107 protein-coding genes and 2 pseudogenes (1 of these 109 running past the window's edge) are annotated in these 113673 nt (G+C 68.0%); 44 read left to right on the top strand and 65 right to left on the bottom strand.

Features of this window, described 5'->3' with window-relative positions:
- A pseudogene (locus QFZ29_RS03140) lies at positions 1 to 161 on the bottom strand (LLM class flavin-dependent oxidoreductase) (its annotated part extends 247 nt beyond the left edge of the window); the annotation flags it as partial.
- A gap of 65 nt (positions 162 to 226) precedes the next feature.
- Between QFZ29_RS03140 and QFZ29_RS03135 the strand changes: the two are divergent.
- Positions 227 to 589 (top strand): winged helix-turn-helix transcriptional regulator, encoded by a 363-nt coding sequence (locus QFZ29_RS03135; RefSeq protein WP_306892796.1) that lies wholly within the window; start codon positions 227 to 229, stop codon positions 587 to 589.
- A 4-nt stretch (positions 590 to 593) separates the two neighbouring features.
- Here the strand turns inward: QFZ29_RS03135 and QFZ29_RS03130 are convergent, their stop codons facing one another.
- Positions 594 to 1208 carry a histidine phosphatase family protein gene (locus QFZ29_RS03130; protein WP_306892795.1) on the bottom strand — a complete coding sequence of 205 codons (615 nt, stop codon included), beginning with the start codon at positions 1206 to 1208 and terminating at the stop codon, positions 594 to 596.
- A gap of 146 nt (positions 1209 to 1354) precedes the next feature.
- On the opposite strand from QFZ29_RS03130, the gene QFZ29_RS03125 reads away from it, so the two are divergent.
- Complete coding sequence (locus tag QFZ29_RS03125; RefSeq protein WP_306892794.1) at positions 1355 to 2608, top strand: endonuclease/exonuclease/phosphatase family protein; 1254 nt, start codon at positions 1355 to 1357, stop codon at positions 2606 to 2608.
- A gap of 17 nt (positions 2609 to 2625) precedes the next feature.
- On the opposite strand, the gene QFZ29_RS03120 is transcribed toward QFZ29_RS03125, so the two are convergent.
- A complete protein-coding gene (locus QFZ29_RS03120; RefSeq protein ID WP_306892793.1) occupies positions 2626 to 3162 on the bottom strand; it encodes a hypothetical protein in 537 nt (178 codons plus the stop codon).
- Between the two features lie 103 nt (positions 3163 to 3265).
- Positions 3266 to 4252 carry an NAD(P)-dependent alcohol dehydrogenase gene (locus QFZ29_RS03115; RefSeq protein WP_306892792.1) on the bottom strand — a complete coding sequence of 329 codons (987 nt, stop codon included), beginning with the start codon at positions 4250 to 4252 and terminating at the stop codon, positions 3266 to 3268.
- Positions 4253 to 4381: 129 nt separating this feature from the next.
- Between QFZ29_RS03115 and QFZ29_RS03110 the strand changes: the two genes are divergently transcribed.
- From QFZ29_RS03110 to QFZ29_RS03095, 4 genes are all read left to right on the top strand, one after another.
- A complete protein-coding gene (locus tag QFZ29_RS03110) occupies positions 4382 to 5077 on the top strand; it encodes a TetR/AcrR family transcriptional regulator (protein WP_306892791.1) in 696 nt (231 codons plus the stop codon).
- A 169-nt stretch (positions 5078 to 5246) separates the two neighbouring features.
- On the top strand, positions 5247 to 5996 hold the full coding sequence (locus QFZ29_RS03105; RefSeq protein ID WP_306892790.1) for a DUF2306 domain-containing protein: 750 nt from the start codon (positions 5247 to 5249) through the stop codon (positions 5994 to 5996).
- 5 nt (positions 5997 to 6001) lie between these two features.
- On the top strand, positions 6002 to 7132 hold the full coding sequence (locus QFZ29_RS03100; RefSeq protein ID WP_306892789.1) for a sensor histidine kinase: 1131 nt from the start codon (positions 6002 to 6004) through the stop codon (positions 7130 to 7132).
- The gene (locus tag QFZ29_RS03095; RefSeq protein ID WP_306892788.1) at positions 7129 to 7782 is read left to right on the top strand and encodes a response regulator; all 654 of its coding nucleotides are present in this window, start codon (positions 7129 to 7131) and stop codon (positions 7780 to 7782) included. Before QFZ29_RS03100 ends, QFZ29_RS03095 begins: the two co-directional genes overlap by 4 nt.
- 74 nt (positions 7783 to 7856) lie before the next feature.
- On the opposite strand, the gene QFZ29_RS03090 is transcribed toward QFZ29_RS03095, so the two are convergent.
- Positions 7857 to 8792 (bottom strand): aldo/keto reductase, encoded by a 936-nt coding sequence (locus QFZ29_RS03090; protein ID WP_306896579.1) that lies wholly within the window; start codon positions 8790 to 8792, stop codon positions 7857 to 7859.
- A gap of 50 nt (positions 8793 to 8842) precedes the next feature.
- The gene (locus QFZ29_RS03085) at positions 8843 to 9715 is read right to left on the bottom strand and encodes an aldo/keto reductase (protein ID WP_306892787.1); all 873 of its coding nucleotides are present in this window, start codon (positions 9713 to 9715) and stop codon (positions 8843 to 8845) included.
- Between the two features lie 102 nt (positions 9716 to 9817).
- Between QFZ29_RS03085 and QFZ29_RS03080 the strand changes: the two genes are divergently transcribed.
- A complete protein-coding gene (locus tag QFZ29_RS03080) occupies positions 9818 to 10741 on the top strand; it encodes a LysR family transcriptional regulator (protein WP_306892786.1) in 924 nt (307 codons plus the stop codon).
- An 85-nt stretch (positions 10742 to 10826) separates the two neighbouring features.
- Here the strand turns inward: QFZ29_RS03080 and QFZ29_RS03075 are convergent, their stop codons facing one another.
- The gene (locus QFZ29_RS03075) at positions 10827 to 11738 is read right to left on the bottom strand and encodes a phosphotransferase family protein (RefSeq protein ID WP_306892785.1); all 912 of its coding nucleotides are present in this window, start codon (positions 11736 to 11738) and stop codon (positions 10827 to 10829) included.
- Here QFZ29_RS03075 and QFZ29_RS03070 point away from each other — a divergent pair.
- The 7 genes from QFZ29_RS03070 (at position 11684) to QFZ29_RS03040 (ending at position 20169) form a co-directional block, all read left to right on the top strand.
- Positions 11684 to 13375, top strand: a complete 1692-nt coding sequence (locus QFZ29_RS03070) for an alpha-N-arabinofuranosidase (protein ID WP_373426176.1) — start codon at positions 11684 to 11686, stop codon at positions 13373 to 13375. The two genes, QFZ29_RS03075 and QFZ29_RS03070, sit on opposite strands and share 55 nt — an antisense overlap.
- Positions 13376 to 13395: 20 nt before the next feature.
- Positions 13396 to 14397, top strand: coding sequence for a LacI family DNA-binding transcriptional regulator (locus QFZ29_RS03065; protein ID WP_306892783.1), 1002 nt, complete (start codon positions 13396 to 13398; stop codon positions 14395 to 14397).
- Positions 14398 to 14494: 97 nt separating this feature from the next.
- Positions 14495 to 15478 carry a carbohydrate ABC transporter permease gene (locus QFZ29_RS03060; RefSeq protein ID WP_306892782.1) on the top strand — a complete coding sequence of 328 codons (984 nt, stop codon included), beginning with the start codon at positions 14495 to 14497 and terminating at the stop codon, positions 15476 to 15478.
- Complete coding sequence (locus QFZ29_RS03055; RefSeq protein ID WP_129519205.1) at positions 15475 to 16302, top strand: carbohydrate ABC transporter permease; 828 nt, start codon at positions 15475 to 15477, stop codon at positions 16300 to 16302. The genes QFZ29_RS03060 and QFZ29_RS03055 overlap by 4 nt, the downstream gene beginning before the upstream one ends.
- Before the next feature lie 94 nt (positions 16303 to 16396).
- Positions 16397 to 17596: an ABC transporter substrate-binding protein gene (locus QFZ29_RS03050; RefSeq protein ID WP_306892781.1), complete on the top strand. Its 1200-nt coding sequence runs from the start codon at positions 16397 to 16399 to the stop codon at positions 17594 to 17596.
- 176 nt (positions 17597 to 17772) lie between these two features.
- The gene (locus QFZ29_RS03045) at positions 17773 to 19257 is read left to right on the top strand and encodes a glycosyltransferase family 39 protein (RefSeq protein ID WP_306892780.1); all 1485 of its coding nucleotides are present in this window, start codon (positions 17773 to 17775) and stop codon (positions 19255 to 19257) included.
- Between the two features lie 9 nt (positions 19258 to 19266).
- Positions 19267 to 20169 (top strand): NAD(P)H-binding protein, encoded by a 903-nt coding sequence (locus QFZ29_RS03040; RefSeq protein WP_306892779.1) that lies wholly within the window; start codon positions 19267 to 19269, stop codon positions 20167 to 20169.
- A gap of 41 nt (positions 20170 to 20210) precedes the next feature.
- Here the strand turns inward: QFZ29_RS03040 and QFZ29_RS03035 are convergent, their stop codons facing one another.
- Positions 20211 to 20897: a GNAT family N-acetyltransferase gene (locus tag QFZ29_RS03035; protein ID WP_306892778.1), complete on the bottom strand. Its 687-nt coding sequence runs from the start codon at positions 20895 to 20897 to the stop codon at positions 20211 to 20213.
- Between the two features lie 163 nt (positions 20898 to 21060).
- Between QFZ29_RS03035 and QFZ29_RS03030 the strand changes: the two genes are divergently transcribed.
- Complete coding sequence (locus QFZ29_RS03030) at positions 21061 to 21783, top strand: response regulator transcription factor (protein WP_306892777.1); 723 nt, start codon at positions 21061 to 21063, stop codon at positions 21781 to 21783.
- Positions 21784 to 21794: 11 nt separating this feature from the next.
- Positions 21795 to 23363 (top strand): sensor histidine kinase, encoded by a 1569-nt coding sequence (locus QFZ29_RS03025; RefSeq protein WP_306892776.1) that lies wholly within the window; start codon positions 21795 to 21797, stop codon positions 23361 to 23363.
- A 10-nt stretch (positions 23364 to 23373) separates the two neighbouring features.
- On the opposite strand, the gene QFZ29_RS03020 is transcribed toward QFZ29_RS03025, so the two are convergent.
- The 7 genes from QFZ29_RS03020 to QFZ29_RS02990 form a co-directional block, all read right to left on the bottom strand.
- A complete protein-coding gene (locus QFZ29_RS03020; protein WP_306892775.1) occupies positions 23374 to 24327 on the bottom strand; it encodes a sugar phosphate isomerase/epimerase family protein in 954 nt (317 codons plus the stop codon).
- Between the two features lie 35 nt (positions 24328 to 24362).
- Complete coding sequence (locus QFZ29_RS03015; protein ID WP_306892774.1) at positions 24363 to 25193, bottom strand: carbohydrate ABC transporter permease; 831 nt, start codon at positions 25191 to 25193, stop codon at positions 24363 to 24365.
- Positions 25190 to 26134: a carbohydrate ABC transporter permease gene (locus tag QFZ29_RS03010; RefSeq protein ID WP_306892773.1), complete on the bottom strand. Its 945-nt coding sequence runs from the start codon at positions 26132 to 26134 to the stop codon at positions 25190 to 25192. The genes QFZ29_RS03015 and QFZ29_RS03010 overlap by 4 nt, the downstream gene beginning before the upstream one ends.
- 3 nt (positions 26135 to 26137) lie before the next feature.
- Positions 26138 to 27442 (bottom strand): extracellular solute-binding protein, encoded by a 1305-nt coding sequence (locus tag QFZ29_RS03005; protein ID WP_306892772.1) that lies wholly within the window; start codon positions 27440 to 27442, stop codon positions 26138 to 26140.
- Between the two features lie 229 nt (positions 27443 to 27671).
- A complete protein-coding gene (locus QFZ29_RS03000; protein ID WP_306892771.1) occupies positions 27672 to 29231 on the bottom strand; it encodes a GMC oxidoreductase in 1560 nt (519 codons plus the stop codon).
- Between the two features lie 197 nt (positions 29232 to 29428).
- The gene (locus QFZ29_RS02995; RefSeq protein ID WP_306892770.1) at positions 29429 to 30553 is read right to left on the bottom strand and encodes an ROK family protein; all 1125 of its coding nucleotides are present in this window, start codon (positions 30551 to 30553) and stop codon (positions 29429 to 29431) included.
- A 34-nt stretch (positions 30554 to 30587) separates the two neighbouring features.
- A complete protein-coding gene (locus tag QFZ29_RS02990; RefSeq protein WP_306892769.1) occupies positions 30588 to 31199 on the bottom strand; it encodes a helix-turn-helix domain-containing protein in 612 nt (203 codons plus the stop codon).
- A gap of 108 nt (positions 31200 to 31307) precedes the next feature.
- On the opposite strand from QFZ29_RS02990, the gene QFZ29_RS02985 reads away from it, so the two are divergent.
- Positions 31308 to 32360, top strand: a complete 1053-nt coding sequence (locus QFZ29_RS02985) for an isopenicillin N synthase family dioxygenase (RefSeq protein WP_306892768.1) — start codon at positions 31308 to 31310, stop codon at positions 32358 to 32360.
- 95 nt (positions 32361 to 32455) lie between these two features.
- Here the strand turns inward: QFZ29_RS02985 and QFZ29_RS02980 are convergent, their stop codons facing one another.
- The 7 genes from QFZ29_RS02980 to QFZ29_RS02950 form a co-directional block, all read right to left on the bottom strand.
- Positions 32456 to 36109 carry an RICIN domain-containing protein gene (locus QFZ29_RS02980; RefSeq protein ID WP_306892767.1) on the bottom strand — a complete coding sequence of 1218 codons (3654 nt, stop codon included), beginning with the start codon at positions 36107 to 36109 and terminating at the stop codon, positions 32456 to 32458.
- A gap of 262 nt (positions 36110 to 36371) precedes the next feature.
- The gene (locus tag QFZ29_RS02975; RefSeq protein ID WP_306892766.1) at positions 36372 to 40604 is read right to left on the bottom strand and encodes a LamG-like jellyroll fold domain-containing protein; all 4233 of its coding nucleotides are present in this window, start codon (positions 40602 to 40604) and stop codon (positions 36372 to 36374) included.
- A gap of 203 nt (positions 40605 to 40807) precedes the next feature.
- Positions 40808 to 42580 carry an amylo-alpha-1,6-glucosidase gene (locus tag QFZ29_RS02970; RefSeq protein ID WP_306892765.1) on the bottom strand — a complete coding sequence of 591 codons (1773 nt, stop codon included), beginning with the start codon at positions 42578 to 42580 and terminating at the stop codon, positions 40808 to 40810.
- Positions 42580 to 43398, bottom strand: coding sequence for a carbohydrate ABC transporter permease (locus QFZ29_RS02965; protein ID WP_306892764.1), 819 nt, complete (start codon positions 43396 to 43398; stop codon positions 42580 to 42582). The genes QFZ29_RS02970 and QFZ29_RS02965 overlap by 1 nt, the downstream gene beginning before the upstream one ends.
- Complete coding sequence (locus tag QFZ29_RS02960) at positions 43395 to 44399, bottom strand: carbohydrate ABC transporter permease (protein WP_306892763.1); 1005 nt, start codon at positions 44397 to 44399, stop codon at positions 43395 to 43397. The genes QFZ29_RS02965 and QFZ29_RS02960 overlap by 4 nt, the downstream gene beginning before the upstream one ends.
- A gap of 50 nt (positions 44400 to 44449) precedes the next feature.
- Complete coding sequence (locus tag QFZ29_RS02955; protein ID WP_306892762.1) at positions 44450 to 45679, bottom strand: sugar ABC transporter substrate-binding protein; 1230 nt, start codon at positions 45677 to 45679, stop codon at positions 44450 to 44452.
- 108 nt (positions 45680 to 45787) lie between these two features.
- Positions 45788 to 46792, bottom strand: coding sequence for a LacI family DNA-binding transcriptional regulator (locus QFZ29_RS02950; protein ID WP_306892761.1), 1005 nt, complete (start codon positions 46790 to 46792; stop codon positions 45788 to 45790).
- 200 nt (positions 46793 to 46992) lie between these two features.
- Here QFZ29_RS02950 and QFZ29_RS02945 point away from each other — a divergent pair, with 200 nt between their 5' ends.
- From QFZ29_RS02945 to QFZ29_RS02935, 3 genes are all read left to right on the top strand, one after another.
- Complete coding sequence (locus QFZ29_RS02945) at positions 46993 to 48936, top strand: glycoside hydrolase family 127 protein (RefSeq protein ID WP_306892760.1); 1944 nt, start codon at positions 46993 to 46995, stop codon at positions 48934 to 48936.
- A gap of 174 nt (positions 48937 to 49110) precedes the next feature.
- Positions 49111 to 51864: a hypothetical protein gene (locus QFZ29_RS02940; RefSeq protein ID WP_306892759.1), complete on the top strand. Its 2754-nt coding sequence runs from the start codon at positions 49111 to 49113 to the stop codon at positions 51862 to 51864.
- Between the two features lie 69 nt (positions 51865 to 51933).
- Entirely contained in the window at positions 51934 to 52362 is a 429-nt protein-coding gene (locus QFZ29_RS02935; RefSeq protein ID WP_306892758.1) for a cupin domain-containing protein, read from the top strand.
- On the opposite strand, the gene QFZ29_RS02930 is transcribed toward QFZ29_RS02935, so the two are convergent.
- On the bottom strand, positions 52351 to 52938 hold the full coding sequence (locus QFZ29_RS02930) for a VanZ family protein (protein WP_306892757.1): 588 nt from the start codon (positions 52936 to 52938) through the stop codon (positions 52351 to 52353). The genes QFZ29_RS02935 and QFZ29_RS02930 overlap by 12 nt on opposite strands.
- 76 nt (positions 52939 to 53014) lie before the next feature.
- Positions 53015 to 54622: a carboxylesterase/lipase family protein gene (locus tag QFZ29_RS02925; RefSeq protein WP_306892756.1), complete on the bottom strand. Its 1608-nt coding sequence runs from the start codon at positions 54620 to 54622 to the stop codon at positions 53015 to 53017.
- A gap of 120 nt (positions 54623 to 54742) precedes the next feature.
- On the opposite strand from QFZ29_RS02925, the gene QFZ29_RS02920 reads away from it, so the two are divergent.
- The 3 genes from QFZ29_RS02920 (at position 54743) to QFZ29_RS02910 (ending at position 56875) form a co-directional block, all read left to right on the top strand.
- On the top strand, positions 54743 to 55357 hold the full coding sequence (locus QFZ29_RS02920; protein WP_306892755.1) for a dihydrofolate reductase family protein: 615 nt from the start codon (positions 54743 to 54745) through the stop codon (positions 55355 to 55357).
- 155 nt (positions 55358 to 55512) lie between these two features.
- On the top strand, positions 55513 to 55833 hold the full coding sequence (locus tag QFZ29_RS02915; protein ID WP_306892754.1) for a hypothetical protein: 321 nt from the start codon (positions 55513 to 55515) through the stop codon (positions 55831 to 55833).
- A gap of 19 nt (positions 55834 to 55852) precedes the next feature.
- Positions 55853 to 56875 carry a 1-aminocyclopropane-1-carboxylate deaminase gene (locus tag QFZ29_RS02910; RefSeq protein WP_306892753.1) on the top strand — a complete coding sequence of 341 codons (1023 nt, stop codon included), beginning with the start codon at positions 55853 to 55855 and terminating at the stop codon, positions 56873 to 56875.
- A gap of 27 nt (positions 56876 to 56902) precedes the next feature.
- Here the strand turns inward: QFZ29_RS02910 and QFZ29_RS02905 are convergent, their stop codons facing one another.
- From QFZ29_RS02905 to QFZ29_RS02870, 8 genes are all read right to left on the bottom strand, one after another.
- Positions 56903 to 58426, bottom strand: a complete 1524-nt coding sequence (locus tag QFZ29_RS02905) for an ATP-dependent DNA ligase (protein ID WP_306892752.1) — start codon at positions 58424 to 58426, stop codon at positions 56903 to 56905.
- A gap of 164 nt (positions 58427 to 58590) precedes the next feature.
- Positions 58591 to 59211 carry an alpha/beta fold hydrolase gene (locus tag QFZ29_RS02900; protein ID WP_306892751.1) on the bottom strand — a complete coding sequence of 207 codons (621 nt, stop codon included), beginning with the start codon at positions 59209 to 59211 and terminating at the stop codon, positions 58591 to 58593.
- On the bottom strand, positions 59212 to 59409 hold the full coding sequence (locus QFZ29_RS02895) for an esterase/lipase family protein (RefSeq protein ID WP_306892750.1): 198 nt from the start codon (positions 59407 to 59409) through the stop codon (positions 59212 to 59214). It abuts the gene before it with no gap.
- A 321-nt stretch (positions 59410 to 59730) separates the two neighbouring features.
- Positions 59731 to 60420 carry a cellulose binding domain-containing protein gene (locus tag QFZ29_RS02890; RefSeq protein ID WP_306892749.1) on the bottom strand — a complete coding sequence of 230 codons (690 nt, stop codon included), beginning with the start codon at positions 60418 to 60420 and terminating at the stop codon, positions 59731 to 59733.
- Between the two features lie 3 nt (positions 60421 to 60423).
- Entirely contained in the window at positions 60424 to 64488 is a 4065-nt protein-coding gene (locus QFZ29_RS02885; protein ID WP_306892748.1) for an alpha-L-arabinofuranosidase C-terminal domain-containing protein, read from the bottom strand.
- The gene (locus QFZ29_RS02880) at positions 64461 to 65147 is read right to left on the bottom strand and encodes an immunoglobulin-like domain-containing protein (protein WP_306892747.1); all 687 of its coding nucleotides are present in this window, start codon (positions 65145 to 65147) and stop codon (positions 64461 to 64463) included. The genes QFZ29_RS02885 and QFZ29_RS02880 overlap by 28 nt, the downstream gene beginning before the upstream one ends.
- Positions 65148 to 65394: 247 nt before the next feature.
- Positions 65395 to 65583 carry a hypothetical protein gene (locus QFZ29_RS02875; protein ID WP_306892746.1) on the bottom strand — a complete coding sequence of 63 codons (189 nt, stop codon included), beginning with the start codon at positions 65581 to 65583 and terminating at the stop codon, positions 65395 to 65397.
- On the bottom strand, positions 65570 to 66571 hold the full coding sequence (locus QFZ29_RS02870; RefSeq protein WP_306892745.1) for a LacI family DNA-binding transcriptional regulator: 1002 nt from the start codon (positions 66569 to 66571) through the stop codon (positions 65570 to 65572). The genes QFZ29_RS02875 and QFZ29_RS02870 overlap by 14 nt, the downstream gene beginning before the upstream one ends.
- 274 nt (positions 66572 to 66845) lie before the next feature.
- Here QFZ29_RS02870 and QFZ29_RS02865 point away from each other — a divergent pair, with 274 nt between their 5' ends.
- From QFZ29_RS02865 to QFZ29_RS02845, 5 genes are all read left to right on the top strand, one after another.
- Positions 66846 to 67673: a carbohydrate ABC transporter permease gene (locus QFZ29_RS02865; protein WP_306892744.1), complete on the top strand. Its 828-nt coding sequence runs from the start codon at positions 66846 to 66848 to the stop codon at positions 67671 to 67673.
- A complete protein-coding gene (locus tag QFZ29_RS02860; RefSeq protein ID WP_306892743.1) occupies positions 67670 to 68473 on the top strand; it encodes a carbohydrate ABC transporter permease in 804 nt (267 codons plus the stop codon). Before QFZ29_RS02865 ends, QFZ29_RS02860 begins: the two co-directional genes overlap by 4 nt.
- 7 nt (positions 68474 to 68480) lie before the next feature.
- Complete coding sequence (locus tag QFZ29_RS02855) at positions 68481 to 70499, top strand: glycoside hydrolase family 43 protein (protein WP_306892742.1); 2019 nt, start codon at positions 68481 to 68483, stop codon at positions 70497 to 70499.
- A gap of 2 nt (positions 70500 to 70501) precedes the next feature.
- On the top strand, positions 70502 to 71803 hold the full coding sequence (locus QFZ29_RS02850) for an ABC transporter substrate-binding protein (protein WP_306892741.1): 1302 nt from the start codon (positions 70502 to 70504) through the stop codon (positions 71801 to 71803).
- 125 nt (positions 71804 to 71928) lie between these two features.
- The gene (locus tag QFZ29_RS02845) at positions 71929 to 72216 is read left to right on the top strand and encodes a DUF1905 domain-containing protein (protein ID WP_306892740.1); all 288 of its coding nucleotides are present in this window, start codon (positions 71929 to 71931) and stop codon (positions 72214 to 72216) included.
- Positions 72217 to 72231: 15 nt separating this feature from the next.
- Here the strand turns inward: QFZ29_RS02845 and QFZ29_RS02840 are convergent, their stop codons facing one another.
- From QFZ29_RS02840 to QFZ29_RS02820, 5 genes are all read right to left on the bottom strand, one after another.
- A complete protein-coding gene (locus QFZ29_RS02840) occupies positions 72232 to 72600 on the bottom strand; it encodes a PLD nuclease N-terminal domain-containing protein (RefSeq protein WP_306892739.1) in 369 nt (122 codons plus the stop codon).
- Between the two features lie 62 nt (positions 72601 to 72662).
- A complete protein-coding gene (locus QFZ29_RS02835) occupies positions 72663 to 73400 on the bottom strand; it encodes an SDR family NAD(P)-dependent oxidoreductase (RefSeq protein ID WP_306892738.1) in 738 nt (245 codons plus the stop codon).
- Between the two features lie 14 nt (positions 73401 to 73414).
- Positions 73415 to 74299, bottom strand: coding sequence for an LLM class flavin-dependent oxidoreductase (locus QFZ29_RS02830; RefSeq protein ID WP_306892737.1), 885 nt, complete (start codon positions 74297 to 74299; stop codon positions 73415 to 73417).
- Positions 74300 to 74368: 69 nt separating this feature from the next.
- Complete coding sequence (locus tag QFZ29_RS02825; RefSeq protein WP_306892736.1) at positions 74369 to 74851, bottom strand: hypothetical protein; 483 nt, start codon at positions 74849 to 74851, stop codon at positions 74369 to 74371.
- 63 nt (positions 74852 to 74914) lie between these two features.
- The gene (locus QFZ29_RS02820) at positions 74915 to 75688 is read right to left on the bottom strand and encodes an alpha/beta fold hydrolase (RefSeq protein WP_306892735.1); all 774 of its coding nucleotides are present in this window, start codon (positions 75686 to 75688) and stop codon (positions 74915 to 74917) included.
- Positions 75689 to 75790: 102 nt separating this feature from the next.
- On the opposite strand from QFZ29_RS02820, the gene QFZ29_RS02815 reads away from it, so the two are divergent.
- Positions 75791 to 76237, top strand: coding sequence for a hypothetical protein (locus QFZ29_RS02815; RefSeq protein ID WP_306892734.1), 447 nt, complete (start codon positions 75791 to 75793; stop codon positions 76235 to 76237).
- A 96-nt stretch (positions 76238 to 76333) separates the two neighbouring features.
- Here the strand turns inward: QFZ29_RS02815 and aztD are convergent, their stop codons facing one another.
- Genes aztD through aztB form a run of 4 tightly spaced genes read right to left on the bottom strand, consistent with a single transcriptional unit; the run spans position 76334 to position 80657 of the window.
- Positions 76334 to 77572 carry a zinc metallochaperone AztD gene (aztD, locus tag QFZ29_RS02810; RefSeq protein WP_306892733.1) on the bottom strand — a complete coding sequence of 413 codons (1239 nt, stop codon included), beginning with the start codon at positions 77570 to 77572 and terminating at the stop codon, positions 76334 to 76336.
- A 26-nt stretch (positions 77573 to 77598) separates the two neighbouring features.
- Positions 77599 to 78525 carry a zinc ABC transporter substrate-binding protein AztC gene (aztC, locus tag QFZ29_RS02805; RefSeq protein WP_306892732.1) on the bottom strand — a complete coding sequence of 309 codons (927 nt, stop codon included), beginning with the start codon at positions 78523 to 78525 and terminating at the stop codon, positions 77599 to 77601.
- The gene (locus QFZ29_RS02800) at positions 78522 to 79763 is read right to left on the bottom strand and encodes an ABC transporter (protein ID WP_306892731.1); all 1242 of its coding nucleotides are present in this window, start codon (positions 79761 to 79763) and stop codon (positions 78522 to 78524) included. Before QFZ29_RS02800 ends, aztC begins: the two co-directional genes overlap by 4 nt.
- A 27-nt stretch (positions 79764 to 79790) precedes the next feature.
- The gene (aztB, locus tag QFZ29_RS02795) at positions 79791 to 80657 is read right to left on the bottom strand and encodes a zinc ABC transporter permease AztB (RefSeq protein WP_306892730.1); all 867 of its coding nucleotides are present in this window, start codon (positions 80655 to 80657) and stop codon (positions 79791 to 79793) included.
- Positions 80658 to 80712: 55 nt separating this feature from the next.
- Between aztB and aztA the strand changes: the two genes are divergently transcribed.
- Entirely contained in the window at positions 80713 to 81399 is a 687-nt protein-coding gene (gene aztA, locus QFZ29_RS02790; protein WP_306892729.1) for a zinc ABC transporter ATP-binding protein AztA, read from the top strand.
- A gap of 1 nt (position 81400) precedes the next feature.
- Here aztA and QFZ29_RS02785 read toward each other — a convergent pair whose 3' ends face one another.
- Together QFZ29_RS02785 and QFZ29_RS02780 are read right to left on the bottom strand one after the other, a co-directional pair.
- Positions 81401 to 82075: a GyrI-like domain-containing protein gene (locus QFZ29_RS02785; RefSeq protein ID WP_306892728.1), complete on the bottom strand. Its 675-nt coding sequence runs from the start codon at positions 82073 to 82075 to the stop codon at positions 81401 to 81403.
- A gap of 63 nt (positions 82076 to 82138) precedes the next feature.
- Entirely contained in the window at positions 82139 to 83038 is a 900-nt protein-coding gene (locus QFZ29_RS02780) for a hypothetical protein (protein WP_306892727.1), read from the bottom strand.
- Positions 83039 to 83197: 159 nt separating this feature from the next.
- Between QFZ29_RS02780 and QFZ29_RS02775 the strand changes: the two genes are divergently transcribed.
- A complete protein-coding gene (locus tag QFZ29_RS02775; protein WP_306892726.1) occupies positions 83198 to 84133 on the top strand; it encodes an NAD(P)/FAD-dependent oxidoreductase in 936 nt (311 codons plus the stop codon).
- 50 nt (positions 84134 to 84183) lie between these two features.
- Here QFZ29_RS02775 and QFZ29_RS02770 read toward each other — a convergent pair whose 3' ends face one another.
- The 3 genes from QFZ29_RS02770 to QFZ29_RS02760 form a co-directional block, all read right to left on the bottom strand.
- Entirely contained in the window at positions 84184 to 84870 is a 687-nt protein-coding gene (locus QFZ29_RS02770) for an NUDIX hydrolase (protein WP_306892725.1), read from the bottom strand.
- Between the two features lie 45 nt (positions 84871 to 84915).
- The gene (locus QFZ29_RS02765) at positions 84916 to 85389 is read right to left on the bottom strand and encodes a GNAT family N-acetyltransferase (protein WP_306892724.1); all 474 of its coding nucleotides are present in this window, start codon (positions 85387 to 85389) and stop codon (positions 84916 to 84918) included.
- A gap of 74 nt (positions 85390 to 85463) precedes the next feature.
- Complete coding sequence (locus tag QFZ29_RS02760) at positions 85464 to 86090, bottom strand: glyoxalase (RefSeq protein ID WP_306892723.1); 627 nt, start codon at positions 86088 to 86090, stop codon at positions 85464 to 85466.
- Between the two features lie 105 nt (positions 86091 to 86195).
- On the opposite strand from QFZ29_RS02760, the gene QFZ29_RS02755 reads away from it, so the two are divergent.
- Positions 86196 to 86411 (top strand): hypothetical protein, encoded by a 216-nt coding sequence (locus tag QFZ29_RS02755; RefSeq protein WP_306892722.1) that lies wholly within the window; start codon positions 86196 to 86198, stop codon positions 86409 to 86411.
- 9 nt (positions 86412 to 86420) lie between these two features.
- Here the strand turns inward: QFZ29_RS02755 and QFZ29_RS02750 are convergent, their stop codons facing one another.
- From QFZ29_RS02750 to vapB, 6 genes and pseudogenes are all read right to left on the bottom strand, one after another.
- Positions 86421 to 87023 (bottom strand): glyoxalase, encoded by a 603-nt coding sequence (locus QFZ29_RS02750; protein ID WP_306892721.1) that lies wholly within the window; start codon positions 87021 to 87023, stop codon positions 86421 to 86423.
- A 32-nt stretch (positions 87024 to 87055) separates the two neighbouring features.
- Entirely contained in the window at positions 87056 to 87934 is an 879-nt protein-coding gene (locus QFZ29_RS02745; RefSeq protein ID WP_306892720.1) for a DNA-formamidopyrimidine glycosylase family protein, read from the bottom strand.
- 55 nt (positions 87935 to 87989) lie between these two features.
- A complete protein-coding gene (locus tag QFZ29_RS02740) occupies positions 87990 to 88289 on the bottom strand; it encodes an alpha/beta fold hydrolase (RefSeq protein WP_306892719.1) in 300 nt (99 codons plus the stop codon).
- A gap of 46 nt (positions 88290 to 88335) precedes the next feature.
- Positions 88336 to 88845, bottom strand: a pseudogene (locus QFZ29_RS20360) (alpha/beta fold hydrolase); the annotation flags it as partial.
- 100 nt (positions 88846 to 88945) lie between these two features.
- Positions 88946 to 89362, bottom strand: a complete 417-nt coding sequence (vapC, locus tag QFZ29_RS02735; RefSeq protein ID WP_306892718.1) for a type II toxin-antitoxin system tRNA(fMet)-specific endonuclease VapC — start codon at positions 89360 to 89362, stop codon at positions 88946 to 88948.
- Positions 89359 to 89589, bottom strand: a complete 231-nt coding sequence (gene vapB, locus QFZ29_RS02730) for a type II toxin-antitoxin system VapB family antitoxin (protein WP_306892717.1) — start codon at positions 89587 to 89589, stop codon at positions 89359 to 89361. The genes vapC and vapB overlap by 4 nt, the downstream gene beginning before the upstream one ends.
- A gap of 161 nt (positions 89590 to 89750) precedes the next feature.
- Between vapB and QFZ29_RS02725 the strand changes: the two genes are divergently transcribed.
- Positions 89751 to 90404 carry a class I SAM-dependent methyltransferase gene (locus tag QFZ29_RS02725; RefSeq protein ID WP_306892716.1) on the top strand — a complete coding sequence of 218 codons (654 nt, stop codon included), beginning with the start codon at positions 89751 to 89753 and terminating at the stop codon, positions 90402 to 90404.
- A gap of 12 nt (positions 90405 to 90416) precedes the next feature.
- Here QFZ29_RS02725 and fosX read toward each other — a convergent pair whose 3' ends face one another.
- Positions 90417 to 90860 (bottom strand): FosX/FosE/FosI family fosfomycin resistance hydrolase, encoded by a 444-nt coding sequence (gene fosX, locus QFZ29_RS02720; protein ID WP_306892715.1) that lies wholly within the window; start codon positions 90858 to 90860, stop codon positions 90417 to 90419.
- Positions 90861 to 90949: 89 nt separating this feature from the next.
- On the opposite strand from fosX, the gene QFZ29_RS02715 reads away from it, so the two are divergent.
- Positions 90950 to 91789, top strand: coding sequence for a hypothetical protein (locus QFZ29_RS02715; protein ID WP_306892714.1), 840 nt, complete (start codon positions 90950 to 90952; stop codon positions 91787 to 91789).
- 30 nt (positions 91790 to 91819) lie between these two features.
- Here QFZ29_RS02715 and QFZ29_RS02710 read toward each other — a convergent pair whose 3' ends face one another.
- The 4 genes from QFZ29_RS02710 to QFZ29_RS02695 all read right to left on the bottom strand — a co-directional run bounded on the left by QFZ29_RS02710 (position 91820) and on the right by QFZ29_RS02695 (position 94067).
- Entirely contained in the window at positions 91820 to 92674 is an 855-nt protein-coding gene (locus QFZ29_RS02710) for an alpha/beta fold hydrolase (RefSeq protein ID WP_306892713.1), read from the bottom strand.
- A gap of 122 nt (positions 92675 to 92796) precedes the next feature.
- Entirely contained in the window at positions 92797 to 93201 is a 405-nt protein-coding gene (locus QFZ29_RS02705; protein ID WP_306892712.1) for a carboxymuconolactone decarboxylase family protein, read from the bottom strand.
- On the bottom strand, positions 93194 to 93619 hold the full coding sequence (locus QFZ29_RS02700) for a MerR family transcriptional regulator (protein WP_306892711.1): 426 nt from the start codon (positions 93617 to 93619) through the stop codon (positions 93194 to 93196). The genes QFZ29_RS02705 and QFZ29_RS02700 overlap by 8 nt, the downstream gene beginning before the upstream one ends.
- A 73-nt stretch (positions 93620 to 93692) precedes the next feature.
- Positions 93693 to 94067, bottom strand: a complete 375-nt coding sequence (locus QFZ29_RS02695) for a winged helix-turn-helix transcriptional regulator (RefSeq protein WP_306892710.1) — start codon at positions 94065 to 94067, stop codon at positions 93693 to 93695.
- Positions 94068 to 94150: 83 nt separating this feature from the next.
- On the opposite strand from QFZ29_RS02695, the gene QFZ29_RS02690 reads away from it, so the two are divergent.
- Positions 94151 to 94561: a RidA family protein gene (locus tag QFZ29_RS02690; RefSeq protein WP_306892709.1), complete on the top strand. Its 411-nt coding sequence runs from the start codon at positions 94151 to 94153 to the stop codon at positions 94559 to 94561.
- A 76-nt stretch (positions 94562 to 94637) separates the two neighbouring features.
- Here QFZ29_RS02690 and QFZ29_RS02685 read toward each other — a convergent pair whose 3' ends face one another.
- Complete coding sequence (locus QFZ29_RS02685; RefSeq protein WP_306892708.1) at positions 94638 to 95561, bottom strand: SDR family NAD(P)-dependent oxidoreductase; 924 nt, start codon at positions 95559 to 95561, stop codon at positions 94638 to 94640.
- A 43-nt stretch (positions 95562 to 95604) separates the two neighbouring features.
- Between QFZ29_RS02685 and QFZ29_RS02680 the strand changes: the two genes are divergently transcribed.
- From QFZ29_RS02680 to QFZ29_RS02670, 3 genes are all read left to right on the top strand, one after another.
- Entirely contained in the window at positions 95605 to 96210 is a 606-nt protein-coding gene (locus QFZ29_RS02680; protein ID WP_306892707.1) for an acyl-CoA-like ligand-binding transcription factor, read from the top strand.
- A gap of 100 nt (positions 96211 to 96310) precedes the next feature.
- Entirely contained in the window at positions 96311 to 96712 is a 402-nt protein-coding gene (locus QFZ29_RS02675) for a nuclear transport factor 2 family protein (protein WP_306892706.1), read from the top strand.
- Positions 96713 to 96780: 68 nt separating this feature from the next.
- Entirely contained in the window at positions 96781 to 97620 is an 840-nt protein-coding gene (locus QFZ29_RS02670) for an alpha/beta fold hydrolase (RefSeq protein ID WP_306892705.1), read from the top strand.
- 35 nt (positions 97621 to 97655) lie between these two features.
- Here the strand turns inward: QFZ29_RS02670 and QFZ29_RS02665 are convergent, their stop codons facing one another.
- Positions 97656 to 99095 (bottom strand): MFS transporter, encoded by a 1440-nt coding sequence (locus QFZ29_RS02665; protein ID WP_306892704.1) that lies wholly within the window; start codon positions 99093 to 99095, stop codon positions 97656 to 97658.
- A gap of 17 nt (positions 99096 to 99112) precedes the next feature.
- Positions 99113 to 99403 (bottom strand): putative quinol monooxygenase, encoded by a 291-nt coding sequence (locus QFZ29_RS02660; protein WP_306892703.1) that lies wholly within the window; start codon positions 99401 to 99403, stop codon positions 99113 to 99115.
- Between the two features lie 67 nt (positions 99404 to 99470).
- On the opposite strand from QFZ29_RS02660, the gene QFZ29_RS02655 reads away from it, so the two are divergent.
- On the top strand, positions 99471 to 100106 hold the full coding sequence (locus tag QFZ29_RS02655) for a TetR family transcriptional regulator (protein ID WP_306892702.1): 636 nt from the start codon (positions 99471 to 99473) through the stop codon (positions 100104 to 100106).
- Positions 100107 to 100165: 59 nt separating this feature from the next.
- Here QFZ29_RS02655 and QFZ29_RS02650 read toward each other — a convergent pair whose 3' ends face one another.
- Positions 100166 to 102787 (bottom strand): ATP-dependent Clp protease ATP-binding subunit, encoded by a 2622-nt coding sequence (locus QFZ29_RS02650; protein ID WP_306892701.1) that lies wholly within the window; start codon positions 102785 to 102787, stop codon positions 100166 to 100168.
- A 318-nt stretch (positions 102788 to 103105) separates the two neighbouring features.
- On the opposite strand from QFZ29_RS02650, the gene QFZ29_RS02645 reads away from it, so the two are divergent.
- Positions 103106 to 103855 carry a hypothetical protein gene (locus QFZ29_RS02645; RefSeq protein WP_306892700.1) on the top strand — a complete coding sequence of 250 codons (750 nt, stop codon included), beginning with the start codon at positions 103106 to 103108 and terminating at the stop codon, positions 103853 to 103855.
- A 124-nt stretch (positions 103856 to 103979) separates the two neighbouring features.
- Here the strand turns inward: QFZ29_RS02645 and QFZ29_RS02640 are convergent, their stop codons facing one another.
- Positions 103980 to 106166: a hypothetical protein gene (locus tag QFZ29_RS02640; protein WP_306892699.1), complete on the bottom strand. Its 2187-nt coding sequence runs from the start codon at positions 106164 to 106166 to the stop codon at positions 103980 to 103982.
- 457 nt (positions 106167 to 106623) lie between these two features.
- Here QFZ29_RS02640 and QFZ29_RS02635 point away from each other — a divergent pair, with 457 nt between their 5' ends.
- Positions 106624 to 107967: a hypothetical protein gene (locus QFZ29_RS02635; protein WP_306892698.1), complete on the top strand. Its 1344-nt coding sequence runs from the start codon at positions 106624 to 106626 to the stop codon at positions 107965 to 107967.
- A 419-nt stretch (positions 107968 to 108386) separates the two neighbouring features.
- On the opposite strand, the gene QFZ29_RS02630 is transcribed toward QFZ29_RS02635, so the two are convergent.
- The 3 genes from QFZ29_RS02630 to QFZ29_RS02625 form a co-directional block, all read right to left on the bottom strand.
- Positions 108387 to 108803, bottom strand: coding sequence for a DUF6941 family protein (locus QFZ29_RS02630; protein WP_306892697.1), 417 nt, complete (start codon positions 108801 to 108803; stop codon positions 108387 to 108389).
- Positions 108800 to 109174, bottom strand: coding sequence for a helix-turn-helix domain-containing protein (locus QFZ29_RS20355; protein ID WP_373426175.1), 375 nt, complete (start codon positions 109172 to 109174; stop codon positions 108800 to 108802). The genes QFZ29_RS02630 and QFZ29_RS20355 overlap by 4 nt, the downstream gene beginning before the upstream one ends.
- Positions 109175 to 109268: 94 nt before the next feature.
- Positions 109269 to 109604: a hypothetical protein gene (locus QFZ29_RS02625; RefSeq protein WP_306892696.1), complete on the bottom strand. Its 336-nt coding sequence runs from the start codon at positions 109602 to 109604 to the stop codon at positions 109269 to 109271.
- A gap of 553 nt (positions 109605 to 110157) precedes the next feature.
- Here QFZ29_RS02625 and QFZ29_RS02620 point away from each other — a divergent pair.
- The 3 genes from QFZ29_RS02620 to QFZ29_RS02610 all read left to right on the top strand — a co-directional run bounded on the left by QFZ29_RS02620 (position 110158) and on the right by QFZ29_RS02610 (position 113510).
- Positions 110158 to 110634 (top strand): hypothetical protein, encoded by a 477-nt coding sequence (locus QFZ29_RS02620; protein ID WP_306892695.1) that lies wholly within the window; start codon positions 110158 to 110160, stop codon positions 110632 to 110634.
- Positions 110635 to 111162: 528 nt separating this feature from the next.
- Entirely contained in the window at positions 111163 to 111732 is a 570-nt protein-coding gene (locus QFZ29_RS02615) for a PadR family transcriptional regulator (RefSeq protein WP_306892694.1), read from the top strand.
- Between the two features lie 5 nt (positions 111733 to 111737).
- A complete protein-coding gene (locus tag QFZ29_RS02610; RefSeq protein ID WP_306892693.1) occupies positions 111738 to 113510 on the top strand; it encodes an ABC1 kinase family protein in 1773 nt (590 codons plus the stop codon).
- Positions 113511 to 113673 lie beyond the last annotated feature (163 nt).

Here is a 113673-nt window from a genome sequence, read left to right as displayed (position 1 = left end):
CAGGTGTCGAGGAACCCAGGCTGGTACGGGTGATCCTGGAACGTCACGAGGTCGTAGCCGAGCTGTTCGCTCAGCACCCCGAGTTGCACGGGAGTCTGCGGCGACTGGTTGGTCGGCGTGATGAAGGTTCCGAATTGCAGGGAATGGCCGTAGTCAGGCATGGTTCGATCCTCGATCGACGCATGCGGCTGGCGCAAAGGCGCAGTAACCGAGTTACCATTGGTAAGTGGTTGGGACATGGGAACACATCGACGACGCGGCCTGCCGCCGCTTCCAGGGCTCGCTCGAGCTCGTCGGCCAGCGATGGAGCTCGGGAATCCTGCTCGCGCTCGCGCGCGGCGCGACGCGCTTCTCAGAGGTGCTCGAGCTGGTTCCGGGCCTCTCAGGCCGCTTGCTCACGGCGCGGTTGAAGCAATTGACGGATGCCGACCTCATCACGAGGTCGGTCATCCCCACGACGCCCGTGCAGGTGCGCTACGAGCTCACCGAGCGTGGCCGCGAGCTCATGGAGGCGCTGCAGGCGCTCGTCTCGTGGGGCGCTCGCTGGGAGTCGGAGCGGGCCTCGGCTACGGCGCTCTCGGGGTCGTAGCGGGTCAGCTCGCGAGCCGAAGCTCCGTTGCGCGCTCCTCGATGCCGCGGAGCACGTCGGCGAAGTCCACGCCGGCGATCGAGCGCACGTTCCATCCCACGTCACCGCGTTCGACGAGCGACGATGAGGCATTCTCGAGCTTCGGGTAGTGCCGCGGCTCGTGGCCGGTGATCGTGGCGAGCGTGTGCCTGATGAGCGTGCCATGGGCGACGATGAGCACGTTCCCGCCGTCGTGGTCGAGCACGATCCGCTCGAGGCCGCGGATGCCGCGAGGCCCGACCTCCTCGTCGAGCTCCATGCCCTCGAAGTCGCGGTTCGGCCAGCGCGCGTCGAGCTCGGACACGAGCGTGCCCTCGGCGACGCCGAAGTCCTGCTCGGTGAGCTCGTCGTAGGTCTCGCCGAACGGCACGCCCAGGTGTTGGCCGATGATCTGCGCGGTCTCGCGAGCGCGCCCGAGCGGCGAGCTCACGACAGCGGCCCACTCGTGGTCGCCGAGCAGCGCTGCAGCGGCCCGCGCCTGCTCCCGACCGGTGGCGTTGAGCGGGATGTCGGTGCGACCCTGCATGCGACCCGCGAGGTTCCAGTCGGTCTGTCCGTGGCGGATGAGAGAAAGCACCATGCGCTCCAGCCTAGAGCGCCTGAGCTGGACGGATCATCCGCGGCATCCGGCAACCGGCATCCGGTCACCTGCAGTTCTTCCCAACGTCACCCGGCACCCCTAACTTGGACACGTCGGTCGTTCGAGCCGCCAACGAAGGAGAGCGCATGTCCAGGAGACGCCCCGCCACCGCCGTGATCGCCGTCGTCGTCGGCGCCCTCGCGACCGCGACCTTCGGCACCACCGCCGCCGCTGCCACCGCCGCCAGGAGCGCGGACGAGCGCGGCACGACCGACCTGCGCGTCGCGACGTACAACCTCTCGCTCAATCGCAACGCCCCGGGCCAGCTCATCGCCGACCTCAGCACGGGCACCGACGCGCAGGCGAAGACGGTCGCCGAGATCATCCAGCGCGCGAACCCCGACATCGTGCTGCTCAATGAGTTCGACTACGTGCCCGACGGGCTCGCGGCCGACCTGTTCCGCGACAACTACCTCGAGGTGTCGCAAGGCGGCGCCGACCCGGTCGAGTACCCCTACGCCTACGTGGCGCCGTCGAACACGGGCATTCCGAGCAGCTTCGACCTCAACAACAACGGCGTGATCGGCGGGGGCGACGACGCCTTCGGCTTCGGCGTGTTCGAGGGCCAGTACGGCATGGCGGTGCTCTCGAAGCACCCGATCGAGACCTCCGAGGTGCGCACGTTCCAGAGCTTCCTCTGGAAGGACATGCCCGGCGCGCTCCTGCCCGACGACCCGGCGACGCCGGCGCCTGCCGACTGGTACTCCGCCGAGGAGCTCGAGGTGATGCGCCTCTCGAGCAAGTCGCACTGGGACGTGCCCATCGAGGTGGGCGGCAGCACGGTGCACGTGCTCGCCTCGCACCCGACCCCGCCCACCTTCGACGGCGCCGAAGACCGCAACGGTCTGCGCAACCACGACGAGATCCGCTTCTGGGCCGACTACGTCACGCCCGGCGAGACCTCCCGGTACATCACGGATGACGCGGGCGGCAGCGGTGGGCTGAAGCCGGGTGAGTCGTTCGTGATCCTCGGCGACCAGAACGCCGACCCGCTCGATGGCGACTCGGTGGATGCCGCGATCGACCAGCTGCTGGGGCATCCGCGCATCACCGACCCGCTGCCGACGTCGGATGGCGCCGTCGAAACGGCACTGCTGCAGGGCGGCGCGAACCCCGCGCACGAGGGCGACCCGCGCTACGACACCGCCGACTTCAACGACAACCCGGCACCGGGCAACCTGCGCGCCGACTACGTGCTGCCCTCACGCGACCTGCGCGTCGTCGACGCCGGCGTGTTCTGGCCGGTGCAGGCCGACCCGCTCTCAGCGCTCACGGGCAACTTCCCGTTCCCGAGCAGCGACCATCGGCTCGTATGGGTCGACGTGCGCGTGCGCGGCTGAACGCCGCGGCGGGAGTCTTACCGCGACCCGTGCAGGCCGATCCGGTCGGGCACGCTGCCGGCGACGCCGGGCAGCCAGGACTCGACCTCGGGCCACGGGCGCCCCGTGGGCAGGTGGCGCAGGAGGCTCGCGAGTGAGTCGTCGGCGTCGGGCCACGGGATGACGCGGGTCGGCGACGCATCGGCGAGCACGCCGAGCCACCAGTGCATCCACGTCGTGGGCAGCGACTCGGGGTGCAGCACCACGTAGTAGTCGGGCACGCTGATCATGTGCCGTTCGGCGGCCTCGACGGCCCGCTCGATCTCGAGCTCGAGCACACCGTAGGTCGACTGGTCGTCGTAGAATTCGACCCAGGCCGCGGCGACGTGGCCGAGCGGGTCATGATCGTGCACCACGTAGGGGGCGCTCGTGGAGATGGACCAGCGCGCCACCTCGGCATCGGACTCGCCGGCGAACGAGGCGGCCTGCACGTTGGCGAACCGCTCGAGCGAACGGATCGCGCTCGTCGTCTCTTCACCCACCATGACCAGGGTGGTGCTGCCCGGTGGCTCCATTTTCAGATTTTACTGCTGTACAGCACGGAACAGGGGCGACAAGCCGAGGTCGCAGCCGCACTGTTACCAAGCGGACATCCCGCGGATATCCGCCCGACCCCGTCTACGCGATGCGGAGCACGACATTGCCCTTCTTGCGGCCCGTGTCGACATAGCGGTGGGCCTCGACGATCTCGTCGAGGTCGAACACCCGATCGGTGACCGCGCGGTACTCCCCCGTCTCGGCGAGGTGCACGATCGAGGCGAGATCCTCGCCTGAAACGGGGGCGCCGGCCACCGTCACGAGCTTTCCGCTGCGCTTGCTGTTCCTCGATGCCGACAGCAATCCCGCGAGGTCGGTGACCACCATGAGGAGGGCGCCGCCCGGCTTGATCGAGTGCTCTACCCGGTCGAACGCCGCGTTGCCGACGCACTCCACGATCGCATCGTAGGTCTTGCCGTTCGACGCGAAGTCCTCGACCCGGTAGTCGATCACGTGGTCGGCCCCGAGCGACCTGACGAGGTCGGCGTTGGCGGCGCTGCACACGGCAGTGACCGTGGCGCCTCGCAGCTTCGCGAGTTGCACGGCGGCGCTGCCGACGGCTCCGGATGCCCCGTTCACGAGCACCTCGTCGCCGGGCCCGACTCCGGCACGGTTCAGGAACGCGAGCGCCGTGTGTCCGCCGAAGACGAGCGTCACGGCCTCCTCCATGGTCATGTTCGCGGGCTTGCGCGTCACGGCCTCGGTCTCGGCGATGCACGCGTACTCGGCATGTCCACCGAACTTCGCGCCGAGCATCGCGATGACCTCGTCGCCGGGCGCGAACCTCGTGACCTCGTCGCCGACCGCTTCCACGATGCCCGCCGCATCCATGCCGAGGATCGGCCGACGAAGGCGGAAGACCCCGAGCGCGATCGGGCCGTAGAACCCGAGTCCCTTTGGCAGGTCGCGACTGCGGCTGCGGTGGTCGGCGATGCTCACGGTGCTCGCGTGCACCCTGATGAGCACCTCGTCGCGCTTCGGCGTGGGCTTGAGCGCCTGCACGACGTGCACGACCTCGGGCCCGCCGAAACGCCGAGCGACGGCCGCTCGCATTCGGGTGTCTTCCATGTTGAGTCTCCTACCTTACGTTGTACGACTTACAACGTAAGGTACCGTAGAATCGAACTCCTGTCCAGAGCGGTCGGCATCGGATGTCCCGCGCGCTTGTAGCGTGGAGCAGGAGGGGAGGGCGACCAGATGTCATCGACCACAGAACCGAAGGCCGAGCGCCGCGCGCCGCTGACCCGCGACCGGGTGCTGCGAACCGCGGTCGAGCTCGCCGACGACGCCGGCATCGATGCCCTCACGATCCGCCGCCTCGCCGAGCAGCTCGGTGTCGAGCCGATGTCGATCTACTACCACGTACCGAACAAGGAGGCGATCCTCGACGGCATCGTCGACCTCGTCTTCCAGGAGATCGAGGAAGCGGTCGGCGGTTTCACGGTGCCCGAGACGGATGCCGCGTGGAGGGCGACGTTGCGCACGCAGATCCTCTCCGCCCGCGAGGTGATGCTGCGGCATCCGTGGGTCCCCGGGGTAATGGACACGCGGGCGGAACTCGGGCTGAACACCGCGCGATACGTGGACTCCGTGGTCGGCACGCTCCGGTCGGGCGGGCTGTCGTACGACCTCATCCACCATGCGATGCACGCCCTCGGAAGCCGAGCCTACGGGTTCTCACAAGAGCTCGGCGAGGGCAAGGACGACGACTCCGGCGACTCGGCCGCGATGGAGCAGATGGCGGTGCACGTGCCCCACCTCGCCGAGATGCTCTCGGTCGTGCGGCATGATGACCCCGACTCCACACTCGGCTGGTGCGACGACCAATTCGAGTTCGAGTTCGGGCTCGACATCATCCTCGACGGGCTCGAGCGGCACCACACCCGGGGCTGACGCCGGACTGCGAGAACTCGGGTGGCCGAGATACGGGCGCTCGCTCGAGTCGCGGAGAGGGTGGGCTCTTCCACGACCGGTCGGATGAGCGCGGTCTGGCTGATCAGCCGAGTCGATTTCAAGCCGAACGGCCGATGCCGTGCACGCCGAGCGCAGCCAGCATCGAGGCATGACCGACGCATCCGACCTCCTTCCGGCGCCGCGCGCCGCTGTCAGCCCCGATGGCAGGCCCGCCGGCGCGCCCGCGCGAACGGGACGACGCGAGTTGCTCGCGCCCACCGGGCTCATCCTGCTCAGCCTCGTGCCGGTCGGGGCGGGGGCGTCACGCCTGACCCAGCTGGCGACGGGCGCCGTCAGCGCCGACAACACGCGGTTCTTCGACTCGCCCGTGCCGGTCGTGGTGCATATCGTCAGCGTCACCGTGTTCAGCCTGCTCGGTGCGGTCCAGTTCGCGCCGTCACTGCGCCGGCACCGTTGGCATCGCAGAGCCGGGCGCATCGTTGCGCCGGCCGGCCTACTGACCGCGCTCACGGGCATCTGGATGGCGCTCTTCTCCACCCTCCCCGCACACGACGGCCAGGCGCTGCTCGTGCTGCGGCTCGTGTTCGGCACCGCGATGGCCGCGAGCATCGTCGTCGCCTTCATCGCGATCCGCAAGGGCGACGTGCGCACGCACAGTGCGTGGATGACCCGCGCCTACGCGATCGGCATAGGCGCGGGGACCCAGGTGTTCACGCTGCTGCCGTGGGCGCTGATCGCCGGACCGCCCGACGTGAGCACCCACGCCGTGCTCATGGGTGCGGGCTGGGTCATCAACCTCGCCGTGGCCGAGCTCGTCATCCGCCGCCGCGCCGTCCGCTCCGGTCGCACATCCCGTACTTCCGGCCGATCCGCGGCGGCGAGCGCGCACCTATCATGAGGGGAATGACGAGCCCTGTCCGCGCGATGTGGGATGCTCCGGCGGCCACTCCCCCGCCACCGCGGCGCGTCTGGCGCGACTGGGCGCTCGTCGGCGTGATTCCCGTGATCGCGCTGATCGAGGTTGCGCTCCGGCCCGACGTGCCGTGGCGAGTGCTCTGGGTGGTCGTGCTCGTCGCGATCGTGCCGACGCTGCTCTGGCGGCGCACCCGCCCGGCGCTGATGCTCGCAATCGCGTTCGGTGCCACCGCAGTCGTCACGGTCGTGACCGGCAGCGACTCGCAGTTGGTCACGACCGCCTACCTGCTCATCCTCGTCTACGCGGCGGTGCGCTGGGGCACGGGCCGCGCCATGCTGCTCGGTGCGACGATCGTGCTGGCGAGTTTCCTCCTCTCACTCCTCCTCGGGCCGGTGCTGCCCAGCGACGTCATCGGCTCCGTGGCGGTGCTGGCCATGACGACCACCCTCGGCGTGGCCTTCCGCGGGCGCGCCGCCGCACGAGCCCGCGAGCTCGACCGCGTGAAACTTCAGGAACGCGAGCAGCTCGCGCGCGACCTCCACGACACCGTCGCGCACCACGTCTCGGCGATCGCGATCCAGGCGCAGGCCGGCACGGCGGTGGCAGCGGCGGATCCGGATGCCGCGGTCGAGGTGCTCCGGGTCATCGAGGGCGAGGCATCCCGCACCCTCGCGGAGATGCGCTCGATCGTCCGCGTGCTCCGGCGGGAGGAGGGGCACGAACTGGCGCCGAGCCCGGCCATTGCCGACCTCCGGCAGCTCGCCCGGCCGGAGTCCGGCGGTCCAGTCGTCGACCTGCAGCTCACCGGCGACATTGAGGCGGTTCCGCCGACGATCGCCGCCACGGTGTACCGCCTCGCACAGGAGGGGGTGACGAACGCCCGTCGGCACGCGCGGAACGCGACCCGCATCGACGTGCTCGTGCACGCCGACGACGCGGGGATCCGGCTCGACGTCCGTGACGACGGCGACCCAGCGGCATCCGCTGCGCCCGGCTACGGCATCACCGGCATGATCGAACGCGCGACCCTCCTCGGCGGCACCTGCCAAGCCGGCCCGGCGCCCGGCGGCGGATGGGTCGTCACCGCCGTGCTCCCGCGAAGCGGCTGGTCGACATGAGCGTTCGCGTGCTCATCGCCGACGACCAGGAGCTCGTGCGCATGGGGCTCCGGATGATCCTGAACGCCCAGCCCGACATCGAGGTGGTCGGCGAGGCCGCCGATGGCGCAGAGGCGGTGGCGCTTGCACGGAGCATCCGGCCCGACGTGTGCCTCTTCGACATCCGGATGCCGGTGACCGACGGCATCGAGGCGACGCGCGCCCTCGCGGGGCCAGGCGTCGCCGACCCGATCCCCGTCGTCGTGATCACGACCTTCGACCTCGACGAGTACGTCTACGCGGCACTCCGCGCAGGCGCTCGCGGCTTCCTACTGAAGGACGCCGGGCCGGCCCTGCTCACCGAGGCGGTGCACGCCGCCGCCCGCGGCGATGCCCTGATCGCCCCGAACGTCACGCTCCGGCTGCTGGAGGCGTTCGCCGGCACCGCGCCGTCGGGGCCGCCGCCGCAGCCGATCGAACCGCTCACCGAGCGTGAGGAGCACGTGCTCGCGACGGTGGCACGCGGGCTCAGCAACACCGAGATCGCCCACGAGCTCCATATCTCGCTCAGCACCGTGAAAACCCACATCTCGAGCCTCATGACGAAGATCGGGGCCCGCAACCGAGTGGAGGTCGCGATCTGGGCGCACGAGAGCCGCCGCCGTTCCTAGAATGAGCGCGCGCCACGGCCGGCAACGGTCGGCGCGCTCTACGTCTGCTGCCGTCTCGTCAGCTCGTCAGCTCGTCAGGGAACGATGTGCCCCGCCGCGCGGAAGAGCTCGTACCACTCCGCCCGAGTGAGCGGGATGTCGGAGCCCTGCGCCGCGCCGGCCACGCGCTCGGGACTCGTCGTGCCGAGCACGACCTGCATGTTCGCCGGGTGGCGCGTGATCCACGCGGTCGCGATGGCGATCGGCGGCACGTCGTAGGCGGCGGCGAGCCGGTTGATCACGGCGTTCAGCTCGAGGTACTCGGGCGAGTCGAGGAAGACGCCCGTGAAGAAGCCCGCCTGGAACGGCGACCACGCCTGCACCGTGATGTCGTTGAGGCGGCAGTAGTCGACGATTCCGCCACCGTCGAGCGAGATCGACTGGCTCTCGGCGAGCATGTTCGCCGCGGCGCCCTGGGCGATGATCGGCGCGTGCGTGATCGACAGCTGCAGCTGGTTGGCCACGATGGGCTGGCGCACGTACTTCTTCAGCAGGTCGATCTGGCGCGGAGTGTGGTTCGACACCCCGAACGCGCGCACCTTGCCCGCGGCCTCGAGCTCATCGAATGCGCGAGCGACCTCCTCGGGTTCGACGAGCGCGTCGGGGCGATGCAGCAGCAGGATGTCGATGTAGTCGGTGTCGAGCGCGGCGAGCGAGCCCTCGACCGACTCGATGATGTGCTCGTACGAGAAGTCGAAGTATGGACCGTCTTTGACGATGCCCGCCTTCGTCTGGATCGTGAGCTCCGCCCGCTCCGACGACGTGAGCTTCATCGCCTCGGCGAAGCGGCGTTCGCAGCCGTGCGGGTCGTTGCCGTAGATGTCGGCGTGGTCGAGGAAGTCGATGCCGGCGTCGCGAGCAGTGCGCACGAGCTCGCGCACCTCGTCGTCGGTCTTGTCGGGGATGCGCATGAGGCCGAGCACGACGTTGGGGACGACGATCTCGGTGCCCGGCAGGGTGAAGGTCTTCATGGTGTTCTTCAAGGTCTTCATGATGCTCCTCAGCTATAGCTATGGCTTGGTCATGCCGCCCGCGAGAGCCGGGCGAGCTCGTCGAGCTCGTCGTCGGTCAGGCTGAGCTCTGCGGCGCGAACGGAGTCTTGAATGCTCTCGGGTCGTGACGAACCGGGAATCGGGATGACCACTGGTGCGAGTGCGAGCTCCCACGCGAGGGCCACCTGCTGCGGGCTGACGCCGTGCGCGTCCGCGACATCCTGGAACACCGAGTGGTTCTGGCCGACATCGGCGGCGCGACGGATGCCGCCGAGGGGCGACCACGGCAGGAACGCGATGCCCAGCGCGGCGCAGTGCTCCAGCTCGCCGAGGCTCGAGCCGAACGCGGGCGAGAACTGATTCTGCACCGAGACGAGGCGCCCGCCGAGGATCGCGTTCGCCTCGTCGATCTGGGCGACGTTCGCGTTGGAGATTCCGGCCATCTCGATGACACCTTCATCGAGCAGGTCGCGGATGGCGCCGATCGAGTCGGCATACGGCACCTTGGGGTCGGGCCGGTGGAACTGGTACAGCCCGATGGCGTCGGCGCCGAGGCGTCGTGCCGAGGCCTTCGCGGCGTCCTTCAGGTAGTCGGGGTGGCCGTTCTGCGTCCAGCTGCCATCGCCGGGGCGGAGGTGTCCGCCCTTCGTGGCGATGAGCACCGCCGAGGTGTCGCCGCCGTACGAGCGCACGGCGCGGGCGATGAGCTCCTCGTTGTGGCCGACGTCGTCGGCGTGCAGGTGATAGGCGTCGGCGGTGTCGATGAGCGTGACCCCTGCGTCGAGCGCGGCGTGGATGGTCGCGATCGACCTGGCCTCGTCAGGGCGTCCTTCGATCGACATGGGCATGCCGCCGAGTCCGATCGCACTGACCGAACGAGTTCCGATGGTTCGTTGCTGCACGGATGAGCCTTTCCTGTCGTGTGGGTTGCGTTTCACCCTAGGCAGCCCCAAGCTAGAAGTCCAACAACTGCCAGTGATGGTATTCAGAACCCGGAGTGATCAATGGATCTGCGCCAGATGGAGTACCTCGTCGCTCTCGCCGACGAGCAGCAGTTCACCCGGGCTGCAGCGGTGTGCAGCGTCTCGCAATCGGGACTCTCCGCCGCGATCCGCAGCCTCGAAGACGAACTCGGCACCACGCTGTTCGCGCGTACGACCCGACGAGTCGAGCCGACGGATGCCGGACTCGCGCTGCTCCCCTTCGCCCGCGCCATGCTCGCCCAGGCCACCGCCGGCCGCGATGCCGTCGTGCGCGCGACGAACGAGCTCTCGGGTGCACTGCGTGTGGGAGCCGAGCAGTGCCTCGGCATCGTCGATGTGCCGTCGCTGCTCGAGCGGTTCCGGCGCCGCTACCCGCTCGTCGACATCCACTTCACCCAGGCCGGCTCGCACGACCTCGTCGCACAGGTGCGCGACGGCGAGCTCGACGTCGCCTTCGTCGCCACCACCGATCACCTCACCCGTGTGTCGAGCACCGAGCTCGGCCGGTGGCCGGTCGTGCTGCTGTGCCCTCCGGAGCATCCGCTGGCCGCTTCGACGCGCGTCGACTGGACCGACCTGCGCGACCTCGACTTCATCGACTTCCAGGAGTCGTGGGCGGTGCGCTCGCTCAACGAGGCCTCGTGCGCCGCCCAGGGCGTGGGCCGGCGCGTGCGCTGCACGGTCAACGACGTGCACACGCTGCTCGACCTGATCCACCGCGGGCTCGGCGTCGCGCTCGTGCCGCAGCACGTCGCGGCCAAGCCGCAGGCGGCCGGGCTCGTATCGGTGCAGCTGCCGCAGAGTTCGACGCCGCAATGGGTCGTGTCGGCCATCACGGGCAGCCCGGTCGCGGCATCCGCTCCGCTCCTGCTCGAGATCCTCGACGCCGAGCTGCGCCGCACGGTGGTCGAGCCAGACCCCCGGCAGCTGCAGCCGTCGGCGTAGGTGCACTGCCCAGGGACGTTGCCCACACGGCCATCGGGAACCAGCCACCCATCAGCCGGTCAACCAACCTGCCTGGGCAGTACAGCTAGCTGTCGACGATCCGGGCCATGTCCCGGGCGATGCCGTCGAGGTGAGCGGTGGTGCCTCTCGAAGCGAACCAGTCCCAGAGTTCGAGCGTATGGTAGAGCCGGTAGAGCGTGGTCCGTTCCCGCCAGTCCGGCGGCAACTCGCCGTACCCGTCGAGCAGGCCGGCGAGCTTCTCCTCGTTCCCGCGGATGGAATAGGCCTGCGTCTTGGCGAGATCCATCAGCGGGTCGGCGGCGATCGCGTTCTCGACGTCGATGAACCCGGTGACGCGCCAGGTCGCCGGATCCACCAGCACGTTGCCCTCGTGAAAATCGTTGTGACACAGGGTCGGCGTCGTGTTGGACTCGAGGAGTTCGGCGTGTGTCTCGACGAACTGCTGGATGCCCTTGTGCAGTGCGGGATCGCCCTTCAGGCCCTCGAATTCCCTGAGTTTCTTGGCGAACTGGCGCCGCATGTACTGCGTGTTGTCCGGCAGCGGATCGTGGATCTCGTCGGTGAGATAGCCGTACGCCGGTTGCTCGATGCGATGGATCGCCTTGAGGAGTCGTCCGAGTTGCTCGTACGTCGCTCGCCAATCGGGCGGATCGGTCTCGGACAGCGGTACGCCGTCGAGCTTCGTGAGCGTGGTGAAGTTGTCGACAACCTCGACGACGCGCGGGACCGCATCGGCCAGCTGGGTGGCGAGGAGGTTGTACACGTAGACCTCCTTGGCCTGTTTCCCGGCCCATTCGGGTGCGTACACCTTGACGATCAGTGGATCGGCGGCCGTTCGTCGTACCTCGAAGACGTTGTGCAGCTCGCCGCCGCTGCGCGGGATGATCTCGCTGTCCGGAAACGCTCGCCTGATGGCGTCAGATGTTGGCGACACGCCTTCAGCATTCCAGCCAGATCCGCACGTCTGGGGAGACACGCCTTGGTCCTGCGACCGGCTCACTGCCCCTCGGCACCCAGTTCCGTTTCGCCGTATTTATCGATACAGTCAGGTGTTCAACAGAGCCTCAAAGGAGAGAACCCGCAGTGACCGACCCACTCACCGCTCGTGCCATCGTCGACCTCGACGTGCCAGGACCCCAGATCAGCCGCCATTTGTACGGGCACTTCGCGGAGCACCTCGGCCGCTGCATCTACGGCGGCTTCTACGTCGGCGAGGACTCGCCGATCCCGAACGAGGGCGGCATCCGTTCCGACGTCGTGGAGGCGCTGCGACGCATCGACATCCCGAACCTGCGGTGGCCGGGCGGATGCTTCGCCGACGAGTACCACTGGCGCGACGGCATCGGCCCGAAGGCCGACCGCCCCCGCATGGTGAACACGAACTGGGGCGACGTCGAGGAGAACAACCACTTCGGCACGCACGAGTTCATGGCGCTGTGCGAGCTGCTCGGGGCCGACGCCTACGTGAACGGCAACGTCGGCAGCGGCACCGTGCAGGAGATGAGCGAGTGGGTGGAGTACCTCACTCGCGCCGGCGACAGCCCCATGGCGCGGCTGCGGCGCGAGAACGGCCGGGACGAGCCGTGGAAGGTGCCGTTCTGGGGCATCGGCAATGAGGCGTGGGGCTGCGGCGGCAACATGACCGCCGAGCACTACGCCGCCGAGGCGCGCCGCTACGCGACCTTCTGCCGCGACCACGGAGGCAACACGCTGTACCGCATCGCCGCCGGGGCGTCCGACGACGACGTCAAGTGGACGAAGACGCTGATGGAGTCGCTGAACTGCCTCGGCTGCCAGCGGGAGCCCACGAACATCTTCCAGGCGATCTCGTTCCACTACTACACGGCCGGCGAGTGGGATAAGAAGGGCAGCGCGACGGCCTTCACGACCGAGCAGTACTACGCGACCATGAGCAAGGCGCAAGACGTCGAGCGAGTGCTCGCGGCGCATGCCACCGTCATGGACGCGTACGACCCCGGCAAGAAGGTCGGGCTCGTGCTCGACGAGTGGGGCACCTGGTGGGACGTCGAGCCGGGCACGAATCCCGGGTTCCTCCACCAGCAGAACACCATGCGCGACGCGCTGGTGGCATCCGTGCATTTCGACGTGTTCCACCGGCACGCCGACCGGCTCGTCATGGCGAACATCGCGCAGACCGTCAACGTGCTGCAGGCGATGCTGCTGACGGATGAGGCGACGGGCGCGCTCGTGCTGACCCCGACGTATCACGTCTTCGAGATGAACCGCGGGCACCACGACGCGACGTCGCTCGCGGTGCACGTCGTCGAACGGCCCGAGACCCGCACCGAGGCCGGGCGGCCGCTCGACGTGCTCTCGGCCTCGGCGAGCACGCGCGACGACACGGCGCTCATCTCGCTCAGCAACCTCGATGCGGAGCGGCCGCTCGAGGTCGTGCTCGACCTGCGGGGTCGCGGCGTCACGGCGCACACCGGGCGGGTGCTGACCGGGGCACAGCTCCAGGCGCACAACTCTGCGTCGAATCCCGACGCCGTCGCACCGACCGAGCTCACCGCGATCGAGACCGACGACCGCGGCCTGCGGGTCACGCTCCCACCGCACTCCTTCGCGACCGTCTCACTCACCCTCGGATGAGTCGGCGATAGAGTTCCGCCATGGTCACGATGCAGGATGTCGCGAAAGCCGCGGGCGTCTCGACGATGACCGTGTCGAACGTGCTGAACCACTATCCGCACGTGCGCGGCGAGACACGCGACCGTGTGCTCCGCGCGATCGACGACCTCGGGTACCGCGTGAACGTCGCGGCCCGCAACCTGCGAGCCGGGCGAACGAACACGATCGGGTTCGCGGTGCCCGAGGTCGACCGGCCGTACTTCGGCCAGCTCGCCTCCCGCATCATCGCGAGGGCTTCGGCGGCGGGATACCGCGTGGTCATCGAGCAGACGGGCGCCGATCGCGAGACCGAGCTCAGCGCGATCGTGTCGTCGCGCAACCGGATATACGACGCGCTCATCCTCTCGGCGGTCGGGCTCGGCACCGCCGACCGGGAACTGCTGCGTGTGGACTTCCCGATGGTGATCCTCGGAGAGACGGTGTTCGAGGGTCCGGTCGACCACATCGCCCTTCCGAATGTCGAGGGCACGTTCGCGGCGACGCGGCATCTCATCGCGAGGGGCAGCCGGCACATCGCCATTGTCGAGGGCGACGATCTGCTGCCCCTGAACGTGAGCAGCCTGCGCCACGGCGGCTACCTCCGCGCCCTCCGGGAGTCAGGGGTCGAGTTCGATCCGGCGCTCTCCATCGGGATCCCCGGGCTCACCATGTCCGGCGGCAGGAACGCGGCCGAGCGACTCGTCGATTCCGGCACCCCGTTCGACGGCGTCGTCTGCATCACCGACACGGTGGCGCTCGGCGTCATGCGCGGGCTCGCCGACCGCGGGGTGCGGGTGCCTGACGACGTGCGCGTGATCGGCTTCGACGCGATCGACGAGGGCGAGTACAGCATCCCCCGGCTCTCGACCGTCGATCCCGACCACGACGAGGTCGCCGCCCTCGCGGTCGACCTCGTGTTACGGCGCATCGCCGGCGACACCGAGTGGCAGCCGCGCGAGTTCGTGAGCTCATTCCGCGTCGTCGCGCGAGAATCCACGGCCTGAGCACGCCGGCTCCCCCATTCGTCACCCTCGCTCTTGTCGCTTCTATATCGATACAGGTAGAGTGCGGACCACGAATCCGCCGATCGAAGGAGATCACGTGACCCTCATCGACGAGCGTCCGACGACGGAGACCCGTGCCATCTCGACGCGCACCCGCGTCTCGAGGTGGTGGACGGCCCCGATGTCGACGAACGGCCCCACGTTCCAAGCGGATCGCCTCAAGATCGGCCTCTTCCTGGTGCCGATGCTCGTCGTCTTCGTCGTGCTGTTCCTGGTCCCCCTCGTGCAGTCGATCTGGTGGAGCTTCACGGACTTCAACGGCTACAGCACCGATGCGGCGTTCGTGGGACTGCGCAACTACGAGAACGTCTTCACCGACCCGTCGATGCTCGCGGGCCTCGGGTTCACGCTGTTCTTCACCCTGGCGACGACGGTGCTCATCACCACCCTCGCCATCCCGCTCGCGGTCACCCTCGACCGCGCGTTCATCGGGCGCAACTTCGTGCGCGCGATCTACTTCTTCCCCGCGATCCCGTCGGTCGCCATCCTGGGGCTCGTGTGGGGATTCATCCTCAACCCCCTGGGCTCCGGAGCGCTCAACTCGCTGCTCCAGTCGGTCGTCGGCATCGGGCCGGTGCCGTGGCTCTCGAACAGCACCCTGGCCCAGCTCAGCGTGATCGCCGTCGGTGTGTGGACGAGCACCGGATGGCACGCCATCCTCTACCTCGCCTATCTCCAGTCGATCCCCGACGACTACTACGAGGTCGCACGAATCGACGGGGCATCCGCGTTCCAGCGATTCCGCTACATCACCCTGCCGCTGCTGATGCCGGCGATGACCGTGAGCTGGCTGCTGCTCATGACGGGAGGCCTGAAGGTGTACGACCTGCCGATCACGCTGACCAGGGGCGGGCCGGGATTCTCGACCTTCACGATCACGCAGACGATCATCCAGAACGGCGTCTCCCAGGCGAAGTACGGCCAGGCCTCCGCCCTCGCCGTCATCTTCATGCTCGCGGTCGGCGCGATCGTCGCGACGCAGCTCATCGCCTCGCGCCGACTCGAAGGGCGGCTCTCATGAGTGCAGCACGAATCCTCACCCGGCCGGGCGCGATCGCGACGAGCCTCATCATGATCCCGCTCGCCGCGGTGGTCGGCCTCCCCTTCTACTACGTCGTGGTCAACACGTTCAAGACGCAAGCGGAGACCACGATGGCACCGCTGGCGCTGCCGACGACCCTGAACCTCGACAACTACCTGACGGTGTTCAGCGAGATCCCCGTGGTCCAGTCCTTCCTGAACACCGTGTACGTCACGGCGGCGGCGATCCTGCTCATGCTGCTCATCGGCTCGATGGCGGCGTTCTCCGTCATCCTGCGCGCATCGCGACTCGTGACGGTGCTGCTCGTGATCGCGTTCCTCGTTCCTGGCCAGGTGACGCTCATCCCGCTCTACCGCATGCTGAGCCAGGCGCAGCTCGTGGACACGCTCGAGGGCCTCATCATCCTCTACTCGGGTGGTTCGGTCTTCTGCTACTTCCTCATCGTCGGCTACATGCGCACGCTCCCCGGCGAGGTGATCGAGGCCGCGCGCATCGACGGGGCCGGGCCGTGGCAGATCTACTGGCGCATCGCGCTGCCGCTCATCCGCCCGATCCTCATCACCGTCGGCGTCTTCCAGACGATGTGGGTGTGGAACGACTTCCTGACCCCGGTCGTGTTCATCAGCTCGACCGAGAAGCAGACGCTCGTCTTGCAGACCTACAAGGCGGTCGGCGAGTTCACGACGGACTGGCCGATGTTCCTCACGCTCAGCGTCGTCGTGCTGATCCCCATGGTCGTCTTCTTCATCTTCATGCAGCGCTACATCGTGCGCGGCCTCGTGGCCGGCAGCGTGAAGGGGTAGCCACCATCACCACCAACAGGAAAGGCCAGCAATGAAGCATCCGTTCCCCACCCGGTCACGGGCGCTGCGAGCCCTCGCAGCGACCATCGCCGTCATGTCCGCAGCCACCTTCGCCGGATGCACGGCAGGCGAGGCCGACGACCGTACCGTGCTCACGTTCTTCTCGTGGTCGAACGAGGAGACGATGGAGCCGGTCATCGCCGCCTTCGAGAAGGAGAATCCCGACATCCGCATCGAGTTCTCGAACGCTCCCCCGGTGGCCGAGTACATCTCGACGCTGCAGAACCGCCTCGGTTCGAACACGGCGGCCGATGTCTTCGTCATCGCCGCCGAGAACAAGACGAACCTCATCGAGGGCGGCTTCGTCACCGACCTCACCGACGAGCCGTTCATGGAGGTCGCATCGGAGTTCAACACCGCCACCTACGCGGGTCCCGACGGTGCGGCGTACGGCCTCTCCCTCTCGTCGTGGGCGTCGGGCATCGTCTACAACGTCGACCTGCTCGCCGAGCACGGCATCACGGAGTTCCCCACGACGTGGGACGGATTCGTCGAGACCCTCACGACGCTGAAGGAGGCCGGTGTCGTTCCGTTCCTCGAGTCGTGGCAGGGCTTCCCGACGTCGCTCGGCTCGAGCGTCGGGCTCGCCAACTTCGAGGCAGGCGGCACGGTCGACGCCGAGATCTTCGCCGGCGAGTCGACGTTCGAAGAGCTCTGGACGGAGCCGCTCACACCGTGGCAGCAGCTCTTCGAAGACGGACTCATGTCGCCGGACGTCGTCGGGCTCAAGGGCGAGCAGGTGCGTGACGAGTTCGTCGCGGGCCGCGTCGCGATGATGACCGCCGGACCGTGGGACATCGGGCCGATCCGCGAGGCGAACCCTGATCTCAAATTCACCTTCGCGGGCGTGCCGCAGAAGGGGGGCGAGCCGTTCTTCACGGGTGCCGCCTCGCCCGGCTACGCGATCAACTCGAAGGCGAAGGAGCCCGAGGCGGCCAAGACGTTCCTCGAGTTCCTCGCGAGTGAGGACGGCGTGCGGATCTTCCAGGAGAAGACGAATGACATGACGACGACCTCGAATTACACCCCGGTGATCGACGAGTCGCTCGAAGTGCCGTTCCAGGCGCTGCTCGATGGCAAGTTCTACCTGCCGATGATCTCGTGGCCCAAGTATCAGGACGCCCTCTACACCGACCTCGTTGCGCAGATCCAGCTCATGGCGCAAGGCCAGGCGACGCCCACCGACGTCGGCGCCGCCCTCGATGCGCGGCTCGCCCAGGAGTCCGGCGAGTAAGTTCGCCGACCGAAGGCACCGAACGCCCGGCCCGTCAAGGGCCGGGCGTTCCTTCGTGTTTTGATGCCCGGTGGCGCAAGCTGGGCGTGATGCTTGTGACCGGCGGGGCCGGACGCACCGGCTCCAGAACAATCGAACCGTCGACCGCCCGTTGGAGCGACCGACGGGTCGCTGTCGTGATCGGCGCCGCATCCGCCCTCGTCGCCATCACGGGCACGTGGATCCCGTCATTCTGGGGCGACGAAACCGCGAGCATCATGTCGGCACGTCGGGACTGGACGTCGCTCTGGGCGCTGCTCGGCACGGTCGACGCCGTGCACGGGCTCTACTATGCAGCGCTGCACGTGTGGATCGACGTCGTCGGCACCTCGCCGTTGGCCGTGCGGCTGCTATCGGGCGTTGCCGTGGGAGCGGCATCCGCTGGGCTTTACCTGCTCGTGCGCAGGCGCGCGACACGCGAAACGGCGGTCATCGCCGCGATCGTCTTCGCCGTGCTGCCGCGGGTCACCTTCCTCGCGACCGAGGCCAGATCGCTGGCGCTCGCGACCGCCGCAGCCGTTTGGCTCACCCTCCTCATGCTGCGATTGCTCGATGCACGGATGCACCGGGGCTGGTGGTGGGTGTACGCGCTCGGGCTCGCGCTCGGCACCTACCTCTTCCTGTACCTCGCGTTGCTCATCCCGGTGCATGCCGTCGTCGTCGCCCTCGAGCAGAGTCGGGAGGGGCGACTGCGCGGCATCCGCCTTCGTCCCTTCCTGCTCGCCTGGGCGAGCGCCGCGCTCCTCGCGGCGCCGATCGCCGTCATCGCCGTGCTGCAGCGGGACCAGATCGCGTTCAGCAGGCCGTGGCGCGCCGTCACGGTGGAGGGGGTGCTCGTCGAGCAGTGGTTCATGCTCGAGATGGTCGCGTTCGTCGCCCTGGCGTTCATCGTCGTATCGGTCGTCGCCACCGTCACCGCCGGGCGTCGCGAGCCGGAATGGATCGCGAACCGTCAGCTGCTCCTCCTCGGCGCCGCGTGGATGGTCGTGCCGACGGCCGCACTGACCCTCGCTGCTGCAGTCGCCTCGCTCGGATACACCCCCCGGTACCTGGCGATCTGCGCGCCCGGCGCGGCGATCCTGATCGCGATCGCGGTCTCCGCGCTCCCGCGCCGATGGATGCAGGTCACGTCGGTCGCCGTCATCGCGGCCCTCGCGATCCCCGCCTATCTGGATCAGCGCAGCCCCTATTGGAAGAACGACGGTACCGACTGGCAGACGGTCGCCGAGGTCGTCAGCGAACTCGCCGAGCCGGGCGACGGGATCGTCTTCGACGAGAGCGTTCGCCCGTCGCGCCGGCCACGCCTCGCGATGCACGCCTACCCGAGTGGGTTCGAGGGTCTCGTCGACCTCGGTCTCGTGCGCCCCTACGACGAGACCGCCCAGCTGTGGGATGTCACGGCGCCCCTCGCCGAGGTCAGCGAGCGGCTCGACGGGGTCGATCGGGTCGTGGTCGTGTCGCGAAGCGCCAACGGCGTCGACGACGACACCGCGACGCTTCGGCGAGAGGGCTTTGAAGAGGTCGAGCGGCTGGAACTGGTGTCCGACGTGGTGACGGTGTACGAGCGCACGACGCAGCGGGTTGAGGCCGATCGCGCCATCTTCTTAGCGCGTCACCCGTAGGCTCGCCACATGCAGGCATCACGTGTCGCCATCACGGGCGGAACCGGCTTCGTCGGCCGCCACCTCGCCGAGCGGATGCCGCCGGGCAACGCCGTCGTCATCTCCCGCCGCACGGGTGTCGACGTCGAAGACGTCGAGGCGCTCACCGCCGCGTTCGCCGGTTGCGACGTCGTGGCGCACCTCGCCGGCATCAACCGGGAGATCGGCGACCAGACGTACGAGCGCGTGCACGTGCGCGGCACCGCAACCGTGGTCGAAGCGGCGAAGCGCGCGGGAGTGCGCAAGATCATCATGCTGAGCTTCCTGCGTGCCCGCCCATCATGCGGGTCGCCGTATCACGAGTCGAAATGGGCGGCCGAAGAGCTCATTCGCGCCTCTGGACTCGACTACACGATCCTCAAGGCCGGCATGATCTACGGTCGCGGTGACCACCTCGTCGACCATCTGAGCCGCACGGTGCAGACGATTCCGGTCTTCGCGACCGTCGGCTTCCGCGAGAAGCCGATCCGCCCGATCCCGATCGAAGACCTCGTCGACGTGCTCGAGGCTGCGGTGAACGGACGGATGCCGCGAGAGACCGTCGCCGTCGTCGGCGCCGAGCAGCTGCTGCTCAGCAAGGCAGTGCGCCGAGTCGCCGCCGTGCTCGGCCGTCGCGTCGTCGTCGTTCCGGCGCCCGTCTGGGCACTGTACGCGCTCGCGCAGCTCACCGAGTTGACGATGACCGTGCCGCTCGTCGCGAAAGCACAGGTGCGGATGCTCGCCGAGGGCGTCGTCGATGCGGCGCCGCCCGCGGCATCCGTTCCCGATGATCTGATGCCCCGCCGACGGTTCACCGCCGAGCGGATCCGCAGCGCCCTGCCCGAGCCGGGCGGATTCGGGCTTCGCGACCTGCGGCTGTTCGCCGACCGGTGAGGCCGGGTCGCTGGGAGACTCCGGCTGGGCTGTCGAACGCCTCAGACGGAGTCGCGTCGCTGTGAGCAGCGCCGGAACTGCTCGCGACTGAGCAGGAGCGTTCGCTCACCTCCGGCGTCGGCGATGTCGAGGAAGCCCAAGCGACGCGCGAGGACGTGCGAGCGCTCGTTGTCGGGATCCATCACCGCGGTCACGTACCGCGCCTCGAGCGTGTCGAACGCGAACTTGAGCATCGCGCGTGCGGCTTCCGTCGCGAACCCGCGGCCGGCCCATTCCGTGCCGATGAGCCAGCCGATCTCCGCACGACGGCCACGGGGATCCACCTCGCGCAGGTGCAGCGAGACGTCGCCGATGAGTCGGCCGTCGAGTTCCACGGCGAGCGCCAGGAAGTCACCTGCCTGCTCGAGCCGGATGTGGCGAGTGCGGTGGCGCAGATGGCGACGCGAGGCTCGGCGCGATCGGGGCGGCCACGGCAGGTACCGGAGCACGTTCGGGTCCGACTGGAGGACATACCAGGCGCTCGCGTCCGCCGAGCGATGGGGACGCAACTTGAGTCGCGGGGTCTCGATTCGCGGCGCCGTGACGACGCGCTCGAGGCGAGGGCCGCGCATCCAGCGGGGCCTTCGGAGGGGCAGGCGACGCAACAGGTCGAGGAGCTGCGACGAGGGCCGGCGCCAGACGAGAGGCTGCGCCGGCACCCGGTGGGTCGGGGCGAGAGCTCGTGTCATGAGACTCGACGTTAACCACTCGACAATTGACTGGGACATGCGATCATGTGAGGTCTCTATGAAAGACGCTCACTTTCCGGTCGCCCGCCTTCGCCGCACCGCATAATTGAGCGTGCACTCACCCGATCAGCTCCCGGTCGAGGGATCCCCGAGACGGCGAGCCATGCTCGCCCAACTCCCGAAGATGTTCCGGCCCGACGGAAGTCCGATCCGGATCCTGCTCGTCGACGACGAGCAGACGCTCGCTCGACTCGTGAGCCTCGCCCTGTCGTACGAAGGGTGGGTCGTCGATGTCGCCCACACCGGTCGTGAGGCGCTGCAGTCGTTCAAGACGTCGCGGCCCGATGCGGTCGTGCTCGACATCATGCTGCCCGACATCGACGGGCTGAGCGTGCTCCGGCAGATGCGGGAACTCGGATCCTCGGCACCCACCCTGTTCCTGACCGCACGCGACTCGGTCGACGACCGGATCATCGGGCTGACCGCCGGCGGCGACGACTACCTGACGAAGCCCTTCAGCCTCGAGGAGCTCGTCGCCCGGCTCCGCGGACTTCTCCGCCGCATCGTGCTCGCCCCCGATGACGGCACGCGCCTGCAGGTGGCCGACCTGGTGCTCGACGAACGCAGTTACGAGACGTTCCGCGCCGACGAGCCCCTGTCCTTGACGACGACCGAGTTCGAACTGCTCCGCTTCCTGCTCCGCAATCCGAATCGGGTGCTCAGCCGGGCGCAGATCCTCGAGAACGTCTGGCAGTACGATTTCGCCGGCAAGGCGAGCATCGTCGATCTCTACATCTCGTACCTGCGGAAGAAGGTCGACCGCGGCCGTTCTCCCCTGATCCACACCGTCCGCGGAGTCGGCTACATCCTCCGGGCCGCCTCGTGAGAGGGCTCCGGATGACTCGTCGCATCTCACTTCGGGAGCAGCTCGTCGTGGGCACCGCGACGTTGCTCGCCGGTGCGCTCCTCACGGTCACGCTCGTCAGCTCCCTGACCCTGCACGCGACCTCGTATTCGATGATCGACACGCAGCTCGCGGCATCCGTCGGCATGCTCGAGCAGACCGTCGAGAAGTACCGCGCGAAGCCGCAGTTCCAGAAGCCGTTCGTCGACTACGTCGGCTACGCGCCCGACACGATCATCGCGATGCTCGACGACGGCGAAGTCGTCGACGCCGCACGATTCACGGAGTCGGGCGGCTCCGAGCTCGATCGCGCCCAGCTCGACGCCGTCGAATCGACGGTCGCGAGCATGTCGGCCGGCGAACCGAGCGACCTTGCGCTCGCCGACTTCGGAAGCCTCCGCGGCACCATCGTCGACGACGCTGACGGCACGACGTACTTCGTCGCTGCCAGCACGGCGGCCGCGCAAGATGCGGCGCTCGCGAACACGGTGGCGAACGTGGCCATCACGATCCTCGCAATCGCCCTGGCGGTGTTGGGCGCGACCGTGTTCGTGCGGGCTGCGCTTCGCCCGTTGTCCCGAGTCGCGGATGCCGCGGCCGCCGTCACCGCCGTCTCGCTGCACTCGGGCGACGTCTCGGTGCCGCACGGCCTCGACGCCCGCGACATCACCGACCAGACCGAAGTCGGCCGGGTCGGCCACGCGCTCGACCTGTTGCTGCGTCACGTCGACGACGCGCTCAAGGTGCGTGCCGCCACCGACCGGCGCATGCGGCGGTTCATCACCGATGCGAGTCATGAACTGCGCACCCCGTTGGCGTCGATCCTGGGCTACGCCGAGCTCACGCGGCAGGACAGCGCCGAGCTGCCGGCGACGACCGAGTTCGCCCTCACGCGGATCGAAGCGGAGGCCGGCCGCATGAGTGCGCTCGTCGGTGAGCTGCTCCTCCTGGCGCGCCTCGACGAGGGGCAGGACATCCAGTCCGACGAGGTCGATCTCGCCGACGTCGTGACGGCGGCGGCGAGCGATGCCCAAGCCGCCTATCGTTCGCACGAGTGGGCGGTGGAGGTGCCGCACGAGGCGGTGCTCGTGCAGGGTGATGCCGAGCAGTTGCACCGCATGGTCGCAAACCTCCTCGCCAACGCCGGCACCCACACTCCCGCCGGCACCCACGTGACCGTCGGCGTGCACACGCGCGATGCAACGGCGTCGGATCGCCCGCGCGTGCAGCTCACCGTCTCCGACGACGGCGACGGCATCGCCGACGAGCTGGTGCCGGTGCTCTTCGAGCGATTCGTGCGTGGCGACCCGTCACGCACGAGGGCTCACGGCAGCACCGGACTCGGGCTTGCGATCGTGCGGTCGATCGTCGAGGCGCACGACGGGTCGGTCTCGGTGGTGACGAGTACCGCAGGCACGCGATTCATCGTCGAGCTCCCGCGCATGGGCTTCGGTGAGCACGAGGGCGGGATCGCCGGCGACGGGCTTGCCGCTGCCGAGCTCGCGGATGCCGGGCCGGCCGGCACCGAGCTGCCGGTCACGAGTACCGCCGTCACCACCTGAGACCGCCCGGTCAGGCCGGGAAGACCCGCTCGACCCAGCGGCGACTCACGTGCACGCTCTCGTCGGGATCCATCGAGGCCCGGTCGACCTCGATGATGACCCAGCCGCCGAAGCCGTCGGGCAGAGCGCCGAGGCATCCGTCGAGGTCGAGGTCGCCGAGGCCCGGCTCGAGGAAGAGCCCACGATCGACGGTCGAGCGATAGTCGGTCGGCTGCGCACGGCTCGCGGCGGCGACAGCGAGGTCGAGGTCTTTCACGTGCACGTCGACGAGGCGATCGCGGTGCTTGGCGAGCATCGTGACGGGGTCGACGCCCGCCCAGGCGAGATGGCCCACGTCGAACGACGCGCCGAGGAGAGCCTCGTCGATCTGGTCGAGCACGTAGTCGATCTCGTACTCGGTCTCGACCCACGTGCCGACGTGGTTGTGCAGTCCGGGCCGCACACCCTCGTCGGTGAGGATCCGGGCGGCTTCGGCGAGCACGTCGACCACCCGGTCGAGTCGGCCCTCGTCGAAGGCCGCGCCCACCGCCGAGCTCGTGACCGTGCGTGCGGCGCCATCCCACGACATCTCGGGCGCGAGGAAGACCGTCTCGAGTCCGAAGTAGTTCGACTCCTCGGCAGCGCGGCGGATCCCGTCGAACCAGCGCACCCACTCCGGGCTGCCCGGCGCGAACGCGTGGCCGTGATCCTCGGGCAGGCCGACGTGGCAGTAGCCGGGGGCCAGGCGCAGGCCCGCCTCGCGGATCATCCGCTCGTAGTTCTGCAGCGTCTGCGTGTCGAGCACCTGCATCATCACGCTGTCGAACCCGCCCGCCTTCACCTTGCCGAGCACGGCCGGGTAGTCGGCGCGGAACGCGGGGTCGGCGAAGAGCCAGAGATCGGCGCTCGACGGGTCGTCGGGGTTCTCCTTGATGTTGATCCACTGGATGGGGTTCAGCGCGAACTGCGCACGCGGGATCGTCAAGTGAGGTCCTCTCTCTGCGGCATCCGATGCCATGGTCATTTGAGTCCTGCCGTCGCGATGCCCTGGATGAAGTACCGCTGGAGGAACAGGAAGAGGATGAGCACCGGCAGCAGCACGACGATCGCACCGGCGAGGAGCAACCCGTAGACGGTGGTGTTCGCCTGCTGCGAGGCGATCGCGAGGGCGACGGGCAGCGTGAACACGTCTTCGGTCTGCGCCACCACGAGTGGCCAGAGGAAGAAGTTCCACGACGCGAGGAACGTGAAGATCGACACGGTGGCGATCGCTGGGCCGAGGAGCGGCAGGAAGATGCGGAAGAAGATCCCGAACTCCCCCGCGCCGTCGATGCGTGCCGCCTCGAGGAGCTCGTCGGGGATCGAGAGTGCGAACTGGCGCATGATGAACACGCCGAGCGGCATCACGAGCATCGGCGCGATGATGCCGGCGAGGGTGTTCACGAGCCCGAGCTGCACGATGATGAGGAACTGCGGCACGAACAGCGCGACGTACGGCACGGTCATCGCGACGAGCACGCACCCCATCAGGAGCGAACGGCCGCGGAACGGCAGCTTCGCGAGCGCATAGCCGGCCATCGAGCAGAACAGCACGTTGGCGAGCACGGTCACCGCCGAGACGATGATGCTGTTCACGAGGATTCCGCCGAATCCCTCCTCGGTGAAGAGCACGACGAAGTTCTGCAGGTTCGCAAAGCTCTCGGGAAGCCAGCCGCCCGGGTTCGCGGTGAACTCGCCCTGGGTCTTGAACGCGCCGAAGACCACCCAGGCGAACGGCAGCAGCATGAGGGCGCTGACGAGGCAGAGCACCAGGTAGAGCCCCGATGCCCGCACCACGTGGAGACGGTTCATTGCTTCGGCCTCAGCACTCGGAGTTGGACGACGCACACGATGAGCACCCCGAGGAGCAGCACGATCGAGCCGGTCATGGCGTTGGAGATGTTGCCGAACCCGAACTGCTCGTAGACCCATTGCGCGACCGACTTGGTCGAGCCCAGCGGCCCGCCCTCGGTCAGGAGGAACGGCTCGTCGAAGATGTTGAGGAACATCACGCTCATCAGCACGGTCACGAGGAGGGTCGTCGGGCGCAACAGCGGCAGGGTCATCTGGAAGACACGCCGCCAGTAGCCGGCGCCGTCGAGGGATGCCGCTTCGTGCACCTCCTCGGGCACCGCCTGCAGGCCCGCGAGGAAGAGCACCATGCACGTGCCGGTCGTTCTCCAGATGGTGAGCAGCAGCACGACGAACATGGCCGTGGTGGGCGTGCCGAGCCAGTTCGGGCCGGCGATCCCGAGATCGGCGAGGAAGCTGTTGATCGGTCCGTTGAGCGTGAAGGCGTATTGCCACACGATCGCGGCCGCGACGATGTTCGCGATCACTGGCAGGTAGATGACGGCCCTGAACACCGGGCGAGCCCGACGGATGCCGCTGTCGAGCGCGAGCGCGAGCAGGAAGCCGATCGCCATGGTGACCGGCACACCGATCCCCACGTAGATCACCGTGTTGAGCGCCGAGCGAAGGAACGCGGGGGCGGTAAGCACCGTCTGGAAGTTGTCGAGGAAGACGAAGTTCACGCCGAGCGGGTCGCGCAGGTCGGCCACGCCGATGTCGGTCATCGTGAGGGTGACGGCCATGACGGCCGGCACTGCTGTGAACACGGCGAAGATCACGAGGAACGGCGTCACGAACAGCCAGGCGACGCCCGTGGGCCCCGGCGACAATCGCCGGAGGACGCCCCAGCGGAGGGGGCGGCTCAGGGCCGCCACCCCCGCCGACGTGGTCTCGATGGCCATCGGCTACTCGACTCCCGTGCCGATCGCCTCGGCCTGCGCCTGCGCCTCGGCAAGCACGTCTTCAGCGGATGCCTCGCCGCGGGCGACCCGCTCCATCTGCTGTCCGATGATCGCGCCGACCTCACTCCAGGTGGGCACCGCGGGAACGGCGACGGCGTGCGGCAGCGCCTCTCGCACGGGGGCGAGCAGCGGGTCGTCGGCGATGACCGGCTCGTCCCATGCGGCTTCCGTCGTCGGGAGGTTGCCGAAGGTCTCGTACCAGGCGACCTGCACGTCGGGCTGGGCGAGGTAGCGGGCGAGCTTCCACGCGGCGTCGGGGTTCTCGGCATCCTTCAGCACGGCGAGGCTGCCGCCGCCGAAGTTCGCCGCGACCGTGCCGTCGGGGCCGGCGGGCGGCACGATCGCGCCGAGGTGCTCGGCAGACCATCCCTCGCCGTTGGCGCCGTCGAGGAACCCGGGGAACCATGGTCCGTTGCCCCCGGCGACGGTCTGGCCCGACGTGAACCACGGCACCGTGTCGAGGAAGAGCGGGCCGTCTGGGCTCGCGTCACCGTCGGCGAAGAGCGAGCCCCAGAACTCGAGCGCCTCGACGTTCTCGGGGTCATCGATCGTCCACGTGGTGAGGTCGTCGCTGATCAGGCTGCCGTCGTTCTGGTGCACGAGGGCATCGAGCGCCTGCGCGCTGTACGCGTCGTACCCGACGTCGAGTCCGAGGGGCATCGGATGACCCGCCGCCGTCAGCTGCTCTGCGAAGGCGCTCGTCTCCTCCCACGTTGTGGGCGGCGTGGCTCCGGCGGCCTCGACGACGTCTTTTCGGTAGTACCAGACGTTCGCGTAGGCGTACCAGGGCACCGCGTGCGAGACGCCGTCGACGAGCGTGCCCTCGTAGGCGGGCTCGAAGAACGCCTCGCTGTCCACGAGCCCGTCGGGCACCGGGGCGAAGCCCCCCGTTGCGAGCATCGTGCTCTGCGTCTGCGAGTAGAGCATCGTGAGGTCGGGCACCTCCCCGGAGGCGATCGCGGTGGTGAGCTTCGTGTCGAGCGAGTCGGATGGCACGTTCGTGAGCTCGAGCTCGACGTCGGGGTTCTCTGCCGCGAAGTCGTCGAGGAAGCCCTCTAGAGCATCGGCTTCGCCGGAGCCGATCCAGAGGCTGAGCGATCCGGTAGCGGGCGAGTCGTCGATCTCGATGTCGGCCGCGGCGTCGGCGGCGCCATCGCCGCGTCCGCAGCCGCTGAGGAGGAGCGCGGCGGCGAGTGCCGGCGCTGCGACGGCGAGTGCCCGGCGTCGCGCTCGTGAGGTGGTGAACATGGTGATTCCTTTCGGGGGCAAGGAAGAGCGGTGCGGTTCTGAAGTTGGAGCTATCCGGCGGTTCTGGGGGGATGTTTCGTTATCGCTAATCTTGATGGAAGCACTCGATGCTGTGATCGAGGATGCTGATTTGGCTGGCCTGTTCCCTGAGAGTAGAGGGATAGCCCGCCCGCAGTGGGTTCACGCGGGAGAGTTTACGGCTCGGTAACGTGCTTGTGCAGTTTTGTTACTACCTAGAAATATTCAGCGCCGCGGCGTGACCATCGACGCGGCCTCCGCTGAGCTGACCGACGACCGCACGGCCGGCCCGCACGGCGGTCACCATGCCGGTGAGCGTGGAGTTGCCGACAACGGCCGTCGGCACGGTGGCGCCGCCCGCGAGATAGAGATTCGAGAACCCCCACACGCGCCCTACGGAGTCGCAGACGGAGGTGCCGTCATCGGTCGCACCCGATCGCGCCGTGCCGGTGTAGTGCAGTGAGGAGCCCGGCGGAAGCAGGGCCGAGTCGCGCTCGGGGTCGAAGTCGCCGAGCGTCTCCCCGGCGGCCCGTTGCGACGCGCGCGCCTGTTCGATAAGGGCCAGGTCGGCCTCGGAGTGCGTGAACCGCACCGTGATTCGCGGCAGGCCCGCGACATCCGGTTTCGTGTCATCGAAGACCAGCCGGTTCTCAGGGTTGATCTCGGTCGGCACATAGAGCGCGAGGCCCACCGAGTACGCGAGCCGAGCGCCCGTCGCGTCGAAATAGAGCCGGTCCATGATCTGCCCATGGAAGGGTTGCGTGGGTCCGCTGTGCGGCAGCCAGTACGAGCCGGCGACCCACTCGTCGGGTCCGGGGTCGGGGATCTCGTCGAGCGCGACCTCGAGTCGCTCGAGGTCGGCGATCACCTGCCCCGTCAGGAAGGCGTGCTCGTTCAGGTGGCGGCCGAGGGCCTCGGGCCTGATGCCCGAGGCGAAGAGCAGTTGCGGCGTGCGGATGGGGTCGGCCGCGACGATCGTGACTCCCGCCTCGATCTCGTACTCGTCGCCGGTTGCGACCTCACGCACCCGGGCGCCGCGCACCGTTGCGCCATCGTGCACGAGCGCCACGGCGAGCGTGCCAGTGGAGAGCGTGAAGTCGTCACCGTTCGGCGCGGCCATGCGCGGAAGGATGCGGTTCGGCCCGGTGCGCGGCAGTCGGCCGTCCTCCTTCGGCGCCACCGCCATCGGCATCGTGCGCGGATGCCGGCCAGGCGCGCTCACCGCACCGAAGACCGAGTCGAGCACCTGGAGGATGCGGCCGCCGACGTTCGTGACGCCGAACGGAGCGTCGTGCACGCCGAGCAGCCGCTCGGCCTCGCCGAGGTCGCGCGCCCAGGCGTCGGGCCCGTCGTACGCGAACACCTCGTCGCCCCAAGGGCGCGGGGTCGCGGCCGTCCAGTGCACCCCCATGCCGCCCGCGTTCCACGCGAAGGCGCTCGCGGGCATCCCGGCCGCATTCTCATCGAACGACGAGAGGTGGTACATGCCGGGCGACACGCTGCGGAGCTCGGCGCTCACCGCCGGCGTGACGGCGGCGCCGAGGTAGAGGGACTGGATGCCGGGAGACGCCTGCTCGATGTAGGTGCCGCGCAACGCATCATCCCGCAGGTCGTGGAGATGCTGGCCCGGTGCGCTCCCGATCGGCGCGCCGCCGTCGACCATGTGGATGCGGGCACCCGGCGACCCCTCACGCACGATCCGCGCGACGGCGGCGCCCATGAGGCCGCTGCCCACGATGAGGACGTCGGCAGGGGGTGGAACGTGCGACATTCGGAACTCCCGAGACTCGGCGAAGTATTGCTACTTTGCAGCATAACTGCGGGATGTTTCACTCGGATGTCGCCGCTGGCACTTGCCGGATGCGAACTGCAGGGGATTCCGTGTCAAGCATCCGCATACGGCATACATGATCGCGAATCTCCTGCAGAAAGCGGGTGGAAGCGGCCCGGCAGCGCTCGACCGAGGGCTCAGGCGGAGCTGAAGAGCTCGTGCTCGACGCTCATGATCGCGACGCGCAGTGCGCCCTGCAGCATGGCCTCGCGCCCGAGCGCCGAACCGCGCAGTTCCATGGCGGGTGCACCGGCCGACTCGAGGGCGGCGCGCAGGCTCGGAATGAGCACGTCGGCGCCGGCCTCGAGACCGCCGCCGAGCACGATGAGCGGCGGGGCGATGGTCCACGCGAACACCGCGAGCAGCTGTGCGAACGGCGCGACGAAGGCGTCGAGCTCGGCGATCGCCTCGGCGTCTCCGCGACGCACGCCCTCGACGATGGCCTCGCCCGCCGCTCGTTCGGCCGGATCGGGCGAGGTGAGCAGGCCGAACGGATTGCGCTCCATCGCTCGCGTGCCCAAGAGGTTCGCCTCGACGATCTCGCCGGCCGCTCCCCGGAAGCCTCGATGGATGCGTCCGTCGATGATGATGCCGGAGCCTGCACGATTGCCCGCGATCAGCCACGTGAAGCTCGCGTGGTCGGTCGCCGCGCCGAGCGCACCCTCGGCGAGCGCCGCGAGGTTCGCGTCGTTGTCGATGGTGACGCGCACGCCGGCCGGAAGACTGAGCGCATCGGCGGCGCGCACGCCCGCCCACCGCGGGGCGTTGACGAGGGTCACGACCGTGCCGTCGTCGTCGACGGCCCCTCCCATCGCCACGCCGACTGCCCGGAAGTCCTCGAGTGACCTGCCGGACTCGTCGACCGCGGCGAGCAAGGCCGCCCTCGCCTCCGCGAGGGTGAGGTCGGGGTTCGTCGAGTTCGTGAGCTTGCGCCGGGAGCGACCGAGCACGGTGCCGCTGAGGTCGGCCACGAGCGCCTCGGTCGAGTGCGTGTCGAACTGCACCGCCCCGACGAGGGCGTGCTCGGGCCGGAAGGCGTAGAGACGCGGCGGGCGCCCGGCGCCTGTCGCCGGCCCGGGTTCGATCGGCTCGACCCAGCCCTCGGTGACGAGGTCGGTGAGGATGAGCTCGATCGTGCGACGCGACAGCCCGGTCGTGCGATTCAGCTCGGTCATCGTGACCGGGCCGCTCGCGAGGTAGAGCGACCGGAGGGTCAGCGAGGAGTTCGCCTCGCGCATCGCCGTGGGATCGAACGCTCGCACGCCGCTCCCCCTCTCCCGCATCGCGCGGTCCAGCCTACTGGCGCGCCGCGGCCGGGCGCGTGTGCGCGATCGAGAGCAGGATTCGAGCCTCCCTCTCGCCGACCGCAGCCCAGCGGTGGCGGATGTCGGCCGGATGGCTGATCGCCTCGCCGGCTCCGAGCCGCCAGGAGCCCTCGTTCTCGAGCGTCACCTCGATCTCGCCGTCGATGACGTAGACCGTCATCTCGCCGTCGGATTCGAACCAGCCGCCGAGGTCGGACCCCGGTGCGACGCGGTACTCGACCACTTCGAGCACGTGACCGGCGCCCGCGGAGAGGAGTCGTCCGCTCGCTGCTTCGGGCGCGTCGGAGACCGGGAGCTCGCGCCCCTCCCCCTGGCGCAGCACCGACACGCCGTGGGGTGCGCTCACGGGGGGCATGAGCTCGCTCGGCGGCAGTCCGAGCGCGTGGGCGAGCCGGTAGAGGCTCGAGAGCGAGGGGCTCGTCGCGCCCTTCTCGACCTGGCTGAGAAACGGCTGGCTCATCTCGCTCGAGCGCGCGAGGGCCCGCATCGAGAGCCCCGCCGCCTGACGGGCACGCCGGATGGCCCGCCCCACCGCGGCGCTGACGTCGGCTGCGGCATCCGGATCCTGTAACACGGTGTTCACCCGAGGAGCTCGATTCTCGTCCATATTGATAACCAATACCTATCACTCGGGTCCGGCAACGGGCGTGGGGAACAGGACGAAGATATCCGAACACCGAAGGAGACCGGCATGTCAGCTGCATTCCATGTTCCGGCGATCGACATCGCCCCCTACATCGCGGGCGGCACCGACGCCGAGCGGGCCCAGGTCGCCCGCCAGTTCGATGAGGCGGCCCGCACGGTCGGCTTCATGCAGATCCTCGGGCACGGGATCCCCCTCGAGGCCTGGGCGCGCCTCGGTCGAGCGAGCGACCGCTTCTTCGAGCTGCCCCTCGACGTGAAGAAGCAGTACCGGGCGCCCGCCGGCGTCAACCGCGGGTACAGCCCGCCGAAGTCGGAGCGGCTCAGCCTCAGCCTCGGCGTCGAGAAGGCTGAGCGGATGAACGACTTCTTCGAGGCCTTCAACCTCGGCGCGACCGCTGCCGACTACCCGCACGTCGAGGTCGATCCCGCGATGTACTCCGAGAACATCTGGCCTGCCGAGAGCGACACCTTCCAAGACGACGTCGAGCTCTGGATGTCGCACGCCACCTCCGTCGCGAAGGTCATGATGCAGGTCTTCGCCGACGCACTCGGCTTGCCCGCCGGGTACTTCGACTCGTACACCGACCACTCGCTCGACGTGCTGCGCATGAACAACTACGCATTGCCTGACGGTGAGCGGGTTGAGCTCGACGGCGACCTCATCGGCATGGGCGAGCACACCGACTTCGGGATCGTGACGCTGCTCTGGGCCGACGACGTGAAGGGGCTCCAGGTGCTCGACGCCGACGGCGGCTGGAACGACGTCTCGCCCTTGCCCGGCGCGCTGCTTGTGAACCTCGGCGACCTCACGGCCCGGTGGACCAACGAGCGCTGGAAGTCGACGCTGCATCGCGTGAAGCCGCCCGTGATCGACGGACGAATCAAGCGGCGCCGCTCCGCCGCGTTCTTCTTCGACGGCAACGTCGACGCGGTGATCACGACGCTCCCCGGGTGCGTCGCCGAGGGCGAGACGGAGCTCTACGGTCCGATCTCGATCGGCGAGCACATCGAGGCGAAGCTCCGGGGTTCCCGCGGGCTCGTGAACAACACGACTGACACGGAGCGTGAGGCGGAGCGCGTGCTCGCGAGCCGCTACTGACGTAGGTGGTTTCGATACGCGGCCGGCTCCGCCGGGCGCTACTCGACCACCGGAAGGCGTGAGCGCCCGGCCCACGAGGCCGGGCGCTCCCGCACTCAGGGCTGGCGCGAATGCAGCGAGACGACGCGCTGGCGCTCGGTCTCAGCAGACGCACCCTCGACGCCGTCGGCCGCGACCGTGACGCGCACGCTGAGCTCCTTGCCGGCGTCGTTCGTCTCGGGCGTGAAGCTCTGCCCGGTGGCGCCGTCGATCGGCTCGCCGTTCAGGAACCACTGCCAGGTGATCTCGCCGTCGCCCGGATCGATCGTCGCGGTGGCATGCGCGGGCGACGCGACGCGCGGCCGCTCGACGATCTGGAGGTCGGCGATCACGGCGTGGCGCCGGATCGTGACCGTGTACCGGCTCTCGGTCGAGCCATCCGCCGAGGTCACGACGATGGTGGCGACGCCGCCGTTCGCCGTGGTCGGCTGGGTGATCCGCACGCTCGCGGCCGAGTCCACGGCGATCGCGTCGACGAGCGGCAGGCGGCCGCCGTCGACATCGAGCTCGTACTCGGTCGTCGCCGCGTCGAAGCCGTCGATGAGCGCGCCGTCGAGCCGGAGCGCCGCCAGGTCGCTGACGGCCGCGGGCGACTCCGCCGACTCGAACACCTGCACCTCGGAGACGATGAGGTGCGTGTTCGCGTAGGCGTTCATCACCACTCGCACGCCCGTGGCGGTGATCGGCGGGAACTCCGCGACCACGACCGGGGCGCTGCCGTCGGCCGGCGACACGACCGGCTGCGCGGTCTCCCAGCCCGGGGCGGGAGCCCACACGCCGTTCGCACCGCGCACCTCGACCTTCATGGTCTGCGCCCAGCTCGTCGTGCCGTCGCGGTAGAAGTGCACCGCGACGCGCTCGACCTGGTGGGCGGCGGCGTACTGGTAGGTCAACGTGCTCTGGGTCGGCTTGTTGCTCGACACCCAGTTCGACCAGCCCTTGTCGCCGATGTCGCCGTTTCGCGTGCGGTCGACGGGGTAGCCCGACTCGGTCGAACTCGCCGAGGCTGTGGTGCCGGCATCGGGGTTGAAGTTGCGCAGCGTCCCCTCGGTCACGAGCACCGCGAGCTGCGCGGGCAGCTCTGCTCCGTCGGCGGTCGCGACGCCGGCGACGTGCACGACGCCGACCGACGCGAACTGATCGGCGGAAACCCCGGTCCAGTCCCACACCACGGGTACGTCGAAGGCGTTCTCCGATGCACCCACGCGAGCGGGCACGGTTGCCGGGGCTTCGGACTGCACGCCGCTGAGCGATGCACCCTCGGCCACGGTGATCGAGACGGGATCGGTGGCCGTGAGCCCGCCGACGTCGACGAGCGCGGTGACCTCGATGGCCTGCCCGAAGATGTCGGTCAAGGTGCCGGGCACCTCGACCCGACCGCTCTCGGCCCATGCCGCGTCGTCCGGCAGCTGCCACGTGACGGCGACCGGTGCCCCTGCGCCCCACGAGTAGCGCGGCACGATCGTCTCTGGCAGCACGGGTGGCACACCCACGAGCGTGCGTGCCGCGACCGTCTGGTCGGCGAGCGGCGCGAGATCGCGCGGCGCCCATGACTGGTTACTGCCGCCGTTCGAGCCGTAGACGCCGACTCCGGCGCCTTCGGCGGTGGACTGGCCGTTCACGTCGAGCGAGAGCGCGAGCTTCTCGTTCACGAGCGTGTAGCGGCGGCCGTCGGTCGTGCTCACGATCCAGCGAGTGGCTGGGTCGAGCGCCGCGGCATCCGGGGCCACCTGGCGGAGGTCGGTGCCCGCGCTCGTGGCGCCGAGCACACGGCCGTCGGATGCCTCGAGCACGACGCGTTTCGTCGCCTCGCGCTCTCCAGCAGCGACCTCGTGCACCGTCCAGACCTGCTTGGCGGCCTTCGCGGCATCCGTCGTGAGACCCGTGATCGACGTCGCCGTCGTGGATCCGCCGGCGGTGAACGCCTTGCCGCTCTGCGTGCCGACGAGCTGGTAGCGGTGCCCGTCGACGAGCGCCGGGGCATCCGCCGCGACGCCGGAGACGCCGTCGATCACGAACGTCGTGACCGACTTGGCCGGCACCGTCACGGTGGCGGTGCGCGCCGTGCGGTCGATCGCGACGGTAGCGCCCTCGACGAGTGCGTTGGAGGTCGGGGCATCCGCAGATTCGGCTTGCGTGGTGACGACCGGAGTGACCGTGGCGCCCTCGGCGATGTCACCGAAGCGGGAGAGGTCGATCGTGACCTGGCGCTCGGATGCCGAGGTGTTGCGGTGCACGATCGTGGCGCCCGTGCCGTCGGCCCGCACGGCCGCCGTGCTCGAGACGTCGTCGATCGCGATCAGGTGGTCGCCCTCTTGAATGAACTTCGTGAAGTTGCGGATCGTGTTGAACTTCGAGTTGATCTCGACGCCGCACGGTGCGACCGCGGCAGAGTTGCCGCCCGCGTCGGCGACGCGGCGAGCGGACTTCCAGACGGTGCCCTCGGCCTCTTCATACGGCTGGCAGTCGAGGTCGATGAAGATCGATCCCCAGTTCAGGTTCTCGCCCTGCGGCTCCATGTTGTAGAGATCTTCGACGGGCTGCCACAGCACCCAGGCCTTGGGCTCGAGCTCACGCAGGTCGTCCATGATGCGGCCGGCGATGCCGAGGCCGTTCTCGATGTTGACGGGGTTGTAACCGCTGACCCAGTTGCCCTCGATCTCGCTCATCCAGAGGTCGGTGTCGGCCTGCTTCGCGAGGTCGCGCACCGCGAGCCGGCCCGACGTGCCGTAGGTGTGCACGTTCATGCGGTCGACCTTGTCGCGCGTGGCGGCGGGGTAACCTGCCCAGTTCGTCGCGAAGATGCCCGGGTTCGTCTCGTCCATCGCCGAGAGCCCGGCCTCGGTCGTGGCTGCCGCGTCGTCGAGCGCGGCGCGCACGTCGTCGATGAGGGCGACCCGACGGGCCGGCCCCATGTGCATCCCCTCCTGGCGCCCGCCGACGGGCTTGCCGTTGCTCAGGGTCGTGCCCCAATAGCCGGTGTTCGGCTCGTTGAAGGGATCGAGGGTGTCGACCTCGATCCCGTATTCGTCTTCGATGTGCTCCGTGACGTTCACGAGGTACTTCGCGAACTGCGCCTCGGCGGCAGGCTTCAGCTGTTCGGCAGAGGAGTTGAAGCCGCCCGAGACGTAGCCGCTCTCGGTCATGAAGTACGGCGCCGAGTTGGCGAACGTCTCCCAATGCGTGATCTGGCCCTCGGCGGCGAGCCGCTCGACCCACCAGCGCTGCGTCTCGTCGGCCGACCAGTCGTAGGACGCGGGGTTGTCGGCATCCCATGCCGCGAGGAGTGCGTTGCGGTCGGCGTACTTCGTGGAGACACCGCCGTAGGTGCCGGAGTCGCCGTCGGCGTTGGGCGCCCACCAGCCCTCGACGGCGCCGCCCGGCCGCAAGTAGTCCTGCACGTCGGAGGCGTTGCCGCCGCCGATGTTGTAGCGCGCGATGTTGAGGTCGAGGCCGTCTTCACCGAAGACCGCCTGGTAGAGCTCCTCGCGCAGTTCCTCGGGGTAGTTGCCCGTGGCATTCGCGAACCAGACGAGGCTGGTGCCCCACCCCTCGAACGCCTCACCCTGATAGGCGGGGTTCGGGGTGATCGTGGTGCCGTCGACGGCGGCGGCCGGAGTCGCCGCGCCGATCGGGACCGCGAGCAATGCACTGGTGAGTGTTGCTCCTGTCAGGAGCGCGGTGAGTCGTGTACCACGAGACATCGTCATCGACGTCGACCTCTTTCGCCGTTGGAAGGTGGTGGGCGAGCGTGTTGACGTCAACACGCTCGGGGTCGACTGTACATGTTGACGTCAACATTCGGAAGGGCACGACACGACAGCGAGGCCCGTGGTCATCATGACCACGGGCCCCGCCGCTTTCCTGTCACCGGATTCGGGGATTTGCTCCGACACGCCGTGCGTCGGCGCTTGGTGCCGGAGTGTCGCGAGGATCCCCGAATCCGGTAACAGGGGCCACACGGCTCGCGCGTCAGTTCCCGGTCGACACCGTGACCTTCAGCGGCTTCGTCTCGGTCTGGCCCTTCGAGTTCACGAGGACGCCGACGTACTGGTACACGCCGCTCCGCAGGCCCGAGATGTCGACCGAAGCCGACTGCGGGTTCGGGCTCGACGGGGTCAACACCTTCGTCGACACGAGCACGCCGTTCTCATAGAGCTTGAACAGCGACCCGTTCTCGCCCTTCTTCAGCCTCATGTCGATCGTGAAGGTGCCGTCCTTCGGGCCGTTGCTCGCCGACAGCACCGCCTTGGCGGGCACCGTGACGGCGCCGTCGTCATCGGGGACCTCGGGCAGCGTCACCACCGCGGAGGTCTCGGAACGCGGGCCCTCGCCCACGGCGTTGACTGCCGCCACCTGGTATCCGTGGGTGCTCCCGAGCGCGAGTCCCTCGACGGTGCAGTCGGTCACGGTCGCCGCGACCTCGCACACCGGCGCGGCTCCGCCGATCTCGTACACGCGGTAGCCGGTGATTGCGCTTCCGCCGTCATCGCCCGGAGCCGCCCAGTGCACCGCGATCGACGTCGACGACGCCTTGGCGGCGGTCGGGGCATCCGGTGCCGCCGGAGCCGTCGCCGTGAACGGCGTCACGGAGATCCAGTCCAGGTTCGGCGCCAGCTGCGATCGGAGCAGCACATCGGGGAACGTCTCCGAGATGTACGTCTCGCCGTCGAAGTTCGGCAGCTCGCTCGACGAGATCACGATGGTGTTCGATCCCGCCGCGAGCTCGACCGGAACGCTGAGCTCCCAGAAGTTGTTCTTGTGGAACGAGTGCGGGAACCAGACCCGATGCGACTCCCCGTTGATCGTGACGTCGGCGTGACGTGCGAGCGGGTCGGGGTTGTAGTGCGACGCCGGCGACTGCTCCTCGTTGGAGTAGCCGAAGGTGAGCGCGTACGTCCCGTCCTTCGCGACCACGACGTCGTCGAACGTCAGGGTGTTGCCGTTGCCGGGATCACCGCCGACGCCCGTGACCGCCGAGCCACCGGACGCCAGTGAGAACGGGGTGACCTGCGCCGTGCCGGCGAGAACGCCGTCCTCCGCCTCGTAGCGCTGCGTGGCGAGCACGTCGTTCGACGAGCCGACACCGACGCGGTCGATGAGCGCGGATCCCTGAAGGCCCGTGAGCACGACCTTGTTGACGCCGCCCAACAGGAACACCGGCACCCGGCTCGACGCTGCGACATCCGTCACCCGCACGCCGTTGACCGCGAGCGACGCCGTGCCGCCGCCGAGGGTCTGCACGTCGAGCGTGGCCGGAGCGTCGTCGCGGGCGTAGACCCAGAAGGTCGCGGAGTCGCCCTCGTCGAGTGCGACTGCACCCGACCCGGATGCTCCGTCGTGGTCGTAGCTCGGCTGGGTGCCGTGCAGGTCGGCGTACTCGGCCTCGTAGATCGGAGCCGCGTCGGGGTTGGCGAGCGACACGTCGATCTTGTCGATGAGGACATCGCCCTTCGTCGCGCCGACCCCGTCGAGGCTCTGCGCGGCGAGGCTGATGGTGTGCGTGCCCGCGGTGAGGTCGACCGTCGTGTCGGTGTGATCCCAGACCACCCACTTGTACCCGAGGGTCAGGAACAGCTCCTGCTCGGCACCACCGTCGACCCTGAGGAAGACGTTCGTCGGCCCCTGCTCGGCGACGGATCCGAAGGTGTTGAGCGAACTCGCGAGCACCGAGAGGTCGTACGTGCCGTCCTGGGGAACCGTCACCTCGAAGTCGAGGACCGTGTCCGAACCGGTGCGGAGGCCGCCGACGTTGTACTGGCCCGATGTGTAGAACTTGCTCACGTCGGACGGCGTGCCCTCGGGGCCGTTCCTGAAGTACACCGAACCGGTGTGCGCCGCGTTCTCGGCCTCATAGCTGGCGGCCCAGAGCTTCGGCGCGACCGCCGGCGAGGTGGAGTGCCCGCCGGGCGTGAGGATGACCTCGTACGCCGAGCTCTCCTTCAGCTGCGGCAGCGCTCCGCCGAAGCCGAGGTCGACCGCGCCGCCCGCGACAGGCAGGTCGGCCTCGGCGATCACCTCGGGCTCCGCGGAGTCACCGAGCTGGCCCGTCCACGGGATCTCCCTGATGAGCGCGTGCACCGACGACCCGAAGACGCTCTCGGGCACGTTCGTCACGGCGAGGGACGCGTTGCCCGCAGCACCGCCGATGATCACCCGGCTCTGCCGCTTGTCCTCGTCGAGCGTGGCAACGCCCTGCAGGGTGTAGCTCGTGTTCGGCGACGGCGGGGTCACCGCCACGGTGTGACCCGACATCTGGGCGTAGGCGTTGAGCAGCCACCACTGGCCGTTGCCGCGGTTGGCCTCGACGGCGGAGTCACTCAGGTTGCCGTCGATGTTCCAGTAGGCGATGTCGGCGTCGACCTTCGATTCCTCGATCGCCGAGATCCACTGGATCATCTGACCCGGCACCGAGGTGTGGTAGTTGAACGCGTACTCGTTGATGTTGATCGGCAGCGACGTGCCCTCGAACGCGGTGCCGGCGAAGACCTCGGTCTCCCAGGCGCGGTACTTCGCAACGCTCGAGCGCACCTGTGCCGGATTGCTGAGCTCGTGCCAGGTGATCACCTCGGGCACGGTGTTCTCGGCGACGGTGTGCTGCATGAAGCCCTTCACCTGCGAGTAGAGCACGCTCGTGTTGGGGCCGGCGATGCGGGCCGTCGGCAGCTTGTCCTTGATGAGCCGGTACGAGCTGTCCCACGCGGCGAAGAAGTCCGTGGGGTTGTTCAGCCAGCTGACGCGGTTGTAACTCCACGTGCCGGTGCCGAACATATTGCCCTCGGGCTCGTTGAACGGCACGAAGACGATGTTGTCCTGGTACTCGGCCGGCAGCTCGAGCACCTGGTCGACCTGCTTCGCGAGCTTCTCGGAGTAGATCGACATCTTCTCGGCGGGCGTGGAGCCCTCCCACTCGTACGGGAATCCGCGATGGATGTCGGTCATGTAGATGTACACGTCGCCATCGGTCGCGTCGGCAAGCGGCTTCACCACTTCGAGCGCGTCGGCGCCCGGATGCTGCGGCCCGTCCTGCGCCTTCGTCGAGACGGTGCGCAGGTCGATGCCCTCGAGCAGGTTGTCGGAGGGGATGTCCTCTCCGTAGACGCCGTAGAGCGTGCCGGATGCGCCGCCGTGGAACGCCCCGGTGTCGCTCGCGAGGTCGACCGTGATCTCGTTCGGGACGAACACGGTGACCGTGGCGGTCACCGCCTGGCCGGCTGCGACGCCGTTCACCACGAAGGTTCCGCGCTGGGCGTAGGACGACGGGTCGACGGCGTCCCACACGACCGAGGCGGGACGATCGTAGCCGTCGCTGTAGTGGGCGAGCGTCGTCGCGGGCAGCGCAGGCGCCGTGCCGACGGCCGTGCGGGCCTCCAGGGTGTCGTCGGCGACTCCGGTGATGGTCGGCACCGATGCCACGAGGCCACCGACCTGCTCGGGCGTGAGCGCGATGTCGTACACCGCGAAGTCGTCGACCGCGCCGGCGAAATAGGGGTCGGGGTAGAAGGACTTGCCGATGTAGCCCGAACGGGTGGTCGTGGTCAAGAGACTCGAGGCCGTGATGGGAGTGGTCACCGAGCCGATCGCGACGCCGTCAAGGTAGCTCGTGAGGCGGTCGGCGGTGGTGTCGAGTGTGACGGTGAGGGTCTTCCACTCCCCGCTGGGAAGCACGGCCGATCCGGTCACGATGTTCTCGTTGGCGCCGCCGCCGTTCGTCGTGATCGCGGAGCGCAGCAGGCCGTCGCCGTTGCGCGGGGTGCTGAAGAGGTAGCGGGTCGAGTTGGTGCCGAGCGCGTACATCCACTGCCACGCGGCGTTCGACGACGTCCAGTTCACGCGGGTCGAGACCGTGAGGTCGGTGCGCCCCTGGAGGATCGAGGCCGGCAGGTCGACGTAGGCGACGGCTGCGTTCGATGCGCCGCCCGGGAGTCCGAGCGCCTTCGTGCCGTCGGTGCCGTCGACCGACGTCGCCGTGGCGGGGTTCACGAGCGTCGCGTTGCGGTTGTTGCCCGAGCTGTCGGCCACCACGCCGCTCCCGACGGCATCGTCGAAGGCGTAGTGCACCACCTGATGTCCGTCGGGAATGTCGGATGCCGCGGCCGCCGAGGCTGCGCCGAGCGCCAGGCCCGAGCCGATGAGCGCCACCGTCACCCCCATTCCCATGCCTGCGCGCCGCACGGCGCCGCTTCGTCGATCAGAAGGGTTCATGGTCTGCCTCCTCGCATCCCGTTGGGCCGGCCACGCCATAGCGTCGAACCGGTTCGATCGCTGAATCTAGCGCGACCCGCGCCCTGGGGTCAAGAGTGTTGCGCAGAGTTAAATGGCATCTGATCTGGGATTTATCGGCAACGATGCACGCCGGCGGCCGCGATCCCGGGTGAGATCGCGGCCGGCCATGTGCTCGTTCTCTGCTAGGTTCCTCCAGCCGACTCGCTCGCCATCTCGGCTAGCGCCATCTCCGCTGTCACCGCCTCCGCCATCACCATCGAGCGCTCGGATGCCTGGCCTGCGAGCAGCAGGTAGGCACTCGCCGTCCAGGTGTAGGCCCGGTCGCGCAGGCCCGCACCCGTGAGCGCGTCGAAGTTCTCCGCGAAGCCGCTGCGTTCGCAGAGGCGGCGGAAGCGCTCGCTGACGTCGTCCGCCAGGTCGTGGTGGCCCGCGGCGCGGAGGCCCGCCTCGACGATGATCGTCGACGGAGCCCAGATGGGCCCCCGCCAGTACCCGTCGGCGTCGTAGAGCGGGGAACTCGGCAGCTCGGTCGCCGGGCCGAACGCGGTGAGGTGCGCCGCGACCTTCTCGGCCAGGCGCTGCGACACGTCGCCGGGGAGCCGATGGCTCGCGATGAGGGGCAGCGCCGTGAGCAGGCTCGACGTGCTCGCGATGCGCCGACCGGCGACCGAGCGCGCAACGAATTGCTCCCCGTCCCACAGCTCGCTCATGAGGGCCCCGAGGAGCAGTTCCCCTTCCATGCGCCAGCCGCCAGCGGCATCCGGTGCCACTTCGTCGGCCAGCCGGGCGAGCTCGTCGAGCTGGAGCACGAGGAAGGCGGCGAGATCGGGAGACTCGACGACCCGGTCGAGGTCGAACACCGTCGAGTTGTCCCATCCGCTGTCGTTGCCGTGCTCGTAGAACGGCAGTGCCTCGCCGGGTCCGCGGCGATGATCGAGCCAGTAGCGGGTCCACGCGGCGAGCCGCCGGTAGACCTCGAGCAGCACGTCGGCCGGTACGGGGCTGGGGAGCCGGCGCCGCAGCTCCGACCACATCCACCCGTGGATCGGCGGCTTCACGAAGTTGTAGAGCACCTCGGAGTGGGTGATCGAGTCGGGCAGCGCGCCGGTCGCGACCTGATGGTCGAACACGACGAGGAACTGGTCGATGGCGAGCTCGGGATGCGACGACGCGAGCACCAGGGCGTTGAAGCAGTGATCCCAGCTCCACACCTTGTTCATCCAGTGCTTCGACATCAGCACGGCCTCGCGGGTGACGAATCCGAGTGGGCGCACGGTCGCCGACCAGAGCACGTATGCCGCGAGCGCGGCGCCCGGATGCTCCGCGCGCCAAGGCGCGATCCCGTCGGCGAACTCGGCGAACTCGGCCGCCCGGGCGGCCACGACGTCGTCGAAGGATCGTTTCGGCCGGAACGGGGCCGGCTCGGAGATCAGCTCCTCGATGGCGATCTCCCACTCGCCCCCGTCGGCGCCGATCTCGATCGCCCGCTCCCCCGCGCCCAGGCGCTCGGCGCCGATCACCGAGAACTCCCCGGCGAGCCGGGTGACGCGGTAGCGCCGACCGGTCTCGTACGAGGTCAGTACGGCGGCGCCGTCCTGCGGCGCGATGAAGAGGAACGTGCCCGTGAACGGCGTCAATCCGCCCGAGGCATCCGAAAGTCGCAATCCGAGCCCTGCGCCGCGAACCCGCACGGTGTCGACGTCGGCGAAGGCTGCGGTGAACTCGCCGGCGCCGCTCGCCCAGCGCAGCCGCTCGGGCGCGGCGAACTCGGTCGTCTCGACCGGCGTGCCGCCCGCGATGGGCTGGAACGAGAGCACGGGATGCATGCCGGTCTGGTGCGAGACGAGGTGGATGAGTTCGGCCGAGCGGTGCAGTCCGAGCACGCGCGATACCGACAGCCATGAGCCGCGCATGCTGAACGGCACCTCGGCGAGGGGGAATTCGAGGGTCGGCATCAGTCCTTGACCGCCCCTGCGGTGACGCCGGCCGCGACGTAGCGCTGTGCGACGACGAGCAGCACGGCCGCCGGAATCGAAGCGACGACGGCGGTGGCCATGATGGCGTTCCAGTCCTGCGTGTTGTTGCCGATGTACTTGTAGATGCCCATCGTGATCGGCTGGAACCCACCGCCGCGGTTGAGCGTCGAGGCGAAGATGAAGTCGGACCACGCCCACAGGAACGTGAACAGCGACACCGTGACGACGGAATTGCGACTGATGGGCATGACGATCGACCGGAAGGTGCGCCACGGGCCGGCGCCGTCGATCTTGGCCGCCGACATCAGCTCCTCGGGGATCCCCGCCATGAATGCCGTGAAGATGAGCACGCCGAAGGGCACGGCGAGCGTCGAGTCGGCGAGGATCAGGCCGGGAACCGTGTCGAGGATGCCCCAGCTGTGGAAGATGAGGTAGAAGCCCATCGCCATGATGATGCCGGGGATCATCTGGGCGATGAGCAGCACGAAGTTCAGCACCGTGCCGCCGCGGGGCCGGAGCTTCGCCAGCGCGAACGCGGCAGGCGCCGACAACAGGAGCGTCACGGCGACCGTGCCGAGCCCGATGACGAGGCTCGTGCCGAGGTAGGGCAACTGCTCGCTGAGCACCCGCGTATAGCCGTCGAAGGTGGGGTTCACTGGGAACAGGTTCGGCGGGTCCTTCCGCAGGTCCGTCGGCTGCGTCAGGGAGACGTTGATCATCCAGTAGAGCGGGAAGAGCATCAGCGCCGTGAAGATCACGCCGATCACGGTGTTCCCGATCCTTCTCGCCGAGGTCATGCGCGCTCCAATCGACGCTGCGTACGGATGTAGATGAGGCCGAACACGAACGCCAGCACGATGAGCAGGTTGCCCACCGCGGCGGCCGGACTCAGCTCGGGCGATCCGCCGCCGAAGCCGAGCCGGTACGACCAGATCGCGAACGTGGCCGACGCGTCGCCGGGCCCGCCGCGCGTCATGATCCAGATGATGTCGAAGACCTTCAGCGTGTACACGAGGCCGAGCAGGATCGTGATCGCCGACACCGGCCGGAGCAGGGGGAAGGTGATGCGCCAGAACGTCTGCCAGCCGTTGGCGCCGTCGAGCGACGCCGCCTCGTAGACCTCACCAGGGATGTTCTGCAGCCCGCTGTAGAGGATCACCAGGTTGAACGGGATGCCGATCCAGATGTTCGCGAGGAGCACGGACACCATCGCCCACTGCGGTGAGGTCAGCCAGTTCACCTGTGTGAGGCCGATGGCCTCGAGTCCCGCGTTGATGATGCCCGACTCGCTGTTGAGCATCCACGCCCAGACCGACGCGGACACGAGCAGCGGAAGCAGCCACGGCACCAGGAAGAGCGCGCGGAGGGTGGGCGCGAGAGGGAACCGCCTGAAGAAGAACACGGCGAGCGCGAGGCCGATGGCGAACTGGAACACGATCGACACGAGGGTGAACACCGCCGTGTTGAGGAGCGCCGGCGTGAACGTCGAGCTCTGGATGACCTCGACGTAGTTGTCGAACCACACGAATGGGGCCGTTCCGTCGATGAACGAACGGAGCGTGTAGTCGCGGAAGCTCAGGTCGAGGTTGCGGTAGAGCGGGTAGGCGTAGAACACGGCGAGGTAGATGACGACGGGCGCGATGAACGCCCAGGCCGTCAGGTGCCCCCGCAGGCGCTGCCTGCTGCGAAGCCGGCGATCGGGAAGCGGGCGAACCGGGGAGGTGGCGCGGGGGAACGACGCCACCTCCCCTGTTTCGCCGCGCACCGTCACCCTGGATGTGGTGTGTGTCGCGGTCATGTGACTTCTCCCATCGAGGGGCGGTGCGGGCGGTGCGGGTGTTCCGCCGACTACTTCTCGAGCTTCTCGGCTGCCGTCGCCTGCGCTTCGGCGAGCGCGTCCGCCGGAGAGGACGCACCGCTCAGCGCGTTCTGCACGGCGGTGTAGAGCTGTTCCGAGATCACGCCGTAAGAGATGCCGAGGTTGTCGGCGGTGCGCGGCTTCGCGTCGCCCACGGCGCTGGTCCAGAACTCGAGCGTCGGGTCGGCCGCAAGCTGGGCTGCCTGGCCGTCGGCCGTCGGCGCGACGTACCCGAGAGCGGTCGCACCGGTGTCGCCGCTGCTCAGGCATTCCACGATCTTCGCGGAGGTCTCGTAGCGGGCGGTGTCCTTCTGAACGGGGATCGTGATGAACTCGCCGCCGGTCGGAGCCGGGGCGACACCACCGTCGATGCCGGGGATCTGGATGGACTCGTAGCCCGCCTCATCGGCGGCGGACTTGAACCAGGAGCCGTTCTCGGCGAAGCCGTACTCGCCCGTGAGGAACTCGTCCCAGCTTGTGCCCTGGGTGTTGGAGATCACCGAGTTCGGGGCGAGGCCCGTGGTCACCCAGCCGGTCCACAGCTGCAGCGCGCTCTCGGCCTCACCGGAGTCGAGCGCCGTGAGGTCGGCGCCGGCTCCCCAGAACCACGGGAGGAACTGGAACGAGCCCTCCTCGGTGCCGACCGCGGAGAACGTGATGCCCTTGTTCCCCGACGCGACGATCTGCTGGAGCGCCGCGGTGAGCGACGCGTAGTCGGTCACCGACGCGATGTCGACGCCTGCAGCCTCGAGCACCGCGGGGTTGTAGTAGAGGCCGAGGGTGTTCGCGCCGACCGGCACGCCGTAGACCTTGCCGTCGATCTCGCCGGCGCTGAGGATGTTCTCCTCGATGCTCGAGACGTCGAAGCCGTTGTCCTCGGTCGTCGTGAGCAGGCCGGCGTCGGCGAGCGTGGCGACCTTGGGGTTGTCGACCATGGCGACGTCGGGCAGGTTGCCGGCCGCCGTGGTGAGGTCCTTCACGGTGTCGCCGGTGTTGCCGCTGTTGCGCTTGATCGTGATGTCGAGGTCGGCGGCGCAGGCGTCGATGGCCTTCGCCCACGTCGACTCGGCGTCACGGTCGGGGTACGGGTCCCAGAGCGTGTACTCGGTGGACGCCGCCGTGCTTTCGCCAGGGGTCGAGCATCCGGTCAGTGCTGCGGCTGCCACGCCGACGGTGATGATGGCGGCGCCGAACACGCGCGCCTTGTGCAGTGTTGCCACGGTATTCCTCCTTGAATGGTGCGTGTGGTGTTCAGTGATTCCTGGTGTTCTGTCGAACCGGTTCGACAGCCGAGCCGACGGATGCCCCGCCGACAGGTGAGCGACGGGTCAGCGGGTACTGCCTCGATCCGTCAGTTCGGGTGCGATGAATCGGACCACGGGCGCACTGGCGCTGTCGGGATCCTGCATTCGCTGCACGAGCGCCTGGACCGCCGCGCGGCCCAGCTTGTCGGGCGACGTCTCGATGGCCGTGTACGGCAATGAGAACAGTCGGCCGAAGTCTTCGGAGAAGATGCCGACGACCGAGAGGTCGTCGGGAACCCGCACCCCGCGGGCGTTGAGCACGGGCGGGAGCCCCGCGATCATGGCGTCGTTGTGCACGATCAGCGCTGTTGCGCTCGGGCGCTGGTCGAGGATGGAGTTGAGCGACTGGTTGATCGCCGGCTGCTGCGTCTCACCGGCGTACGGGTGGATCCGCAGCCCGTATCGCGCGGCGCGCTCGAGTGCGGCCTCTCGGAAGCGCCAGGCGTAGGCGCCGCCGCGCGTGATCACGTGCTCGTGCGGGGAGACCAGGATGATCTCGCGATGGCCCAGGTCGTGGAGGTGATCGACGAGCATGCGGGCGGCCTCACCGAAGTCGAGGTCGAAGACGTCGAGGCCCTCGGTGTCCTTCGGGAGACCCACGAGGGCGCCCGGCTGGCGCGCGGCGCGCAGCGGCGGGATCCGCTCATCCTCGTGGGCGACGTTGAGGAGCACGACGCCGTCGACCATGTCGGAGTCGGTGATGCGGCGCAGCGCTTTCGGGCCGTCGTCTTCCGTGACCATGAGGATGTCGTAGCCCGCTTCCCGTGCGGCATCCGAGATCGGGAGGACATACTGCAGCATGGCCGGCGAGAACTCGTCGCGGAAGAACTGCACGAAGAGGCCGAGGACCATGGTCTGCGAGGTCGCGAGCGCTCTCGCCCCCGCATTCGGGGTGAAGCCGAGCCGGCTGATCGCGGACTCGATGCGCTCACGCGTCTCAGCCGAGATGGTGCGCTTGCCCGACAGGGCGTACGAGACGGTGCTGCGGGAGACTCCCGCCGCCTTGGCTACGTCGCCGATCGTTGCCACTCTCGTCCCGTTCTTCTTCGAACCGATTCGATGATTCTCATCGGATTATGCCGGATTCCGAGCCATACCGTGTCGTCGAACGCGGGAATTCCCGCATCTGGCCGTCGAACGAACGTCTTGAATCCGTGTGGATGAGACGCTACGGTAATCGAACCGGTTCGACATTGCAAGTCTCCCGGAACACCTGATTCGCACGAACGATGAGGACGCACACCGCCGTGAACAGCACCGCCTCCCCACATCTCGCCTCCGTCTCGACCAGACGCGGTGGGCCGATCGCGCCGTCGCGCGGGGCGCTCCGCCCGCTCGGAGTCGGCGAAGTGAAGATCACGGGTGGCCTCTGGGCCCGGATGCAGGAGCTGAATGCGGGCGTCATCGTCGACCACTGCCTCGGCTGGATGGAGCGCATCGGCTGGATCGCGAACTTCGATCGCGTCGCCGGCATCGCTTCTGGCAGCCACGCGGGTATCGAGTTCGTCGATTCCGAGGTGTACAAGCTCCTCGAGGCGATGGCCTGGGAACTCGGGCGACGACCGGATGCCGTGCTCGACGAGCGCTACCGCGGGATCGTGTCGCGCGTCGCCGCAGCGCAGGACGACGACGGATACCTCCACACGAGCTTCGGGCACGCCGGACAGCGCGCCCGCTACAGCGACCTTGAATGGGGCCACGAGCTGTACTGCCACGGCCACCTCATCCAGGCCGCCGTCGCTCGGCTCCGCACGGGCCACGACGACGAATTGCCCGCGATCGCGCGCCGCCTTGCCGACCACCTCCATACCGAGTTCGGTCCGGGGGGCCGGCCGGCGGTGTGCGGGCATCCCGAGATCGAGGTCGCCCTCGCCGAGTTCGGCCGCGCGACCGGCGAACCCCGGTACCTGGAACTGGCCCGGCTGTTCGTCGAACGGCGCGGGCACGGCACGCTCGGCACGACGCTCTTCCAGGGGCATGAGTACTTCCAGGACGATGTGCCGGTGCGCGATGCCGAGGTGCTGCGCGGGCACGCGGTGCGAGCGCTCTACCTCTCCGCGGGCGCCGTGGACGTCGCCGTCGAGACGGGCGACGACGAATTGCTCGCCGCTGTCGAATCGCAGTACCTGCGCACGATCGCGCGCCGCAGCTACCTCACCGGCGGGGTCGGCGCGCACCACCAGAACGAGGAGTTCGGCGACGACTTCGAGCTGCCGTCCGACCGCGCCTACGCCGAGACCTGCGCCGCGATCGCGTCGGTCATGCTCAGCTGGCGGCTGCTCGTGCAGACGGGCGACGCCCGCTACGCCGACCAGATCGAGCGGACGCTGCTGAACGCCGTGCTCGTGTCGCCGCGAGCCGACGGGCGGGCGTTCTACTACGCGAACACGCTGCACCAGCGCGCTGCAGGGGCGGCGACCACCGACGACGAACTGAGCGAGCGGGCTGAGGCGAGCATGCGAGCGCCGTGGTTCGAAGTGTCGTGCTGCCCGACGAACGTCGCCCGCACCCTGGCATCTGCGGCCGGGTACTTCGCGACGACCGACGGCGCAGGAGTGCAGCTGCACCAGTACGGCTCGTACACCGTCGACACGACCCTCGATGACGGCGAGCGCATCGCGATCCGCATCGAGAGCGAGTACCCGCACGCGGTGCGTGTCGTCGTGGTGGATGCCCCTGAACGGCCCGTGCCCGTCTCGCTGCGGATCCCCGGGTGGGCCCTGGGTCGCGCCGAGGTCGCGATCGCCGGCGTCACGACCCTGGCGACCGATTCGGTCTTCACCGTCGAGCGCAGCCTCTCGGTGGGCGACGTGATCGAGCTCCGCCTCCCCATGGAGCCGCGTTTCAGCCGCGCCCATCCGCGCATCGACGCGGTGCGCGGCCAGTCCGCCGTGGAGCGCGGTCCGCTCGTGCTCGCGCTCGAGGATGTGGACCTGCCCCAGGGCATCGATGTCGAGCACGTGGAGCTCGACCCCGACTTCTCCCCCGTCGATGACTTCGACGGCGCGATCGTGCGCCTCCGCCGTCGCACGGCACCCGAAGACGACTGGCCGTATCAGGCCGCCGCTGCAGAACTCGGCGAGCCGTTCACCGCGAAGATGCGACCGTACAAGGACTGGGCGAATCGGGGCCCTTCGACGATGCGGGTGTGGATACCGGTCTCGGGCGGATGAGCCCGACGGCCTGAGCCGGCCGATGTTCGCTTGGGCTCGAGTGCGAACGAATGCGTTCCTTTCGTTGTGCGCCCTGTTCGCGGGTCGATACGTTCGCGTCGCGTAGGTCTGGATCGCCCAGGTCATTGCTGATCGAGGCATCCACGCTCCCTTCAACGTTGAAAGGAATCCCGCATGACTCAGAAATCCAGGTGGAGGCTCGCCGCCACCGCCGCCGCAGGGGCGCTGATCGCTGCGTCGCTCGCAGCGGCGCCGTCGGCGATCGCGCTCGACACGAGTGGCTCGGAGCCCCCGAAGCTCGAGTTCGGTGACGACTCCGTCGACTGGAAGGAGCTCATCGTCGACGGCGACGACGTCGAACGTGCGCCCGACGGGAGCGCGTTCAACGTGTTCGGCGGGTTCGGCTCGGTGTCGTGCAACAACACGTCGCGGCTGCTGCTCGACTATCGCGAGGAGAACCCCGAGGCGTACTGGCGGATTCTGAACATGCTGTTCAACACCGACACCGGCGCGGGATTGATGCACATCAAGGTCGAGCTCGGCGCCGACGTGAACACGTCGTCGGGCGCGGAGCCCGCGACCAAGCGCAGCGCCGACGAGCCGGCCAACGTGCTGCGCGGCGCCGGATTCCGGCTGATCGCCGACGCGAAGACGATCAACCGCGACCTCAAGGTCGAGGCGCTGCGGTGGGCCGAGCCGTCGTGGACGGGGAACCAGACCGATGCGCGGTATCAGTGGTACAAGGAGACCATCGACGCCGCATACGACACCTACGGCGTGAAGTTCGACTACATCAGCCCGTCGCAGAACGAGGTGAACGCCAAGTACATCGCGAGCGAGCTCGCGTGGACGATCGAGGTCGCCACGCGCCTCGAGGCCGACGCAGCGGCATCCGACGCCCGATACGACTACGGCGACATCGAGATCGTCGCGCTCGACTCCTACCGGAACGGCGAGGGCGTCGCGGGAGCGATCCTCGCGAGCCCCGAGGCTCTTGAGCAGGTCGATGCGATCGGCATCCACTACACGATCGGCGGCGGCCCCAACCTGACCCGGCTCAACAAAGAGTTCGGCAAGGAGGTCATCTACTCCGAGGGCGTGGCCCCGATGATCGACCCCGAGTACCGGCTCACCGCGCAGCCCGACATGGGCGGCATCGGCGGCACGGTCGGCGCGGTCGACATCGCCGACCGGTTCATCAACGCATACAAGTGGTCGGGGTCGGGCGCGAACCCCGCGCACATGACCTCGTTCCTCTTCCAGCCGGCGGTGAGCGCCCTGTACGAGGGCTCGTCGTACTCGCCGAAGCACCTGATCCGTGCCTCCGACCCATGGTCGGGCTACTACGAGGGCGGCGTCGGCATCGTCCTGGTGCGCCACTTCATGCAGTTCATCGACCAGGGCTGGGAATACATCGAGGGCGCGAGTGGCGGCGACGGCACGTTCGCCGACGGCGGCACCGCCGTCGGATCGAGCACCCGCACCGTGCTGACACTGCGCGAACCGCTCGACCCGGCCGCGGCCGACGCCCCGGGCCGCGGGGCGCACAAGCCCGACTTCACCCAGGTGCACGCGAACAACACCGCCAAGCCCCGCCACTTCGAGGTCAAGGTCGCCGATCTGGGGGTCACCAAGAACACGCCCCTGCACCTGTGGGAGACGACGGGCCCGGAGTCCGGCGAGGCCTACGATGCCGACTACTTCCAGAACATCGGCTACATCAAGCCGGTGCGCACCGAGGCCGGCGCCGACGGCACGAGCTACGTCGTCTACAGGGTCGAGGTCGCGCCGTACTCGATCCTCACGATCTCGTCGCTCGCCGACGGGCTCACCGACACGACGACGGAGTACGCGAGCGGCGAATACGCCTCGACCGCCGAGAACAGCCCGCTGGAATTGCCCTACACCGACGACTTCGAATACGCGGACTACCCCGCTGAAGACGTCGGCGGCGTGAGCATGTCGTACCTCGACCGTCGCGGCGGCACGCCCCGCTACACGGCCGACCAGAACGGCGCCTTCGAGGTGGTGAGCTCCGCCGAAGCCGGGCACGACAACGTGCTGCAGCAACGCATCACCGCCGACAACCGGCCCTACACCTGGAACGTCTGGGGCGACGGAAGCCAGAACAAGCTGTCGACCGACGCACCCGCGACGATCCTCGGCGACCACACGTGGGCGAACTACACCGCGGCCGTCGATGTGAAGTTCGACACCGAGGTGAAGGATGCCACGCTGGCGAACTTCGCCGGCCTCGGGGTGCGGCAGGTGGTGACGCAGGGTTCCGACCTCGCGGCCTATGCGGTGCGAGTCTCACCGGGCGGCGCGTGGGAGCTTCGCAAGCGCGACGCCGTCGTGGCATCCGGCACCATCGCCGACTTCGACGCCGGGGCGTGGCACCGGATCTCGCTCACGGCGGCGGAGAACGCCCTCACGCCGTCGGTCGACGGCACCGAGCTCACGACCTGGACAGACACCTCGGTGAGCCCGGTCATGACGGGCCGCGTCTCACTCGTCTCGGGATACTACGAGACGAACTGGGACGACCTCGCGATCACCCCGGTCGACGGGCTCGCGTGGCAGTCCGAGAAACTCGACGACACGGTGGCGTCGCTCGCGTACAGCGGGCCGGTCACGTTCCGCCAGGTCGGGTTCGCGCACTACAACCGCACGAACCACGAGCTCGCGGCCGGAGCATCCGTCTCCCTGCCCTTCAGCGGGAGCGGGATCAACCTCTTCGGCGCGACGGCTGCCGCGACGATCGACGTCTCCGTCGACGGCGCGCCGCCGACGCGAGTGACGGTGGGCGCGACCGGTGTGCGGCAGACGTCGCACTGGGTGCGCGGCCTCGGAAGCGGTGAGCATACGATCGCGGTCACCGTCGTGAGCGGCACCTTCACCCTCGACGGTGTGGACGTGTTGAAGTGAGGCCGAGCGGATGCCGCGGCGAGCGCCCGCGGCATCCGCTCTCCTTGCTCGGCCCGCTACAGTGACGTCGTGAGCGACTACGAGGTGTTGGAGATGGGCGGGCCCGACGAGTGGCGGGAGCACTACGGCGGCTTCCGCCCCGACACTTCGCGTGACGGTCGACGGGTCGTCGATCATGACCTGACGATGCAGTACATCGGCATGACTGCGAACGCGTATGAGCCGGGCGAGCAAGCAGGATACTGGCACACGCACGCTCGCATCGAGGAGCTCTACGTGTTCCTCGCCGGACGTGGGCAGATGGGTCTGGACGAGGATGTCGTCGACGTCGGTCCCGGCGCCGTCGTGCGAGTCGGTCAGGGCGTCTGGCGCACGTGGCGGTGCATCCCCGACAGTCCAGAGCAACTGCGGTGGCTGTGCATCCGCGCGGGCGGATCCGAGCTGCCGCACCTCCCCGACGACAGCCAGCGCGACAACGACCGCCCGTCACCCTGGTAGCGGGCTCGGGCTCGCAGCGCAGTCGGCGCGTGACCGCCACCATCGCATCGAAGCGAGGGCCGCGAGAACTGCCCCGACCGTGTTCAGCAGGAGGTCGTCGACTGATGACACCCGGCCGAGCTGCAGTGTGAACTGCAGCACCTCGACGAGCAGCGACGAGCTGGCGACCACGACCGCGACCACGCCCGGAACCCACCTGGCCTCCGCGAGGCGGAATCGGATCGGGAGAACGAATCCGAGCGCGGCGAAGGCCAGGAGGTTCCCGATCACCTGCACGACGCTGTCGTCCCCCGTGAGCACAGCCTGCAGATCATGCAGTGGGATGAGCTGAAGGCTGTGAGGGCCGGATGTCGGAGTCATGATCATCCACACCCAGGGCGCCGTGCCCACGACGAGGCAGACCTCGGCCACCGTCGCGCGCCAAGCCCACGCCGGCGACCAGCCACGTCTGATTCGACGCCGCACCAGCCAGAAGACCACGAGCGCACCGAGGGGCAGGCCGAGCAGGACGGTCGCCGAGATGACGACACCGTAGCGCTCCCACACCGACGACATATGAATCGCGGTCTCCCTCACCGTCCGCCGATCGGCGGCGGGACCGGTCCCGAGCGTACAGGTCGGACTCTCGCCGAGACGACGTCGGCTCGCAGCGTCAGCCCGCCAGTGACGGGATGAACCGGTTCCAGGCCCGCCGTCGTTCGCGCCGCGGGTCTGATTCGATGCGATCCTCGGCGTCGACGATGAGCGTGGACCTCGTACGTTCCTCGTAGCGCGGCCACGTCTCGGCCGGGATCCCGTCTTCGGCGAACTGCAGCCAGAGCGCGCGCATCCGCTCGCCGGCCGCCGCGTAGGCCTCCTGCCCGCCGAGCGACGTCATGATGCGGGCGAGCGGCTCCTCCGTGCTGTCGAACAGGGTGAACATCTCGATCCCGTGCGTTGCGTTGAGGCCGAGGATCTCGAGCAGGCGCGGCGCCATGTCGAAGCGGTACGACCAGACGGGCGCGTACCGCGAGTGGAAGTCCGCCACCCGGGTGCTCGGGTACCAGAAGCCGTAGTCACCGCCGAAGTCGGCGCCTGCTCGCAGCCCGGGCAGACCGGGATAGGCGTCGCGCATCGCCTGTTGCGAGCTGACGGGCGCGCGTTCGAATAACGCGTCGATCCGCTCGGGCGTGCGCGGCAGGATGTCGACGCGGCCGCGGAAGATCGAGCCCTCGCGATCGTTCGTCCCGATGATGAGCGGCACTCGATGAGCACGGCCGTCGCGGATCGCCCGAATCGGCAATTCCGGCAGGAACTCCCCGTCGACGACCGGCGCGAAGCAGAACGCGCCGGGGTAGGCATCCGGAATGCTCGCTTGCAGGGTGACGGATGCCGCGACCAGATCGTCGACCGGAGCCTCCGCCAGCAACTGCTGCGGCGAGAGCAGCGCGCGCCCATCGGCTTCCGCGTCGCCGTCGACTGTCTCACGCGCACCGACGACATCTCGCAGAATGTCGACGTACTCCTGCGCCCAGCGGGAGGTCACCGCCGGCCCGTAGACGGCGGTGGGCGGTGGGCTCTGCGCGATCGCGCGAGCGAACAGCCCCCGCGCAGAAGGCGTGGCCATAAGCGTGGTGACGGCATTGCCGCCCGCGGACTCGCCGAACACCGTCACGTTCTCGGGGTCTCCGCCGAAGCCGCTGATGTTGTCCTGCACCCAGTGCAGCAGCGCCACCTGGTCGCGCAGTCCGAGGTTGTTCGCGAACAGGCGTTCCGCGCTCGAGTAGGCGGTGAAGTCGAGGTAACCGAGCGCCCCGAGCCGATAGTTGAAGCTCACGAATACGATCCGCCTACTCTGCACGAATCCCTCGCCCTGTCCCGAGAAGTCGCGCGACGACCCTGCGCTGTAGCCGCCGCCGTGGATGAAGACCAGCACGGGCAACAGCATGGAAGCCGCGTCACGGATCGGCGCCCGCACGTTGACGGTGAGGCAGTCCTCGTCACTCGGGACCACGGCTGAAGGTGGACGGATGAGCCGATACGAGAACGGCTGCGGCGCGATCGGGCCGAACTCGGACCCGTCGAGGACGCCCTCCCAGGGCACGACCGGAGCCGGGGCCGCGAATCGCAACTCCCCCACGGGCGGCGCCGCATACGGGATGCCGCGCCAGGCGAGCAGGCCGTCTTCGAGTACGCCGCGAACCATTCCCCCAGTGACCTGAACGTCGAGCTTTTCGTCGAGCGAGCGGTTCGGTGCGATGACTTCCGCACCCTTGTCCACTCGCCCATTGCAGCACGGGTTGCCGGTTGCACGACAGGGCTTGAAAATTCAGGCAACTCGCGAAATATGTAAGGAGGCGGATGTCGATTCCGCCGTCTTGCGCATGCGAAGGAGCAGCTCATGGGAATCATCGCCGTCGACCTCTTCATCACCCTCGACGGGGTGTACCAGGCGCCGGGCGCCCCCGACGAGGATCGCGAAGGCGGCTTCGACTTCGGCGGATGGCAGGGCGCGTACTTCGACGACGAGTCGGGTGAGTCGATCGGCGCCGGCATCGATCGGCTCCAGGCGCTGCTGCTCGGCCGCAAGACCTACGACATCTTCTCCGCTTACTGGCCGAACGCCGGCGATGATCCCATCGCTGTCAAGTTCAACGCGGTGCCGAAGTTCGTGGCGTCGCGCACGCTGACCGACCCCAGCTGGGCTGGAACGACGGTGGTGACGGATGTCGCGACCGAGGTGGCTGCGATCCGCGACCGCTTCGACGAGGTCCACGTCTTCGGCAGCGGCGACCTCGTGAAGACCCTGCTCGCGGAGCACCTCGTCGACCGGCTGAACCTCTGGGTCTACCCGATCACCTTCGGCACCGGCAAGCGGCTCTGGACCGACGGCCTCGTGCCGTCGGCCTTCAGGCTCGTCGAGCCGCCCACGGTCTTCCCGAAGGGGGCGATCTCGCTCGTCTACGAGCCCGCGGGCGAGCCCATCACCGGAATCGACATCTCCAAGCTCGAGTAGAGGGCGTGCAGAATCAGGAACAAGCGACCCGCGACGCACGCTTCGGGCGCGAATCGCCGCACTGACCAAGCCCGACCCGAGCAGGCATCCTGAATTCTGAAGACAGCGGATGCCGCGTCTTGTCGTCGAGGCATCCGCGGCCGTAACGTCGACCCATGGACGATCGAGCGCGAGGACGCGAGGTACTCGATGAGATCGCGCCCGACATCCTGTCGAAGCCGGACACCGCGATGAGCAGGATGTTCAACTCGGAAGGTCTCTCGGTGCGTGGCAAGATCTTCGCCTTCGCCTCGAAGTCCGGCGACCTCGTCGTGAAGCTGCCCGCCGAGCGCATCGAAGCGCTCGGCCTAGACAACATGGTGATGGCGGGCAGCCCGAGGCGCGAGTGGGCCGTCGTGCCGCTCGCCGACGGCGTCGATCGGTGGCGCACGATCACCGACGAGGCATACGCCTTCGTCGACTCGATCACGCCGTAGCGATCCGAAGGAGACTCCCATGCCCCTCGCCGACTTCCCCCGTCACCAGCTGACGTTCGGCCCGAGCCCGGTGCATCCGGTCGACCGGCTGAGCGCTCACCTCGGCGGCGCCCGCGTCTGGATGAAGCGGGAGGATGTCTCGAGCGGCCTCGCCTTCGGCGGCAACAAGACCCGCAAGCTCGAATACCTCGTGCCCGATGCGCTTGCCAAGGGCGCCGACACGCTCGTGTCGATCGGCGGGGTGCAGTCCAACCACACCCGTCAGGTCGCGGCCGTCGCCGCGCACCTCGGCATGAAGGCCGTGCTCGTGCAGGAGCACTGGGTCGACTGGCCGGATGCCGTCAACGACCGCGTCGGCAACATCCTGCTGTCGCGGCTCATGGGCGCCGACGTGCGGCTCTCCCCCGCCGGGTTCGGCATCGGGTTCAAGGAGTCGTGGCGCCAGGCCATTTCGGATGTCGAGGAATCGGGCGGCACTCCGTACCCGATCCCCGCCGGCGCATCCGATCACCGGCTCGGCGGCCTCGGTTTCGCGAACTGGGCGCACGAGGTGGCCGCGCAGGAGGCCGAGCTCGGGGTGTTCTTCGACACGATCGTCGTGTGCTCGGTGACCGGCTCGACGCACGCCGGCATGATCGCCGGCTTCGCCGACCTCGAGCAGAACTTCGGCGGGCGGCCGCGGCGCGTGATCGGCATCGACGCGTCGGCGAAGATCGACGAGACCCGCGACCAAGTGACCCGCATCGCGCGCAACACCGCGAAGCTCATCGACGTCGGCCGCGACCTGCGCGACGACGAGATCACGGTGCTCGAGGGTTGGGCGGGCGACGAGTACGGCATCCCGGTCGAGTCGACCGACGCGGCGATGCGCCTCACCGGCCGGCTCGAGGGTGTCATCCTCGATCCCGTCTACGAGGGCAAGTCGATGGCGGGCCTCATCGACCTCGTCTCGAGCAGCGAGATCCCGAAGGACTCGAACGTGCTCTACGCCCACCTCGGTGGACAGCCCGCGATCAACGCGTACAGCGGGCGATACCACTGAGCGAGCGGATGCCGCGTGCCGGCCGACTCACGTGCGCAGCAGCCCGCGCAGCGTCTGGATCGTGTCGGCCTCCTCGGGCCGCTTGTCGTCGCGGTACCGCTTGACGCGCGCGAACCGCAGCGCGATGCCGCCCGGGTAGCGGCTCGATCCCTGCACGCCGTCGATCGCGATCTCGACGACGGTGGTGGGGTCGACCCACACGGTGTTCTCGGTGCGGCGCTTCTCGATCTGCGGGAAGTACTCGGTCTGCCACTTGAGCAATGCGTCGGTGAGGCCCTTGAACGTCTTGCCCACCATCACGTAGCCGCCGGGCTCGCCGAACTCGCCGGTCGGGTCGAGCGCGCCGAGGTGCAGGTTCGAGAGCCAGCCGGTGCGCCGCCCCGAGCCCCACTCGCACGCGAGCACGACGAGATCGTAGGTGTGCACGGGTTTCACCTTGATCCAGCTCGAACCGCGCCGGCCCGCGGCATATGTCGACCCGATCGCCTTGACGACGACGCCCTCCTGCCCCGCAGCGAGGGCCTCGCGCGAGACGCGCTCGGCGACCTCGGGGTCGGCGGTCACCTCGCCGGGGATGCGATAGGCGGCCGCGATGCGCTCGAGCTCGGCGAGGCGCGTCGCGAGCGGCTCGTCGAGCAGGTCGCGCCCGTCGACATGCAGCACGTCGAAGAACCACGGATGCAGCAGGGTCGCGCGCGCGGCATCCGCTCCGAACCGCGACATCGTCTCTTGGAACGGCCTGGGCACGCCGTCTTCGTCGAGCGAGAGGGTCTCGCCGTCGAGGATCACCTCGTGCACGGGCAGGCCACGCACCACCTCGACGACCTCGGGCAAGCGGTGGGTCACATCGGCGAGGTTGCGGGTGAAGACGCGCACATCGTCGCCCGCGCGATGCACCTGGATGCGCGCGCCGTCGAGCTTGTATTCGACGGATGCCTCGCCGGTGGTCTCGAGCGCCGCCGCCGCACTCGACGCGGTGGCCGCGAGCATCGGCAGCACGGGCCGGCCCACGACGAGCCCGACCGCCTCGAGCTCGGCCTCGGTGCCCGTGAGCGCGAGCCGGGCGGTCTCGCCGAGGTCGCCCGAGAGCATCGCCGCGCGCCGCACCACGCCGCCCGGTCGATCGGACGCGCGCGCGATCGCATCGGTGAGCACCCCCTCGAGGGCACCGGTTCGCATCTCGCCGAGGAGCACGCGAGCGATGAAGCCCTGCTCGCGCTCGGTGGCTCGCGCCGTGAGTTCGCGAAGCTCGCGGCTGCGGTCGCCCGATGACCCGGCACCGGATGTCGCGGCGAGCCGATCGAGCATCGCGTCGAGCTCGGCGACGGTGACGGTCGCTGCATCCGCTGGCTGTCCCATCGCGGCGCCGACCGATCGCCAGCCGACACCGACGCGCCCCTGTCGCGGCTTGCCCACGAGGAAGCCGACCGCGGGCGCGATCTCATCGGGCTCGAGTCGGCGCAGCAGCTCGGCCAACGCGTCGACCTTCGCGAGTCGCGACCGGGTCGACGCGACGGTGTCGGCAGTCACCACGAGTTCGTCGAGCAGCACGGGGCCAGTCTGCCACCGGCGGCCGACATGTGGGGATGTCGGGCCGCGGGCGTACGCAAGAGTACTTCGCCACGCGCACCTCCGGTACTGGCACATGATCGGCGGGCCCAGCGCCCAGTCGCGCGTCCGTCACAAGCTCGGCAGGATGGTCGCCGTCGATGCCCCTAACGGGACGTCGCGTGCTTCTGGGCCCAGTCGAGCGCGAAGTCTGCGAGGGCCTCCCACTCCGGGATCGCGGGCAAGAGATGCGGTCCGTCGAACTCCACGATCTCGGTCACCGTGTTCGACTCGTAGTGCTTGACGTTCGAATGGCCCACCTTGGGCGGGAAGAGGGGATCCTGTTTCCCAGAGATGAACAGCAGGGGCGGCCGAGCGTCGTTGTGGTAGTCGACGTAGGTGTCGTCCTTGCCGGGGTGGATATTGGCGAGCGCGCTGCCCCAGAAGATCCTGCCGGAGGCGGGGATGTGGTAACGCTCGTACAGGGCCAGCGACTCCTCCTCGCTGAACGTGTTCGCGAACACCTCGTACCATTGCTCCGGCGTCAAGCCGACCGCTCGATGCCGGTTCGTTGGGTTCTTCAGGATGGGGAACGAGGACTTGATCTGAGAGAGCGGGATCACCTTCACGCCCTCGGTCGGCGCCGAATTGATCACCACCCCTGCCGCGCCGAATCCATGGTCGAGCAAGATCTGGGTGAACGCCCCGCCAGCCGAATGGCCCATGATGATCGGCGGTCGGTCGAGTTCTCCGATCAACTTCTCGAGCATGTCGAGGATCTCAGACACCTAGAGTTGCTCGATCGGTGTCGGATCCGCGCGGAGCGCCTCGACCTCAACCTCGAAGCCCGGGTACGCGGGCGCCAGGACGGTGTAGCCCTTGGCCTCGAAATGCCGCTTCCAATGCTCCCAGCTGCGCGGCGTGACCCAAAAGCCGTGGATCAGCACGACCGTGTCGGGAGCAGTGCGGGATGGAGAAGTGTCCATGAGAGCCTTCCTTCGGTCCGCATTCATGAGCGTCATGTCACGCTTGGAGTATTTGTCGAGAAATGCTCGACAAAGCAATATCATCCTCCTTTGATGTGGCTTCCGGTAGGCCGGCGACAGACACCATCGTTTCTTGATCGTCGGCACCTCGCTCAACCGCAGCTCGCGTTCTGGCCTACATCGGCCCACTTGTCTAGCGGTCGGCTGGCCCTGTCGCAAACGACCGATTTTGACGCGCTGACCCGCCCATCCGGTCCTGCAACCGCAGCGTCGGCCCCGAGCGGAATTCCGCTCGGGGCCGACGCTGCTGGCTGATCGCTGCTACTTCACCGTGCAGGCGTCGCCGTTCACGCTGAACGCGGCCGGTTCGGTGTTCCCACCCCCGTTCACCCTCCCGTTGAACCCGAGCCCGACGGTCTCACCGGGCTGGATCGTGCCGTTCCACGGGAGGTTGTTCGCCGTGACCGCTGCGCCGTCCTGCTGCCACCACGCGTCGTGGCCGTTGCGCAGCGTTTGCTTCCCGGCGAACTCGAACCCGAGCTCCCACGCGGTGTACGGCGCGTCACCGGTATTCGTGATCGTGAGGTCGGCCGAGAAGGCCTTCTTCGAATCCCCTTCCACGGTGTAGCTCACCTCGCAGCTCGGATGCGGCTTCTCGCTGAGCGACAGGAACGTGATCGAGTACGCCGGGAAGTCGTAGCTGAACTCGTTCCCGCCTCCCGACCACTCGCGATCCACGGGAACGAGGTTCTCGGGATCGGCCTTCGTGTTCATGTCGCCGGGCGCCCCGACCATCTCGGTCACGGCCACCTCGTCGGCGATCTCCAGGCCGCCCGCGACCGACACCTGCGTGCGCGCCGTCGAACCGGTCGGGTTCACGACCTTGAGACGAAGCTCGCCGGTCTCGGCATCGCGAGTGACCACCTGGTAGAGGCCCTTCGCTGCGGGCTCGGTGTAGCTGAGCTGCAGCACCCCGTCGAGGTAGAGCTCGATCGTCGAGCCGTTCACCACGATCTACGCGTGGTAGTCACGCCCGGTCTCGACGCCCTTGCCCTCGAGTGCCGCGACCTCGCCGGCCGAACCGCCGGCGGCGTGCTGCAACACCGAGCGGGTGTTGTTCCAGCCGCCGAGGTTCCACCAGTAGAAGTCGTTCGGACCGCCGGCCGCGAAGCCGATGAGGAAGCCCTCTGCTCCCGACGTCTTGCGGGCGTCGAGCTCGAGCGTGTAGTTCGACCAGTCCCGCGCGTACGCGTCGGGGCTGAGCGAACGGGCATCCGTGGTCGTGGCCGACGACTGCACGTACTCGCCGCCCGTGACCGCCCACGATCCAGCGACCGGGGCCCACGGGTCATCCGTGCCGTCGAACGACTCGGCGTAGAGCTCGTCGCCCGTCGCGTTGTCGGTCACCCGCACGTCGTCGTAGGCCGCGCGCGTGTTCCACGTCGACAGGAAGACCCCGCCGTCGAGGTCGGATGCGGCATCCGCTTCGGTGTGGGTCGACGGAACCACCTCGTCGCCGACGTTCGTCATGAACATCTGCTGCGTGTAGTAATTCACCGAGCCCCACGACTCGTCGTTGTCGAACCACATCATGTCAGGCGCCCACTGCACGTGGTCCTCGTTCGCGAACATCGGCGCGTAGGAGGCGAGCTCCACGACGTCGGAGTTGCGCTCGAGACCCGTCATGTAGGCCGCCTCCGAGAGGGCGTTCGCGAAGGTGTTGCCGCGCGACGCGTACTCGCCGAGGAACACGTGCGGACCCTCGCGGTCGTACGAGTCGTACCGCTCGGAGTTCTGCAGGAACCATGTCGGGTCGTTGTAGTAGTGCTCATCGACCATGTCGACGCCCTGCTCGCGGTTGAACTGCCACAGCTCGTCGAAGCGAGCACCGGTGTCATCCGGTCCGGAGTTCGAGATGATCGTGACATCCGGCCACGCCGCCGCGACCGCGTCGCGGAAGTGCGGGAAGTTCGCCTGGAACGTGTCGGTGTTCTCCTCGTTGCCGAGGCCGATGTAGCGCAGGTCGAAGGGCTCGGGATGTCCCAGCTCGGCGCGCTTGGCACCCCACTCGGTCGTCACGTCGCCCTTCGCGAACTCGATGAGGTCGACCGTGTCCTGCACCCAGCGGTCGATGCGCGCCTGGTCGGTCATCTCGGGGATGGTGCTGCCGCAGCCGTTGGCGCCGACGGACACCACGGGCAGCGGCGTCGCGTCGAGGTCTTCAGCCCACTTCAGGTACTCGAGGTAGCCGAGGCCGTACGACTGGTTGTAGCCCCAGAAGTTCCAGTTGGTCGGGCGTTCCTCGACGGGGCCGATGGTCTCCTTCCACTGGTAGGTGCGACGGCGGTCCTGGCCGTCGGACTCGAGGTACGTGTTGAACGTGCCGACGTTCGTGACGCATCCGCCGGGGAAGCGCAGGAACGACGGGTCGAGTTCGGCGACCTTCTCGGCGAGGTCCTTGCGGAGCACGCTCGGTCCGTTCACCGGCCCGACCCAGGTGTCGACCGGGAAGAGCGAGACCATGTCGAGCTGCAGGGAACCCGCGGCGCCGCTGAGCAGCACGAGGCGCCCGGCATCCGTCGTCGCGTTCGCCGTGAGACGCACCTCGACCTTGCGCCAGGTGTCGTCGCCGGCCACCTCGACCGTGCCGAGCGCGAACTGCGTGGTGCCGGCCGTGTTCTCGACCGCGACCGTGAGCTGCTGCGCCGTCGCGGACCGGGCCCATACCGAGAAGTCGTAGCTCTCGCCCTCCTCGAGCGCGAAGCCCCGGTTGAACCCGATGTTCCGCACGCCGACGCCCGCACCGTTCGCCTGGATGGTGAGCGACGCACGGTTCGAGTCGTTCAGCCAGCGCGCACGGTCGGACCCGACCGCGATGGTTCCGGTGGCGCCTCGCTCGGCCTTCTCCCAGGCCGTGAGCCCGTTGAACGCCCGGTTGTCGGCGGTGTTGAACTCGAAGGAGCGGTTGCGTACGAGCTCGGCGTAGATCCCGCCGTCGGCCGCGTAGTTGATGTCCTCGTAGAAGATGCCGTAGAGGTCATCGCTCATCTCGGTGCGGGGTGCGTCGGTGTCGATCTCGATCGTGTGATCGGTGATCTCGACCGGCACGATCGTGAGCCGTGCGGCATCGGACTCGCCGCCGACGACGAGCGCGCCGTCGTCGCCGAGCACGATGAACCGGCCGTCGACCGTGTGCAGGGCGGCCTTGCTGCCACCGACATCCGTCAGCCGGAACGCGGTCGCCTCGGCGTCGCCAGCACCGAGCACGAGCCGGTCGCCGTCGACGATGAGCGGGCGATCGCTCGCCGAGTCGCGGATCACCACGGGACGAGCAGCGGATGCCTCGCCACCCGCGTCACCCTCGACCTCGGTCGCCGTCAGCGCGAGCTGCGCGAGCGGCCGCGTGCCGTCGAGGCGGAGCGCGCCGCCGTCACCGGCCGTGAGGTGGCGGGTGTCGCCGGATCCCTCGAACGTGAACATGCCCTCGGGCACGATGTCGGCACCCTCGGGCGCCACGAGCGCGAAGTAGTCGAACCTCACCTCGTGGCTCGGCGCGGAACCGGCGGCGAGCGCGTAGAGGCCGATGCGGGCGGCGTCGAATCCGACGGTCGCGCGCGCGGCTTCGGCCCACTCGTGGCCGGTCCAGTAGCTCGTCACGATCACGTCGCCGGTGCGCTGCACCCGCAAGTACTCGTGCGTCGATCCGGGTCGCGGTGTGAAGGTCGAGCCGTAGACCGCGCCCTGCTCGACGCCGTTCTCGATGATGGTGGGACCGCCCGGAGCGAAGCTCACGTTGGTGAGGCCCGCGCGCACGTAGTTGTCGAAGTCCTTCATGACGAGGAGCCCTGCGCCCTGGAAGTCGCGGCTGACCGCGCCGGTCACCGAGGTGAACGCGGTGAAGTCGCCCGCGGGCACGTCGACGAGGAACACGTTCTTGGCACTGTTGTCACCTTGGTAGGTGTCGCCGCTCTGCGAGTGCACCGTGAGCGCGCCGGGGTTCTCGGTGAGCGACCACGTGTCGGGCGCTTCGCCCTCGATGGCCCAGCGGCTGTCGAGCGTCTCGCCGTCGAACCCGTCGACCCATGCGTCGGCGGGAAGCTCAGGAGCCCCCGCCGTCTCGACCGTCACGGTCGCGGAACCCTCTGCGCCGCTCGCCGCGCGTGCGGTGATCGTCGCGTTGCCGTCGGCGATCGCGGTCACGACGCCCGCTGCGTCGACGGTGGCCACGGATTCATTGCTCGAGATCCAGGTGACGCTGCGGTCTTCCGCGGTCACTGGCGTGACGGATGCCTCGAAGGCGGCCGTCTCGCCCGGTGACAACGTGGCCGAATCCGGCGTCACGGTCACGCCGTCGACGAGCGCGTCGGGCTGGTAGGTCTCGAGGAGCAGCTGGTACTCGCTCGCCGTGACCGGAAGCACCGTGCCGTGGCGCGGGCTCTCTGGGAGCTCGGCGTCGGGCACCGCGGTCCACGCGCCGCTCGCGAGGTCGGAGCTCTCGAAGAGCATGTACCCCTCGCCGCCGTGGTACGACGGCTGATCCTGCAGCAGGTACCACGAGTCATCCGTGTTCGACTTGAAGACCGAAGGTCCCTCGCCGTTGGTGAAGGTGCCGCCCCAGGGGTTCGGCTGGCCGACCCCGATGTGCTCGGCGATGAGGCCCCAGCCGTCGCCGTCGACGACGCCTTGGGTGCGGCGCAGCTCGGTCGACTGCTCTTCGCGGACGGTGAAGTCCGACTCGTCCTTGGTGAAGCGGTAGTAGACGCCGTTCTCGAGGGCGACGGTCGAATCGATCATGCCGCGGCCTGCGCCCTGCGGTTCGTCGATCCAGACCTGCGGCTCCGAGAAGGTGACGAAGTCACGGGTCGTCGCGTACATCATCCGCTGGTAGCTCGTGCCGATGTCGCGCTGGTCGGCGGGAAGGTCTGCGGGGTAGAGCGCCGAGGCCCAGTACACGATGTACTCCTGGTTCGCCTCATCCCAGTACGCCTCAGGGGCCCACGTGTTGCCCGCGTTCTCGGGCGACACGACGATCTCGCGCTGCTCCGACCAGTTCACGAGGTCGTCGGACTCCCACACCATGATCGAGCGGCTGCCGGTCTCTGAGCGGTGCCGAAGTCGCCCCCGCCGTAGATCTTCAGGTCGGTTGCGAGGAGGAAGAAGCGGTCGCCCTCGGGTGAGCGGATGAGGAATGGGTCGCGCAGGCCCTGCTCGCCGAGGGTCGAGGCGAGCACGGACTCGCCGTCGTTGAGACTCATCCACTCCTCGGGGTCGTTGCCCTCGCTGGCAGCGAAGTAGATCTCCTCGCCGTCGGGGGTGGACTCTCCGACGAAGTGCGGGAAGAAGTAGGCGGCGAGCGGCTCGTCCACGGGCGCCGGGGTCACCGTCGCGACGTAGTCGTGCGTCGCGGTCGAGTCGCCGAAGGTCGCCGTCACCCGGAGCGTCACGGTGGCGGGGTCGGACCCGTGGGGCGGCCGCTCGACGAGCCCGTCGGCCGAGATGACCGCAGGGTCGCTCGAGATCCAGGCGAGCGAGGAGCCGCCGGATCCGTTCGCGGGGAGCGTGATGTCGCCACGCACGTCGTCGAGGTTGGGGATGTTCACGCCAGACGCGTCGCTCGCGGCGACGTCGGCCGGTGCGGTGACGGCGGTTGCGACGATCGGCATGGCGACGGCGGCGGCCGGCGCGAGGATGGCGAGCGTGAGCGCGGCGCACAGCGCGACGCCCGACTGCCTGCTCATCCTTCGTCGCCGGTCTGACTGTTCGGCCACCGGCGGTGAAGCAGTGGTGCTGGACCTGGTCATCTTCGACCTTTCTCTCGTCTTCGAGGAGGGCGCGCTCATGCGAACGTGGCGACGGCATCGCCTGCCGTCGCCACGCCACGTTCGCATTGTGAGCGCTAACATGTGAACGCTAACAGCGCGGCCGGTTTCGCGCTAGAGGGAAATTGCGAGAGCAGCGGGATGCGGTCCGAATCGCGTATGCCGCTCAGGACTCGGGGAGCGGGCGCGGCGCAGCAGAGCTCTCGCGGATGACGAGCTCGGGAAGCGCCGACGACGTGCGCCGCACCACCTCACCGCTCATCGCGCCGCGGAGCAGCTCGAACGCGCGGGCACCCAGGCCCCCGAAGTCCTGTCGCCGACCATCGTCTTGATCGTCGCGGTCAAGCGCTCTCACGTATCACGAGCTCGTGAGGGAGCACATGGCGGCCGATCGGTTGCTCCCCGAGGCGGGTGATGAGCTCGAAGACCCGGTCGGCGATGACTTCCGGGCCCGGTCCGACGGTCGTCAGTGTCGGGACGGTGTATCGGCCCTCATCGATGTCATCGAAACCGACCACGGCTACGTCGTCGGGCACCGTGATCCCATTCACGGCGAGGGCGTGAAGTGCCCCGAAGGCCAGGGAGTCGTTGAAACAGAACAGCGCGTCGACCTCGACCCGCTCCGCAAGCATCTCCTCCACAGATCGAGTGCCCTCGGCCCGGGAGAAGTGGCCGACCTCGCGCAGGAGCGCCGGATCGACGGCGATGCCGGCATGCACCAGCGCCTCGCGATAGCCGAGCACACGAAGTGTCGATGAAGCGTTGGCACCGGAACTCTGAATACCGATCGCCGCGACCCGGCGACGCCCCTGGGCGATGAGATGCTCCACCGCGGCCCGCGATGCGGTGACGTTGGGCATGCCGAGATGCACGATGCTCTCGTCGAGGAGCACGTCGGCCTGCTCGCCGAGCAGCACGAGCGGCGCTTTGCTCCGTCGTGCCCCGAGGTCCTCGTCCGTGAGGCCCAGTGGGCTCAACACGAGTGCGTCGATGGATGGGAGCCCCTCGCCCTCGATCAACCCACGCTCGACGTCGCGGTCGCCGCCGGTGTGGTTGATGAGCACCGTCCGACCGTGCTTCTGCGCGGTGCCGACGAAGGAGGCGGCGAGCTCCGCGAAGTACGGCTCGCGAAGGTCGGGCACGGCGAGCGCGAGAAGACCGGTACGCCCATGCCGGAGCTGCCGGGCTGCGAAATTGGGCCGGTAGCCGAGTTCGCGAATCGCCTCCTTGACGCGGGTGCGAACCTCATCGCTGACCCATCCCGTCTCGTTGACGACGTTCGAAACGGTCTTCGCACTCACGCCAACGGCCAGTGCCACGTCGCGCAGGGTCACGCCCGCCATTCGAGCTCCTCTTGTCGCCGAAAGTCCACATTCCGAGCAGAAGTCCGACCCGTGGGGCTTTCGCAGCATAGCGTTTCGAGGCATCTTGTTCAACGTTGAACTATGGGATAGCATCTTGCTCGATCATCCGTCATTCAACGTTGAACGATCCCCCTGCGGCTCCCTCCCGAGTCCGCCAGCGTTGACATCACCCTGGCGGGGCACTGGGAAGAGAGAGGCCGGGTTGAACTCGATATTGCGACGGGGTAGCCCGTATTTCTACATCCTCCCGATCGTGGTCCTGGCCGGCGCGCTCATCTACTACTGCATCGGTTTCTCTGCCTACGCGAGCCTGACCGATTGGAACGGCCTGACCCGGATGGACTTCGTCGGTGTCGCCAACTACGCCGCTCTCATCGAGGACCCGACCTTCTGGATCGCACTGCGCAACAACCTGGTGTTCATGGTCGCGACCATCGTCATCCAGGCCGTCCTCGGTCTGCTGATCGCCGTCATGGCGAAGGAACGTCTTCCCGGCAGCAATGTCTACAAGGCGATCTTCTTCCTACCCATCGCGATGGCGCCCGCAATCATCGCCACGGTGTTCAAGTACATGCTCGAGGCGAACTACGGAACGCTCAACGAATCGCTTCGCGCGCTGGGACTGATCGGCCCCGACACGGTGATCCAATGGCTCGGCAAGGACCTCGGCATCTGGTCGATCATCCTCATCAACGTCTTCCAGTGGATGGGGTTCTCGATGATGACCTATTACGCCGGCCTGATGTCCATTCCCGACGAGCTCTACGAGGCCGCGATGATCGACGGGGCGGGCTGGTGGCGCCGCCTCGTCAGCATCACGATCCCCTCGCTGCGAGGCACCACCAGCGTGCTGGTGATTCTCGGCATCGTCGGATCACTCAAGACGTTCGACATCGTCTGGCTCACCACCGGCGGCGGGCCCGGTGTCTCGACGCAGTTCCTGAACACCTTCCTCGTCCAGTCACGCGCCGACCGCGAGGCCGGCTATGCCTCCGCGATCGGCGTCGTGATCCTCGTGCTCGCGTTCGCCCTGGCGATGCTCCAGATCCGGGCATCGAACCGTGAACGGAGCATCCGATGAATGGGACGAAACGCGTGGGACCGCGCATTGCGATGTACACGACGCTGACCTGCCTTGCAGCGATCTGGCTGTATCCGATCGGCCTCGCGGTCTACAAGTCGGTGAGCGTCGGGGGCTGGGAGAACTACGCCGTGGTGCTCACCCATCCGACGTTCAGCTATTGGGGGGCGGTCGGCAACAGCTTCCTGATGGCGGGAGCATCTGCGATCGTGATCGTGCTCATCGCCTCGCTCGGCGGGTACGCGTTCTCGAAGCTGCAGTTCCCGGGCCGTACGGCGATCTACTACGTGCTGCTCGCGTGCCTCGCGGTACCGGTGGCGTCAGTCGTCACGCCTCTGTTCTTCACTGTCAACAACCTCGGACTGCGCGACAGCTACTCCGGGGTCATCGTCCCGCTCGTCGCGTTCAACGTGATGATCATGCTCATGATCATGAAGAACCACTTCGATTCGCTCCCCGACGAGTTGCTCGAAGCGGCCAAACTCGACGGGTCGAACTCGTTCGGGACCTTCTGGAGGATCCTGATGCCGCTCAGCGGCTCGAGCCTCGCGAACATCGGCGTGCTCTCGTTCGTCTATTCATGGAACGAGTACCTGCTTCCGACCCTGCTGCTCAGCAGCCCGGAGCGGTTCCCCGTCACCCAGGCGATCTCGCTGCTCGAATTCGACCGGATGAGCCAAGAGCAGATCTCCCAGCTCTACGCAGGCCTCATCCTCATGACCGTGCCGTCGATCCTCGTCTACCTGGCGAGCCAGCGGTTCCTGCAGGCCGGCGTCACCGCCGGCGCCGTCAAGAGTTGAGGCGACGATGACCCTTCCCATGCGCCAGTACGAGCTTCCCCGGCTCGACGCGCGCTCCTACCGGAACCCACTCAGCTACGCCGACGGCATCCGTCGTACCAATCCCGACCCATTCGGTTTCAAGCACCGCGGGCGCTACTACTGCTACTCCACGGACGAGCACGGTGTGAACGTGAGCCGCAGCGATGACCTCGTGACGTGGGAGCACCACGGCCACGCGCTCCAACTGCCGGGACGTCGCAACTTCTGGGCACCGTGCGTCTTCTACGACGACGGGACCTTCCATCTCTACGTCTCGAGCGTGCCAGAGGACTCGGAGGACCCGCACGACGAGCGGCTCATGGTCGCGGTCAGCGATGATCCGCTGGGCCCTTACCAGTACGTCGCGACGTTCTTCGACAAGTTCGCGATCGATCCCCAGGTGGTTCGCGACATCGACGGTCAGCTCCACATGTTCTACTCGACGAACGACGTCACGGGCCTCAATTCCGGCGATGCCGGGACGTCGATCCTCGTCGATCGGATGGTCGACGCGGTGACGCTCGCCGGAGAGCCGAGGCCGGTGATCCTGCCGACGCTGCCCGAGGAGGTGTATGCGGTAGACCGATTCGGTGACGGGCGGGACTGGCACACGGTTGAGGGCGCCACATACCTGCGCCACCGAGACCGCGCGTACCTCACGTACTCGGGCAACGCGTACGTGCGCGAGAACTACTTCGTCGGTTACGGACGTGCCACCGCGGATGCCTCGATTCACGATCTCGTGTGGTCGAAGTACCCGAGCGACCACGACTACCACGCTCTGATCCGGCGCAACGATCGCGTCGAGGGCACCGGACACAACTCGATCATCGTCGCTCCGAACCTGATCGACCCGTGGATCATGTACCACGGCCGGGAGGCCGACGAGGAGCTCATCCCTGGCGTGGAGCAGCGACTCCTGCGTATCGACCCGCTCTTCATCGACGGCGACACTCTCGACACCAACGCCCCCTCATCCGAACCTCAGGATGCGCCCGCCCTTCCCGATCTGCGCGACGCCTTCGACGACGCACGACTCGGCGATGACTGGGTCATGCTCGACGGCACGTGGGCGAGCGGCGATCGCGCCACGACCACCTCCGCCGATCAGCCACGTTCCCTCGCCGTGACCGCCTTGCGATTCGAGTCATACCGGGCGGAAGTGGACCTCGCGGCCGTTCTCGACCACGCCGGCGCACGCGTGGGCATCGTCCCCATCTACCTCGACCGGAACGAGTTCGTCGAAGTGCTCCTCGACGCCGGTCTGGCGAGCATCACCGCCAGGCACGTGCGCGGCAACGTCGGAGTGCCGCTTGCCAGTGCGTCGCTTCCCCGCTTCGACCTCACCAAGTTCCACCTGGTCGGCGTGCAGCGGCTCTTCGACCGCGTAACGGTGCAGCTCGACGGTATCGACGTGCTCACCTTCCGCGCACCCGAAGGCCCTGCCTCGTTCGGGCTCACCGCCCATCAGACGGCCGCGCGCTTCTCAGGTTTCAGCCTCACGCACCACCTCGAGCTGTGGGGCGAGAGCCTTGCGCTGCTGCCACGGATCTACGCCGCCAGCCGCCAGGTCGACGTGACGCTCGACGGTCTTCCCGCGCTCGGCGGAGAACTCGAACTCGTCGCCCTCGACGACCGTGCAGGTACGGTCACCACTCACGACTTCGAACTGATGAGCAGCGCTCGCGGCCGGATCCGGTTCAGCCCCGCATGGCTCGACGAGCGAAACCACCTGCTCGTCGAGGTGGATGCGTCAGGACTCCGCGTCATCCGTGTGCGCGATGGCGAGCCCGATCAGCTCATGCACGCGCCGCTCGCCGAGCGGCGCTTCAGCGTGCGTACGACGGTGATGGCCGACCAGGTCGCGGTGCACGCCGCGGGCCGGGGTCTGGTCGTACCGATGCGTACGACCAGATCCTCCCAGCGGATGACCCTCCTCGCCTCGCGCCTGCGAGCCTACGAGGCGACCTCATTCAACCCGACCCCCCAAAGAGAAGAAGGATGACTGTGTTCACGACAACAAAGCATGCAAGGACGCTGCTCGCCGGCGTCACCCTCGCGGTCGCCGGAGGCCTCGTGCTGACCGGCTGCGCCGCCGAGCCCGAGAGCTCGGACGGCACCGTCGAACTGACGTTCCAGACGTGGCTGCCCACACAGGACCAGTGGCCCGACATCATCGCCGCGTTCGAAGCGGAGAACCCCGGAATCAGCATCAAGTTCGACCGGGATGAGGATTACGACGCCTACCGCACCAACCTCGACAACGCCATCCTGGCCGGCGAGGTGCCCGACCTCTACGGCATTCAGGTCGGTGCCTCATTCGACGACTACTCCGAGTTCGCGCTCGATACCGACGAATACGCGAGCGACTGGATCGACAAGGTGAACGGTGCTGCGCTCGAACAGACCACCAACTCCGACGACGTGGTCGCCGCCGTGCCCATCCTGCTCGGTGGCATGGAGTACTACCTCTACAACAAGACCCTGCTGGATGAGCTCGGGCTCGCGCTGCCCACGAACTACGACGAGCTCGTCGCGGTGAGCAAGGCAGCTAGCGCGGCGGGCTACTCGCCCTTCGCCATGGGTGCAGCCGACACCTGGCACGACGCGGACTTCTTCGTCTGGCTGAGCAACCAGTTCGGCGAGGGCGGCGACATCTATCGGGCCGCCGGCGGTGAGATCCCATGGGACTCGGCGAGTCTCGTCGCGGCAGCAGAGCGGTGGCAATCGCTCTTCACCGACGGCGTCTTCCAAGACGCCGCGACCACCGTCGCAACGTACCCGAATGCGCGAGACGACTACTTCCTGGCCCGTAAGAGCGTATTCTTCCCGACCGGCTCGTGGCACGTCGGAGCCGCCCTGTCGACGAGTCCCGAAGTGCCGGGCAGCGCGGTCGAAGCTGATGAGATCGGTTTTGCGGTGTTCCCCACGGTCGGCGAACAGGACGCCGGCGTGACATCCGGAGTCGACTTCGCGCTCGCGATCAGCGCCGACTCGAGCCCCGAGAAGCAGGAGGCGGCAGCCAAGTTCGTGGAGTTCCTCGCTGTCGGCGCCGGCCAGCAGCTGTGGGTGAACACGCTGCAGGGGTTCCCTGTGGCCGAAGGCGTCACGGTCGAGCTCGGCGACGGCGAGAGCGAGCTCGCGAAGCAGAGCGTCGACCTGACGACCGAGTCACTGCAGGCGAGCGAGTATGCCCGCAAGCTGCTCGCGCCCGGTCGTGACTCGCTGGAGAACGACTTGGGAATCGTGCTGCAGAACATCGCCGACGGTGCCGACCCGGCGACCGAGCTCGCCACCCTGAACGAGTAGTTCGAGCACACTTCGACGGCCTCCGGGTGTTCACTCCGGGGGCCGTCGTCGAGCACACGGTGGCGGTCTCTGTCGCTGACGCGCATCGGCGTGACGGCGCGGGGCCGCCGCCGTATCCTGAGCGGATGGAACTGGCGTTCAGCGGCGAGCTGTGGTTCTGGAGAGGTCCGGCGCCCTGGCACTTCGTCACCGTGCCCGACGAGGAGTCGGAGCTGCTCGAGTCGATCTCCGCGATGGTCACCTACGGGTGGGGAGTGGTTCCCGTCGCGGCGCGCATCGGAGACAGCGCATGGCAGACCTCGCTATGGCCGAAGAACGGCGGGTACATCGTTCCGGTGAAGACGTGGGTTCGGAAGGCCGAATCACTCGACGTGGGAGACGTGGTCGACGTGCGCCTCACCGTGCGCGCCTGAGTCGGGGCCCGTCGATCAGGCGGTCGGTTCGCCGTCGGCTTCGCGCTTGAGTCGCTCGAGCTCGGCACGCCGACGGTAGTACTCGATCTCACGATCGAGGTCGGCGAGCTGCTGCTCGGTCGAGCTGGTGTCGGTGCTCGGCAGCGGGATACGCGTCTCGGCACGTGATTGGCGAACGGAGCCGAAGGCCTCGAACGGAGATGCGCCGGAGTACTCCCGCCCGATGGTGAACCACAGCAGTGTGCCGATGAGTGGGAGCAGGACGACGAGGATCACCCAGCCGAACTTCGGCAAATGTTTCACCTGCCCGTCGTCTCGCATGATGATGTCGACGAGCGCGAACACCATGGCGGCGAGCACGATGGCGGGAAAGATGACGGCCATGATCGCCAGCCTAAGGCGCAACACCGACTCTCCGTCAGGAATATTCGCCGGGGTGCATACAGTCAGAAAATCGCCTCGGGGTCGGGACCGAGCACCGAGCGTCCGCCGTCGACCGGGATGACGGCGCCGTTCACGAATCCGGCGGCGGTGGAGAGCAGGAACGCGACCACGTCGGCGACCTCACGCACGCTGCCCACGCGTCCGATCGGATGCAGCGACGCCATCTGGCCGTCGACCTCGGGGTGTGCCGCGCGGAGTGCCTCGTAGCGCTCGGTGGCGATCGAGCCGAGCGCGACGACATTGGCGCGGATGCCGGCCGGACCGTGGTCGACGGCGACGGCCCTCGAGAGTCCCTCGATCGCGGCCTTCGCGGTGGCGTAGGGCAGCGCTCCGCGCACCGGCCGCTGCGCTTGATGCGACGAGACGTTCACGATCGCCCCGTTACGGCCATGCTCGGCGAAATGACGAACGGCGGCGTGGCATCCGGTGACCGCCATCGCGAGATTGGCGGTGATGAGTTCGAGGATGTCGCGGGCGTCGGTGTTCAGCAGACCGGCGTCGCGGAAGATCGCGGCGTTGTTGACCCATCCGACGAGTTCGCCCGCGTCTTCCGCTCGGCGAGCGGCCTCGGCAGCGACATCGGGATCAGCCGCGCTTCCTGACACGAGCTGCACGCGATCGGGGAGGTGCGTCGCCGTGCCGGTGTCGATGATCACGACGTGCCCGGTCTCGGCGAGGCGATCGACGATCGCGCGGCCCACTCCCCCGAGTCCGCCCGTGACGACATACGAGACCGCCATCTCTGCCTCCTCGTCTACGCCACCGACGGCGCCAGCTGCCGCGAGACGTCGCCGACGTGGCGCATGAAGCCCTCGAGGTCGGGTTCGTCTGAAGTCGACTGCAGCACGACGGCATCGGCGCCGGCTGCGAAGTACTGCTCCGCGACTTCGGCGACATCGGAGGCGTCGCCGACCGCCGCGCGTGGTCCATCGTCGAGCACGTTCGAGCGCGCGAGCTCGCCGTTCACGCGTTCGCGCGCCTCGCGGCCACCGAAGCCCGCGATCACGTAGGCCACCACCTCGTTGCGCCCATCGCGGCCAGCGGCCGCGCGCCCGTCGGCGATCATCGACACGGCCTCCGCAACGCGGGCCACCGAAGTGCCGCCGACGAGAATGGTGGCATCGGCGGTCTCACCGGTGAGACGCAGCGTCTTGGGCCCTTCACCCGCAGCGTGCACCAACGGCACTGCTGCGGGTGGCCAATCGAGTCGAACGCCCTTGAGGGAGACGTACCGGCCGCTCGTCGTGACCTCTTCGCCGGCGAGCAGCTGACGCAGCGCCGGAACGTACTCGCGCATGAGGGTGAGCGGTGAGGCCACTCGACTGCCGGTCTGCGCCATCCATCGCTGCACGCCGTGCCCGACGCCGGGCAGGAGCCGGTCGGGGAACAGCCGCGCGATCGAGGCGATCTCCATGGCGGTGACGGCGACATTGCGCAGCGGCATCGGCGCGACGCCGATTCCCACCTTCAACCGCTCGCTCCATGCCAGCGCCGCGGCGACGGTGCCGAAGGCGGACTGCTGGAAGCAGTCTTCCCAGAGCCACAGCTCGGGGACGCCCGCCTCCTCTGCTGCTTCGACCACCGGCCGCAGCCGCTCGGGCGGGAACTCGGGCTGGAAGATCGCTCCAATGCGTCGCATCCGACCATGCTGCCAGCACCCACTGTCGCTGCGCTGCCCATCTTCGGATTCGTCGGCGATGGGAAACACCTAGTCCTCCGGCAGCACCAAGACCAGCCACGCGCTGACCGCACCGCCGACGAAGCCGACGAGGGCTGCCGCAGCAAGCAGGAACAACCCAGCTTCGAGGCCGAACACGAGGACGAGCCCGCAGAGCCCGATCAGCACAGCCGTCGTGATATTCGGGTTGACACGGTCCAGAATCGGTCCCAGACGTCTGCGATCAGCGCCGCTCTGGGCCCTGCGGTTGAGAATCACATGGGCGGTCGTCATCAGCATCGAGACGGCGAAGAGCTCAACGCCGAGCATCCACCGGGCAGGGTTGGGCACGGCAAGCAGGATCGACGACGCCAGCAGGCCCAGAAAGATCGTGAGGGTCTGGGCCAGGCGTGACCGCACCGCCCCCGACCGAGAGACGAAATCGGCTCGAATCGACACCGCGACGAAGAGCAGCCCGACCAGGGCGGCCGCCGCGCCACCCATGATCACCGAGAACTCCGCCCACGTGTCCATCAGGCCACGATAGGCGACAGGGCGCCGCACGTGGTCTCGATACGCGTCGCGGTGCGCGCGGCGCTACTCGACCACCGTGGTGAGCGAGCGGTGCCACGCGTCGACGGTGTCGACGAATCGATCGGGCGCCTCGAGGTGCAGGAAGTGTCCGTGCCCGCTCCACGTCTCGACGCGCGATCCGGGCGGCGCGGGGAGCATGCGCTCGCGCGATGCGCCCAACTCGGTGGAGTGGATCGCGAGCACCGGCTTGGTCCGCAGCGCCGCGGCGCGCTGCGTGGCAGCCAGGAATCCGATTGCCTCGGAGTCCAGGTACTCCGACCGCAGGTACCGCGCGATGACGGCAGGGTGGGTGGCACTGAGATCGGCCAGCAGCAGATCCCCAGTGGCGGGCGGCAGGGTCGGGGCCGCCGACGCGAAGAAGTCGTAGACGGCGGCATGGCCCTGCGTCTCGATGAGCGAGGCCCACTCCACCATCCCCGAGTGATCGGTGTCCGAGGCGCCGTACGCCGGGTCGATCACGACCTCGCCGAGCACCGACTCCGACTCCATCGCATGCGCGAGCAGCGTCACCTGAGCCCCCATCGAATGCCCGACGAGCAACACCGGACCGACCTGCGCGCGGAGTGTCTCGGCGAGCATCGACGCCGCACCCGGGATCGTGGCGGTGCCGCCGTCGGGCGCTCCGGGCGAGCCGGGAAGCCGCACTGCCACGACCGGACCACGGGCTTTCGCCCGAAGTCGAGACACGATCGGATCCCACGCCTCGGCCGAGCCGGCCCAGCCGTGCACGAGCACGATCGGTGTCGTCGAGGCATCCGCCGTCACTGAGCTCTCCATTCGTCGAACGATGACTCCACCTTGCCGCAACGCGCGTCCGAAGCGGAACCGCGCCGGCGTGATCGCATGGCATTCTCGAAGCGCATGAGAACGGAGTCATCGATGCCACGCATCCGCATCACGAGGACTGTAGCGAAGGCCGTGTACGTCGCCGCGGCCGTCACGTCAGTGATTCTCGTCGGGCTCACCGCGAACGTACTGTTCAGGCCGCCGAGCGGACTCGTGGCGGCCTCGCTGGCCTGGGTGATCGTCGTCGCGGCCGGTACGCGCTGGTTCCGCGGTGAGGATGAGTCCGTCGAAGCACCGCGGGTCTGGTGGCGGATGACGGCGCTCCCCCTGATGGGCTATGTGCTCGCGGCGATCTTCCTGCTCAATGCGGGCACGCAGGCGTACGTGCTCGTCACCGTCGGCGCAGGGGCTCTCGCCGAGACCGGTGACCTCTGGCCGGCCGTCATCGCACTCAGCTGCTACGGCCTGATCGCCGCCGCGTACCTGCACTCGTCGATTCGGCTGCCGCTCGGGCACGGCGACACCGGCAACGCCCCATAAAGCACCTGCACCGCCGTGACCTGAAGACGTCGAACGCCCGGCCCTCGTTCGAGGACCGGGCGCTGCTTCGCGGCGCGTCGTTCGGCGCCGCCACGACTACTCGGCCGGCGCGCCGGTGGCGACGGCGATCTCATTCGGCGTGTGCTCGAGCTCGGCCGTGGTGATGATCTCGCCCGTCGTCAGATCGAGCACGTGGATCGCGTTCGCCGCCGGCTCGGTGACGTACGCGACGTCGCCGTCGACGACGATCGCGGGGTGCGGCTGCTGCCACTCCGCGGGGCTCTCCCACGGCGCGACGACATCCCACGAGTCGGTGATCTCGCCGGTCTCGGGATCGAGCACGTGCACGGCGCCGTCGGCCGAGAGGATGAGCGCCTCGTCGTTCGGACCGCGGGCGATGCCGCGCCACGTGTACTCGACGCCCTCGGGCAGTCGCACGACGTCGAGCGTGCGGGCCTCGGAGTCGACGAGCGCCACGGCGTGGAGCAGGTAGCCCTCGGCGTCGGGGTCGTCCTTGTAGTCCGCGACCATGATCGGGCTCGTCTCCGACACGTAGGCGTTGCCGATGCGGCCGAACTCGTCGGGCGAGTCGAGCTTCACGATCTCGCCGTCGTCGTAGACGAGCACGCCGTCCTCGCAACCGAAGACGACGACCTCGCCCTTCAGGGTGCCTTCGCCGTGCACGCCGGGGCACTCGGCACTCGACGCGACCTCATGGCCGTCTTCGTCGAGCACGCTGATGCCGGTGCGGCCGTCAGCATTGCCGACGGTCGTGAGCAGCGTGCCGTCCTCGAGCACGATCGAGACCCCGTGGTGCGCCTCGGTGCCGGGCACGATCTCGGCCTCGGGCAGCGCGCCGCCGACCTCGAGCAGCTCGGCAGTGTCGAAGATCGTGGTGTCACTCGTCGCGTCGTCGTAGAGTACGGTGCGTCCGCCATGCCGCACGACGTGACCGGCGGCGCCCGCCTCGAGGAGGAGGTCGGTGAGCTCGGGCTCGGCGGTGTGCGCCTCGCCCGAGGCATCCGACCACGTGCCCGCGTCGAGCAGCTGGAAGCCCTGCGACGTCGTGAGGAAGAGATGGCGACCATCGCCGGCCGCGCTGAGGCGAGTGAACTCCTCAGAGTCGAACTCGCCGACGACCTCGAGCGTCGTGCCGTCGAGCACGTACACGCCGCCCTCGTAGGCGACAGCGACGCGCGAGGCGGCCTCGGTCGATGCGGTGGAGTCGTCGGCGGATGCCGCTTCGCCTCCGGATGCCGCTGTGGCGCAGCCGGTGAGCGCGAGCGCCGCCACGGCGAGCGACGCGACGAGCGCGCCGCGATGTGCGACCTTCATGGGTTCCCTTTCCAGGGTCGTGGGCCTCACGTGGAGAGCCCGGTGGCGATGCGCGCGGTGTTGACGCGCATCATGTCGAGGTACGTCTCGGCGTCGCCGCCCGAAGGCGTGAGCGACTCGGTGACGAGCTCGACGACGTCGATGTCGCGGTCGGCCTCCTCGGCGAGCACCTGCACGAGGCGATCGGGCTGAGAGGACTCGGCGAAGATGGCCGGCACGGCCGCCTCGTCGATCGCGGCGACGAGCTCGCGCAAGTCGCTCGCGCTCGGCGCGGCGAGGGTCGTGCCGCTCGGGATGACCGCGCCGATGACGCGGAACCCGAACCGGTCGGCGAGGTAGCCGAACACGTGGTGGTTGGTGACGAGCGCCCGGCGCGCTTCGGGGATGGCGGCGAACGTCGCCGACATCTCGCGGTCGAGCTCGCCGAGTTCGGCGAGGTAGGCCTCGGTGTTCGCCGTGATGCGGTCGACGTCGACGGTCGCGGAATCGGCGAGCTCGAGCGGGAGTTCGTCGCGGAGCGCCGTCACGACATCGACCATGCGGGCCGGGTCGGTCCAGAAGTGCGAGTCGGGCGTGCCCGCGGCGTCGCCCTCGGCGTACGCGAGCACCTCGAGGTGGTCGCCGGCGAGGAACACCGGCACGCCGTCGGCCTCGGCCGACTCGACGTGACCGGCGAGTCCCTCCTCGAGGCCGAGTCCGTTGGCGACGATGAGCTCCGCGTCGCGGAGTCGTGCGGCGGTCTGCGCGGAGATCTCGAACGAGTGCGGGTCGGCGCCGGGCGGCATGAGCACGAGGACCTCGGCCTCGTCGCCGACGAGCTCGCCGACGACATCGCCGAGGATGTTCGTCGTGACGACGACGAGCGGGCGGTCGGCCGCGGCCGAGGGTGCACACCCCGTGAGAAGCCCCGTGGTCGCGAGGAGAGCGGCGAACGCCGTCGCTGCCCGCCTCATCGGCCCGTCTCCACGGTGAAGCGCGGCTCGGCCGCCGTGTCGAAGGTGCGGGCGATGCGCGCGGCGTCCGCGAAGTCGATCTCGAACAGCTGCCGCTCGGCGGGGCCGTTGAGGTAGGCACGGTGCTGGTCGGCGATCAGTTCGATGCCCGTGACGAGCTCAGGGTCAGCAGCCGAGGCGGCGACGATCGGCTCGGTCGCGGCGAGCAGCTCTCCCGTGGCACCCGAGAGCACGAGCATGCGCCCGTCGGCGGCGAGGGCGAGCACGTGCTCGTCGGTGTCGTCGACGGCGCTGGCCTGGACGATGGGCGTGCCGGCGTCGATGAGTGCCCAACTGCGCTTGCGCGTGTCGAGCAGCCAGATTCCGGATGCCCCGGCAACGGCGGCGACCGTCGGCCGGCCCTCCCTGGCCCGGAACTCCGTCGCAGGCGGCGCGCCGGCGCCGGCGGGATACGGGATGCGCTCGATCTCGGCCACCCCGGAGTCGCCGATCGTCGCGAGGAGTGCGCCGTCGCGGCATCCGACGACCACTCCGACGACGGTCGCGATCGTGCCCGCGGCATTCGCGCACTCGACCGCCTCGGCCAGCCCACCCTCGCCGTCGACGACCCGCACGCTCGCGGGCGAGCCGTCGGCGCCGGGCTCGGTCACGAGCGCGCTGCTGCCCACGGGCACGATGAACCCGTCGTGCGGCTCGACCGAGACGCGCACGCGCTCGTCGAGACTGGCGTCAGCGAGCGTCGCGGCGTCGAGCACGACGGCCTCACCCGTCTCGGCGAAGAAGAGCCCCGCGCCGAAGTCGTTCGCGGCGACGGTCGCGCGGCCGCTGCCCTCGACGTCGCCGAGCACGGATGCCTCGCCACGGTAGTAGTGGAAGTGGTCGACGTGGCTCCACGTCCACACGCCGCTGTCGACGACGGTGACAGCTCCCGCGTCGGGGCGCACGAGGTAGGCGTACCGGCCCTCGGTCGCGACGTCGGCGACGCCGTCGACCGTGCCGAGCTCGTCGACGGACTCGTCGAGCAGGTCGAGGTGCGACAGGGCGCCGGTCTCGTCGAGGGTGAGCAGGTGCAGTTGCGGCTCGGGCAGCTCCTGGGCTCCGGCGATGGAGCCGTGGCCGTCGCCGAGTGCGGAGTCGTCGCCGGCGGCATCCGACGAGTCGTCGGCACCGGCACACGCGGTGAGCGTGAACGCCAGGGCGATGGCCGTGATCGACGGCAGGGTGGTGCGAGAGAACACGGGATCCTTTCCGGTGGTGCTGGGAGGTCAAGCAGAGGCGGCGGCGGTCGCGCGGCTTGCGGTCGCGCCGGTCGCCCGCACGGCATCGACGACGGCGCGGATCCCCGCAGAGACGGCCGCCGAGGCGACGGCGGTGAGGGCGACGGTTGCGCCGGCCGCGGTGCCCGCGTACCAGGAGATCAGGAGGCCGATCCAGACACTCACCGCACCGATGGCCGCGCCGAGGGCCATGGTGGTGGGGATGCGATGGGTCCAGCGTCCGGCGGCGACGGCCGGCCCGAGCAGCATGCCGACGACGAGGAGCGATCCGACGGCCTGGTACGCCGAGATCACGGCGAGCGCCACGAGCCCGACGAGCAACGAGTGAGCGAGGCGCGGTCGAAGGCCGAGCAGCTGGGCCTGCCTGGAGTCGACGGCGAGGGCCACGAACGCGCGATGCCACGCGAGCGCCGCGAGCGCGGTGACGATCGTGGCGACGGCGAGTGCGGCGAGCTGTTCGGGTCGTACAGCGAGGATGTCGCCGAAGAGGATCGCCGTGGCATCCGTCGCGAAGGTACGCGACCCCGAGATGATGACGACGCCGAGTGCGAGGCTCGCGACGAAGAGCAGGCCGATGCTCGTGTCGGCGGAGAGCCGCCAGCGGCGCTGCACGACGCTCACGCCGACCGACATGAGCGCGGCGCTCACGGCGGCGCCGACGAGCGTGGGCGCTCCGATGAGCGACGCGACCGCCACGCCGGGCAGCACGCCATGCGCCATCGCCTCGCCGAGGAACGCCATGCCGCGTGCCACGACCCAGGTGCCGACGATCGCGCACATGACGGCGACGAGGACGCCGCCGGCGAGCGCGCGCAGCATGAATGCCGTGGCGAACGGGTCGAGGAGCAGGGTCACGAGGAGTCACCGTAGCATTAATTGAGAACGATTATCATTCGCTATAGTGACGTCCGTGCCTGTTGCGCCCATTGCCTCCTCCCGTTCAGATCACCCCGCCCATGCCCCCGCATCGCCTGCCGTCCGGGCCATCGGCGTGCACGTCGATCTCGGCGGCCGACCAGTGCTGCGCGGTGTCGACCTCGACGCGCTCCCGGGCGAGGTGACCGCGATCGTCGGTCCGAACGGTGCCGGCAAGTCGACCCTGCTCTCGGTGCTCGCCGGCCTCGTGCAACCGCACGCGGGCACCGTCGAGCATGCGGATGCCGCATCGATCGCGTTCGTCCCACAGCGCACGGCGCTCCCCGACCGCCTGCCGATCACGGTCGGCGAGCTCGTGGCGATGGGCCGCTGGCAGCACGCCGGGTTCTGGCGCCCACTCTCCCGGGCCGACCGCGCGATCGTCGCCGACGCGCTCGACACGGTCGGCATGGCTGCACTGCGCCGCCGACCCGTCGCCGAATTGTCGGGGGGCCAGCGCCAGCGAGCCCTCATCGCGCAGGGCCTCGCCCAGCACGCGCGACTCCTGCTGCTCGACGAGCCGATGGCGGCGCTCGACGCATCCGCCCGCGACGCCGTCGCCGACGCGATCTCGTGCGCGACCGCTGCGGGCAGCGCGGTCGTCGCCGTCACCCACGACCTCGACGCACTGCCCACGGCGGCGTCGATCGTGCGCCTCGCGCCGCCGGAAGGCGATCACTGACCTACGATTCGGGGGCGTCGACCTCTACCGGACGCACCGGCTGCCGCAGGATCGTGCGGAGTTTCTCGGGTGCGGTGCGGCGCGCGTCGCTGAGGTAGATCTCGTGATGATCGCCGTTGAACGTGAGGCCGTGCGCGGGCATCCACTCGTGGTGGAGGCGCTCGAGCGTCGCCGTCTCAGCGTCGTACGACCCGAGGTGCAGGATCTGCACCGCCGCGCCCTCGTGTATCCGCTGCAGCCGGAGCCGATCGAGAGCCGGCCGAGGAGCCTTCGTGTCGGCTGCGATCGCCTCGCCGACGAGCTCCTCGGTGATCCAGTCGGGCTGGAACATGAGCATGGTCCAGCTCCACGCACTCTTGTCGCGGGTGATGAAGACCTCGGGATCATCGGCTCGCCACAGGCCCTCGAGCGGGGCGACCACGAGGTCGCGCCCGAGCTCCCGCTTGCTGCGGAACTTCAGGGCATAGGCCACGCTGAACAGGGCCGTCACGGCGTCGGCGTAGTCCTGCCCCGTGTTCGGATCGCCATGTCCGTCGATGGCGAGGTACTGCATCGGCGGCACCTCGACCACGGCGAAGTCGCCCGCCGACGGCGAGTAGAGCTCGCGGTGTGCGCGCTTCACGTCGTACTTCTCGCCCGTCACGCCGCCGGCATCCGCTCTCGGTTCATCGTCCATGGCTCGAACCTACGACGGCGAGCGGACAGAAGTCGTCCTACCGCCCCGTAACTACGGAGCCTGTCAGCACCCGCCGATCCCTGGGAACATCGTGCAGATGGGTCCGGGGTCGACGTCTCTCGGCCCCGGCTCCGACGGTGGTGGCGGGATCGGCCCCCGCCACGCCGGAGCCTCCGGATTCTGCTCGGGCTCCCGCTGAGCCGCTTCCGCGGCCTGCCGGGCGATCTCATCGGCCTGTTGCTCGGCGAGCACCGCGGCGGCATGCGACGCCTCGAGGGCAGCCGCGGCCGCGATCCACTCCTCGACGCCGGCCGTCTCCGCCGCGACCACCGCATCACGCGCGACGGTGAGGGCCACGACCGCTTCCGCGGCGGCCTTCGGGTTCGCCGCGATCAGCTCGTCGGTACGGCGCGTGACCTCGTCGACGATCGACGCCACGGCCGAACGCGCGAACGCGCACTCCTGCTCGGTGCGCCGCGCCTTCGACGCCAGCGCCGCGACCTCGGCCTCGGCATCCATCTGGGCGCGGCGGAGCTTGACCAGCGCTGCATCGCGCTCGTCGACGTTCGCGTCACCGGGCACCTGCTTCGGCTGCGCCGGGTCGTACGCCGGCACCAACGCAGCAACCGCTGCCCGATGCACGACGGCCGACGCCTCGTGGAGCGATGCGGCCGTGAAGCGACCGCCGCCGTCGACGACGGGAGCCAGTTGCGCTGAGGCCTCTGCAACGCACACCGCTGCCGTGAAGTGCGCCCCCACGACGCCCCGCCCGGTTTCCAAGGTGGACGCGATCGACGCAGCGACGCGATCGAGGTCGGCGTGGCGACTGGCGCGCGCTTGGGCGTCGATGACCGCCGCGTGTCCGGCGGTCGCGACACCGAGCAGCAGAGCGGATGCTGCGATCGCGGCGATCGGCACCCACCGGTGCCGTCGGATGCGATCGAACGCCTGGGCCAAAGTCACATCGCGAAGTCTACGTCTCGGCAGACTGCGGACTGAGACGGCGGCCGGCGCCTACACCGTGCTGGGATTCGGCATCCCGCACGGCTGCGTGCGCCACCGATATCCCTGGCTGACAACGACGCCATTGCGGTCGTCCCGGCCTCAGGTCAAGGTGAGCACATGGAGATCGAACAATGGGACGCGATCATCGTCGGCGGCGGGAGCGCGGGGCTCAGTGCCGCACTGGCACTCGTGCGCGCGCGACGCCGAGTGCTCGTGCTCGACGCCGGCGCCCCGCGCAACGGTGTCGCTGCACACATGCACGGTGTGCTCGGCCGCGACGGCTGGTCGCCGTTGACGCTCCTCGAGACGGGGCGCGGCGAGGTCCGCTCCTACGGCGGAGAGGTCCGCTCCGCTGAGGTGACCGGTGCCGTCAAGAGCGACGAGGGCTTCGTCGTCAGCCTCTCCGATGGCGGGCGCCATCGCGGTCGGCGGATGCTCGTGGCCACCGGACTCCGCGACGAGATGCCCGACATCCCCGGGCTCGCCCAACACTGGGGCACCAGTGCGGTCGTCTGTCCGTACTGCGACGGCTGGGAGGTGCGCGACCAACGGATCGCGGTCCTCCTGACCGAACCGATGAGCGCGCAACAGGCGCAGCTGCTGCGCCAATGGTCACCCCGGGTCACGTTCATCACCGATGGCCAGGATGTTCCCGACGAAATCCGGCGTGAACTCGTCGCACGCGGCATCGTCGTCGAGGATCGCGCGGTCGCTGGTGTGGTGACCGACGACACCGGTGGGCTCCAGGCGATCCGATTCACGGACGGCACGCTGATCGATATCAACTCGATCTTCTTCCGCTCGGGCGTTCGTCCGAACGATGACCTGCTCGTCAGGCTCGGTGCGGTGCGGGACGAAGGACCGGATGGAGCCTGGGTGCGCGTCGATGCGACGGGTCTGACCAGTGTTCCCGGGCTCTGGGCGGTCGGGAACGTCGTGAGCTCGTCGGCGAACGTGCCGGTGTCGATGGCGAGCGGCAGCGTCGCGGGCGCCACCATCAACGGCGATCTGATCAAGGAGGAGATTCGCGCAGCCCTCGCGCAGGCCGGCTGACGAGTCGCCGCAACCGCGTTCGGCGGCGGCGACCTCACTCGGCCAGTGCGTCACCTGCTCAGGTCGTCGGGCTCGACGATGCGATCGGGGTCCCACGGCTCCGACCAGCCGAGCTCGTCGAACATGCGATCGAGCACCAGGGCGGTGATGCCCCAGACAACCCGGCCGTCGACGGTGAAGGCCGGCGAGCGGTAGGTCGTCGTGCCGAAGGTGAGCTCCGTGTTGGCCCGATTCGCCGGGCGGAGCAGGTCGGCGACGGGCACCCGGAACACGTCGACGGACTCGTCGTGGTCGACGGCCGCCACTTCGGAGGGCCGAGTCCACCACGCCGGCACGGGCGTGACGAGGTGATTGCTCACAGGAACCGCAAGCGCGGGCAACGTGCCGAGCGGCTCGACACCGTCTGGGTCGACGCCGGTCTCTTCGCCGGCCTCGCGTATCGCGGCCGAGATCGGTCCGTCATCGGATGCCTCGAGCCGGCCACCGGGGAACGCGATCTGTCCGGCGTGGCTGCCGAGGGTCGCCGCGCGGCGGAGCAACAGCACATCGAGATCCCGCGCCACCGCACGGCTGGTTCGGGCCGGCACGGAATCGAGCACGCCGAACAGCACGAGCACCGCGGCCGGGCGGGCGCTCGAGGCATCCGTCTGCCCTCGTGACAGGCCGGGGTACCACTCGAGGCCGCGCTCGCAGAGGGCGGCGAGTTCGGCGCGAGCATCACTGATCGTGGCGGCCATGGCTCCACCCTACGGACACTCGGCCGCGCGAGCCGAGCTCCCGACTTACGGCTCGAGCTCGAGCGTCATGAAGACGCTATTCGGGTCGAGCTCGTAGCCGGCGAATGGACCGCACTCGCGGAACCCGTACTTCGCGTAGAGGGTTCGGGCGGGGCGGAAGAACTCCTGCGATCCCGTCTCGAGGTTGAGCCGCCGGTACCCGCGGCGAGCTGCCTCGTCGAGCACGTGCTCGAGCAGGCGCGCGCCGAGACCACGGCCGCGTGCCGCGGCATCCGTTCGCATCGACTTCAGCTCGCCGTGGGTCGAGTCGATCTCCTTCAGGGCGACGCAGCCGAGGACGACGTCACCCTCGGTGATCGTCCAGAACGTCACCTCGGGCACCGCGAGCCCCGAGACGTCGAGCGCGTGCACGCTCTCGGCGGGCGACGTCGCGAACATGTCGGTCAGGTGGTCGGTGAGCAGGCGCACCACGCGCTCGTCGGTGAGGTCGCCGGGTCGGATGTCGGTCGTAGTCGTCACCCGACTATTCTCACCGCCTTCTCTGACGCACCCAACTCGGGTGTTCAGTCAGTGGTGGTCTCGATACGGAGGCGCTACTCGACCACCGAGCTCACCGAGGCGGGCGCCCACACGAAGCCGTCGGGGTCGGTGAACGACTCGCGGCTGCTGTTGATGAGCAGTCGGCGCGACCCACTGCCCTCGGGAGGGACGCCGGCGTCCTTGGCGAGCGCGCGGCGCTTGTAGAGCCCCAGGCTGACCGGGCTCGACGACATGGCGAAGTCGACGTAGCTGCCGAAGCTCTTCCCGACGGTGAGGCCGCGTTCGACGTAGAACCGCTTGCTCGCGCCGACGTCCTCTGCGCCCAGCAGGAGCACGACCTGGTCGACCTGCCGGGTGACGGGACCAGTGTCCTTCTTCGCCGACGTCGCGACCTTCCAGATCGCGCCGTCGGGGCCCTGCACGACGCCGCCGTAGCCCCACATGGACTTCTCGACCGGCTTGAGCGTCGTGGCACCGGCGGCGACGGCCGAGTCGATCAGGGTGCTGACCGTGGAGGGCTGCGCCACGATGAGCGACAGGGTGTATCCGCGGAAGCCCGTGGTCGGGGCATCCGAGGCACGCATGCGCAGCAGATCGCCCAACCCGAAGGCGGCGTTGTAGAAGCGTTCGGCGGCCGTCGTGTCGGCCACCTCGAGGGTGATGGAGTCGATGTTGTTCATACCGACGACGCTATTCGGGCGCTCTCGGCGGCGCTTCTCAGATACTGATCGATTGCGTCGCCCGACGGCCGGATCGATGTCGGTGGCTGTTGAGAGACTCTCAGTATGGAGGTCATCGAATTGCGGCAGACCCGTCAGCTGGCGGTCGGCGACACGCTCGTGAACGCGTTCGGCCACGCGTTCGAGGTCACGAAGGTCTCGCCCGTCGGCCGAGGCATCCGTGTGCAGTACGTCACCGCCGACGGGGTGATGGGCCGCTTCACTGCGGCGCCCGAGGCGGTCAGCCGCGTGCGCGTCGACTCGATGTCTCAGGTGGCTTGAGGCTTCACCTCACGCGGGCGCCCACACGAAGCCCTCGGGGTCGGTGAACGACTCGGTGCCGCTGTTGATGACCAGTCGGTGCGAGCCGTCGCCCTCGGGAGCGACGCCGGCGACCTTGGCCAGCGCGCGCCGCTTGTAGAGGTTCAGGCCGATCGAGCTCGACATGGCGAAGTCGACATAGCCGCCGATGCTCTTCCCGACGGTGAAGCCGCGGTCGACGTAGAACCGCTTGCTCGCGCCCACATCCTCGGCGCCGAGCAGGAGCACGATCTCGTCGATCTGCCGGGTGGCCGGGCCGGTGTCCTTCTTCGACGACGACGCGACCTGCCAGACCGTGCCGTCGGGGGACTGTACAACGCCGCCGTAGCCCCACAACGACTTCTCGGCCGGCTTCAGCGTCTCGGCACCGGCGTCGACGGCCGCGTCGATCAGACCGTTGACGTTCGAAGGCTGCGCCGTGATGAGCGCCAGGGTGAAGCCGCGGAAGCCCGTGGTCGGGGCATCCGTGGCTCGCAGACGGAGGAGATCGCCGAGCCCGAAGGCAGCGTCGTAGAAGCGTTCGGCGGCCGCAGTGTCGGCCACCTCGAGCGTGATGGAGTCGATTGCGTTCATACCGGTCACGTTAACCGGGCTGCTCGCTCTCGTCACCCCCGGAACGGAAGCTGCTCACCGTTCGTCTGGCACGTCGGGCAGTACTGGGCGGTCGTGCTCGCGAACGAGAAGTCACGGATCGTGTCGCCGCAGACCGGGCAGGTCTCCCCCGCCCTGCCGTGCACGCGCATGGCCGCGACCTTCGTCGCCTTGAGCTCATCGATCGGGATGCCTCGGCGGGCTGCGATCGCCGTCGTGATGGTGCCGACCATCGTGTCGAAGAGGCGATCCAGCTCGGCCTCGGTGAGGGCTGCGGCGTGCGCGATGGGCGAGATCTTCGCGGTATGCAGGATCTCGTCGGAGTACGCGTTGCCGATGCCGGCGAGCGACTCCTGCTCCTGCAGCACGGCCTTGATCTGCTTTCGCCGGCCGACGACGGCTTGGTCGAAGTCAGCACGCAAGAACTCAGGGTCGGCGGGGTCTGGCCCGAGCTTGGCGACGGCCGCCACCTCGGCCGGATCGTCGACCACCGACAAGCCGAGCGACACCCAGCCCCCGGCATCCGTGAACTCCAGCGCGCGTCCGTTGTCGAACTCGAGGGTGACGAGCGCAGGAGCGGGACCGGCGTCGGCGTCGGCGGCTCCGGTCACGGGCGCGTCGTAGGCGGCCGCATCGTCGCTATCGCCATCGCGCCAACGCGCCCAGCCGTGACGGCCGAGCGACACCACGAGGTGGGTCTCTCCGAAGACAATGTCGACGAGCTTGCCGTGCCGCAGCGCTCCGGTCACGCGTTCGCCGACGAGCGATGATGGCGGCCGGGCGCGCGTCTTCGCGACGCGGAACTCGAGGACGTCGACATCGGTGATCGCACGGCCCGCGAGTTGCGCACCGAGCTCGTCGACGAGTGCATCGACCTCGGGCGACTCCGGCATCTGCCCAGCTTCGCAGAACGTTCGGTCGGCGGGAAGAGGGCCGGGCTCTGACGAATCAGCTCGCGCCGAGGCTGTTGAGCAGGTCCACGATCTCGCCAGCGACTTCTTCAGGTGCTGCGAACTGCAGGTCGTGCGGACCCTCGATCACGACCTGCCGGGAGTCGGGAGAGAGTCCAAGCCACTGCGCCTGGTTCTGCGCGCCCCGCTCACCGTCCTCTGTCGCCGTGATGATGAGCACCGGGAACTCGCCGATCGGCATCGCGTAGGAATACCCCTGAACGGAAGTCGGTACCAGGTCCACGTGTTCCGGGCTGTCCTCCCAGGTGAATCCCTCGTCGGCTTGCATGGCCGCCATCTCTGCCGGATCGTCGCGATAGGCCTCGATGGTCCACGAGAGCCGCGACCCGATCCGGATGCGCGGCGGCGTACGCGATCGCGATGTTGCCCCCGAACGACTGGCCCGCGATCACATAGGGAGGTTCGAGCTCGAGGGCGCCGAGCACTCCGTCGAGCACGCTGATGAGGTCGTCGAAGGTGCGGGGGTGATCAGGAGGCTCGCTGCTCCCACCGCCGGTGCCGAGCCGATTGTACGTACAGACCGTGGTGACCTCAGCGATCTGCCCGACGAAGGCCGGCGGCCACTCCTGCGTGCCGGGTGAGTCACTGCCCGCTTCGAGGATGACAGCTGGGCTGCCGTCGCCGACGCACGAGTACGCCACCGTAATTCCGTCGGACTCCACCTCACCGATCCGGGCGGTTGCGCTCGGCGCCGCTGTCGGCGACCGCTGGGCCTCAGGCGGGCGAGACGCGTCGGCGCCGCATCCGGTCAGGATGAGCCCTGCAGCAACGATGCCTCCCAGAATCGCGAGTCGTCGACGATGCTGCACATTGATACGGATGTCGCGCCTCATGACCACACCCTCGTTCGAGAGAACGCTGCCCCTGAGACCTGAGCGTAGCTCACTTCGACCGGCACCCGCAGTCCCTCTTCGGGATGCAGACACAGATGGGTCAGCCGTTGACCGGTTCGCTCCAGTCCTCGACGAGGAGGCCGGGAACGCGGTCGAACTCACGCACGTTGTTGGTGACGACCGTGAGACCTGCGGCGCGCGCGTGTCCGGCGATCAGCACGTCATAGGCGCCGATGGGGCGGCCCACCGCTGCAAGGGCGGCCCTGATCTCACCCGCATGCTCCGCCGCGGGGGCCGAGAGCGGCTGCACCTCGACGAGCGACAAGAACTCGTCGGTCGCACGGCGATTGCGTGCCGGGTCGCTCGACCGCTCGATGCCGTACTGCAGTTCGGCGACGGTGATGACAGAGACCGCCATGCGACCGAAGTGCTCGGTCAGTCGTTCACGAAGCGTCGGCGTGCGCTCGCGGAGCGCGAAGATGAGGATGTTCGTGTCGAGCAGGAATCGCGCCGTCACAGCTCGGGACGCTCCTGCGACGGCTGCTCGCGCTCGGCGAAGAAGTCGACGCTGACGGTGGTGCCGTGCTCGAACCAGTAGTCGACCGCGCCACCGGCCGGCGTGATCACCCGCGCGTTGCCGACCGCAGTGATGTCGACCGCGCTCACGTCATCGGGCAGTGCGACATCTTTCGGCAGGCGCACTGCCTGAGTGCGGTTACTCCGAAACACCGTCGTGCGAACCATGTCGGACCCTCCACACGTCAGTATATACCGCGCGTATATCCCATTCCGAAGATCGGAGCACTTCGTCGCACTTTCACGCGCCGAATTGCCGAAACGGCAAGCGGATGCGCCATCCGTGGATCGGGTCCGTACGCTCTGGAACAGCGAAAGGAAGCCCTCTCATGAGTCGACACGAACACGAGCCCACCGAGGCTGAAGCGGCAGAGATGTTCGAGCCGCCGAGCTGGGAGGAGCGGTACTCGGGCGAGCAGAAGGTGTGGAGCGGAAATAGGAATCCGCAGCTCCTCGCCGAGGCATCGGCGCTGACCCCGGGCACGGCGCTCGACGTCGGCTGCGGTGAGGGCGGCGACGTGATCTGGCTGGCCCAGCGGGGATGGCGAGTGACCGGCGCCGACTTCTCGGCCAACGGTCTCGCCCGCGCGGCTCAGCACGCCGACGAGGTCGGGGTCGCCGATCGCATCGACTGGTGGCAGGTCGACGCGCGCACGTTCGCTGCCGACGGACGATCGTTCGATCTCGTCACGACGCACTTCCTGCATCCGCCCGACGGCGGAATGGTCGAGGTGACCCGCCGGCTATCGGAGGCCGTCGCGCCCGGCGGGCACCTCCTGGTGGTCGGGCATGCGCCGTCGGGAGTGTTCACGCACCTGACAGCGAGCCATCGCAACGCGATGTTTCTCGCCCAGGAGCTGCTGCCGGCTCTGCCTGCCGACTTCGAGGCGCTCGTAGTCGAGGAGCGGCCTCGAACGGTGGTCCGCGACGGGACGACGGTCGAGGTGGAGGACGCGACCCTCCTCGCGCGCCGGCGGCCGTGAGGTGACCTTGACTCAGGCCTGGGCGTCGCCGCCCGGAGCAATCGCCGAGTACACCGTGAGACGTTCGCGCAGGAAGCCGGCGTGCAACTCGAACAGGTGGCCGTCGTGGTCATAGAAGTACATGGAGTCGCCCTCGCCGTCGACGCGAGAACGGGGTGGCCGGATGTCGAGACCGAGTCCGGCGACCGTCTCGCGCAGTGCCGGCAGGTCTTCGCGCAACACCTGGAACGCAACGTGATTGTAGGTGCGCGGCAGCGCCGCGTCGCCCTCCATGATGGCTACCCAGGTCGCGGCGTCGCCCTCGCCGATGAGGAAGAAGCGCTCTCTCGAGAGCGAGAAGGTCTCGCTGCCGCTGTCGTAGACCCGAACGGCGCCGAGCACGGCGGTGAGCAGCTGCTCCATGCGATCGAGGTCACTCACGATGAAGGTGACGTGGCTGAGGCCTGTACTGCTCATGCCGATCACGTTACCGACGGCGAGACGAACGATTCAGACTCGGATGCCGGCGTCTTGCTCAGCTGCGTGCGGTCATCCATGCTCGGATGATGCGCCCCACCACATCAGGCGGACGACTCGTCTGCACAGTTCGCGTCGTTGCCGCGGCGACCGCCCTTGTCGTCGCCGCCGCACTCGCCGGGTGTGCCGGCGTGGGCCTCTCGCCCGAGGACGCCAGGTCACACGCGGCAGCCCGCACGGCGGTGGCCGACCTCGCGCGCGATCTGCATCGCGGGGGAACCGACACGATCGACGACTACGCGCGCTGGGCCGATGCCGACATCGAGGGGTCGAACGTGCAGCTCATCGGCTACGAGGCGTATCCGGGCGCCGTGCACGGCGAACCGTTCGGGGCGTTGCGGTTCCTGGCCACCGTGCAGCTCCTCCCGCAGTACGGCGAAGGCGAGCCCTACACGGCCTGCTTCGAGTCGGAGTTCGACTTCTGGGGCGTCGCGACCGAGCCCGGCGACTGGAGCGATGACGCTGCGGTCGCGCGTGACATCGAGTGTCCTGCCGACGCGCATCCGATTGCACCGCCCGTCGACACGCGGGCGATCCACGTCGTGCCAGAGGGCACCGAGGCGGTCGTCGTCGAGGTGCTGCAGAACGCGCCCGCCGCGACATCTGCTGATGACATCGTCATGGAGGTGACCGAGCGGATGCCGCAGCCGACCGGCGAGCGCGAGGTCGCGTTCGAGCCGAAGGCGGCGGTCGTCGACGGAGAGATCGGATTCGCGATGGGCGACGCCGACGACTGCCTGCTCGTGAAGCGCAGCGTCGACGGGGTGGAGGTGCTGTACATACCCGAGATTTTGCTGCAACCCGGCGAGCTGGGCTGCGCCCCAGACACGGCGCTCAGGCCCGGCGACCAGCTCCGGTCGCCGCACTGATGGAGGTGGACGGCCACCGGCAGATGCGCGTCACTCCACGCCGAGGCCCGCGAGGAGGTCCACGATCTCGGTAGCGACGTGTTCCGGTGCCGTTTCGTGCAGGTCGTGCGGACCCTCGATCACCACCTGCCGGGAGTCTGGTGAGAGTCCGAGCCAGTAGGCCTGATTCTCAACACCCCCCGGATCGGCCTGCGTGGCGCTGATGATGAGCACCGGGAACTCGCCGATGGGCATCGGGTACGCGTCTTGCTGCGTCGAAGCCGGCACGCCGTCGAAGTGCTCCGGGTTGTCCTCCCAAGTGAAACCCTCTTCGGCCTGCCAGGCCGCCATTTCCGCCGGGTCGTCGTGGTAGGCCTCGATCGACACGAGGGCCGCGACCCGGTCGGGATGCGCAAACGCGTACGCGATCGCGACGTTGCCACCGCCCGACTGACCCGCAATCACGTAAGGAGGTTCCAGCTCAAGAGCGCCAAGCACTCCGTCGAGCACGCTCGCAATGTCATCCCAGGTGCGGCCGCGATCCGGAGGCTCGCTGCTCCCGCCACCGGTGCCGAGGCGATTGTACGTACAGACCATCGTGACCTCGGCGATCGGTGCGATGAATACCGCCGGCCACGCCTGCTTGCCAGGTGAGTCGGAGCCGGCTTCCAGCATGACGGCCGGACTGCCCTCACCGGTGCACGAGTACGCCACCGTCATTCCGTCGAACTCCACCTCACCGACCCGGGCGGTTGCGCTCGGCGCCGAGGTCGTCGGCGGCGCAGACTCAGGCGCGCGAGACGCGTCAGCACCGCATCCGGCCAAGGCGAACCCTGCAGTGACCATGCCTCCCAGAATCGCGAGTCGTCGACGATACTGCACACCGGTACGGATGTCGCGCGCCATGACCACACCCTCGTTCAAAGTGAAACGCTGCCCCTGCGACGTGAGCGTAGCTCAGTTCTACGGATGCCGCGAGAAGCGGTTGGGTGGCCTCCTGTCCGGCGTCTTCCGGCCCGTTGCCACGATCAGGTGACCGGCAGTAGCCCGCGCTCGGCGAAGACCTTCTTGGCGGTGAACGTCGCGTTGAGGGCGCGGGGGAACCCGCAGTAGACGGCCGAATGCAGGAGCGCCTCGATGATCTGCTGCGGGGTCAGTCCGACGTTGAGCGCGGCGTTGATGTGGACGTCCAACTGCGGCTCGCATCCGCCGAGCGCGGTCAGCATTCCCAGCGTGACGAGCTGCCGGTCGCGAGGCTCGAGGCCGGGCCTGGAATAGATCTCCCCGAACCCCCATGCAACGATCTGATGCCCGAGTTCCGGGGCGATGTCCTGGAGGGAGTCGATGACGTTCGCACCCGCCGCGCCGTCGACCGCGTCGAGCACCGTCTTCCCCTGCTCGTAGCGCTCCTCGCGTGTGGTGGTCTCACTCATCGGCTTCTCCTCGTTGGTTGTGTTCGTCCGCGCGCAGCGCGGTGAGGTCGTCGCGATAGGTCGCGATCTTGGTGTCGAGCGCTTTCTCGTGAGCACGCAGTTGCGCGATCTGTTCGCGCAGCGCGGCTTGGTGCGCCTCAAGGAGCGCGAGTCGGGCTGCAGTCGTGCTCGTGCCCAAGGCGCGGAGTTGGGCATATTCCCGCATCTGCGCGATCGGCATGCCGGTCTCACGGAGCCGGAGCAAGAACTTCACCCACTCCACATCTGCTGTCGAATACCGACGCTGCCCGCCGGAGTTCCGGGCGACCGGATGGATCAAGTCAGCGCGCTCGTAGTAGCGAAGCGTGTGCGCCGACACGCCTGTCGCCGCCGCCATCTGCGCGATCGTCAGGCCTCGCGCATCTCCCTCATCCGCCACACCAAACAGATTAGAAGTTGGAGCGCGCTCGAAGTCAAAACCCGCGCGTCGACAACCTCATGGCCCGCAATACCTAGTCTTCTGCGTCGAACCGCTCGCGCGCGCGTTCCACCTCGGGCAGGATCTCTGTCGTCCAGCGCAAGAGCGCGTCGATGAGCTCATTGAGCGTGTTCCCGACCGGCGCGATCCGGTACTCCACCGCGACCGGACGCGTCTGCAGCACGACACGCTCGATCATGCCATTGCGCTCGAGGCGACGCAGCGTCGTCGTGAGGGATTTCTGCCCGATCACCGGGATCGCACGGCGCAACTCATTGAACCGCAGGGGTCGCTCGCACAACTCGTCGAGCACCTGCAGCGACCACTTGTCGAGTACTTGGTCGAGCAGTTCGCGGTGCGGCGCGTCGACCTGAAGGAGTTCGGGTCCGGGGGAAGCGGTTTCATTCACAACACCTAGTCTCGTTGAAGTTCCCTTCGGGCACTAGGTATACATGGAACACCACTCTCCATCAACGAACGAAGGAAGCCGCCATGACCGTGCAGACGCTCTCGCCCGAGAACATGTTCCAGCCCGTTCCGTACCACCACGTCGCCATCGGCACCGGCACCCGCCACGTGCACGTGGCCGGCCAGATCTCCCGCGACGGCGACGCGAACCTCATCGCCACGGGCGACCTCACCGGGCAGGTCGCCCAGGTTCTTCGCAACACCGCCCTCGGCCTCGCCGGTGCCGGCGCCACATTCGCCGACGTTGTGCGCTTGCGCTTCTTCGTGACGCAGTGGACGCCGGAGAAGATCGGTGACTTCATGGCCGGCATCGAACTCGTCGCCGACGAGCTGGGGCTGCCGCAGCCGCTGCCTCCCGTGTCGCTCATCGGTGTCGACTTCCTCTTCGAGCCCGATGTTCTCGTCGAACTCGAGGCGTACGCGGTCCTCGACTGATCGTCTTCGAGTAGGCGAATGCCCGGCCCTCGGGGGTGAGGGCGGCCGGGCATTCGGGCGGGCACACCCGGAGCCGTCAGGCAGCGGGAGCCGACATCTCTGCCTCTGCGATCAGCGCGAGCGTGTCGATGTAGAGCGCCCGCTGCGCCTCGACGTCGCGGGCCGCCACCGACGGCTGCCGAGGCCGACCTCGCTCGACGTACGTGCCGGAGGGCACCGTCGCGGCATCCGTCACCAGGTGCTCGAGCTGGCCCGCCGCCCGCCGCGGGCTCTGCACTCCGGGAACCACGACCAGCAGGCGGAACACCGTCGCCCAGAGCGCGCGCTGCCACGACGACGCATCCCGAGCGAGGCCGGTGCCCGGCATCAGCCCGGGATCGAACGAGCTGACGACCGTCGCGCCGGCAAGCCGACGCGAGAGTTCGATCGCGGTGCGCACGTTCGCGAGCTTCGAGGTGGCGTAGCGGCGGCGACCCTCGAGCTGCAGTGATTCGTCAGACGGATGCCGCGCACCCGGGTACGCGAGCTCGCGGACCGTGGCGTCTTCGACAGGATGGGGCATCCCCGTCATCTGGTCGGGATCATGCACTCCGGATGCCACGAGCACCAGCCGCTCGGGAGCACCCGTGGTGCTCAGCAACGCCTCGATGAGCGCGACGTTGCCGATGTGGTTCACGCCGATGGTGGTCTCGAAGCCGTCGACGGTGGTGGTTCGCTCCTGCACGACCTGTATGGCGGCGTTGCAGACCACCGCGTACACCGGCTGGCCGTCGGTGAGCGCTGTGATCTCGGCCGCGAATGCGCGCACCGACGCCAGGGAGCCGAGATCGAGCGGCAGGCCTCGTGCGCCGATGCGGCGCGCCGCGGCATCCGCACCGGCAGCTGAACGGCCGGTGAGGATCACCGAGTACCCGGGCCTGCCGGCGAGCCGTTGCGCAAGATGGAGTCCGAGTCCGCTCGTTCCGCCGGTGACGATCACAATTCTGTCTCTCTGTGTCATGTGGCACACTCTGCCATACGTCTCGGTGTGCCACAATGTCAGAATGGATCAACCACCGCTCGACCCCAGGCGCACGGAGTCGCTGCGCGAGCGGAAGAAGGCCCAGACACGCGACGCCCTGTTCGCCGCGGGAATGCGTCTGTTCGCCGCCCGCGGCTTCGCAGCCGTCACGGTGGCGGAGATCTCCGCCGAGGCCGACGTGGCTCCTCGAACGTTCCATCGCTACTTCCCCGACAAGGTCGAGCTGCTGTTCGCCGGCGACGACGACCTGCGCGAGTCCATGATCACGGCGTTCGACCAGACGGCAGTCGACGCCGACCCCGTCGTCGTCATCCGGGCCGTGTTCGCGGCCGTCGCGAAGCGTCTCGGCGACCAGCACCCTGAACTCGTGATCCGCGAACGGCTGATCAGCGAGACTCCCGCACTGCGAGATCGCGACCTCGCCAAGCGCGCCCGACTGGAAGAACTCGTGGCCGAGCGCCTGGCGGTTCGATTCGGCGTCACCGTCGACGATCTGCGCCCCCGGTGGTGGGCCGGGGTGGCCTTCGCGACGTTCGCGGCCGGGTACCGCGCATGGCTCACGCAGGGCGGCGACCTCGGCGCGCACCTCGAATCAGCTCTCGAACTGCTCGAGCACGGTGTGCGCTGAGGTAGCCACCCGGTCTCGGCGCCTCGCCTGACGCGACGGATGCCGCAGGCATGCCACGATCCTCTGGCGCGGGCGCGTCGGTGGGGAGCATGCTGAACCCATGAACGATCGCGAGGAGTTCCTGACCTGGGTTCACACGTCGCTCGCGGAGGCCGAACGAGCCCAGTTCGATGGGGACGACGGCCCGAGACGGGCGATCTGGTCGAGCCAGGAGCCCGTAAGCGTGCTCGGCGCCTGGCGCAACGCGACGAACCGCGGCGAGCTCGTGGAGGCGTTCGAGGTGCTCGCGTCGAGCTTCTCGGCCTGCACCGGCTACTCGTTCGAGCTGATCTCGTTCGACCTGCTCGGCGACATGGCGTACACCGTGGGCTACGAGCGCGTCTCGGCGTCGATGGACGGCAAGCCGCGGAGCTTCACGCTGCGCGCCACCCAGGTCTACCGCCGCGAGGACGGCAAGTGGCGGGTCGTCCACCGGCACGCCGACGCGATCTCGTCGAAATGACGTACGCAGCCCAGCCCAGCGGGGGCAGCCGCTCCGACGACGGTTGCATGCCTGCCTAGAATTGGGCGATGCCCACGTATCAGGCTTCAGACGGTGCAGTCTTGCATTACGACGAGCGAGGAACCGGACGACCGCTCGTCGCGATTGCCGGCGGGGCAGCGCGGGATCCGATCTACCTTGGGGATCTTGGCGGTATCGGTGAAGGTCGCCGCCTGATCGTGCCGCACCTTCGTGGCGTCGGTTCCTCGGCAGCTCCGACCGATCCAGCAGTGGGGTCGTGGTGGAATCAGGCTTCCGATCTGGAGGCCCTCAGGATCCACCTCGGTGAAGATCACCTTGACGTCATCGCGCACTCGGCAGGCACTCGCTTGGCAACGTCATACGCCGCACGTTATGGCGACCGAGTCAGTCGGATGATGTTGGTCACGCCGCCTTCACAACATCTTGTCGATGTCGCCTCAGACGTTGTCGAGATCGCTCGCCGGCGCAGTGCCGACGCCGCGTTCGAAGCGGCCGTGGCGCAGCTTCAGGCAGGACCGCCGCTGACCAACGAAACCGAGTTCAATGAATGGCAGAGAGCGACCGCACCGGCGGGATACGCGCACTGGGGAGACGATGCAAAGCGCCACTCCCATCTGGGTTCGTGGGACCTTCGTGCAGCAACCTCATTCTTCTCCGTTGCACCGCCTGCGGACTTTGTCGATCGGCTACGACAGTGCACGGCCAGCGTGCTCGTGATAGCAGGTGCAGACGACGCTCTTACCGGGTTGGCGCCTGTCGTTGCGCTCTCCTCTCTGTTCCAAAATGGCAAGGTCGAGGTCCTCGCTGATTGTGGCCACTACCCCTGGATCGAACAGCCAGAGCGGTTCACCGCAGCCGTCGTCGAATTCTTGCGAGAGCCCTTCTAACTAGGTCAAAGGTGACCCGTCGCAACGCAGCGCCCTCATGATGCCGGCCTGCGCCGGAGAACGGCGACCGAGACCAGCCCCAGTACGGCCACGAGAGCGGCTCCCACCTGGAAGGCCAGCGCGTATCCTCCGGTGAGCGCGACGGGTGCCGCCGCGCCGGCGGACTCGAGCGTCCGAGCATGCCCGATCGAGAGCGCCACGAGCGCGGCGAGACCGAGTGCTCCGCCCACCTGGGCCATCACGTTCTGCACAGCGGACGCGAGACTCGCGTCGCCATCCGCGATCCCGTGGAACGCGGCGTTGGCCGCCGCTGGCATGAGAACTCCGGATGAGACACCGAGCACGATCATCCCGGGCAGAATGCCGGCGGCGTAGGAGCTGCCGACGTCGATGCCCGACGAGAGGAGCAGTCCGGCGGCAACGCCGAGCAGACCGAGTCCGAGCAGTGGTCCGGAGCCCGCTCGGGGCATCAGGGCCGTGCTGATGGCGAGCCCGGCGCCGATGCCCAAGCCGAGCGGCAGGTACGAGAGTCCACCCTGCAGCGGGGTGAAGCCCAACACCTGCTGCTCGAACAGGGTGAGCAGGAAGACGTAGGAGAAGAAGACGGCTGAGTTCACCACGATCGCCGCATAGGTGATCGCCCGTACCCGGTCGGCGAAGAAGCGCACCGGGATGAGGGGCTGGCTCGACCTCGACTCCACGAGCAACATGGCTCCGACCAACGCGACGCCCGCCAGTAGCGGGCCGAGCACCTGTGGCGAGCCCCAGGACGAAGCGGGAATCTGCAGTAGGCCGAAGACGATGCCGATGAGGCCGAGGGTTCCGAGAACGGCGCCGGTGAAGTTCACCCCTTGTGCGGCGCCTGCAGCCCTGCTCTTCCCCACAATGAACGGGACGAGCACGATCGCGACCAGGGCGATGGGCAGGTTCACCAGGAAGATGAACCGCCAATCGGCGAGGTCGGTCAGCAGGCCCGAGATGACCGATCCCGAGACTCCGCCGAGTCCGCTGAGTCCACCCCAGATGCCGAGCGCCTTCATCCGTTCGCGGGGATCCTGGAACAGCAGCACGATGAGCCCCAGCGCCGCGGGCGCCGCCAGGGCCTCACCGAGTCCCTGAACGAAGCGGCCACCGACGAGCATGCCCGGAGAGAGGGCGGCACCGCAGGCGAGCGAACCGACTGCGAACACGATCACGCCAAGCAGGAAGATCCTGCGCTGGCCGAGGATGTCGGCCAACCGCCCGCCCAGCAGCAGGAGCCCGGCGGCGGTCAGCACGTAGGCGTTCACCACCCACGCGAGCCCGGCATCCGTGAAGCCGAGCTCGTCGTGGATGCGTGGCAGCGCCACGTTCACGACCGTCAGATCGAGCACCAGGATGAACTGGAACAGTCCGAGCACGGTCAGGGCGCGCCACCGCAGTGGATTGCGGGCACCATCGGTCAGCGTCGGGCGCGCCTGCTGCGTGGCCGGCATCTGCTGAGCGTCTGACATCAGTCGAACGCCGGCGAGACGTGGTCGATGGTGTACTTCATGACGTCGCCGCCCACGAACTGCACATCGAGCTGCGGTGGGTTCGAGGTGGCGCGCCACGCCTCGAGCGCCTCCTCGGACTTCCATCGTTCGAACAGGTTCACGCGCGTCTCGTGCACCGAGTCCGCGGAGATGGCGAGGTCGAGGCATCCGTCTGCCTGACGAGCTCGCGCGATCAGGTCGGTGTGAGCCGCGACGTAGTCGTCGCGGCGGTTCGGGTCGAGCTCCAGGTATCCCGCGATGATCAACATGATCGTCCTTTCCTTATCACTGCTAAGTTGTGTGCAATCCTCCCTTATCACCGATAAGGTGTCAACCGTGGCATCCACGAAGCGCCAGCCCCTGACGCGAGCGGGAATCGAACTGGTCGCCCTCGACCTCGTCAACGAGGTGGGGCTCGACGCATTGAGCATGCGCCGCCTCGCCGACAGGCTCGGCGTGCAGTCGCCCGCCCTGTACTGGCACTTCCGCAACAAGCAGGAGCTGCTCGAGGGCATGGCCGAACGCATCTACCTCGCGGGTGGCATGGGTGCACCGTCAGACGGGGAGGCGTGGCAGGACTGGATCATGCGCCGCTCGATCGCCTACCGAGCCGCACTCAACTCCTGCCGCGATGGCGCGCGCATCGCCGCCGAGGCCAGCGGTGGCAGCCCCACCCTCATCGGCCTCTTCGACGAGGAGATCAGGTCAATGGTGGGCTTCGGCTTCACGCCGGCGCTCGCGCTGCACACCATCTCGGTGATCACCCACTACATCTCCGGTTTTGCACTGAAGGAGCAGGCGCCCGGGAACCAGGCAACCCCGGTCGGCGGTGCTCCGCTCGACATCTCCGACACACTGAAGACGGCCTTCGCCGAGGGAGGCGGACCACTCAGCACCGAGGTGTTCGAACACGGGATCCGGATGATCGTCGCGGGCGTCAGCAGCGAGCTGGGCTCGATTCGACCGGCGTGAAAGAACGAACGCCCGGCCCTCGTGATGAGGGCCGGGCGTTCGCTTGTGCGGTCGGTGGGTCAGGCCGCCTGCGGCACCGTCACCGTGGCGTTCGGCACGGATGCCACGATGAACTCGCCGTCGGCGGCATCCACGCGCACGCCCTCGCCGTCACCGACAGCGCCGCTCACGAAGAGGTCGGCGATGCGGTCGTCGATCTCGCGCTGGATGACGCGGCGCAGCGGACGTGCGCCGTATTCGGGCTCGTAGCCGCGCTCCGCGAGGAGCGCCACCGCGGCATCCGTCACCTCGAAGGCAACCTCGCGCGACGCGAGCCGCGCGGCCGACGCACCGAGCATGAGCCGCACGATCTGCTCGAGCTGCGGCTGGTCGAGCTTGCGGAACAGCACGATCTCGTCGATGCGGTTCAGGAACTCGGGCCGCATGGCCTCGCGCAGCTTGCCCATGACGCGGTCGCGCAGGTCCTTCTCCGAGGCGAAGCCCGAGGCATCCGCCCCGGCGACGAAGCCGAGCGCACCCGACCGCGACGCCAGGAACTCCGAGCCGACGTTCGAGGTCATCACGATCACCGCGTTGCGGAAGTCGACCGTGCGACCCTGGCCATCGGTGAGGCGCCCGTCGTCGAGCACCTGCAGCAGCAGGTTGAACACGTCGGGGTGCGCCTTCTCGATCTCGTCGAACAGCACGATCGAGTACGGGTTGCGCCGCACACGCTCGGTGAGCTGGCCGGCCTCGTCGTAGCCGACGTATCCGGGAGGGGCGCCGACGAGTCGCGACACGGTGTGCCGCTCGCCGAACTCGCTCATGTCGAAGCGGATCACGGATGCCTCGTCGTCGAACAGGTTCGACGCGAGCGCCTTCGCCAGCTCGGTCTTGCCGACACCCGTCGGCCCGAGGAACAGGAAGCTGCCCACCGGGCGACGCGCGTCGCCCATGCCGGTGCGGTTGCGGCGCACGGCCTTGGCGACCGCGGTGACCGCGTCGTGTTGGCCGATTACGCGTCCGTGCAGCTCAGCCTCGAGGTCGCCGAGGCGCTCGCGCTCGCTCTCGGTGAGGCGGTTCACCGGAATGCCGGTGGCCCGCGAGACCACCGCGGCGATCTCGGCCTCGTCGATCACAGCCTGGTGGTTGAGCTTGTCGAAACCACCCTCGCCGCTGGTCTCGATACGCGACTTCGTCGCTACTCGACCGGCGGCCGTCGCCTCATCGAGCTTCGCCTGCACCTTCGCGATCTCGTCCCGAATCCGAGACGCCTCCTCGTAGTGCTCGGCGCGCACGGCCGCGTTCTTGTCGGCCTCGAGCTCGCCGAGTCGCGCCATGAGGGCAGGGACATCCGTCTTCACACCGAGCCGCAGGCGCAGCCGCGCCCCGGCCTGGTCGATGAGGTCGATGGCCTTGTCGGGCAAGACCCGGTCGGTGAGGTAGCGCGCGCTGAGTTCGACGGCGGCCCGCAACGCGGCATCCGTGTACTCGATGCCGTGGTGCTCTTCGTAGGCGGGCTTGAGTCCGTGCAGGATCAGCACGGCGTCTTCGATCGAGGGCTCCCCCACGCGAACCGGCTGGAACCGGCGCTCGAGCGCGGGGTCCTTCTCGACGGTGCGGTACTCCTTGAGCGTGGTCGCACCCACAAGGTGCAGCTCACCGCGCGCGAGGCGCGGCTTCAGGATGTTGCCCGCGTCCATGCCGCCGTCACCGGCACCGCCGGCGCCGACCACGGTGTGCACCTCGTCGATGAACACGATGAACTCGCCCTTGTGCTCGGCGATCTCGTCGATGGTCTTCGTGAGGCGCTCCTCGAAGTCGCCGCGGTAGCGGGTGCCCGCGAGCATCGCGGGCAGGTCGAGCGACACGACGCGCTTGCCGAGCAGCGCCTCGGGCACGTTCTCCTCGACGATCGCGCGGGCGAGGCCCTCGACGATCGCGGTCTTGCCGACGCCGGCCTCGCCGACGAGCACCGGGTTGTTCTTGGTGCGGCGGCTGAGGATCTCGATGGTCTGCTCGATCTCGTCGACGCGCCCGATCACGGGGTCGAGCTCGCCATTCTCGGCGAGGGCCGTGAGGTCGGTGCCGAACTTGTCGAGCATCGGGGTGTCGGATGCCTCGGGCCCACCATCTGGGGACTGAGCCTGTCCGAACTCCTCGTCGTCACCCACGGTCTCGCGCAGGCCCTCCGTCAACGCCTCGGCGGTGACGCCGGCGCGCGCGAGCACCTGGCCGGCCGGGGCATCCTGCCCCAGAACGAGCGCAAAGAAGAGGTGCTCAGGGTCGATGTAGGTCGAACCGCTCGAACGCGCGACCTGGTAGGCGTGAAACAGCGCGCGGCTCGCGCTCGGCGTGATCGTGGCCGCGTTGATGTCGGCCACGTCGGATGCCGCAGGCAGCCGCGCCTCGGTCGCCGTGATGAGCCGCTCGGGGGCGACGCCGATGCGGGCGATCGCCTGCTTGACGCTCTCGTCCTCAACGATCACGCGCAGGATGTGCAGCGCGTCGAGCTCGGTCTGGCCGCGCTCGAGCGCGAACCTGCCGGCGCGCTGCAGGATGCCCTGCGTGCGTGCAGTCAAGAAGCGGCTCAGGTCAATCGACCGCGCTGCGCGCGACCGTTCGCCCTCGAGGTAGCGGCTCAGAAACTCGTCGAACGAGTTGGTTTCGTCGCCGCTCTGGGGTGTGAAGTCTTCGGGCACCAGTCCTCCTGAAGTGGAACTTGAGTTGGGTACGCTCAAGTTCAACGCGGAGGGTGCGCGCGTATTCCCGCCATGTTCGAGTCCATCTGCGTCGCCAAAACGGATCGTCTATCGGACTGGCTTTCAGGGGCACGCGAGGACGTATGGCCAGCAAGCCCCTGGCAACAGTTAGAAGGAGCAGGGAGAGGCTTAGCCGAGGCGCCCCGGGGGCCGACCTCCGTTAAAGATGAAACCGCCGTGATCAAAGATCTACGACGGTTTCCGAAACCCACTGCGGCCGTTGCCGGGGGAATATGAGATCAATATATCCTCCGAAGCGTGATCCCACAACTAACTCCGGTCGAGCAGACTGCGCTGATCAACAGCCTGGCCAAACAGCGGCTACGGCGATTCCGGTCTGCCACCACTGGCGACAGGGACGCCATCGCGCTGTATCTCATCGATGCAGAACTTGCTGCGAACCTCCACGCCGGGGTGAGATTCGCTGAAGTCGCTCTGCGCGAGACAATTCATCGCTCACTCACATCACAGTACGGCGAGCGATGGTTCCAGGACCATCGGAATCTACTTGACGAAACAGCAGACGCCGCATTCACTGACGCCGAGGCGGCGGTTGGTGTCCAAGCTCCAGCGGGCAAGATCATCGCTCAGGTGATGCTAGGCACTTGGGTCAACTTGCTGGGCAAGGGCGACGACAAGATCGATGGCTCGCGCGCCTATTACGTAAAGGACTTGTGGGAACCGGCACTTAAGCACGGGTTCTCGGAGCCTCGCAAAGACGTTGCCAGGCTTGCGCAGCGCATCAACTGGGCCCGAAACCGCATCAGCCACTGCGAACCAGTTGTATTTGGACTTCCCATGCCTGGGTTGGGCGCCGCCGGCATCCAAGTACGGCGATCGCCGGCGCTGATATTCGCCGACGTGCAAGCCCTACTGCAGTTCACCACATCGAACTTTGCCACTTGGCTCGATCGCTGGGAAACCACGCACACACTGTGCACCCACGTTCTCGTTACAAAGGCACTCGACCACATTGCCGAGGACGAGACCATACAGCTCGAGCAATAGCGCGAGTCCGGCGGGCGAGCGGCCGACCGCGAACCGATCCGCTTGTGGACGTCCGCTGACGGACGGGTCCCCCGTGCCGAAAACCGCAAGCGGGCGCTTGGAGGCCGCGCACCACCCGAGCCGCTTAGGTCTGTATGCCCGGAGCAAGTCCGGCCGTAACTACGGCAGCCTCAAGAGCTTGGTCGTATGACCACGGTGAGCTGAGCGTCAAAAACACATCGAACACCTCCTGGCTTCCTACCCACGCGCCGAAGCAGAACACGGTGTCGGCTCTGGATGCATAGCGTCGCAGGGTCGCGTACCCGACGAGTTGGTTCTCGACTGCGTTTCGCTGCGTCCCTCTGGGAAAACTCATTGCGATAAAGATCAGCGACTTCGTAGGGGCTGGCGGCGTCTCCAGGTACATCGAATGCGGGCGGCCGTCGCCGGCAGACAATTCACGCAACCGGCCAGCTTCGTGCGCGACCCTAGCGCGAAAATCAGGCGCCAGTTCGAGGAGGCCGATGGAAGCCTCAAGCCATCCGAATGGTCGATAGCGCTCAAGGACTGTGAGTACCTCGTTGACTCCCGACTCGATTTGTTGCGCGGGCTTTGGTGCTGGTGTGTCGCGGAGCCCGTTCTCGTAGAAGATCCAAGCGTCGAGTTCGTCTGTGAGGCTGAGAACGAGGGTCGTCGTGCTAGTTGAGCCCTCTGGGAATAGTCCACTGGCGAGGTAGTGCATGACGTAGTCGAGTTCGTCAACCGCCAAGATATTGTTCATCGTCGCAGTACGGCGCCGCCTCGACAAGAATTGGATGAACTCGGCCGGCCTATCTAGGAGCTGGGCGGCAATTTCAAGGTCGTGGACGTTCACAATCCAAGGGGAGAGCGCGCCTTCTGGGATGAGTCCGCTTTCGACGAGCTCTGACGTGATGGTGACGAGATAGTTCAAATCTTCGAGAGACAGCGCGATGGTGAACACCTCGGTAACTTCGCTGACATCGAGGTCCCAGTTGGTCCGTGCTCCGTCGCCTGATCCGTCCAGCAGATTGCTCGAGGATCTGATGTGGATGGACGCTCCGGCTTCGATGAGCGCTCGAAGGCGCTCGGCCTGTTGCGCGGCTTTGCTGATGATCGGACCCAGCTCTTGCCAAAGCCTCAGGGGTGCGCCGGCGCGCGCGTATTGGGTCAGGCGATTGCTCTTCGCTTCGAGAACGACGGCCGCGTGTCCAATCACGAGCAGTCCATCTGCTTCAAAGCGTTGACCGTGGAGCCCGTTGTACTCGACGTTTGCCAGCGCCACATCCGGACGAATGGCGTCGATGAGTGCCCGCATCCCACGCCGCTCAAGCAATTCACCTCGATGCTTCATGTAGGTCTGGTCCATCGGCTCGGCAGTCAGTGCCGCCTCAACCAACTCGCGCATCCCGAATATCAGCGACGTGGGTTGAACGAGCATCCATTCGCGCTGCCGCGAGGTGCCCGTTCTTGATAGGAACGGCCGAGTTCTCATTGGGTTGTCACCATTGAGGAACGCTGTCACGACCCCCTCGTTCGGTGCATCCAGATCGATGCTCATCCGCGAGAGCAGCGCCGCCAACTCTGCCTGGTCAAGGGCAGTGGCGAGCACCAGGTCGTCGAAAGATAGAGCGACAGCCTCGGCCAGGTGATCGAATGCGAGGCGTGTGGTGACGCGTCGCGTAGCAGCCTGCAGCCCGCCAGATTGGGTGTCCATGTAGCGCTCTAATTCGGGCGAGGCTTCCAACGCTTCGGCAAGTTCGTCACCCGCGCTCCTTATGCTCTCGACAAGCGACTGCGGGATGTACGAGTGGAATGCGTCGAAGACCGAGAACATCGCTTCGGGGCCAAACCCGAGCCTCGCGACGATCGACTCGCGCACGGTCGGCGTGAAGAGTTCGTTGAGAAGTTCGCGTTCCTTATGGTGGAAGCGGGGCAGCCTGAGGTAGATTTCCTTCGTAATCGCGGCCGCTGTCAGTCTTGGCACCACGGTGGGGCCCTCTCTCGGCTGGTGCCGGATTGTGAGCTGATAGAACGTGGTTCGAAGCGAACTGGCGTGCAGCACCTTCGGCACCAGCGTGTGAACGGCTCTAAGCACCTTGGCGCTCGACCCAGCGCCTGACGGCACGGACCGTTGCTCGGCGAAAAGCAATGCCGTCAGCTCCGGCAACGCGAGAAGTCGTTCCCCGTCCGAGCCGTCGCCGGGCTCGCTATCGAGGGGAGCAACTGCGAGGAACATGTTCGCCACGACATCAAAAGCGTCAGTGTTGCGAATCGCGCGTCGCAACCTCAACAGCAGGAACTGTTGCCGCACTACGAAAAGCCACCACAGAGGACGCGTGAGGTGCCTCAGAAATCTCATGATTACATGATGGTGTCTTCAGCCGTCGCGATTCACGATTGCAGCTCGCGCCGGGAAAGGCGTGACCGCGCAGGCGGAACTGGAGGCATGGGAGCCGAGGAGTACGGAACCCTGCGAGGGCGGCGCCCGCGGGCCCCAGCGGCGGATGAGCGCCCGGGTGCCACAAACCCAGTTGGGTTCATCTCCAGCACACAGCGACCGTCCTCGACTACTCAAGGGTGGCGTCGACATTCACCAACATACACAGACCGTCGAACGCCATCGGTGTCAGTTCTCACCTACAAGCGGTGCCGGTCGATACCTCGGTAGCCACACGACGACTCGTCGACGCGCTACTGAGTCCTACAGAGTCACCCACTGACGAGTTTGGCAGTCAGCTGTGATCAGAGCATCATGCACACTGTTTGTCATGGCGACGAGCGACGAGATCACGAAGAACCTTCTTTCGGACGCGATGAGGAACCCTCCGTTCACTCGATTCGTCATGGAGCATCGGCCAGTTCGGGAGGTGCTCAGTCGTTACGGACGGCTACTCATTGCACCGATCGTCGAGACCAAGTCGCTCTCGGCACTCGACCGGCACGCCGCTGAGCTGACGCACGCAATTGACTCCGTACGCCCAATCCCGCCGACGCTTGGCGCGGGCGGCGCCGGCAGCTACGTCGAAGCGCACCATTGGGGGCGGCGGCAGGCGAATGGCATTTCGCCAGTAGTTACCCGCTTCTGGTTCCGTCGTCAAGTGATCGGCGCGGCTGGGTTCCTGTCGACATGGCCTACTGGCACCACCCTTGAACCGATAGACCGCGATGCCGTGCACCCGTACGTAGGCGAAGGCGACCCTGTATGGAAGGTTGAAGCCGTACACGACGGTGACGACACTCCCTTCGCGCTTTACACGCCCATTGATCTGACATCTGAGGAACTAGACCTAGTTGACCGTGGAGGGATCGTTCTTCAGGAGATCTATGACAAACGCGAGGCGGCCATGCGGCCCATCCTCGACGCGATCGTCGCCGAGATGAGCTCGTACTTTGAGATCGCGCTCCCGGAGCAGATCTTGTCTGCAATTGACTCCCGGCGAACACAACTCCAAGCGTTTGAGAAAGTCATGACCTCCGTCAAGTTCCCTGACGACTGGAAGCTCTCCGATCCGACAGTGGAGGTGACTACACCGAGCGGGGACATCGTTGAGACGCGTCCCACAAACGTCATCCTCAGAGATCGACTCGCAACTGCGAGTTTTGAGGATCTGCAGCGCTCGATACGAGTCTGGGCGAATGCCGTCGAGCGTTATCCCAGCGCGTTCAATGGGCTTGAGGAAGATCGCATCAGCGACCTTCTCGCCGCGACCTTGAACGCATCGCTCCCTGGGGCGGATCGCGAGGTGTTCTCGCGACGGGGCAAGACCGACATCCAAGTCCGAGCGAAGGCGATCGATGACGGCTCGAGCGAAGCGTTGATCTTCATTACCGAGACCAAGTTCGCGAAATCGGAAAGCGTCGTCGTTAAGGCGCTTGATCCACAATTGTTCAGCTACCTCAACACGGCCGACACCGCCGCAGTGCTACTGCTGCTGTTCAGGCAGAAGAACCGCGATCGGGCATATGCGAAGTACTTGCCTCCTCTCCGAGCTGTTAGGGGCTTCAAGGGCGAGGGTGACTCCTCGGTTTCTGGCTGGAGGATCAATCGGTATAAGCGCGACGGCAAGGAGCTTCGACTGCTCGTGGCTACCGTGCACATCCCGCCCGCCTAACAGCTCGATACCCGCACGCGACTCTTAGCGGTTAGCCCGCGATGGTCGGTGATGGATCCTGAGCGGGCAAGTGCGTCCGCTCGCCGCACTAGTGCGGCCCGGAGCGCCCGTCACATGCCGCTACGACCCATCGTCGCCCTGCGACCGTCCGACGTCGAGTCAGTCGCGCGCGTCCTCAGCCTCGATGGTTGCATGTAGGCGGCACGGACGATCAGCGCGGAGCCGCCCAAGAGAACAGCTATACGAGCCCCGATGCCGCCAGGGCCAAGACGCTCATCCTGCATCCGTCCGCCAACGACCCGCGTCCGTCTGAAGTGGAACTTGAGTTGGGTACGCTCAAGTTCCGCGCGGAGGGGGCGCGGGTATTCCCGCCAGAGATCGCACCTTGGTCGTGGCGCTCGGCAAGATGATGAGAGGTGCTATTGCGCTAGGAATTGCAGTGAGCCGACCGGGACATCGTCGACAGATAGCTTCATCACATAGCGCCCAGGCTCGGGGATCTGCATCCGTTGCACACCAACGACGTGTACGAAAACTGCGGCCCCGGGATCCCTAAAATGCTCCTCGAGTTCAGCGGACGGTACGGCCGCCAACTCGTTGATGTAGTCCTCAGCGATCGGATCGCCGTTCTGCTTTTGGATCGACAACCTCAATGCCACCTTCTCGCCAACTTGGTACGCATCGATTTCGACCGAGATAGCGATCATGGCTCCGAGGTCGTTCGGATACTGATCGCGGCTGATCAAATCGATCCCGGCCCCGAGCACACTGATGAGACCTCCACGATCAGAGGCGGTGTCACATAGTTCAAACATTCGAACGCGGGCTGATGTCATCGAGCTATTTCTGTGGTCCACACGTTGTGCAGCTCTTCGTGAACTAGAGGAGCCCACAGCACTGGCTCAGCCAGTTCCTTACTCTTGGTAGCCGAACGTGACTCCCACACAGCGATGTTTGTTCCGGAGCGCCGGTCGTGGTCGCGAAGCGTGATAGCAGCGATCCGCGGCGATCGTCGCTCTCGCATCGACCGCAGAGTTTCCCCTTGTTCCACGGCTGTGATATCAGCCTCGTAGCCCATGGCCGACAAGTACTCAGCTAGCGTATCGAGCGTCACGTTTCCAGACCCATTCATCACCTGGGACACTGCCGACTTACGGACACCCAGGTACTCTGCAACTTCGGTTTGGGTCCGCCCCGATGCCTCCATGGCGCCCTCCAGTAGGGCAAGAGCTCGCAGCCGCAGACGAGAAGCTGAACGGAGTGCTACGTCACTTACACAAGCCCTTTTCTGCAGCGCTGTCCTAGCCACGTTTCTCATCCTCTCGTTGGATCGCCATCGCTTTCAGGATCTGCCCACGCGGCAGCTTCCCATTGGGGGTCTTGTTCAGCCGTTTCTCGAACGCGTGCGTCATGCGAGCAGCCCTCTTGTGAACTTCGTTCGCTGCGGCGTGGTACAGAAGGATTCGGTCATTCGGGGACTTGATCTCCCAGATGTCATCCTCAATATGCCTAAGTTGAACCTTCGGCTCTAGGTATCCGTAGATCGCATACTGTTCAAGCCGCTCCTCTAGGTCGGCCAGGCGTATTCGATCTTTCTCTCTCTTCGAGCGACGCAAGGCACCCAAGAATTCGATCACTTGTGCACGATCATCGCGGTCCCACGCACCTTCGACGGCGAGAGCGCCTCCGTCCGTTTCAACGTACCGCGAGCAACTGGCACACCTGGATACCTGGTCCGCTTCGAGTTCAGTCAAAACTATACCTGCTTCCCCCCGAATGTGAAGCCCCCACCACCATCAGCGCAAGTCACGGGGAAGTAGCAATGAGCCTAGTGCCAGCCCTTAACATCGAGGAAGCATGCCCTACGGGGGTCGAGGGCGCCATGGCTTCCCCGAGTGGGGGCGCACTCTCAATCGACAACGAAACGGAATGAGACGGCCGAGCAGATCCGTAGCGCGCTCCCCGAGCCCGGCGGGTTCGGCGGCCACGATCTGCGGGTCAGCAGTTGAGAATCGTGTGTCAGCGTGCCGTGTCCCTAGGTCAAAGTGGCCCACCCCACTTAAAAGTGGCCCACCCCACTTGTAGGCACAACGGCGTGCAATTCGGCTGATCCGCGCGCAAGCGCGGGAGAGTAACCACCCGTCGCGATACGTTGAACCTCGCTGTTTGAAACGTCAACAAGAGGAACTCATGTCTCGATCGCGCACCGCCCGTATCACCGCACTCGCTCTCTTCGCACTGCTCGGGTATGGCCTCTCCGGCTGCGCGGCTGACGCGCCAACTGCGGCGCCCGTCAGCGCCGCTGCGTCGAACGAGGCTGAGGCAGAGCCGCAACCGGAGCCCGCCGATCTGGTCGGCGAATGGGTTCAGACGAACTCTGAGTCTGAAGACAGCTACCAGGTCGCCACGATTACTGCAGACTCGATCGAGGTCAACTGGATCTCTGAGAGCAACGACACGCGCGCCCTCTACTGGGCAGGCTCCTATACGGCGCCGACATCACCGGGCACGTTCGAATGGGTCTCGCAGAACGATACCGAGAAGACGGCCGGCGCGATGCTCGCATCGAGCGACGCGACGAAGACGTTCGCGTACGACGAGGATGTCATCCGCTACGACGTGACGGCGATGGGTGTCACCAAAACCGTCGAGCTCGAGCGCAAGTAGCTTCCACTAGGTCGTCTCGATGGACGATCGCGCGGTGTCGGGCTATGGGCCTGGGCGCGCATCGCGCCGCGAACCGGGTGACCGACGCAACGAGCTAGCACGCATGAACCCCAGCCACACCCGCTCCCAATAACCCAAGCCTTCTGCTCGGGGGTCGCCGGCCAGACGAAGGCCGCCCACCAGCGTCTGAGCGAGGATGGCGGACAAGACTATGACCGCTGCTGGACCCGTCGACCCACCCGGGCCCCACGCTGCATAGGCTGCACCAATCAGGAGCACAACCGCAACGGCGATCGATGGCAGGCGCTGCGGTCGCGGAAGGTAGACGTAGGCCTGCAGGGTTCCGACGCTGAGGCCGAACGCGACGGCCAGAAGAATGGGGAGCACGGCGTCACCTTACCCGTTGGTCGATTCGCGCCGGACGCGCCCAAGTCGACGGGGATTCACGGTCTACCCCGAAGCATGCGAACGATATATCGTTGATATATCGTCGAGCGCCGGGCGAGTGCCCGGTTCAGGGAGGACATCATGAACGGTTCGTACAGGGGCGACGGCTTCACCGGTCCCTCGGGCGGGTGGGGGCAAGGGGGCCCCGGACAGGGACTGTGGGAGGCCATGGATCAACTTCGCGGCATGTTCGAGCAGAAGGTCGCGCCGCGCATGGGCCGCGGCGACGTCCGCGCGGCAGTGCTCGCGCTCCTCGCCGAGAAGCCGATGCACGGCTACCAGATCATCAGCGAGATCGCCGAGCGCAGCGGCGGTGCATGGAAGCCGAGCGCGGGCTCGGTGTATCCGACGCTGCAGCTGCTCGCCGACGAGGGGCTCATCAGCGCAGAGGAGTCGAATGGCCGCAAGACCTACTCGCTGACGGAAGGGGGACGGGCCGAGGCCGAGGCATCCGCTGATCGTCCCGCGCCGTGGCAGACCTCGAGCGCGCGCGACTCCGGCACGGTCGGGGCGCTCCCGAAGGCCGGCATCGAGCTCGCACAGGCAGCGGCGCAGGTCGGGCGCACGGGCACACCCGAGCAGATCAAACAGGCGGTCGAGGTGCTCGAAGAGGCACGTCGTCGTCTCTACTCGATCCTCGCGCAGGACTGACCTCGGTGCCCTCGGCACGTCGGCGTCCGGATGACTCGACGCCCGATGTCGGCAACACGCGCGCCCGCTACCGGCGCATCTTGCGGTTCGCCGCGCGACACATCGTGCAGACCTGGTGGTTCGAGCTCGTGCTGCCTCGCTTCGGCCTGGCGAAGGTTGCGGCGCGCGGGCGAGCAGCGCGGCTGACCCGCATCGCCCAGCGCTTCCACGTGCTCGCGGTCGACCTCGGCGGCCTCATGATCAAGGTCGGCCAATACCTCTCGTCGCGACTCGACGTGCTGCCGCCCGAGATCACGCACGAGCTCGCGGGGCTCCAAGATGAAGTGCCGCCCGTGCCGTTCGACGCGATCCGACGCCTCGCCGAAGCCGAGCTGGGTGTACCGCTCGAGCGCGCGTACGCGTGGTTCGACCCGACACCGCTGGCCGCGGCATCCCTCGGTCAAGCGCATCGCGCCAAGCTCTCGCCGATCGATGCCGCCGACATGGGATACGACGAGGCCGTCGTCAAGGTGCAGCGGCCGGGCATCGAGACGATCGTCGACGTCGACCTGGCGGCGCTGCGCCGGGTCGCCGGATGGCTCAGCCGCGTGAGATTCGTCTCGAGCCGCGTCGACCTCCCCTCGCTCGTCGAGGAGTTCGCCGTCACGAGCCTCCAAGAGATCGACTACCTGCAGGAAGCGGGCAACGCCGAGCGGTTCGCGGCGAGCTTCGCCGACGACTCGCGGGTCGCCGCGCCCGAAGTCGTCTGGGAGCGCACGACGCGCCGCGTGCTGACGCTCGCCGACGTGACGGCGATCAAGATCAACGACCGCGCGGCCCTGGTCGCGGCGGGCATCGACGCGAAGGCGGTCGCGAAGCAGTTCGCGACCGTCATGTTCGACCAGCTCTTCCGCGACGGCTACTTCCACGCCGACCCGCACCCCGGCAACATCTTCATCACGCCAGTCGAGCGGGTGACGGATGCCGCGTCGCCGGCTTCGAGGGTAACGGATGCCGCGGCGCCGGCCGCTTCCCCCGACTGGCGGCTCACCTTCATCGATTTCGGCATGATGGGCGAAGTGCCCGACTCGCTGCGGCGCGGACTGCAGCAGGTCATCCTCGCGGTCGCCGCGCGTGACGGGAAGCGGCTGGTCGACAGCATCCGTGGTGTCGGCATTCTGCTGCCGTCGGCCGACACGGAAGAACTCGAGCGAGCGATGGCCGAGCTGTTCGCGCGCTTCGGCGGAATGGGCCTCGCCGAGCTGCAGCGGGTCGACCAGCGCGAGCTGCGCAGCTTCGCGATCGAGTTCGGCGAGGTGATGCGGGCGCTGCCGTTCCAACTGCCCGAGAACTTCCTGCTCGTCATCCGTTCGATGTCGCTGACGTCGGGCCTGTGCAGCTCGCTCGACCCCGAGTTCAACATGTGGGACGCCGTCGAGCCGTATGCCGCGCAGCTCCTGCGCGACGAGCGCGGCAACATCGTGCAGGCGCTCGGGCAGGAGGCGCTGTCGTTCGCCGGCACGGTCGCGCGGCTGCCGCAGCGCCTCGATGCGCTGGCGGACCGCATCGAGGAGGGGCGCCTCGTCGCGAACTCGCCGCGGCTCGAGCAGCGGGTGGCGCGGCTCGAGCGCACGACCCGGCGGATCGTCTCGGCGGTGCTGTTCGTCGGCCTGTTCATCGGCGGCATCCTGCTTCGCCTCGACGAGCCGGTGTGGAGCATGGCGCTCATGGTGGCATCGGTGGTGCCGCTGCTGCATGCCGTGCTCGCGGGGGTGTTCGGCCGGCGCGGGCCGGGCTGATTCGACCCGAGCGGACATCGTCCGGTCCCGCTCCTCGGCGGGCCGCGACATCCGCCACCTCGACCTGACGCAGCCCGACGCAACCCAGCCATCGGCCTTGGCCGCTCCTCCGCCGAGGCTGGGCGCAGCTGTCGGGCCCCGCGTGACACGGGGCCCGACGTTG

Origin of the sequence: Agromyces albus (genome assembly GCF_030815405.1) — a bacterium.
GTDB lineage: Bacteria > Actinomycetota > Actinomycetes > Actinomycetales > Microbacteriaceae > Agromyces > Agromyces albus_A.
The sequence above is the reverse complement of the archived record's forward strand: the minus strand, read 5'-3'. Positions and strand labels throughout refer to the sequence as shown.

Bases quoted from the DNA above. Each gene is read 5' to 3' on its own strand.
- QFZ29_RS03130 (WP_306892795.1), bottom strand. From the start codon at position 1,208: ATGGTGCTTTCTCTCATCCGCCACGGACAGACCGACTGGAACCTCGCG.
- QFZ29_RS03125 (WP_306892794.1), top strand. From the start codon at position 1,355: ATGTCCAGGAGACGCCCCGCCACCGCCGTGATCGCCGTCGTCGTCGGC.
- QFZ29_RS03120 (WP_306892793.1), bottom strand. From the start codon at position 3,162: ATGGAGCCACCGGGCAGCACCACCCTGGTCATGGTGGGTGAAGAGACG.
- QFZ29_RS03115 (WP_306892792.1), bottom strand. From the start codon at position 4,252: ATGGAAGACACCCGAATGCGAGCGGCCGTCGCTCGGCGTTTCGGCGGG.
- QFZ29_RS03110 (WP_306892791.1), top strand. From the start codon at position 4,382: ATGTCATCGACCACAGAACCGAAGGCCGAGCGCCGCGCGCCGCTGACC.
- QFZ29_RS03105 (WP_306892790.1), top strand. From the start codon at position 5,247: ATGACCGACGCATCCGACCTCCTTCCGGCGCCGCGCGCCGCTGTCAGC.
- QFZ29_RS03100 (WP_306892789.1), top strand. From the start codon at position 6,002: ATGACGAGCCCTGTCCGCGCGATGTGGGATGCTCCGGCGGCCACTCCC.
- QFZ29_RS03095 (WP_306892788.1), top strand. From the start codon at position 7,129: ATGAGCGTTCGCGTGCTCATCGCCGACGACCAGGAGCTCGTGCGCATG.
- QFZ29_RS03090 (WP_306896579.1), bottom strand. From the start codon at position 8,792: ATGAAGACCTTCACCCTGCCGGGCACCGAGATCGTCGTCCCCAACGTC.
- QFZ29_RS03080 (WP_306892786.1), top strand. From the start codon at position 9,818: ATGGATCTGCGCCAGATGGAGTACCTCGTCGCTCTCGCCGACGAGCAG.
- QFZ29_RS03070 (WP_373426176.1), top strand. From the start codon at position 11,684: ATGTTGGCGACACGCCTTCAGCATTCCAGCCAGATCCGCACGTCTGGG.
- QFZ29_RS03065 (WP_306892783.1), top strand. From the start codon at position 13,396: ATGGTCACGATGCAGGATGTCGCGAAAGCCGCGGGCGTCTCGACGATG.
- QFZ29_RS03055 (WP_129519205.1), top strand. From the start codon at position 15,475: ATGAGTGCAGCACGAATCCTCACCCGGCCGGGCGCGATCGCGACGAGC.
- QFZ29_RS03050 (WP_306892781.1), top strand. From the start codon at position 16,397: ATGTCCGCAGCCACCTTCGCCGGATGCACGGCAGGCGAGGCCGACGAC.
- QFZ29_RS03040 (WP_306892779.1), top strand. From the start codon at position 19,267: ATGCAGGCATCACGTGTCGCCATCACGGGCGGAACCGGCTTCGTCGGC.
- QFZ29_RS03035 (WP_306892778.1), bottom strand. From the start codon at position 20,897: ATGACACGAGCTCTCGCCCCGACCCACCGGGTGCCGGCGCAGCCTCTC.
- QFZ29_RS03030 (WP_306892777.1), top strand. From the start codon at position 21,061: ATGCTCGCCCAACTCCCGAAGATGTTCCGGCCCGACGGAAGTCCGATC.
- QFZ29_RS03025 (WP_306892776.1), top strand. From the start codon at position 21,795: ATGACTCGTCGCATCTCACTTCGGGAGCAGCTCGTCGTGGGCACCGCG.
- QFZ29_RS03015 (WP_306892774.1), bottom strand. From the start codon at position 25,193: ATGAACCGTCTCCACGTGGTGCGGGCATCGGGGCTCTACCTGGTGCTC.
- QFZ29_RS03010 (WP_306892773.1), bottom strand. From the start codon at position 26,134: ATGGCCATCGAGACCACGTCGGCGGGGGTGGCGGCCCTGAGCCGCCCC.
- QFZ29_RS03005 (WP_306892772.1), bottom strand. From the start codon at position 27,442: ATGTTCACCACCTCACGAGCGCGACGCCGGGCACTCGCCGTCGCAGCG.
- QFZ29_RS03000 (WP_306892771.1), bottom strand. From the start codon at position 29,231: ATGTCGCACGTTCCACCCCCTGCCGACGTCCTCATCGTGGGCAGCGGC.
- QFZ29_RS02985 (WP_306892768.1), top strand. From the start codon at position 31,308: ATGTCAGCTGCATTCCATGTTCCGGCGATCGACATCGCCCCCTACATC.
- QFZ29_RS02980 (WP_306892767.1), bottom strand. From the start codon at position 36,109: ATGACGATGTCTCGTGGTACACGACTCACCGCGCTCCTGACAGGAGCA.
- QFZ29_RS02975 (WP_306892766.1), bottom strand. From the start codon at position 40,604: ATGAACCCTTCTGATCGACGAAGCGGCGCCGTGCGGCGCGCAGGCATG.
- QFZ29_RS02970 (WP_306892765.1), bottom strand. From the start codon at position 42,580: ATGCCGACCCTCGAATTCCCCCTCGCCGAGGTGCCGTTCAGCATGCGC.
- QFZ29_RS02965 (WP_306892764.1), bottom strand. From the start codon at position 43,398: ATGACCTCGGCGAGAAGGATCGGGAACACCGTGATCGGCGTGATCTTC.
- QFZ29_RS02960 (WP_306892763.1), bottom strand. From the start codon at position 44,399: ATGACCGCGACACACACCACATCCAGGGTGACGGTGCGCGGCGAAACA.
- QFZ29_RS02945 (WP_306892760.1), top strand. From the start codon at position 46,993: ATGAGGACGCACACCGCCGTGAACAGCACCGCCTCCCCACATCTCGCC.
- QFZ29_RS02940 (WP_306892759.1), top strand. From the start codon at position 49,111: ATGACTCAGAAATCCAGGTGGAGGCTCGCCGCCACCGCCGCCGCAGGG.
- QFZ29_RS02920 (WP_306892755.1), top strand. From the start codon at position 54,743: ATGGGAATCATCGCCGTCGACCTCTTCATCACCCTCGACGGGGTGTAC.
- QFZ29_RS02915 (WP_306892754.1), top strand. From the start codon at position 55,513: ATGGACGATCGAGCGCGAGGACGCGAGGTACTCGATGAGATCGCGCCC.
- QFZ29_RS02910 (WP_306892753.1), top strand. From the start codon at position 55,853: ATGCCCCTCGCCGACTTCCCCCGTCACCAGCTGACGTTCGGCCCGAGC.
- QFZ29_RS02895 (WP_306892750.1), bottom strand. From the start codon at position 59,409: ATGGACACTTCTCCATCCCGCACTGCTCCCGACACGGTCGTGCTGATC.
- QFZ29_RS02885 (WP_306892748.1), bottom strand. From the start codon at position 64,488: ATGGTGTGGGAGTCCGACGACCTCGTGAACTGGTCGGAGCAGCGCGAG.
- QFZ29_RS02880 (WP_306892747.1), bottom strand. From the start codon at position 65,147: ATGAGCAGGCAGTCGGGCGTCGCGCTGTGCGCCGCGCTCACGCTCGCC.
- QFZ29_RS02870 (WP_306892745.1), bottom strand. From the start codon at position 66,571: ATGGCGGGCGTGACCCTGCGCGACGTGGCACTGGCCGTTGGCGTGAGT.
- QFZ29_RS02860 (WP_306892743.1), top strand. From the start codon at position 67,670: ATGAATGGGACGAAACGCGTGGGACCGCGCATTGCGATGTACACGACG.
- QFZ29_RS02855 (WP_306892742.1), top strand. From the start codon at position 68,481: ATGACCCTTCCCATGCGCCAGTACGAGCTTCCCCGGCTCGACGCGCGC.
- QFZ29_RS02845 (WP_306892740.1), top strand. From the start codon at position 71,929: ATGGAACTGGCGTTCAGCGGCGAGCTGTGGTTCTGGAGAGGTCCGGCG.
- QFZ29_RS02840 (WP_306892739.1), bottom strand. From the start codon at position 72,600: ATGGCCGTCATCTTTCCCGCCATCGTGCTCGCCGCCATGGTGTTCGCG.
- QFZ29_RS02835 (WP_306892738.1), bottom strand. From the start codon at position 73,400: ATGGCGGTCTCGTATGTCGTCACGGGCGGACTCGGGGGAGTGGGCCGC.
- QFZ29_RS02830 (WP_306892737.1), bottom strand. From the start codon at position 74,299: ATGCGACGCATTGGAGCGATCTTCCAGCCCGAGTTCCCGCCCGAGCGG.
- QFZ29_RS02825 (WP_306892736.1), bottom strand. From the start codon at position 74,851: ATGGACACGTGGGCGGAGTTCTCGGTGATCATGGGTGGCGCGGCGGCC.
- QFZ29_RS02820 (WP_306892735.1), bottom strand. From the start codon at position 75,688: ATGGAGAGCTCAGTGACGGCGGATGCCTCGACGACACCGATCGTGCTC.
- QFZ29_RS02815 (WP_306892734.1), top strand. From the start codon at position 75,791: ATGCCACGCATCCGCATCACGAGGACTGTAGCGAAGGCCGTGTACGTC.
- aztD (WP_306892733.1), bottom strand. From the start codon at position 77,572: ATGAAGGTCGCACATCGCGGCGCGCTCGTCGCGTCGCTCGCCGTGGCG.
- aztC (WP_306892732.1), bottom strand. From the start codon at position 78,525: ATGAGGCGGGCAGCGACGGCGTTCGCCGCTCTCCTCGCGACCACGGGG.
- QFZ29_RS02785 (WP_306892728.1), bottom strand. From the start codon at position 82,075: ATGGACGATGAACCGAGAGCGGATGCCGGCGGCGTGACGGGCGAGAAG.
- QFZ29_RS02775 (WP_306892726.1), top strand. From the start codon at position 83,198: ATGGAGATCGAACAATGGGACGCGATCATCGTCGGCGGCGGGAGCGCG.
- QFZ29_RS02770 (WP_306892725.1), bottom strand. From the start codon at position 84,870: ATGGCCGCCACGATCAGTGATGCTCGCGCCGAACTCGCCGCCCTCTGC.
- QFZ29_RS02760 (WP_306892723.1), bottom strand. From the start codon at position 86,090: ATGAACAACATCGACTCCATCACCCTCGAGGTGGCCGACACGACGGCC.
- QFZ29_RS02755 (WP_306892722.1), top strand. From the start codon at position 86,196: ATGGAGGTCATCGAATTGCGGCAGACCCGTCAGCTGGCGGTCGGCGAC.
- QFZ29_RS02750 (WP_306892721.1), bottom strand. From the start codon at position 87,023: ATGAACGCAATCGACTCCATCACGCTCGAGGTGGCCGACACTGCGGCC.
- QFZ29_RS02745 (WP_306892720.1), bottom strand. From the start codon at position 87,934: ATGCCGGAGTCGCCCGAGGTCGATGCACTCGTCGACGAGCTCGGTGCG.
- QFZ29_RS02740 (WP_306892719.1), bottom strand. From the start codon at position 88,289: ATGGCGGCCATGCAAGCCGACGAGGGATTCACCTGGGAGGACAGCCCG.
- vapB (WP_306892717.1), bottom strand. From the start codon at position 89,589: ATGGTTCGCACGACGGTGTTTCGGAGTAACCGCACTCAGGCAGTGCGC.
- QFZ29_RS02725 (WP_306892716.1), top strand. From the start codon at position 89,751: ATGAGTCGACACGAACACGAGCCCACCGAGGCTGAAGCGGCAGAGATG.
- fosX (WP_306892715.1), bottom strand. From the start codon at position 90,860: ATGAGCAGTACAGGCCTCAGCCACGTCACCTTCATCGTGAGTGACCTC.
- QFZ29_RS02715 (WP_306892714.1), top strand. From the start codon at position 90,950: ATGCGCCCCACCACATCAGGCGGACGACTCGTCTGCACAGTTCGCGTC.
- QFZ29_RS02710 (WP_306892713.1), bottom strand. From the start codon at position 92,674: ATGGCGCGCGACATCCGTACCGGTGTGCAGTATCGTCGACGACTCGCG.
- QFZ29_RS02705 (WP_306892712.1), bottom strand. From the start codon at position 93,201: ATGAGTGAGACCACCACACGCGAGGAGCGCTACGAGCAGGGGAAGACG.
- QFZ29_RS02690 (WP_306892709.1), top strand. From the start codon at position 94,151: ATGACCGTGCAGACGCTCTCGCCCGAGAACATGTTCCAGCCCGTTCCG.
- QFZ29_RS02685 (WP_306892708.1), bottom strand. From the start codon at position 95,561: ATGACACAGAGAGACAGAATTGTGATCGTCACCGGCGGAACGAGCGGA.
- QFZ29_RS02680 (WP_306892707.1), top strand. From the start codon at position 95,605: ATGGATCAACCACCGCTCGACCCCAGGCGCACGGAGTCGCTGCGCGAG.
- QFZ29_RS02675 (WP_306892706.1), top strand. From the start codon at position 96,311: ATGAACGATCGCGAGGAGTTCCTGACCTGGGTTCACACGTCGCTCGCG.
- QFZ29_RS02670 (WP_306892705.1), top strand. From the start codon at position 96,781: ATGCCCACGTATCAGGCTTCAGACGGTGCAGTCTTGCATTACGACGAG.
- QFZ29_RS02665 (WP_306892704.1), bottom strand. From the start codon at position 99,095: ATGCCGGCCACGCAGCAGGCGCGCCCGACGCTGACCGATGGTGCCCGC.
- QFZ29_RS02660 (WP_306892703.1), bottom strand. From the start codon at position 99,403: ATGTTGATCATCGCGGGATACCTGGAGCTCGACCCGAACCGCCGCGAC.
- QFZ29_RS02635 (WP_306892698.1), top strand. From the start codon at position 106,624: ATGGCGACGAGCGACGAGATCACGAAGAACCTTCTTTCGGACGCGATG.
- QFZ29_RS02630 (WP_306892697.1), bottom strand. From the start codon at position 108,803: ATGACATCAGCCCGCGTTCGAATGTTTGAACTATGTGACACCGCCTCT.
- QFZ29_RS20355 (WP_373426175.1), bottom strand. From the start codon at position 109,174: ATGGAGGCATCGGGGCGGACCCAAACCGAAGTTGCAGAGTACCTGGGT.
- QFZ29_RS02620 (WP_306892695.1), top strand. From the start codon at position 110,158: ATGTCTCGATCGCGCACCGCCCGTATCACCGCACTCGCTCTCTTCGCA.
- QFZ29_RS02615 (WP_306892694.1), top strand. From the start codon at position 111,163: ATGAACGGTTCGTACAGGGGCGACGGCTTCACCGGTCCCTCGGGCGGG.